Raw genomic sequence first — 91,389 nt, 5'->3', positions numbered from 1 at the left:
CGACGGCTTGAGCCCGGTCACATACCGGGCCCAAGCCCTCGCCGCCTAGGCTTCCGATTACCCAGTCCAACTTCCGGGGACCAGTTCACGCTCGGTCTGACCGAACGAAGGCCACCTTCAGCCGGGGTGGGGGCGGGGCCGGTGGTGGGGGCGGGGGCGGTGGTGGCGGCGGGGCCGGGGGCGGGGGCCGGCTACCGCAGGTGCGGAAGCACCTTCGACTCGAACAGTTCGAGGCTCCGCCAGCCGATCTCGGGGGGCAACCCGCCCATCAGCGGCTGGAACATCAGCTCAGAGTGATCACCCCGAGAGCGGGCGAACTCGACGCACTCGTCGGGCGTCACGACGACGAACTCGGGCAGCGCCTTCAGGTCGTCGACCGACTCGACGAACCGGTATCCCGTCGTGCCGGTGCCCCGCTCCTTCGCCCACTGGGCGTTCGCGTTGGTCGTGTAGCTCAGGTGCGGGTACAGGACGTGCCAGTCCCGCTCGGGATCGTCGGTGACGTGCAGGAACAGTGGACCCGCCGGGGCCGGCCGCGGCGGAGTCGCACGACCCAGCCGCTCGCACTCGGCGTCGAACAACGAGTACAGGCGGTCCTTGTCCGAACCCGCCGGGTAGTAGTTGTCGCCGAGGCGGGCGGCCCTCACCGCCGACGGATCTGCGGAGCCGCCGATGTAGATCGGCGGACGGGGACGGGTCACCGGCGTCGGCCGCACGCGCACGTCGCGTCCCCGGAACTCGAAGGTCTCCCCGGTCCACGCCTTGTCGAGGGTCTCCACGATCTCCTCGAGGATCGGCACCCGACGCTTCATCGGCACGTCGAACATCTCGAATTCGTCGGGCCGGTAACCGATTCCCAGCGTCATCTCGACCCGGCCGGGACCGATCAGGTCGAGCGTCGCGAGATCCTCGGCCAGGCGCAGCGGATGATGCAGCACCGCGACCAGTGCCGAGAAGTGGACGCGGATCCGCTCCGTGCGGCCGAGCATCGCGGACGCCAGGATCATCGGTGACGCGCAGTAGCCGTCCTCCGCCCCGTGATGCTCGGCGATGTACACGGTGTCGAACCCGTGGGCGTCACCCCAGGCGGCCTGTTCGACGGCGGCCCGGTACAGGTCCACCGCCGGCGCGCCGATCGCGGGTGCGCGCATGTCGTAACGGAGTGAGAATTTCATCGTGGTACCGCCTCGTGTTCGTCATCCACCAGTGCGAAGGTGGGCAGGGTGTGATTGTCGAAGACAGTGGGAGACAGGGTGACCCGGGCACCGATTCGGGGCGCGGCCGAGCCCGGACCCACCAGGTCGGTCACCAGCCGCACCCCGGGCGCCTCGTCGAGGTCGACGAGCGCGACCGTGTACGGCAGTACCGAACCTCCGGGCAGGAACGCCCGCTCCACCCGTGTGAAGGTGTACAGGACGCCCGTCCCGCGCACCTCGGTCCAGTGGAAGTCGCCCCCGAACCCGCACCTACAGCCCGGTCCGGGATACCACTGCCACACAGCGCATTCCGGGCAGCGCGGCAGCGCCAGACGGCCCTCGTCGACGGCATCCCAGAACGGCTGCAGCTCGACGAGGTCGCGTGGGGGCGCGTGATCGGGGACGGCCCGGACGTTCTCGATCTCGACCACGTCGGTGGTGTCCACCATGTCAGCCGTCCTCCGTCAGGATCAGGGTCGAGTGCTCGCCACCGGAGAGCGCGGCGACGAGCGCGGTCCGCGCGTTCGGCACCTGTGCGGCACCGCGCTCACCGCGCAGTTGGCGGACCGCTTCGATCACGTGCACGATGCCGGGGATGTAGGCGTACGCGAGGTGCCCGCCGTGGGTGTTGACCGGGAGCGCACCACCCGGCGCCGTGTTGCCTTCCGCGGTGAGCGCGAAAGCCTCACCGCGACCGCAGAAGCCGAGGTCCTCGAGTTGGATCGCCTGGGAGATGCTGAAGCAGTCGTAGATCTCGGCGACATCGATGTCGACGGGATTCAGGCCGGCCTCGGCGAAGGCGCGGGGACCCGACCGCACCGAGCCGAAACTGCACAGGTCGTCGGCCTGGGTGAAGTACGACGTCATCGACGGACCGACGGCGACCGTCGCGGATCCCGCGACCCGCACGGCGGGCGCCCGCAGGTCGCGCGCCCGCTCGGAGGACGTCACCACGACGGCACCCGCGCCGTCGGTGATCAGGCAGCAGTCCGCGGCGCGCAGGGGCGAGGCGATCATCGGACTCGCGCGATAGCCCTCCACGGTGAGCTCCTGCGGGCGCTGCGCGCCGGGGGTCAGTGCGGCCCACTTCCGGTTGGAGACGGCGATCGACCCCAGCTCCTCGGGCGAGAGACCGTAGGAGTGCAGATACCGCTGCGCCCACGCCGCGAAGTACACCGGCTGCCCGTACCAGCCGAACGGCATCTCCAGGCTCGCCTTGACGGGGTCGTGCGCGTGGAACGAGTAGGGGCCACCCGGCTTCGACCCCGCGTACCCGTAGTACACGAGAACCACGGAGGCGCGGCCGGATTCGACGGCCAGCCGGGCGGCCTCGACGCCGGCGACCGGCCCCGCGCCCGCCGGGATGCCCGGTGCCGCGGTGTGATCCCGCGCGATCCCGAGCGCCTGCGAGACGGTGTCGGGTCCGGGCCAGGAGGTCGTGGCGACCACGCCGTCGACATCGGCGGCGGTCAGTCCCGCGTCGGCGAGGGCCGCGCGGCACGCGTCGACGACCAGACGGTCGAGTGGACGGTCCACCGAGCGACCGAACTCCGACTCCCCCACGCCGACCACGGCGGCGGAGACGGTCATCACTGCTCCCGGTGTCCGCGCCACGCGGTGGTGCCGCCGTCGACCGGGACCACGACCCCGGTCAGGAACGACGCGTCGTCGGAGGCGAGGAACGAGACCACCTTCGCGATCTCGCCGGTGGTGCCGAACCGCGGGATCAGGTGCGCGCCGGTCATCCCGAGCAGCCGCGCGTCCCGCTCCTCGGGCGCGGCCGCTGCCAGGAAGCCCGCACTCATCGGCGTCTCGATCGATCCCGGTGCGAAGGCGTTGACCCGGACGTCGGGGGACAGCGCGATCGCGGTGGTGCGGGTCAGCGCGATGACCGCGGCCTTGCTGGCCGGGTAGGCGGTGCTGACGTAGCCGACCATGCCCGCGACCGACGCGGCGTTGACGATGGAGGGACCGCGCCCGGACGCCCGCAGATGCGGTGCGGCGTACTTGGAGGCGAGCCACACGGCCTTGACGTTGATCGAGAACACCTGGTCCCACACGTCTTCCGGCAGTCCCTCGAAGGACGGGTCCTCGGTGAACGCCCCCTCCATGATGCCGGCGTTGTTGACCAGGGTGTCGAGACCGCCCGCCGCGGCGACGGTTGTGTCGATCATGCCGCGGATCTGCTCGGCATCGGCGAGGTCGACGTCGATCGCCTGCGCCCCCACGCCGAGGGCCTCCACGGCGCGCGCGGTCTCCTTCGCCCCCTCCGCATTCCGGTCCGCGACACCGACGAACTCCGCGCCCTGGCGGGCCGCCTCCAACGCGATCTCCCGACCCATGCCCTGGGCACCGCCCGTGATCAGGATCCGCTTACCGGTCAACACTCGACAACTCTCCTTCTTCTCTGCACATGATGTGGTGCTGGGGAATTCAGTCGGCCGCCCGGATCCGGCCGGCTTCGAGCAACGTCACCGGATCCGCGTATCTGCCCGACGTGTACGGCGAGCTGCCGTGGACACCGGTCATCCCGGCGTCCACGGGCAGCGCCACCCCGGTGACGTACGCGGCGTCGTCGCTCGCCAGGTACAGGACGCCCGCGGCCACGTCGGACGGCCGCAGCGCCCGGTCCATCAGCGCCGACGCGCCGAGTGCCTGCTCGGCGCCGCCGATGTCGTGGGCCCCGTCCGCGACGACGGTCGCGGTCATCGGCGTGACGACGGCGCCGGGAACGATGGTGTTGACGCGAATCCCGAAGGGCCGCAACTCGGCGGCGACGGAGTTCGACAGTCCGACCACCGCCGCCTTGGTCGCGCTGTAGACGTGCGGGCCGACGCCCCCGAGCATCCCGCCCGGGCTCGACGTCGAGATGATCACGCCGCTGCGTTGCGGTTTCATCACCCGCGCGGCGTGTTTGAATCCGCACACCACCCCGCGGAGGTTGATCGCGATCGTGGTGTCGACCTCGGCCATCGGCGTCCGGTCGATGGGTCCGAGCACGCCCATGACGCCGGCGTTGTTGAACATCACGTCCAGCCGCCCGAAGGCGCCGACCGCGGTGTCGACGGCGGCCGCGACCTCCTGCTCCGCCGCGACGTCCGTGTGGACGAACAGCGCCCGCGACCCCAGTTCGGCCGAGAGGGCACGACCTGCGTCCTCCTGCACGTCGGCGATCACGACGCAGGCACCCTCCCGGTGCAGACCCCGGACCACCGCTTCCCCGATACCGCCCGCGCCGCCGGTCACCACCGCGACCCGGCCTTCGAACCTGTTCACGAGTCGTCAGTTCTCGACGAACTCGATCGCACGTTCCGGGCAGGCGTCGGCGGCGGCCTTCGCCTCGTCGACCAGTCCGCTCTCGATCGGCAACACCTGTCCCGCCTGCGCGACGAAACCCTCCTCGTCGTCCGTCAGCAGGTCCGGTGCCACCGCATAGCAGCGGCCGTGTCCCATGCACTTGCCCTGCGCGATGGTCAGTGCGCCCGCGGATGTCGCCGTGTCGGCCATGTCAGACCTCCCATTCCAGTTCGAGGTTCTCGAGGGTGAGCTGCGACCCGCGTTCGACCAGCGGGGCACCGCTCTTGATGCGGTAGTGCGGAATTCGCTTGTGCCACTCCTCGAGGACCACGGCCAGCTCCAGGCGGGCCAGGTGCATCCCGAGGCACCGGTGCGGGCCGGCGCCGAATGCCAGGTGCTGGTTGAGGCCCGGCCGTCCGAGCACGAACTTCTCGGGCTCGGGGTACATGCGGGGATCGCGGTTGGCGGAGCCGATCCCGAGCCACACCACGTCGTCGGGGGCGAGGTCGAGGCCGTGCACCTCGGTCGATTCCTTGACCTCCCGACCCGCCTGGATCACCAGGGGATACAGACGGACGAACTCCTCGACCGCGCTCGCGGTGAGGCCGGGATCGTCGATCAGCATCTGCCGGTCCTCGTCGTGCTGCGCGAGGTGGGCGAAGATGTAGCCGAGCGCCGACCTGGTGGTGTCGAGCCCGGCCAGCATGATCGACAAGCAGGTCGTGAGGATGTCGTCCTTGCTCAGCGGTACGCCGTCGATCTCCGCCTGCAGCAGCCGGGTGACGAGGTCCTCGGCGGGATCGAGCGGGTTCGTGCGCCGCTCCTCCACCGCGCGGTCGAAGTAGTCCAGGATCTTCGCCTGCCAGAGGTTCGCGCCGTCGACGTCGCCCTGCAACATGCAGTTCAGCATGTTCTCGCTCCACGGCAGGAAGAACTCACCGTCGGAGACCGGCAGGCCGAGCAGTGCGAGGAACAGGTCGGTCGGATAGCGGATCGCGAACTCCGCCACGAAGTTGCAGTGCCCGTGGTCGCGGATCTCCTCGATCAGCTCGATGCACCGCGAATGCGCGAGCGGCGCCATTCGTTTCACCGCGGCGGGCGCGAAGAACCGGTTGATGATCTTGCGGAACTTCTGGTGCTCCTCACCGTTGAGGTCCTGCGGGAGCAGTGGGATACCGCTCTTGGGGAACAGCGCGGTCCGCACGTCGGTCGTCAGGGCCGTCGAGTTCTGGAATCCCGCGAGAACGTCCTCGTACCGGGTGAGCATCCAGAATCCGTGCTCGGTGGTGTCGTTGAAGTGGAATCGGTCGCGCTCCCGTTCGGCGTCGAGCAGCGCGTAGTGACCGTAGATTTCGCTCGCACGCGAGTAGTCGTTGTGACTGACCGGGCATTGCAGTGGCTGCGCCACGTCTCCTCCTGTTGTGTTGGGGGCCCCGCTCGAACAGGTGACTCAAATCACCACATATGATGCGCATCATATGTGTGGTTGTCAACACAGTGGATGACGCGCCCGAGCTTCCCCAGTCACTCCGGACAACACGAAAAGAGTTGCGCTTCTTGGCCTTGAAACGCCGAAGGCGGAGGCAACCACAGGTTGCCTCCGCCTTCCTCGACGGCCACGTCGCGCGGAATCAGCCGCGCACACCCCACGCGATCGGGGTGTCCAGGACCTCCGGATAGTGCTTCTCCTCGTAACGCCAGATGCCGGCGATGTGCTCCTCCATCGCCGTCAGCGCACCGGCAGCATCCCCCGCGGCCACGGCCAGGTAGATCTTCTCGTGGATGTCACAGGTCGCGACCCGGTGCCGCTGTGGGTACTCCATACCCATCGCCGAACCGTCGAGCATGTCCAGCAGTGCGTGGATGAGGTAGCCGAAGAGCGCGTTGCCCGAGCCCTGCGCGATGCTGTCGTGGAACTCGCGGCTCGTCTCGACGAAGATCTCCTCGTCGTCGAGGTTCTCGCGCATACGGTCGACCGACTGCTTGAGCACCGCCAACTGGTCGGCGTCCATCCGCTCGGCGGCGAGCCTGGCCATCATGGGCTCGAGCGCCGTCCGCGCCTCGACGATGGTCCGGAAGGGTGCGCTCTCGAACTGCAGCAGCAGGGTGATCGCGGTCTCGAGGCCGGCACTGTCGGGTTGCTGGACGATCGGACCGCCTCCCGGACCCGGCTTGAGCGAGATCACGCCCTGCAGCTCGAGGAAGCGCAGCGACTCACGCAGCGTCCCTCGGCCGATGTCGTAGTCCTCGAGCATGACCCGCTCCGGCGGCAGCCGGTCGCCCACCTTGTTCCCGCGCTTGTTGATGTCCTCGACGATCCGCTGCGCCACCAGCATTGCGGTCTTCTGCGGACGAAGGGTCGGCCTTCCCACTGCACGTACCTCCACACCGTAGGGCCTCCCCCCAACCCTCCGGAGTTCGAGCCGATGACAAATCTATGATTATGTTTACACATTTCCCCCGCGTACACCAGGAGTGCCGCGATCAACGGACGTTTGCCCCGACGTCGCTGCCCCGGCGCGGAGTCCCGGCGGGACCGCCACGCTACCCGAGGGACTCCCAGGTGATCGGCGTCGTCATCGCGGCCGGGAACTTCTTGCGCAGATAGGTTGCCAGCTCGATGACGTGTGCCCGCATCGCCGCCTCGGCCGCGGCCGGGTCCCGCGACTCGATCGCCGCGAGGATGCCGGCATGGGCCTGGTGGACCTTCGCACGACGGTGCGCCGGATACTCCACGCCGACTGCGACGCCGGCGAGGATCCCGTCGACGGCGTCGATCAGGTATCCGAACAGGGAATTCCCTGACGCCCAGGCGATTCCGTCGTGGAAGGCGCGGTTCGCCTCGAGGAAGACGTCGAGGTCTCCCAGGTTCTCGCCCATCTTGGCGACCGACTCGGCCAGGGGGACGAGTTGGTCGTCGGTGATCCGGTCCGCCGCCAGCCGTGCCATCAACGGCTCGAGCCCGACCCTGGCCTCCACGATCGTCGAGAACGGCGCCCCCTCGAACTGGAGGACCAGACCGAGACTGTTCATCAGGTGCACGGCGTCCGGCTTCTCCACGGTCGGGCCCCCGCCCGGTCCCGGCTTCAGCGAGATCGCACCCGAGAGTTCGAGGTAGCGGAGCGCCTCCCGGAGGGTGCCGCGGCCGACCTCGTACTCGTGCAGCATCAGTTTCTCGGAAGGAAGGCGGTCACCGGGGCCCAACCCCCGACGTTTGATGTCCGCGACGATGCGCCGCGCTATGAGCATCGCCGTCTTCTGCGGACGCCCCGACCTGATGCTGACCATCGACATTCCCCCCTGGAAGTCCTCGACTCGCCACAATCGGCGGTCAGGACTGTACCGGCGGGCCCTCCACCCCTACACCGGCCCCGGCGCAATGTGGCCTCCGCCACCACCGTCGGTGCTCGTCGCGCCGGGTCGAAGTGAGATCTGTCTCGCACTACGCTCGCCAGCACATGCATTGACCCGAATGATGCCTATAGTTTCTTCCGTTGCCTTCACGGCAAGCGAACGCACCCGGAACCCGGACTCGCCCCTCACGAGCCCGCCGGGTCGCGGAAGAACACAGGCGCACGGTCCGCGATCCCCCTCCCGGACCGTGCGCCTGTGCCCGACGATCAGCCGAGAACCAACCCGTCCCCGCTCTCGGCGACGTTCACCGGCACGGTGTCACCGTCGTGCACCTCACCGGCGAGCAGCTTCTTCGCGAGCTGGTCGCCGATCGCCTGCTGGATCAGCCTGCGCAACGGCCGCGCACCGTATAGCGGGTCGTATCCGCGCACCGCGAGCCAGAACCTGGCCGAGGGCGAGACGTCGAGGGTCAGGCGCCGAGCCCGCAGCCGCGTCGCCAACTGGTCGAGCTGGATGTCGACGATCGACTCGAGTTGCTCCTCCGACAGCGGATCGAAGATCACCACGTCGTCGAGCCGGTTGATGAACTCCGGCTTGAACTTCGACCGCACCGCCGCCATCACCTGCTCCCGGTCGCCACCCGCACCCAGGTTCGAGGTGAGGATCAGGATGGTGTTGCGGAAGTCGACGGTCCGGCCCTGGCCGTCCGTCAACCGGCCGTCGTCGAGCACCTGCAGCAGGATGTCGAACACGTCCGGGTGCGCCTTCTCGACCTCGTCGAACAGCACGACCGTGTACGGCCGCCTGCGCACCGCCTCGGTGAGCTGGCCGCCCGACTCGTAGCCGACGTAACCCGGAGGAGCCCCGACGAGCCGCGCCACCGAGTGCTTCTCGCTGTACTCGGACATGTCGATGCGCACCATCGCGCGTTCGTCGTCGAACAGGAAGTCGGCGAGCGCCTTGGCGAGCTCGGTCTTGCCGACACCGGTCGGGCCGAGGAACATGAACGACCCCGTCGGCCGGTTCGGATCCGCCACCCCGGCGCGCGCCCGACGCACCGCGTCGGACACGGCCTGCACCGCCTCGGTCTGGCCGACGACCCGCTTGCCGAGTTCGGATTCCATCCGCAGCAGCTTCGCGGTCTCGCCCTCCATCATCCGGCCGGCCGGGATACCGGTCCACGCCGACACCACGTCCGCGACGTCGTCGGGCCCGACCTCCTCCTTGAGCATGACGTCGCCGTCGCTGGCACCACCCGACGCCTCGACCGCCGCGTCGAGCTTCTTCTCCAGCTCGGGGATGCGGCCGTAGCGCAGTTCCGCCGCCTTGCCGAGGTCGCCGTCACGTTCGGCCCGCTCGGACTCGCCGCGCAGCACCTCGAGCTGCTCCTTGATCTCACGCACCGAGTCGATGGCCTGCTTCTCGTTCTGCCACCGGGCGCTGAGCTGGCTGAGCTTCTCGCGGTCGTCGGCGAGCTCCTCCCGCAGCTTCGCGAGCCGCTCCTGGGAGGCCGCGTCGGTCTCCTTGGTCAGGGCCATCTCCTCGATCTCGAGCTGCCGCACCTTCCGCTCGACCTCGTCGATCTCGACGGGGCGGGAGTCGATCTCCATCCGCAGCCGGGACGCGGCCTCGTCGACCAGGTCGATCGCCTTGTCCGGCAGGAACCGGGACGTGATGTAGCGGTCCGAGAGCGTCGCCGCCGCGACCAGAGCCGAGTCGGTGATCCGCACACCGTGGTGGACCTCGTAGCGTTCCTTGAGTCCGCGCAGGATGCCGACGGTGTCCTCGACACTCGGCTCCCCGACCAGCACCTGCTGGAAGCGGCGTTCGAGCGCGGCGTCCTTCTCGATGTACTTGCGGTACTCGTCGAGCGTGGTCGCACCGACCAGCCGCAGCTCACCACGCGCGAGCATCGGCTTGATCATGTTGCCCGCGTCCATCGCCGACTCGCCGGTGGCGCCGGCACCGACGATGGTGTGCAGCTCGTCGATGAACGTGATCACCTGTCCGGCACTGTTCTTGATGTCGTCGAGGACGGCCTTGAGCCGTTCCTCGAACTCGCCGCGGTACTTGGCGCCCGCGACCATCGAACCGAGGTCGAGGGAGATGACGGACTTGCCACGCAACGACTCCGGGACGTCGCCCGCGACGATGCGCTGCGCGAGTCCCTCGACGATGGCGGTCTTGCCGACACCGGGTTCACCGATGAGCACCGGGTTGTTCTTGGTGCGGCGGCTGAGGACCTGGACCACCCGTCGGATCTCGGTGTCGCGGCCGATCACCGGGTCGAGCTTGCCGGCACGCGCGGCCGCGGTCAGGTCGGTGGAGTACTTCTCCAGCGCCTGGTAGCTGCCCTCCGGGTCGGGGCTGGTGACCCGGGCGCTGCCGCGGACCGCGGTGAAGGCGTCCCGCAACGCGTCCGGGGTCGCGCCGTGCCCGACGAGGATCTTGGCCACGTCGGAGTCGCCGGATGCGAGCCCGAAGAGGACGTGTTCGGTGGAGACGTACTCGTCGTCCATCTCCGTCGCCAGGTGCTGCGCGGCGGTGAGCGCGGCGATGGCCTCGCGTCCGAGCTGCGGCTGCGTGGTCGCGCCGGTGGCGCTGGGCAGCCGGTCGACGAGGGTCTGCGCCTCGCGGTGCACGACGGTCGGGTCGACGCCGACGGCCTTGAGCAGTGGCGCGGCGATGCCGTCGGTCTGATCGAGCAGCGCCACGAGCAGGTGTGCCGGACGGATGTCCGGGTTGCCCGCGGCGGACGCGGACTGCAGGGCGGCCGTCAAGGCCGCCTGAGTCTTGGTGGTTGGAGAGAACGAATCCACTGGTCACCCCTTCGGAAGACGTCGGTCGTCGCCTGCAAGCCTAGGTGGCCACACGGCGCTGTCACTCACACCAACGCACAAAAGGTTGAGTCTGTTCCGCTCAAGTTTGGTGAATTTCTTCGTGTCGGGAACCGAACAGTGTAGGGGCCGACACCACACATACCGGGATGCGAGATACTGGTCACCGCCACCACCACGTGGCTGAAACGAGATGCGACCACCAACGCGTCTGTCCAGACGGGAGCACAGAACAAAACATGAGCGCGGGACAACCGACAATCATTTACACGCTCACCGACGAGGCGCCGATGCTCGCCACCCACGCCTTCCTGCCGGTGATTCGCACGTTCGCCGAGGCAGCCGGGATCAATGTCGAAACCAGCGACATCTCCGTGGCCGCCCGCATCCTTGCGGAGTTCGGTGACCACCTGACCGAAGAACAGCGGGTGCCGGACAACCTGGCCGAGCTCGGCCGACTGACGCAGCTGCCCGACACGAACATCATCAAGCTGCCGAACATCAGCGCCTCCGTCCCGCAGCTTCTCGCTGCGATCAAGGAGCTGCAGGCACACGGCTACGCCGTGCCCGACTACCCCGAGAACCCGAAGACCGCCGAGGAAACCGAGATCAAGGACCGGTACACCAAGTGTCTCGGTAGTGCCGTGAACCCCGTTCTCCGCGAGGGCAACTCGGACCGACGCGCGCCGCGCGCGGTCAAGGAGTACGCCCGCAAGCACCCGCACAGCATGGGCGAATGGTCCCCGGCGTCGCGCACGCACGTCGCCCACATGCGGCACGGCGACTTCTACCACGGCGAGAAGTCGATGACGGTCGAGGGCGACCGCGAAGTGAAGATGGAGCTGCTGACCACCAGCGGCAAGACCGTCGTCCTCAAGCCGAAGGTGTCGCTCACCGACGGCGACGTGATCGACAGCATGTTCATGAGCAAGAAGGCGCTCATCGAGTTCTACGAGGAGCAGATGGAGGACGCCTACAAGACGGGCATGATGTTCTCCCTGCACGTCAAGGCCACGATGATGCGCGTGTCCCACCCGATCGTCTTCGGTCACGCGGTGAAGGTCTTCTACAAGGACGCATTCGCCAAGCACGGTGCGCTCTTCGACGAGCTCGGCGTGAACGTCAACAACGGCCTGTCCGATCTCTACAGCAAGATCGAGTCCCTCCCGAGCGCGCAGCGCGAGGAGATCATCGACGATCTGCACAAGTGCCACGAGAAGCGTCCCGAGCTGGCGATGGTCGACTCGGCGCGCGGCATCTCGAACTTCCACTCCCCCAGCGACGTCATCGTCGACGCGTCGATGCCCGCGATGATCCGCGTCGGCGGCAAGATGTGGGGCGCCGACGGCCGTCCGAAGGACACCAAGGCGGTCAGCCCGGAGTCGACCTTCTTCCGGATCTACCAGGAGATGATCAACTTCTGCAAGACGAACGGCGCGTTCGACCCGACCACCATGGGCACGGTTCCGAACGTCGGCCTGATGGCGCAGAAGGCCGAGGAGTACGGCTCGCACGACAAGACGTTCGAGGTCCCCGAGGCCGGCGTCGCGAACATCACCGATCTCGCGACGGGTGAGGTCCTGCTGACCCAGAACGTCGAGGAGGGCGACATCTGGCGTCTGTGCATCGTCAAGGATGCACCGATCCAGGACTGGGTCAAGCTCGCCGTCACCCGCGCCCGCAACTCCGGGATGCCGGTCGTCTTCTGGCTCGATCCGTACCGTCCGCACGAGAACGAGCTGATCGCCAAGGTGCGCAAGTACCTGCCCGATCACGACACCGAGGGCCTCGACATCCAGATCATGTCGCAGGTCCGCGCGATCCGGTACACGATGGAGCGGCTCATCCGTGGCCTCGACACCATCTCGGCGACCGGCAACATCCTGCGTGACTACCTCACCGACCTGTTCCCGATCCTGGAGCTGGGCACCAGCGCGAAGATGCTGTCCGTCGTGCCGCTGATGGCCGGTGGCGGACTGTACGAGACGGGCGCGGGCGGCTCGGCCCCCAAGCACGTCAAGCAGCTGGTGGAGGAGAACCACCTGCGTTGGGACTCGCTCGGCGAGTTCCTGGCCCTCGCCGTCAGCCTCGAGGACCTCGGCATCAAGACCGACAACAAGAAGGCCGCCCTCCTCGCCAAGACGCTGGACGCGGCCACCGGCAAGCTGCTGGAGAACGACAAGAGCCCGTCCCGCACCACCGGCGAACTCGACAACCGCGGCAGCCAGTTCTACCTGGCCATGTACTGGGCGCAGGAGCTCGCCGCACAGACCGAGGACGAGGAGCTGCGCGCGCACTTCGCGCCGCTGGCGGAAGCTCTCGCGAAGAACGAGAACACGATCGTCGGCGAGCTGAACGACGCGCAGGGCAACGCGGTCGACATCGGGGGCTACTACCAGCCCGACGCCGAGCTGACCGAGGCCGTGATGCGCCCGAGCAGCACGTTCAACCAGGCGCTGGCGGCAGCACGCGGCTAGGGACATGCCCTGACCGCACCGCCCACACGAAAGGCCCGCACCCGCGCAGGGTTGCGGGCCTTTCGCGTGGACGCTCACGGCCCGCGGACGGTCACCGGGTCCGGGTCCGGGTCCGGGTCGGGATCGGGATCCGGGTCGAGGCGCGGACCGGCGGCAAGGACCGGTTTCGGTGCGGTGACCGGACGCAGCAGCCGGTACAGCGCCCGCGCAACCGGCACGGAGAACGCGGTGGTCACGACGAAGACCCCGGCCGCGGACCCCTGGAACGCGGAGTAGCCGAGCAGGTCCATCACGAACTCCATCACGACCAGGTGCACGAGAAAGATCTCGTAGGAGATCTCCCCGACCCACACCAGCGGCGCGCTCGCGCACACCCGGCGCAGCAGCCCGGTGCCGTGCCCGATGGTCAGCGTCCCCACCAGCAGCATCGCGATTGCGAGGTACAGCACCGACTTCGCGAACGCGGCCCCGGGATCCTCCGGGACGATCGTCGCCTCCCCCGCGGCGGGCGTGCAGGCCAGCACGAAGGCGAACAGTGCCCCGGCGGTGGCGAGCGCCGGGGAGATCCGGTGTCCGGCCTCGGCGACCACCGCGAGGACCATGCCGCCGACGAACCAGGCGAGGAAACCGGGCAGCCACAGCCGCGCCGTGACGTCGAACGCGGAACTGTTGTGGGTGAACACGATCCACAGCGGCGTCACGCACGCGAACCCGCACAGCACCGTCACCAGCAGTCCCGGTCGCCAGCGGCCGCGGCAGCAGATCCGGATCGCCAGCCACGCCAGGACCGGCAGCAGGGCGTAGAAGCTCGCCTCGACGGCGAGCGACCACATCTGCGTCAGCCCGGTGTGCAGGTGACCGAACCCGTAGATCTGCGTCAGCGTCACGTTCCGGACGAAACCCGACCAGCCGAGCCCCGTCCGGCCGTCGTCCTCGTGAACGGCGTAGATCAGGTAGGTCGCGATCACCACGATCCAGTACGCGGGCAGGATCCGCCGCGCCCGGTGCCACGCGTAGGTGCGGGTGGACGGAGCCGGACGTCCCCGCGCGACCGACCGCACCCACGGCCGGAACAGCAGGAACCCGGACAGCACGAAGAAGACGGCCACACCGATCTCGAGGCGCGCCCACACGTAGCCGAGCGCGTCGTCGGTGTACTTGCCGGTCCAGAACCCGGCGTGGGTGCCGACGACGAGCAGCGCGGCCAGCGCCCGCAGACCGGTCAGCGCGCCGTCCCGCGTCCCCGCTGCGGTCACCGGACCGCCTCGGTGCCCGGGACCACGACGCCCACCGGGCCGGACCCCACGCACAGCTCGAGTCCGGGCGTTCGTGGCTGCACGGACAGGTGCGCGCCGGTCCCGTACAGCCGCACGAACGCCTGATTGAGCCCGGTCTGCACGGGCACCTCGACGGGTTCGCCCGCGCCGAGACCGACGGCGACGGTTCCGTCGGCGTTCGCGAAGTAGTTGAGTTGCGCCGTCCACTCCCAGATCATCAGCGGCCCGTCCATCGGCACGGTGCCGCCGGCCCCTCCGATGCGGGTGCCGCAGCCCGGCTCCGGTCCGGGAGCGGTCCACCGCAGCGGTTCGACGGTGGCGTGCACCAGGCGTCCGGACTCGTCGAGGACCCGCAACTCGGATATCGCGGCTGCGAAGGCGGGCCGGTCGGCCAGTGGGCCGAAGACGCGGGACGCCCGGTTCCACGGGGCTGCCACGGGCAGCAGGGTCATGAGCGACACCGGCTGGTCGAGGAGCGGGGCGTCCCGGTGCTCCGACAGCTGGGCGCGGGCCGTGGTCAGGTAGTCGGCGCCCGGGTTGTCGTTCCAGGCGCGCGCGAACGTGACCGTCGACCAGACGCTGGACGCGACCAGACCGGTGACGATCACGGTCGCGACCGCGGGCGACGCCAGGGGCGCGGCGAGCGCGCCGACGCGTCCGGTGTCGGTACGCCGCGGCGCCCGGATGATCAGGGCGAGTCCGAGCGCCAACAGCACCGCACTGTCGCTGGTGTACCGCAGGGTCTGCGCAAGCTCGTAGGTGGTGTCGGGTCCCGAGCGGGCGAGCATCATCGCCGCCTGCGACGCCGCGACGTACGCGACCATCGACACCCACACCCAGCCGGTTCGCTGCTTGCACCGCGCGGACACCACGAACGCGACGATCACCACCACCCAGCCGGCGACGACGAGCGCCCAGGGCGGGACGGCCCAGGGTGGTCCGGGAGGCCATCGTTCCCACCGCCACGGCCCTCCGACCAGCGTCGGCACCAGGCCCAGCGAGGTGCCGTGGTGGGCGAATCGGAGGGCTTCGCCGAGGGGTGGGACGCGCATACCGGTGTCGGCGACGTTCAGGTAGACGACCGCCCAGACCGCGAGCACCGCGGCGGACGCGACCCACAGCGTGCGAGCGGACCGCCACGCGGTCCGCACCGGCGACGCGGTCCCGTCCACCCGCAGGACGAGCGCGAGGACGGCGAACGCGACCCACGGCACCAGCACCGACTTCTCGAAGAACGCCAGCGCACCGACGGCCACCAGGGTGCCCGTCACCGCGTACCGGCGTCGGCCGGTGCGGGCGAGCAGCAACGCGTCCCCGGCCACCCAGGCCAGCGCCGCCTGCAGCGGCAGCGAGTTCAGTCCGGCCGCCCACCACGCGAACGACGGCACGGTCAGCGGGGCGAACAGGTACAGCGCGAGCAGGGCGGGCAGCACCGGACGCGGCCCGAGCAGCAGCCACAGCACCCGCAACACCGCGAGCGCGGCGAGGAGCTGCAACACGATCAGGGTCGAGGCGGCGGCCCACCACTGCAGGGGAGCCAGCGCGGTCGTGACACCCGCGGTGAGGAACGCGGCGGGCATGAAGTGCCCGTCGTGGTCGTAGAACAGGAACTCCGGCGAGAGCAGTGGCATCGCGGACGAGCGGCCGGTGAGGATCAGATCGTCCCAGTACAGGTTGCCGTCCAGCGCGAGGCCGCCCCGGACCACGGTCTGCGCGGCCACCAGCACGAGAGCGACGGCGAGGACGACGCGGGGCGTCCACGTCGTCCGGTGCGTGAGGCCACGGGCCGCGGCGACATCGGTCTCCACCGCCACCACCACGTCCGCACCGCCTTCCCACACCGGTCGACGACTTCCGCCGGACCGCCGAAAAGCTTAGCCTTGCCAACTATGGGGCTCCGTGAACGACGACCTACGACCCGAAGATCGTCAGTGCATCCACCGACGGTCCGGCGCCCGAGCCCATCCGGATCGGACCGATCTCGTCGGTCACCTCGTCGGTCACCGGGTCGACGCATCGCGCGTAGACCGTGTTGACTCCCCCGGGGCCACCCACCCAGGTCGTGACCGCCTCGACCCCCGGTTCGAGGAGCGTGGACGAGAGCCGCAGCCACGAACCCGCGTCGTACGTCGGTCCGTCCACCAACCGTGCCTCGCAGTTCGTCACGTAGCCCGCCGCGGCGCGCTGCGTCACCGTGACCTCGCCGTCCTCGCCGAGGCCGGAATCAGCACTGCCGGTGGCGCGACGACAGCGCCGGCAATCAGGCCGGGTATGACGGATGTGCGCATTCTCGTCCTCGTTTCTCTGATGCCTGTGACACGGAAACTGGCCAAAACACGCGCTCCAACGTAACCACATCGGCGGCCGCCGCAGACCGAAACTGCGGTAACCGCACGGTCGCTACCCGATCGTGGCGGTCCGGAACCCCTCGATCCGCTCGACCAGTTCGGCCGGCCGGGCCAGTGCGGGCAGGTGCCCGCAGTCGATCGCGTCCGGTTCGACACCGAGCCGCTCGCGGACGACCCGGCGCAGGAAGTCGGCGGGAAACAGGCGATCCGCGGTGCACAGCAGGAACCGGGTCGGCACGTCCGGCCACGGCGGCATCGGCAGCGTGCGCTCGAACGGCGTGTTCGACTGCGGTCGGGCACCGCCGCCCGCGACGGCCAGCGCCTCGGGAGGGAGGTCGTGCAGGAACGTCGTCACCGGGTCGAACTCGGCGTCCGGGTCGCGTCCTTCCCGTTCGTCGAGTGCGCGCCGCGCCGCCGCCTGCCCGGTGTTCGCCCACCAGTCGCCCGCCGACTCGCCCTCCGCCGGCACCATCGCGGCGACCAGCACGACGAGCGCGATGTCGATGCGCGGGAACACCAGCGGAACGAGGAAGCCCGCCATCGACTGCGCCACCAGCACCACACCGCGACGGTCGCCGACCGCCTCGACCACGACGTCGGCGTACTCCTCGAGCCCGGCGGAGTCGTCGGCGGTCGGCAGGTCCGGCGCGACGACGTCGTGCCCGCGTTGCCTCAGCAGCGGAATCACGAACTGCCAGTAAGTCGAATCCGAACCCGCCCCGGGAAGCAACACGTACGTCGCCATGCCTCGAGGCTATCGCCTGTGCGCGTTCTCGGTAGCCCGAGCCACCAGAAGCGCGCACAGGTCCGCAGCGCCTACACCGCCCGGGACGCGCCCTCCCAGTAGCGGGCCCGCAGCATCTTCTTGTCGAGCTTGCCGATCGGCGTCAGCGGTAGCGAGTCGACGAAGTCCACCGACTTCGGCGCGTGCACGGCGCCCTTCGCCTCCTTGACCAACGCGGACAGCTCGTCGCCGCCGACACTCTGGCCGTCACGGAGGACCACGCACGCCTTGACCGCCTCACCCCACTTCTCGTCCGGCACACCGACGACCGCGACGGACGCGACCGCGGGATGCGCGGAGATGACGTCCTCGATCTCCCGTGGGAACACGTTGAAGCCGCCGGTGACGATCATGTCCTTCTTGCGGTCGACGATGAACAGGAATCCGTCCCTGTCGGCGCGGGCGATGTCGCCGGTGTGCAGCCAGCCGCCGCGCAGCGCCTCGGCCGTCTCGGCGGGCTTGTTCCAGTACTCCTTCATCACCAGCGGGCCCCGGACGCAGATCTCGCCGAGCTCCCCCTGCGGGACCTCGTTCAGGTCGTCGTCGAGGAGTTTGACGTTGAGCCACGGGACCGGACGCCCGCACGAGGCGAGCCGTTCCAGGTTGTCGACGAGGTGTTCCTCCTTGCGCAGGACGGTGATCGTCATGCCGCACTCGGACTGGCCGAAGTACTGGAAGAAGATCGGGCCGAGTTTCTCGATGCCCTCCCGCAGCCGGGCCGGGGACATCGCGGAGGCGCCGTAGTACAGGGTCTGCAGGCTCGACAGGTCGCGGGTCTCGAGGTCCGGGTGGTCGAGCAGCATGTAGATCATCGTCGGCACGAGCATGGTCGCGGTGATCCGGTGCTTCTCGATGGCTTCGAGCACCGCACCGGGCTCGAAGGCCGGCAGCACGACGAGGGAGCCGCCGCGCATCAGCGTCGGCACGAAGAACGCCATACCGGCGTGGGACAGCGGGGTGCAGGCCAGGAACCGCATCTCGTCCGGCCACTGCCACTCGGCCATCTGGATCTGCGGGAGCGTGACACCGGACGCGAAGGTGTTGACGACGCCCTTCGGCTTGCCGGTGGTGCCGCCGGTGTAGACCATGCTCGACGGGGCGTCGCCGTCGACGACCGCCGCCACGAGCCGGGCCGGGGTGAATTCCTCTGCGAGCGCGAGGATGTCGACGCCGACCTCGGACGGGCCGAGGGAGAAGAGGTTCTTCAGGGTCGGGACGGCGGCCTTCAGTTCGGCGGCGCGGGTCTCGAACGCGACCGGGTCGAAGATCAGCGTCTCGATCCCGGCGTCGGACAGGATGTAGGTGTGGTCGTCGACCGACCCCATCGGCGCGAGCGCGGTGTTGCGGCAGCCGAGGATCATCTGCGAACCGACGCTGATGAGCACCTCGGGTCGATTCTTCGACAGCATCGCGACCGTCGAGCCCGCGCCGACCCCTCGCGAGGCGAGTGCCTGACTCAAACGGCTGATCTGGTCGCGCATCTGACCGCCCGTGAGCACGACGTCGCCGAGGTACAGCGCCGGACGGTCGGCGTTGCGGTCGAGCGCGGTGATCAGCAGGTCGGCCAGGAACGGCGGGCGGTGCAGGTCGTCGGTGCCGGTCATGAATTCTCTGCTCCTCGGTTGCAGGGCACGTGGTCTGCCTCACACACTAGATCGAAAACTGACACATGTTCCAGAAACTGCGCTTCGCGCAGTGGTGCACTTTCGGATGTCGGGGCATCCGAAAGTGCACCAGTGCGGCGGAGCCGCCTGGGCGTGTCTCCCGATTCCTCTCGGATGCACCTGGCGAAACAATCGTCGTCCGGCAAGGCGGAGGAGAGGCCGATACCGGGGTTGTATCGGCCTCGACGACAACGCCGCAGGGCGGCGATTGGGCACCAGGGGCGCCGACAAGGGAATCGGGAGGCAGGCCCTAGCATGTGGGCGTGAGCGAGCGGGAAGTGGAACTGTGGTCGGCGACGGTGGTGCAGCACCATCGGCTGCGCGAGGATCTCGCCGTGATCCGGCTCGAGGGGGAGTTCGTCCCGTTCGCCGCGGGGCAGTCGGTCGGCGTCGTCGTCCCGCAGAATCCGAATGTCGGGCGTCGCTACTCCCCTGCGCTGCCACCGTCACTGGACGGCAAGCTCGAGTTCCACGTCCGCGCCGTGCCCGCCGGGTGGCTCAGCGGGGCGATCGTCGCCGACACCGCCGTGGGCGATCGGTGGCAGATCGGCGCACCGAGCGGGCGGCTGTCCGTCGACCCCGATGCCCGTGAGGTGATCATGATCGCCGGCGGCACCGGCCTGGCACCGCTGCGAGCTCTCGTCCTCGACCTGGCACGCCGACCGCAGCCGCCGAGGGTGTTCCTGTTCGTCGGCGGTCGCCACCCCCGCGACCTCTACGCCTCGGACATGCTGTGGCTGCTCGACCAGGACCTGGACTGGCTGACGGTGATCCCCGTCGTCGAGGAGATCGAGGACCCCGACTGGACCGACGAGTGGTACGAGCGGGTCCGCGGCGCCGAGGGTTTCGGCGAGGACCACTGGCTCCAGGGCACCCTCGCCGAGGTCGCCAGCTCGTACGGCGCCTACACCGACCACCAGGTCCTCGTCGTCGGCTCCCCGCCCATGGTGCGGGCGACCGTCCGCGCGCTCGTCGACACCGGCACACCCGCCGGCGCCATCCAGGTCGGTTGAGGCGACTCCGCCGCCCGTGAGTCCTTTCGGTCCGCAGGCGGGCCGAAAGGACTCACGGGGTCAGCGCCTGGTGGAACCGGCGTCGACGGGCAGCGCGACGGCGGTGATGTAGCGGGCCTCGTCGGACGCGAGGAACAGCGCGGCGTTCGCGACGTCGACCGGTTCGATCCACGGCACCGGCAGCATGTTCATGTGCACGGCGGCCTCGGCGAACTCCTCGCGGGTCGGCGGCCGGTCCAGGTCCGGACGGAACTTGGACCGCACCGCGTCGTTCTGGATCATGTCGGTGTCGACGTTCGTCGGGTGCACGGTGTTCACCCGAACCCCGTGCGGCGCCAGCTCTTTCGCGAGCGACCGCATCAGCCCGACGACCCCGTGTTTGGCGGCCGTGTAGTGCGCGACCCCGACCAGCCCGCGCAGCCCCGCGATCGAACTGGTCAGGATCATCGCGCCGCCGCCCCGCTCGATCAGGTACGGCGCCGACACCGCGCAGGTCAGCCACACCCCGGTCAGGTTCACGTCGAGCATCGTCTGCCACACCTCCGATTCGAGGTCCAGCGCAGGCGCCGACGAGGTGATACCCGCTGTGGCACAGACGATGTCGAGACCCCCCAGCGCCCCGACCCCGGCATCGACCGCCGCCGCGAGTGCGGTCCGGTCGCGCACGTCGACGGTGCACGTCTCGGCGCGCCTGCCGAGGTCGCGGACCTGCCGGGCGGTGTCGGCGAGGTCCTGCGGCCGCGCCGGCGGGGTCACCGTCGTCTCGACGCGGTCGCACAGGTCGACGGCGATCACGTCGGCGCCCTCCTGCGCGAACCGCACCGCCTGCGCCCTGCCGATGCCGCGCGCCGCGCCGGTCACCAACGCCACCTTGCCCTCGAGCCTCATCTCACACCTTCTGCGTCAGGCCGGCGTCGACCACCAGCTCGGTACCGGTCACGTAGCGCGCCTCGTCGGACGCGAGGAAGAGCAGCGCGTTGCTGACGTCGACCGCGTCCACCCACGGCACCGGCAGCAGGTGGTTGCGGCCGAGCACCTCGGCGGCGTCGCGTTCGGTCGGGTTCTCCACGTCGGGGCACAGCCGCGCGAACGTCGCGGGATTCAGCGTCATCGCGGTGCCGACCGCACCGGGCAGCAACGCGTTGACACGAATCGACTTCGGCCCCAACTCGTTTGCGAGGGTCCGTGTCAGCCCGATCACGGCGTGCTTGCTCGCCGTGTAGTGCGCCGCGCCCGCGACGGCCTTGATCCCGGCGGTCGAGCCGACCACGACGACCGACCCCCCGCTCGGACGCATGGCCGGGACCGCGGCGGTCACGGTGTGCCACACGCCGGTGAGGTTGACGTCGAGTGTGCGATGCCAGACGGCGTCCTCGATGGTCCACGCCGGTCCGGGGTTGTCGCAGATGCCGGCGTTCGCGACCACGACGTCGAGCGGCCCCAGTGCATCCACCCCGGCCGCGACGGCGTCCCGCAGCGCGTCCGCGTCGCGCACGTCCGCGACCGCCGTCACCACCCGACATCCGGTTTCCCGCACCTGCCGTGCCGTCTCGTCGAGCGCCGCGGCCGAGAGGTCGAGCGCGACGACGTCCGCGCCCTCCTGCGCCAACCGGACGGCGTGCGAACGCCCCATGCCGCTGCCCGCGCCGGTGATCAGTGCGACCTTGCCTGCCATCCGTGCCACCGATTGCTCCTGTTCCTGGTTCACGACGTGCGCCGGTCGGCCTGCACGCGACCGAAGTAGGCGTCCCGCAGGACCGCGAGGTCGTCGATGGCCGCCGCCTCGGCGTCCATCACGACGCGGCCGATGTCGAGGACCGTGACGTGATCGGCGACGCTCATCGCCGCCTCGACGGCCTGCTCGACCAGCAGGACCGCCAGACCGGTCTCCTTGAGGACCTGAACCCGCTCCATCACCTCGCCGACGATGGCGGGTGCGAGACCGCCGGACGGTTCGTCGAGCAGCAGCAGCGTCGGCTCGGCCATGAGGGCCTGCCCGATCGCGAGCATCTGCTGCTGGCCGCCCGACATCGACCCGGCGAGCATCGCCCGCTTCTCCCCGAGCACCGGGAAGAGGTCGTAGATCCGCGAGACCTCCTGCCGCAGCGCCGAGCGGCGCATCCGGCGGACGTAGCCTCCGAGGATCAGGTTCTGCTCGACGGTGAGTCGGTGGAAGACCCGCTTCCCCTCCTGTACGTACGCGACACCACGCCGAACCCTCTGGTGCGAAGCGACTTTCGACACATCGCGACCATCGAGCTCGACCGTGCCCGCGGACACCTTGTTCAGTCCCGCGATCGCACGCAGGGTGCTCGTCTTGCCTGCCCCGTTGCGGCCGAGGAGCGCGGTGACCCGGCCCGGCCACACGTCCAGCGAGACGTCCCAGACCACGCGCAGGTCGCCGTAGCCGGATTCGAGGTTCCGCACACTCAACAGCGGCGTCGTCTCGCTCATGGCGTCACCTCCGCCGCGATCGCGGCCTCCTCGTCGGTAATGGTGCGAACGTCGCCCTGCTCGGCGGACACTCCGAGGTACTCGCTCAGGACGCGTGGGTTCCGCTCGATCTCGGCCGGTGGGCCGTCCGCGACGACCGACCCCTGCGCGAGCACCACGATCCGGTCGGCGAGTTCGAGGACCAGCCGGAAGTTGTGCTCCACCAGCACCACCGTCGCGCCGGCGTCCCGCAGTCCGCGGATCAGGTCCGCCAGCCGCGCGACCTCGTCCTCGTCCAGACCGGACGCGACCTCGTCGAGCAGGAGCACCCCCGGCGACGCGACCACGGACCGCGCCACCTCCAGCAGGCGCCGCATGCCGAGCGGGAGTGCGGCGGCCGCTTCGTCGGCCAGGTGCGCCATGCCGACCATCTCCAGCGCCCGCGTCGCCTCGGCCCGGTCGGCGGCGCGCACGCGGCGGAACCCGGGCAGCCGCAACACGGTCGAGAGCATCGACGCGCGGTCGGTGCTGTACCGACCGGAGGCGACGGCCTCGAGCACCGTGACGTGCTCGGGGATGTTCGGGGTCTGGAAGGTTCGCGCCACCCCGACCCGCGCCACCCGGTCCGGCGACAGACCGTGGATCTCCCTGTCCCCGACCAGGATCCGCCCCTCGTCCGGTTCGTAGAACCCGCACACCATGTTCAGGGTGGTGGTCTTGCCGGATCCGTTCGGCCCGATCAGGGCGGTCACCCGGCCGGGCTCGGCGCTCAGCGTCACCCCGCTCAGCGCCCGGTTCCCCCCGAACGACTTCGAGATCGCCTCGACGACGAGCCGCTGCCCACCGATCGGTGCGGGCGCGGGACGCGCGGTGCGGGCAGGGGCGTCGGCCGGGGTCCCGATCAGACCGGCCGCCCGGTCCAGCCGGGTGAGCGCGGCGCGGCCGAGTCTCGCCAGCCCGCCGCTGAGCAGCACCCCGCCGACGACGAGGAAGCCGCCGTAGAACACCAGCGCGTACTCCTGGAAGTCGGTGGCCTGGCCCGGACCGAGCTGCATGATCGCCGCGCCGACCGCGGCACCGTACACGCTGGCGGCCCCGCCGAGAATGCAGGCCGCGAGAGCCGCTGTGGCAAAGGTGAACCCGAAGGCCTCGGGTGCGACGAACATGTCGACGTTCGCGAACAGCGCGCCCGCGAGGCCGGCCGGGAACGCGCCGATGGCGTAGCCGAGGAGCTTCATCCGGAACACCGACACACCGACCGACGACGCAAGCACGGGGCTCTGCTTCAAGGTCCGGAAAGCGATGCCGTGCCGCGACACCACGAGATTGCGCATCACCGCGAACCACGCGACGGTCACCACGACGACCACCAGGTAGAACTCCCCGTTGTCGGGGTCGAGGACGTGGCCGAACAGCGTCGCGGGCGCGAGGCCGCTCAGTCCGTTGCGCCCGCCGGTGGTCTCGCCGAACACCGCGATGACGTCCGGCACCAGCAGCACGAGGAAGAACGAGGTCATCGCCAGCGACCAGCTGCCCAGGCGCAGACCGGGGATGCCGGTGACGAGGCCGACGACCAGCGCGACCGCGCCGGCGGCCAGCAGCTGCAGCAGGATGTCGGTGTGGCCGTGGATCGACATCAGACCGGCGGTGTAGGCGCCGGCGGCGTACATGGCTGCCTGGCCGAGAGCGAGTTCGCCCGCGTACCCCAGGCTCAGACTCAGGCCACTGACCACCAGAGCCAGGATGCAGGCCAGCTGCACCTGGCGGGTCATCGCGAAGCCGAGCCCCAGCGCGGGCAACAGCAGCACGAGGGCCGCGAAGGCGAGCGGAAACACCCAGCTGGGCAGCGCCCGCACGGTCCGCCAGATCTGCATGTCACACCACCCGTTCCCGGACCCGGCCGAACAGGCCGGCCGGCCGCACCATGAGAATCACGATCAGGACCACGAACACCGCGATGTTGCTGTACTGGGCGCCCAGTTCCAGCGCCGTGAACGACTCCACGAGCCCGACGGTGAGTCCGCCGACGAGCGCGCCCGGCAGCGAACCGAACCCGCCGATCGCCAGCGCGACGAACCCCTTGATCGCGAGCGCCGCGCCGAGCGTGGCCACTGCGAACGTCTTGGGCCCGACGAACAGTCCGAGGAACCCGGCGAGCGCACCGGACGCCGCGAATGCGCCGAGGGCCACCGCACGGACGTTGACACCGCGGAGCGTCGCCGCCTCGCGGTCCTCCGACACACCCAGCAGCGCGAGGCCGGTCACCGTCCGTGTGCCGAACCGGCCGAGCGCGACCACCAGCACGACGGCGAGGATCAGGAGCGCGATCTCGACCGGGTAGGCACGTCCGCCGAGCACCGTGACCGGGTCTGCCGATCCGAAGAACGGCACGGTCAGCGGCTCGGATCCCCAGATCAGTTGCGTGGCACCGTTGATCAGCGTTGCCACGCCGAGGGTGGTGACGAGCTGACTGTGATGGTCGTGCACCGGCCGGATCGCGACGAGCTCCTCGAGCCCGGCCAGGATCATGACGGTGACCGTCGCGATCACCGCGACGACGAGGACGGGAAGATCCAGCGTCACCAGCCCGGTGTACGCGACGAAGGTGCCGACCATCATCAACTGCGCCTGCGCGAAGTTGAACGTGTTGGACGAGACGAAGACGATGTTGTAGCCCACCGCCACCAGCGTGTAGACGGCTCCGAGCGCGAGGCCCGACCAGAGAATTGTCATTGCGCCCTCTCGTGAAGGCGGTGCGGCCGGACGTCGGCCGCACCGCCGGACGGTCGTCGACGGATCAGGCCGCCGGGTTGCCGTACTGGCCGTTCAACAGCTTGCTCGGCGGCACGAACCGGTAGCCGTCGGCGTCGAGATTCGGGGAATGCGACTCGGCGGTGTAGTGGTAGCGCGGGAGGAACGCGGTCGAGGCGGAGTCGAGTACCGACCGGTCTTCGAGCGCCTCCGCCAGCTTCTCCGGATCGTCCGTCCCGCCGACCTTCTCGGCTGCCGCGGCAACGAGGCCGAACGCGTCGTGGTTGTCGGCGAGGATCAGCGTCGACGGGATCTGGCCGAGCGCCGCCATCGAGTCCACCATCGCGTTCACCGGCGCGTCGTTCGCGTCGTACACGGTGCTCGGGAACACCTGGATCACGAGGTTCGCGGTGGCCGGGGTCCCGAGCACACCGTCGGGGGCGGGCTTGGCGACCAGCGCGGTCCCCGACACCGAGGTGTTGCCGATCAGCGGGACGTTCCAGTCCAGGCGCTGCAGGCTGTTCAGCAGGTAGCCGAGCGGCGCCCCGTAGGCGTCGACGACCAGTGCCTGGGTCCCCTTGTTCTTCAATGCCTGCAGTTGAGCGGTCATGTCCAGGGCCGCGACATCGTACTCCTCGGACCCGGACGCGCTGACGCCCTCCGCAGCGAGCGCGGAATCCATTGCCCGGCCGAAGACCTCACCGTAGGCGCTGCTGCTGTGGATGACACCGACCTGCTGGTAGCCCTTCTCCTCGACGTACCCGGCGATCGACGCGGCGTAGTCGGCGGCGGTGGGTGAGAGGTCGAAGTTGAGTGGGTACTGCGCCGGATCCGCCGAGTCGTCCGTCGGCCCGATGTTGAACGAGAGAATCCTGTTCTGCTTCAGGATCGGCAGCGTCGCGGCGGCGACAGCGGAGGGTCCCGAGTTCAGGAACAGGTCGGGCTTGGCGCCCGAGGCCACCGCCTCCCGCAGGCTCGACACCGCCTTGGTGGCGTCACCGCCGTCGTCGACGACGGTGAGTTCGACCTGACGCCCGCCGATTCCGCCGTTCCGGTTCACGGCGTCGGCGCCGGCCTTCGCGGCCAGGACGGATGTCTGGGCGTTCGCCGCGAGCGCGCCCTGTCCGCTGATCGCACCGGTGACCAACACGCGGTACGGGCCGTCGGCGGACTGCGCGGCGTCCGATGTGGAGCCGGCGCAGCCGGCGAGGGCGAGTGTGGACGCGGCGACGGCCGCGACCACAGCGGGGTACCGAACCTTCATGGAGTTCTCCTTGACGCTGGGAAGGGGAAGGGGAGTTCGGTGAATCAGCCGGGGATCAGCTCGAAGCCCTTGTACTCGGCCTCGGCGACCTCGGCGATGATCCGGCCGTACACGCCGAATCCGCCGACGAAGGGCATGAACACCCGTGGCCTGCCGGGGATGTTCGCGCCGAGGTACCAGGAGTTGGCGGTGGGCATCAGCGTGCCCTCGGCCCGTTCGGACACCTCCTGCACCCAGGCGTCGACGGCGTCCTCCGTCGCCTCGATGCCGACGGCGTCGTGGGCGGCGATGTGGGCGATGGCGTCGGCGACCCAGTTCACGTGCAACTCCGAGTGCAGCACCATGTTCGCGAGCACGGACGGGCTACCCGGGCCGGTCAGGTTGAAGAAGTTCGGGAATCCGTTTGTGCCGAGCCCGAGGTAGGTGCGTGGTCCCGCCCGCCATGCCTGCTTCAGCGTGACCCCGCCGCGGCCGACAATGTTCACCTTGTCCAGCGATCCGGTCATCGCGTCGAATCCCGTTGCGAGGACGAGCGCGTCGAGTTCGTGGAGGTGATCGCCGGTGCGCACACCGGCCGGCTCGACGGTGATGATCGGCGCGGCGCGCAGGTTCACCAGGGTGACGTTGTCGCGGTTGAAGGTCTCGTAGTAGTGGTCGTCGGTGCAGATCCGCTTCGCCCCGATCGGATGGTCGGTGGGCACGAGCAGGTCCGCGACGTCCGGGTCGTCGACCACCGCACGCACCTTGTCCTCCCAGAACGCGCGCGCCTCGTCGTTGGCGGCCCGGTCGGTGAGCTGGTCGGCGAAGGTCTTCGAGAACAGGACACCGCCCAGTTCCCAACGCTTCTCGTACGCAGCCCGGCGTTCGGCGGGCGGGACGTCGAGGGTCCGCTGCGTCAGCGCGGTGTGCGGCGAGCCGCCGCCGCTGGCGAACGATGCGCGGCGCCGCTGCGCGTATCCCTCCTTCTGGATCCGGCGGTCCCCGTCCGTCAGCGGTCGGTTCCCCGCCGGCACACTGAAATTCGGGGTGCGCTGGAAGACGTACAGGTGCCCGGCCTGCTCGGCGACCTTCGGCACCGTCTGGATGCCCGACGATCCGGTGCCGATGACACCGACCCGCTGGCCGGTGAAGTCGACGCCCTCGTGTGGCCACTGCGACGTGTGGTGGACGGGACCGGCGAAGTCGGCGAGGCCGGGGATCGCGGGCAGGTTCGCGTTCGACAGCGGCCCGACCGCGGTGATCACGTACTGCGCGTCGACGCGTTCACCGGTGTCGGTGTGCACGGTCCACCGCGTGGCCGTCTCGTCGAGGACGATGTCGGTGACGCGGGTGCCGAAGGTGATGTCGCGGCGCAGGTCGTGCCGGTCGGCGACGTGTTCGAGATAGCGCAGGATCTCCGGCTGGGTGGCGTACTTCTCGGTCCACTCCCACTCCTGTTCGAGAGCGGGGTCGAACGAGTACGAGTAGTCGACGCTCTCGACGTCGCAGCGGGCGCCGGGATAGCGGTTCCAGTACCAGACGCCGCCGACTCCGTCGCCGGCTTCGAACACGCGCACACGCAACCCGTCGGTCCGGAGACGGTGCAGCGCGTACAGGCCGGCGAAGCCTGCACCGACGACGACCACGTCGAGAACGTCGCCGGTTGCGGATGTCTGGTCGTTCACGGTGCCGCCTTTCGCTGTGGACTGCATGCGAAAGGACGCTATTTCCAGGGATGTTCACCCGACCACGGCGTCTCCCACTGACCGGTCGGGTGACACCGTCGTCCCGGTCAGCGGACGGCGGCTCAGGCCAGCGGGTCGTGCCGGATGTTCGCGAGCGGCGTGCCTTTGGCCTGCAGGCGGTACTTGACGGTCTGCACCAGTGCCGGCGACCCGACGATCTGGATGTCCCGGTCCGCCCACGCCCCGAACTCGGCGACCACCTCGCCGAGCTTCCCGGTCAGCCGCTGGTGCATGCCCGGCGGGGTGATCGGGGTCGGATCGATGTGCCACCACGGGTCGGTGTCCTCCTGCGACACCGGGATCACCGTCAGCCACGGGTTGGTCCGGGCGATCTGCCACAGGGTTTCCAGGTCGTACAGGTCGCACGGATACGTGCCGCCGACGAAGAGGTGCACGCGCGGGTTGTTGCCCCGCATCGCCATCTCCATCACCTGGGCGCGCAGCGGCGCGATGCCGGTGCCGGAACCGATCATCAGCTGATCACGCCCGGTGGACCTGTCGACCCCGAGGGCGCCGAGCGGCGACGAGATCAGCCACTCGTCCCCCAACGCGGTCTGGCCGACCATCGCCGGGCTGACCCAGCCTCCGGAGACACGCCGGACGTGGAACTCGATCTGGCCCTGGTCGTTTGCCGGGATGGACGGCGAGAGGTACCGCCACATCCGGGGCCGGCCCGGAACGCTGACGCCGACGTACTGGCCGGCGCCGTAGCGCAGCGGCTGGTCGAGCTGCAGACGGACCACGGCGACGTCGCGGAGCACCTGCTTGTGCTCGACCACCCGCCCGGTCCACGTCCGCGGTCCGGCTTCCAGGTGCGCCGCCTCCATCATCACCGACACGATCAGCGCGATCGCCTCCCGCCAGGCGAGGTCGACCTCCTCCGTCCACATCTCGCCGCCCGCGAAATCCTCGAGTGCGGTGACAAGTGCGTTCCCGACCGCGATGTAGTGCTCGTCGGCGACGCCGTACTTGCGATGGTCCCGGCCGAGCTGGGCGAGGAACGGCAGGATCAGTTCGCTGTCGTCGAAATTCTCGACGACGTGACCGAGCGCGCGCAGCAGCCGGTCCCGCTGGACGTTCATCGTCGCGGGGAAGAATTCACGCGTGCCGGGATAGTGCGAGAAGAGGATCGCGTAGAACGACCGCACCAGTCGCTCGGGGCCGTCGTCGGCCGCGGCGACTGCCTTGAAAGTCGTCCGGACAAGCGAAATCTTCCTTGCGTCCACCGCACTGTCCCCGTTCCGCGCGAACGGCGGCCAGTCGGCGCCTCGCGGGAGCGCGACCCGGCAGGCCGCCGAAGGGTCTCAGGAATTCTAAGCGACGCATCTCACATGTGAGAACGGGACCAACCGGGCGAAGGGCGGACTGTGAGGGATCCCACTAGGCTGCTGCTGTTACGCCTCTGGACGGTGTACGAAAGGAGTTTCGAAGTCGTGGCAACAGCCGTCGGGGACGACCACGCCAGCCGTACCCACACTCCCGCCGACCGGGTCGGACCGGCCGAGGACTCGACCCGGCGCCTGCGCGAGTGCACTGATTTCTACGCCCTGCCGGAGCTGGCACACCTCCCGAAAACCCGGGCGAGCGAAGCCATCGACGAATTCGCCGTCACCGGGCGCTACGCGCACACCACCGAGGAACTGCTGATCGGCGCCAGAATAGCGTGGCGCAACCACGCTCGCTGCGTGGGCCGCAAACACTGGCGCACCCTGAAACTGATCGACGCCCGCAACGCGGTCACCGCCGAGCAACTCGCGCAGGCGTGCTGGGAGCACCTGCGGGTCGCGACGAACGGCGGCGCCCTCCAATCGGTGATCACGATCGGTCCACGGCCACTGCCCGACGGCCGCGAGTACCGCATCCTCAGCCCCCAGCTCGTCCGGTACGCCGGCTACCGGAACGCCGACGGGACCGTCACCGGCGATCCGGCGCACGTGGAGTTGACCGAGACCGTGACCCGCCTCGGCTGGCGGGGCGAGGGCACCCGTTTCGACATCCTTCCCCTGCTGATCTCGACCCCGGACGAGCCGCTCCGTTGGTTCGACGTGCCACGCGAGCTGGTCCTCGAGGTACCGATCACGCACCCGGACCACAAGTGGTTCGCGAGCCTCGGGCTCAAGTGGCACGCGGTTCCGGCGGTGTCGAACATGGACCTCGAGATCGGCGGCCTCACCTACCCCTGCGCCCCGTTCAGCGGCTGGTACGTCAGCACCGAGGTCGGGGCCCGCAACTTCTCCGACACCGACCGGTACGACATGCTGCCGCAGATCGCCGCGAAGCTGCGGCTGGACACCAGCTCGAACCGCACACTCTGGCAGGACCGCGCCCTGGTCGAGTTGAACCGCGCGGTCATCCACAGCTACCGCCAGGCGGGGGTGATCATGGTCGACCACCACACCGTCGCCGAGCAGTTCATCGACTTCGTCGAGCGCGAGAAGTCCGCCGGTCGAACCTGCCCGACCGACTGGTCCTGGATCAATCCGCCGATGTCCGCGTCCTTGACCCCGACCTTCCACCGCCTCTACGACGCGCCGGATCTGGACGTGCGGCCGAACTTCGTCACCCGGCGCCCGGCGACGGGATGTCCCGTCACGGGGTCGAGGGGCGCGTAGTCCGGTCGTCCCCCGGGTCGCCGCCCGTCGGGACCCGGACCGCGACCCTGGTGCCCGCGCCGGGCGTCGACACCACGCCGAAAGTGCCGCCGACGCTTTCGATCCGCAGCGCCGCGGACGCCAGGCCGATGTGCCCCTCGCCCACCCGGTCCTCGAGGACGGCGGGGTCGAATCCGGTGCCGTCGTCGGCCAGGACGAGGTCGATCGCGTCCGCGTTCCGCGTCAGGTGCAGCGCGACGGTCCCGGCGCCGGCGTGCCGTTCCACGTTCGCCACCAGCTCGCGCGCGGTGCGGTAGAGCAGCGACTGGCAGGCCGGGCGCCCCACCTCGTCCAGGTCGAGGTCGAGGGCGTAGCCCGCCCGTCGGGCGGATGCCTCCGCCAGCTCCCGCAGCGCGGCGGTGAGGCCCAACTGTTCGAGGACCTGGGGGTGCAGCGTCGTGACCGTCGACCGCAGCTGCGAGGCGGTCTCGCGCAGCGCGGCCTCCGCCGCCGCCACCGACGGGTCCGGGGTCCGTTCCAACGCCTCGTCCAGGTCCATCCGGGCGGCCAGGACGGTCTGGAGCGGACCGTCGTGCAGGTACTCGGCGAGCCGGCGCCGTTCCCGCTCCTCGGCGTTCATCGATTCGGCCAGCAGCCGCCTGCGCACCTCGACGAGAGTGGCGACGGTACCGGAGCGGTGCACGAGCGCGGACGAGAGCGCGGTGGTCGCGGCGGTGAGCCACAGCAGCAGTCCGACGTACAGGTAGACGACGTCGGGCAGGTCGACGGTGTCGTCCCGGACCGCGTAGAACAACCACACCAGATAGAACCCGACGGCGGTGCACATCCCGAGCGCCGCGGTCAGGCCGGGCCGGTACTGGAACGCGACCGCGACCGGGAGCACGAAGAACACCGGCAGCAGTTGGGCGGTCGCGGCGCCGGAGGCGACGCACAGCGCCAACAGGGCGACGATGTCGATGGCCGTCCACACCCACCCCGCCCACGAGCCCACCTGCCTGCGCAGGACCACCAGCAACCACACCGCGGCGGCCACGGCGTAGCCGACCAGCACCGACCAGAACAGCACCGGCATCCAATGATCCACCGGGACAACCGGTCCCAGCAGCGCGATGAGCGCGATCAGCGGCAGCCGGAGCACCGCCGCGACCCGCACGGTCTCGGACTCGTACCGCCGCATCACCCGGTCCCCGAACGCGGTCACGTCACTCCAGCAGTCCGCGGCGCATCGCCTCCGCGACCGCGGCGGCGCGATCCGAGACGCCGAGCTTGTCGTACAGCCGCCCGACGTGCGTCTTGACGGTCGACGGCGCCAGGTACAGCTCCCCCGCGATGGCCGGAACGCTCAGTCCGCGGGCGATCCCGGCCAGCACCTCGCGCTCACGGGCGCTGAGCACCGGTCCCGTCGGCTCGGCCCGGCGCCGCACCTCCCCGACCAGACCGGCCGCGACGCCGGCGGGCAGCACGTCGCGGCCTTTCGCGCAGTCGAGGACCGCGGTGACGATGTCCGACCGCGTCGACTCCTTCGGCAGGAAGCCCGCCGCCCCCTCCTGCAGGGCGTGATACACGATCGCCGACTCGTCGTGGGCGGAGAGCAGCAGGACGCGGGTACCGAGCTCGTCGCGCCGGACCGCGGCCGCGACCTGCGCGCCGTCGAGGTGCGGCATCCGGTAGTCGAGCAGCGCCACCTGCGGACGCTGCTCGCGGATCAGCTCCAGGGCGGCGGCCCCGTCGTCGGCCTCCCCCACGACGTCGACGAGACCGCTCCCGGTCAGCGCCCGCACGACACCCTCGCGGAACATCGGGTGGTCGTCGCCGACGATCACCCGCACTTTCGTCACGTTCGTGCCCGTGGACCCGAGGCCGGCCATCGGACCACTGTCCCACGGGGCCGGGGCGTGTGCACTCGAATCACGCGGCGCGGCGCGGACGCCGGTGGGTCCCCCGATCGGGGGACACCGGTGTCGTCCGGTGCGGGGTCCGGACGGCGGACGCGGCGGACGCCCGCCGGCGCGCACAGTTGTCACATCACCGGGAACGGAAATCCCGCACCAGCCGAAACCCCCAGCACCGCAGGAGTGGACATGACCATCACGCTTCCCCGGATCACCCGATTCGCGCGGACCACCTCGACGAAACCCCGCCCGACCATCGCGATGGCCATCACCAACACCGGCGCCGCGCCCATCCACCTGGTGGACCACTCCCCCGGATTCGGCTGGTGGCGCGCAGCCCCGCCCGCCACGATCGCACCCCACACCACCGCGATCGTCACCGCGACCACACAGGATCCGGGCGGCACGGTCTCGGCCACCTACCAGCTGCCCGACGGTGCACGAGCGAGGTTCGCCGCCAACAACTTCGGCTCGGGGGTCGACCTGGACGACACGGACGTCGACGGCCCGTGGCGGATCACCCGCGCCCTGCACGCCGGATTCCCCGACCTGTCGGCCACCTACGCACTCGGCACACCCTGACCTCACCCCGCCCGAGGTGGTCGCCGTGCGACGCAGGTGCGCGCGGCGGCCACTTCAACACCGACCACCTCGACACCGACCACCTCGACCCGAGAAGCTCACTCACCCAAGGAGATCCGATCATGTCCACCACGACGCGCCGATTCGCCCGCTGGGCCGCCCTGCCCCTGGCCGCTCTGGTCGCCACGGGAACCACGCTCGCCGTCACCGGAACCGCGACCGCAGGCACGCTGCCCGCGACCGGACCGACCATCGCGATGACGATCTCGAACAACACCAACGACCCGATGATCCTGCAGGGGTCGGACAACCCGTACGGGCACTGGATCAACGGTCCGCAGGCGATCATCCCGGCGCACTCGCAGTCGATCGTCACCGCCGCGAACAACGATCCGGGTGGTATCGGCGTCGACGTCACCTACTCTCTCCCGGGTGGCGACGCCGTCTTCATGGCCAACAACTACAGCTACAACGGCGGCGACGTGAACGGCACCCGGATCGAGGGGCAGGCCGGCGACCGGTACCGGATCGACAGTCGTATGGACACCGGCTTCCCGTACTTCAACGCCGGGTACACCGTCGGCCCGCGGACCCTGTTCGGGTCCAGCTAGTGGGGCGGGGGCGGGGGTGGGGGCGGGAAGAGTGGGGTGGGCGGGCAGTCAGCGCTCGTGGCGTGGCTTCCACACGACGATGGAGTTGTTGCGGGGCACCGGGACGAGGTCGCGGCGGTAGCCGGCGGCGAGCCGGACGATCTCCGCGGCCATCTCCGCGACCCGGCTCTGCAGGGCCTCGACCTGGTTGGTCAGCTCGATGATCCGCTTGATCCCCGCGAGGTTGACGCCCTCGTCCTGGGACAGTCGCTGCACCTCACGCAGCAGTGCGACGTCGCGCGGCGAGTAGCGGCGTCCGCCGCCGGAGGTGCGGTGCGGGGTGACCAGACCGAGCCGGTCGTAGTTGCGCAGCGTCTGCGCGTGCATCCCGGCCAGCTCCGCGGCCACCGAGATGACAAACACCTGCGCGTCGGGGTCGAGCGTGCGGTCTCCGTCGGGCTGATCGGACATGACTCACCTCCGCAGGGTCCGTGGTGTCGGGAGCATCCGTGGCGTCGGGGCGGCGGGGCCCATCACGCACCGGCCCAACCGGAACGCGGGTCGAATCCGCTCGCCTTCTCGGCGTCGAGGTACGCGGCCAGCGCATCGGTCGCCTTCTCGTCGAGGTCCGTCGGGACCGCGACCTTGACGGTGACGAGCAGGTCGCCAGCACCGCCGGACCGCTTGGGTACCCCGCGTCCGCGCACCCGGAGGATGCGTCCGTCGGCGGTACCGGCCGGAACCTTCACGCCGACACGGCCTTCCAGGGTCGGCACCGACAGCGTCGTGCCGAGCACGAGCTCGCCGTAACTGACGGGCACGATGACCGTCAGGTCGTCGCCGCTGCGGCCGAACACCTTGTCCGGCTTGACGTGCACGGTGACGTACAGGTCGCCCGACGGCGCTCCGCGCAGCCCGGCCTCGCCCTGTCCGGCGAGGCGGATCTTCTGCCCGTCGCTGACGCCGGACGGGACGCGGACGGTGATGTTGCGGGTACGGTTCTGCACACCGGTGCCGTGGCAGTCGCTGCACGGGTCGTCGATGATCGAACCGGTGCCGCGGCAGTCGTCGCAGGGTTCGCTGAACCCGAACGCGCCCTGGTTGCGGCTGACGATGCCGGACCCGTTGCAGCGCGGACACACTCGCGGGCTGGTGCCGGGTTTGGCGCCGCTGCCGTGACAGGTGGTGCAGGAAGCCGGACTGGTCAGGCGCAGTGGCACGGTGACGCCGGTGGCGGCGTCCCGGAACGGGAGAGTGGTCTCCGCCTCGACGTCGGCGCCGCGCTGCGGCCGCGTCGACGTGGCGGTCCGCCCACCCCCGCGTCCCCCGAAGAGGCCGCCGAAGATGTCGCCGATGCCGCCGTCACCGCCGGCACCGCCCCCGAACAGGTCGCCGATGTTGAACTCGGCTCCGAATCCGCTTCCTCCGGTGGAGTATTCGGCGCCGGGCGCGAACCCGCCACGACCGAAGCCGCCGCCGGCGAACATCCGTCGGGTCTCGTCGTACTCCTTGCGCTTGGCCGGATCGGACAGCACGGCGTTGGCCTCGCTGACCGCCTTGAAGCGTTCCTCGGCGGCGGTGTCGCCGGGGTTGGCGTCGGGATGCAGGTCCCGCGCCAGCTTGCGGTAGGCCTTCTTGATCTCGTCGGCCGAGGCGTCGGAGGAGACGCCCAGGTCCTTGTAGAAGTCCTTCTCGATCCACTCCCGTTGACTCACCGGGCGCCTCCTCCTCTCGTTGTTTTCTGTGTACCTACTGTGCGGGCTCGTCGGCCGCAGGCTCGCCGTCGGTGACCGTCACCATCGCGTGCCGGAGCACCCGGTCGCCGAACTTGTAGCCCTTGCGGAAGACGGCACCGAGGACGGGGTGGTGTCCCTCGCCCTCGTGCTGCACGGCCTCGTGCAGTTCGGGGTCGAAGCCGTCGCCCTCCTCGCCGAACGGGGCCAGGCCCAGCCCGCTGAGGACGCCGGTGAGCTTGTCCGACAACGCCTTCAGCGGCCCCGTTTCGAGGTCGCCGTGGGCACGGGCGCGGTCCAGGTCGTCGATGACGTCGAGGAACTGCGCCACCACGGAGGCCTTCGCGTTCTCGACGGCCTGCTGGCTGTCCCGCAGGGAACGCCGCCGGTAGTTGGCGTACTCCGCGGTGACGCGCTGCAGGTCGGCGGTGAGCTCGGCGACCTGGTCCCCGGCGGGGGCCGCGGCGGTGTCCGCCGCGGCCTCCGCAGAGTCGGTGTCGGGCCCGGCGGCGGTGTCCGCCGCCGGCTCCCTCACCTCACCGGTCTCCGGGTCGACCTTGCGCTTGTCCGAGGTGGTGACAGGCTCGCGCTCGGTGTTCTGCTCGCTCACTTCTTGTCCTGGTCGCTCGGCTCGTCGACGACCTCGGCGTCCACGACGTCGCCGTCCTGGGCCGGTCCGGCGCCGTCACCGGCAGCCGCGGACTCCTCGGCCTGCGCCTTGTAGATCGCCTCGCCCAGCGCCTGGGACTCGGTGGCGAGCTTCTCGACCGCAGCCTTGACGGCGGCGATGTCGCTGCCGGCCAGGGCGGTGTTGGCCTCGGCGATCGCGGCTTCGACCTTCTCCTTGACGTCGGCCGGGACCTTGTCCTCGTTGTCCTTGATGAACTTCTCGGTCTGGTGGACGAGGGACTCGGCCTGGTTGCGGACCTCGGCCTCCTCGCGGCGGGCCTTGTCCTCCTCGGCGTGCGCCTCGGCGTCCTTGACCATCCGGTCGATCTCCTCCTTGGACAGGCCGGAGCCGTCCTGGATCTTGATCGTGTTCTCCTTGCCGGTGCCCTTGTCCTTCGCGGTCACGTGCACGATGCCGTTGGCGTCGATGTCGAAGGTGACCTCGATCTGCGGCACGCCGCGCGGGGCCGGCGGGATGCCCGCGAGCTCGAAGGAGCCGAGGAGCTTGTTGTGCGAGGCGATCTCGCGCTCACCCTGGAAGACCTGGATCTGCACAGACGGCTGGTTGTCGTCGGCCGTGGTGAAGGTCTCGGACCGCTTGGTCGGGATGGTGGTGTTGCGCTCGATGAGCTTGGTCATCACGCCGCCCTTGGTCTCGATACCGAGGGACAGCGGGGTGACGTCGAGGAGCAGCACGTCCTTGACCTCGCCCTTGAGGACGCCGGCCTGCAGGGCTGCGCCGACGGCGACGACCTCGTCCGGGTTCACGCCCTTGTTGGGCTCGCGGCCACCGGTCAGCTCCCGCACCAGGTCGGACACGGCCGGCATACGGGTGGAACCCCCGACGAGCACGACATTGTCGATGTCACCGACGGCGATGCCCGCATCCTTGATGACGGAGTGGAACGGCGCGCGGGTGCGGTCCAGCAGATCGGAGGTGATCTTCTGGAACTCGGCGCGGGTGAGCTGCTCGTCGAGGAACAGCGGGTTCTTGTCCGCGTCCACGGTGATGTACGGCAGGTTGATCGACGTCGACTGCGAGGACGACAGCTCGATCTTCGCCTTCTCGGCGGCCTCGCGCAGACGCTGCAGGGCCATCTTGTCCTTGGTCAGGTCGATGCCGCTGGTCGCCTTGAACTTGTCGACGAGCCAGTTGACGACGCGCTCGTCCCAGTCGTCGCCACCGAGGTGGTTGTCACCGGAGGTCGCGCGGACCTCGACGACGCCGTCACCGATCTCGAGCAGGGAGACGTCGAAGGTGCCGCCACCGAGGTCGAAGACCAGGATGGTCTGCTCCTTCTCACCCTTGTCGAGGCCGTAGGCGAGCGCGGCCGCGGTGGGCTCGTTGACGATGCGCAGCACGTTGAGGCCGGCGATCTGGCCGGCTTCCTTGGTCGCCTGACGCTGGGCGTCCTCGAAGTACGCGGGGACGGTGATGACGGCGTCGGTGATCTCCTCACCCAGGTACGCCTCGGCGTCGCGCTTGAGCTTCATCAGCGTGCGGGCGCTGATCTCCTGGGAGGTGTACTTCTTGTCGTCGATGGCGACGGTCCAGTCGGTGCCGATGTGGCGCTTGACGGACCGGATCGTGCGATCGACGTTGGTGACCGCCTGGTTCTTGGCGGGCTGGCCGACCAGCACCTCGCCGTTCTTGGCGAAGGCGACGATCGACGGGGTCGTGCGCGAGCCCTCGGAGTTGGCGACCACTACGGGCTCGCCGCCTTCGAGCACTGCCACGACCGAGTTGGTGGTCCCGAGGTCGATACCGACCGCACGAGCCATAGTGATTCCTCCTACGTGTTGCAGCACGCCGGCCAGGGTTCGGCCGGACTCGTTGTGCTGATCCTTCTCGGCTTCACACCTTAAGTGAGTGCCTTGGGCTCAAGTTTGGCACGTCCCGAATTCTGACGTCAACCAAACTTGAGTCGACCTCACTCAAGGTTGTCGATCTGCTCAACGGACGTCCTCCCGGGTTTGTTCCCGCGCGCCCGAACTCGCCCCGGCCACGAGCGGTGTCACAGTTCCCGGGACGTCGACTCTCCCGGGGACGCGGCGGGAGAATCGGTGCGAGCACGGCTGCGCCTACGATGCGTGACATGGACAACTCCGGTGAGCCGGACGGCAGCGCGCCGTCGCCGACAGCACCAGTCGCGGGGTCGGCCGGTCAGCTCGCCGAGCCGACGCACCGGCCCCCACCACCCCGCCCGGAGTTTCACGTCGAACCACGCCACGCGGGCCGCGGCGCCGCCGCGCCGGGCGCCGTCAGGGCCGCGCTGTGGTGCTGGGTCGCGTCCTTCGCGGTCCTCGTCGGGATCGCCGCCGCGACGGTGTTCGACCTGGCCGACGTCCGGCGCGCCCTCGAGGCGTCGCTCGCCGGGGAGAGCCCGTCGACCTCGCACGAGGACATCGCCGACGCCGTGTCGCTGACGCTGCTGGGATGCGCGAGCGCGGCGGCACTGCTGGTGGTGGCCGCGCTGATCGGCCTGCAACTGCTGCGGTTCCGGCGAGCGGCGGGACGGATCGTCCTCACCGTGGTCGGGGCACTCTCCGTCGGCGCGGCGTTCGCCTTCTGGTCGCTGCTCGCCGATGCCACCGACGCCACCGGCGGCGTTCTCCAGTGGGCACCGACCGTGTACGTGGTGTTCGTGGTCGCCGGAGTGGGCCTGCTCTACGCCCCCACGGCGGGTTCCTGGCTGCGCCGCCGGGGCTGACCGACCGTCGTCGATCGCGGCAGGCGAACCCGACCTCGGCATGCCCGTCGAGGTCCGTACCCGGACCGCCCGCGACCTCGACCGTCACGCGACGGACGGTTCAGTCGGGCGGAAGGGGAGATCGAGGGCGTGGCTGCCCGGCTCCGGAGCCGGGCAGCCACGCGTCACGAGATCCGGACGAAGCCTGTCAGCCGAGCGGCGGCAGTCCCGCAGGCAGCGGCGGCAGCTCGACCAGGAGACCCGCGTTGACCGCGCCGGCACCGCGGCGGGCACCCCTCCGGCGACCGCCCCGACAGCCGCGGCGTCGTTCGCCTTCGCCGGGTCCGGTGCCACGGGCCGTCGACGTCCACGAAGGGAGCACCGAGTCATGTTCTCCCCCAGTGGAAAATGACACGTCGGGCGCGACCGCGGACGCCTGACCGACACCGGCCGTGTCGACCACCCCCGGCGCAGCGGCCGCGACGCCCGTGCAGGTCACGGCAACGGCGACCGGAAGGGTCGCGGCGACCGCGACCCGTCCTGCGCGCATGACAATACGACGATGAAACATGAATCCCACCCGGTGACACTGATTGTCTGCACATGCCCGGCGAACGTAAGGAGACCACCCGGTCCGAGATCACGCTTCTGTGGCCGCCGTCACCCATGCCGCGGTCCCGCCGCCCCAGGGCGGTCGGATCACGCGAGATCGGCGAGGACACCTTCCGCGCTGCGTGCCGCGGTCGCGCAGGCGCGGGCCGTGAAGCTGTCCACCAGCGGATGGTCGGCCCGCGTGCGCCAGTACCGGATCGCGCCGAGGGCCGCGTCCCGCTGCTGCGCGATCCCCGCGTCCGGGTCGAGACCGAGCCGCTCGGTGTTCACGATGCCGTATCCGCCGATCAGCCGCTGCAGATGCTGCGCGTCCTCGTCCGACAACGTGACCCCCGCGGACCGCAACCGTCCCAGCAGCCGGATCTCCTGGAAGCCGTGCCCGTCCGACAGTGCGCGCTTGACGGCCGTCAGCACGCGCGGCGCCTCGGGACCCGGCAGGACCGAGAGCACCCGCTCGAGGGACAGCAGGGCCGTGTGCGCCTTCAACTGGTCGGCGCGCTGACCGAACTGGACGTCGATGACCTGCCGCAGCTCGCTCAGACCGCTGCGCTCGACGAGCTCGGCGGCGAGATTCGGGGAGTCCGGAGTGCCGAGCTTGATCAGCGCCACCGCGAGTCGAATCCCGAACAGCCCGAACCGGTGTGCGAGCTGGGCCCGCAGTTCGGCGTCGACGGGCAGCGGGCTGTCGGGGCGGGCGAAGCGGTCCGCCGACAGCATCGCCACCTCGAGATCCTGGGCCGGGACGGCAGCGAGGGCACGGAACGCGGCGTACTCGCTCTGCCGCAGTGTGCGCGCACCGAGCGCGAGGAGCCCCGCCACCGGAACGACGGCCTGGCACAGTCCGGTTCGCTCCAGTTCGGTGGCGAACCGCGCCGCGACGTCCTTCGCGGACGTCATCGCGTCGATCCGGCCGGCACCGACCTCGTCGGCCCGGGACACCACGCCGACGACACCGAGCGGACCGGACTCGCCGCCGACGTGCGCGCCGATCTGCCCGAGGAACTGCACGTCGGACGCGTTGAGGGTGCGCAGCAGGTACACCACCGCGTCCGCCCCCGACGTCGACCCCTCCGGCGTGAGCATCCGCAGCGTGCGCGCCGAGACGTCCCGCGACAGCGAGGAGGTGCCGGGGGTGTCGATGATGGTGGTACTGCGCAGCGCCCGCGCGGGCCATTCCACCTCGAGCCGGTCGACCTCGGACGCCGTCAGACCGCCGAGGTCGAAGGTGAGGCTGCCGTCCCGGCGCTGCACGGGGACGTTGACGGTGCGCTCCCCGTCGTACCACGCGGTGACGGTCGGGGTCGCGCCGCTGCGGTACCACGTCACGACCCGCGTGCACTCGGTGGCGTCGGTGGGCGCGATGTCCTGGCCGACAAGCGAATTGAGCAGGGTGGACTTGCCCGCCTTGAGGGAGCCGGCGAGCGCGATCCGCAGCGGTTCCTCGAGCCGCCGCGCGCAGTCGTCGAGCTCGAGGCGGATCCGGGCGTCCGAGCCGTCGAGGGTGCGGGCCGCGTCGATCAGGTCCCGTGCCGACGCGAGGGCGGTGCCGCTCACGCGGCGCCTGCCTCGGCCGCCGCGACCTCCCGCACGTGGGCGAGGATCCGCATCTGCTCCTCGATGTCCTTGGCCCGCCGATTACGTTCGGTCACTTCGAGATTCGCGGCCTCCTGAGCGGCCCGGAGGGACTCCGCCACCGACCGGAGGGTCTGCTCGGCCACCAGGGTGAAGTGGTCGCGCAGCAGCCGTTGGATCAACCGCAGCCGGTCCTTCGACTCCTTGCCGACCTGGAAGCTGACGTCGTCGACGAACCGCCGGATCGCCGCCTTCGCCTCGGCCCGCCGCTTGAGGACGCGACCCTCCCGATCCTCCCGGTACGCCTTGGTGCCGAGCAGCAGTCCCGCTCCGACCGAGATCGGGTTGACCAACGCCATGCCCATCATCGTCGTGATCAACCCGAACATCAGCACGCCACCGTACGAGCCGCGCATCCCGACCAGTACCTTCTGGGTGATCCCGATCCGTCCGGACTCCAGATCGGCAAGGGAGGCAACCGGTTCGAGGAGTCCGTCCAGGTCCGCGACGTCGAGGTGCGGCAACGCCACCGCCCCCGCGTCGGCGAAGTGCCCGGCGACCACCTCGGCGAGCCACACCGACCGATCGTGCGCCCACACGAAGTTGTCGCCGATCGACGTGGCGACCTGCTGCTTGAGCCACTCCCCCAGCTGCGGCCAGTCCTTGCCGGGATCGCCCTCGTCGACGGTCTCCTCCGCCTCGCGGGTGACCCGCCGCAACCGGTCGCGCAGGTCGTGGTCGATGTCCGCCGCGAGGTCCGCGATACCGTCGGCGAGGGTCTGCTGCCACCGCGAGGACTTCTTGTGCAGTTCCTCGGCCGCGGCCTTCGCCTTCGTGAGCTCCGCGACGGCGACGGCACCCTTCTGCGGATCCCGCAACGCGGCGAGTTCACTGCCCAGGCTCAGGCTCAGGTGCTCGGTCACCGACGCGACGTCGAGCGCGACCGCGCGGCGGGTCGCGGCGACGGTCCGGGTCCGGACCTGCTCCCGAAGGAAGTCGTACACCGCCGCGAATCCCGATTCGGTGTTCAGTTCGGTGTCCTGCAACCGCAGGGCGTGCGACCGCAGCACCGACGACACCGGGATCAGCGGGATGTCCAGGCCTGCCCGTTCCAGGTGGCCGTGGTCGGCCTCGATGATCTCGCGCCAGTGCGGGTACAGGTCGGTCTTGCTGATCAGGCACGCCACGGCGGGGCACAGCCCGAGCACCTGCCGGATGAACGCCAGCTCCGGTTCCGTGAACTCCTGGCTCGCGTCCGACAGGACGAACACCGCGTCCGCGGCCGTCAGCAGACCCAGAGTGCTTGCCGCATGCGGGTTTCCGTGGCCGCCGACGCCTGGGGTGTCGACCAGGACGAGACCGTCCGCGAGCAGCGGGCTCGGCACGTGCACCTCGACCCGGAGAACCTCACGACCACCGGCGAGCGGTGTCGTCGGGGTGAGGGTCGCGAGATCGTCGACGGAGATCGGCACCCGGACCGGGTCCAGGCCGGGCTCGGCGAGGACGAGTTCGGCGGACGGCGTCTGCGCGTTCTGGACGACCGTCGGCACCGCCGTCGTCTCGTCGTCCCCGACCGAGCAGATGTTCAGGTTCAGCAGGGAGTTCACCAACTGGCTCTTGCCCTGTTTGAGCGGGCCGACGACGACGACCCGCATCCTCGGGTCGACCAGGCGGTTGCGGGCGCCGTCCAGGCGTGCCACCAGATCCGCCCGGCCCGCGGCGCGGGCGAGGGCACCGACCCGGTCGACCAGGTCCACCAACGGCGCCGTTTCCGGGGTTGCCGACATGGACGGTGCCACCGCCATACCGGATGCGTTGTCCATCAACCCGACTCCCCACTTCTCTCTCCACGAAGACCGGCCCCGCACGTGGTTCAACCGCGTGCGGGGCCGGTTTCGTTACATCGTGAGTGCTACGGGTGCAGCGGGTCCACGTCGACCGTGGCGTGGTGATCGACGATCGACGCGTCGCCCGAGTCGGCGAACAGCGAGTCGCCCGAGTCGGAGAACAAGCCGCCGTCGGTGGCGCCGGAAACGGTCCCACCGAGGTCGCCCGAGGTCTCCGAGCCGAAGGCGTTGGACGCGTCCAACGAGGACCAGCTGTCGGTCACTCCGGAGACCGCGCCGCCCAGTCCGGACGTCACCCCACCGAGCAGGCCGGCGTCGCCGGATCCCGCCGCGTCGACCGCGCCACCGATGCTTCCACCGACGCCGGCGTCGAGGCCCGCACCGAGCCCGGCGCCCGCGTCGACCACACCGGAGACCGCGCCACCGAGGCCCGCACCGGCGTCCGCGACACCGGACACCGCACCACCCAGGCCCGCACCGAGCCCGGCACCGGCATCGACCACACCGGAGACCGCACCGCCCAGGCCCGCACCGGCGTCCGCGACACCGGACACCGCACCACCGAGACCCGCACCCAGCCCGGCACCGGCATCGACCACACCGGAGACCGCACCGCCCAGGCCGGCGCCGGCGTCGGCCGCAGCGCCGACGGTGCCCGCGAGGTCACCGCCCAGACCCGCACCGGCGTCGACGAGTCCGCCGAGTCCGCCGCCGAGCCCGGCGGTCAGGCCCGTGCCCAGACCTGCCGCGGTCTCGATGCCGCCGTCCGCGGCGCCGGTGATCGCGGTGTTCAGGTCCGCGGCCGCACCCGCGCCCGCGCCGACCGCCCCGTCGAGGGCGGTCGCCAGGCCGCCGGTCAGGTCGGCCCCCGCATCGACGACACCTCCCACTCCGGCCACCGCGCCGAGGGCGCCGTCCAGAGCACCACCGACACCCAGCGCACCGTCGAGGGCACCGCTGGCGCCGAGCACACCGTCCAGGGCGCCGGTCAGACCGGCTCCGGCACCGAGCGCGCCGTCGAGGGCACCGGTGAGGGCGCCGCCGACGCCGAGTGCAGACTCGAGAGCCGCACCGAGCGACGCACCGGCCTCTCCGCCCGCTCCGAGGGCGCCGCCGAGCGCGGCACCGAGATCCACTCCGGCACCGGCACCCAACCCGCCTTCGAGGTCGAGGGCACCGCCGAGGTCGGTGCCCAGCCCGGCGCCGAGCACCCCGCCGAGCGCGGCGCCGAGGTTGGAACCGACCTCGCCGCCGACACCGAAGGCGCTCTCCAGGATTCCGGCCAGACCGGCGTCGGCACCCAGGTCGAGGTCCGCGACGTCGAGGGCGCTGTTCAGGGCCGCACCGAGTTCCCCGGTCAGGCCGCCGTCGACGCCGAGCGCACCGCCGAGGGCGGAGCCGATCACGCCGCCCAGGCCACCTTCGGCGCCCAGGAGCCCACCGAGGCCCGCCTCACCGCCGAGCAGACCACCCAGACCCGCCTCACCGCCGAGCAGACCACCCAGACCCGCCTCACCGCCGATCGCGCCGTCCAGCACGGTGCCGAGTGCGGCACCGAGCTGAGCCCCGACTCCGGCGTCCGCACCGAGAGCCGCCCCGAGAACCGCGCTCAGATCGGTGCCGATCTCGCTGACGACGCCGACGTCGAGGCCGCCGCCGAGGAGACCGGACAGGTCGATCGCCGTGAGGCCGCCCGCACCGAGTGCACCGCCCAGCGCGCCACCGAGATCGCCGATCAGGCCACCGTCGAGGTCGAGCGCACCGCCGAGCACGCTGGTCAGCGCGCCGCCGAGGTCGAGACCACCGCCGAGCGCGGCTTCGAGGGCCCCGCCGAGGCCACCGTCGAGGTCGAGGGCACCACCGAGGACACCGCCGAGTGCGGCACCGAGGTCCGCGCCGACCTCGCCGCCGGCTCCGAGGACGGTGCCGAGCACGGCACTCAGGTCGGCGCCGAGGCCGCCGCCGAGACCGCCGGCGATGTCCAGCAGCCCACCGGCCGCCAGGACCGCGTCGAGGGCCGTTCCGAGTTCGGCGGTCAGGTCGCCACCGACACCGAGCGCACCGCCGAGCGCACCGGCGAGGTCACCGCCGATGCCGAGCGCGCCACCGAGGTCGAGGGCGTTGCCCAGATCCAGTGCTCCACCGAGGTCCAGGGCGCCACCGAGGTCCAGGGCACCGCCCAGGTCGAGCAGGCCACCGAGGTCCAGTCCGCCGCCCGCGTTCACCAGGGCACCGAGCACCCCGCCGAGGGCGCCGCCGAGATCGGTGCCGATCTCACCGCCGGCCCCGAGGGCGCCGCCGAGTGCGGCGCTCAGCGCGGCCGTCAGGTCGCCGCCGAGGGCGCCGCCCAGTCCGCCGGCGATGTCGAGCACACCGCCGAGGCCGCCGTCGAGCAGGCCGGACAGCTCGGCACCGAGGCCGCCGCCGAGGCCGAGCGCGCCGTCGAGTGCGCCACCGAGCGCGGCCGTCAGGTCGCCGCCGACACCGAGCGCGCCGCCGAGGGCCGCGCCGAGGCCGGCACCGAGATCCAGGCCGCCGCCGAGGGCCGCGGCGAGTTCGGCACCGAGGCTGCCGCCCGCGCCGACGGCGCCACCGAGCACACCACCGAGCGCGGCACCGAGGTTTGCGCCCAGTTCGCCGCCGATTCCGAACGCGGCGCCGAGCACCGAGCTGAGGTCGAGTCCGCCCGCGATGTCGGCGATGCCGCCGAGGCCGAGGTCGAGGTCGGTCACCGCGCCGAGGGCGCCGCCGAGGGCCGCACCGAGGTCGGCGGTGAGATCGCCACCGACGCCGACGACACCACCGAGCGCCGCGGCGAGGGTGGTACCGAGATCGAGCGCGCCACCGAGGTCGAGGACGCCGCCGAGGTCGAGGGCGCTGCCCAGGGCGCCGGACACGTCGAGGGCGGCCCCGAGCGCAGCTCCCAGCTCGGCACCGATCTGACCGCCCACCTGCAGTGCCGCGGCCAGGGCTGCGCTGAGGGCGCCGGCGATGTCGGCACCGAAGTCGAGGCCACCGCCGAAGTCGCCGCCGACCGCGGCGCCGAGGCCGAGGCCCGCACCCGCACCGAGGCCGAGGCCTCCGCCGAGCCCGCCGCCCAGGCCACCGCCCAGGCCACCACCGAGTGCTCCGCCGAGCGCTCCACCGAGGGCGCCGCCCGCGGCCCCACCGGCACCGAGGATGCTCGTCAGCTCCGTGCCCGCGCCGGCGAACAGTCCGGACTCCGCGACGACCGGGGCCACGGCCACGATGTCGGCGTGGCAGACGTCGCCGAGGCCCGCGGCGGCGAGGACCGCATCGGGGTTCTCGCAGTACGCAGCCCGCGCCTCGTCGTCGCGCAGCAGGCTGAGGATGAAGTCGAGCAGCGCGTTGGTGGCCATGTCGGTTCTCCTGACACGTCGTGTGGAGCGGCGACGCGTTCCACGGGGAAAGTTTCGACTTCGACGCTAGGCAGCGGGCCGCCCCCGCCCAACGGGGTTCGCTCCCCCATCCGCACCGGCCGCCCCGGGGGCGGGGGACATAGGGGATCCCCTCCGCATAGGGGAAAGGCCCCTCATCTGCGGATATGGGGCCTCGATCGGTAACGAAGGCGTCGAGGTCGACGACACTGAGAGCATCGGCGGTACCGAGGTGACCGCCCTTGATGACCGGGCGCGAGCGCCCCGACGACACGGGAGATGCACCATGGCGACAGGACTCGGACTGACCGTCGGTTCGACGAATTCGGTGGCGGTCACCGACTCGCTGGCCGGGTCGGGCGGGGGCGCGCTGGCCGGGTCGGGCGGGGGCGCGCTGTCCGGGTCGGGCGGGGGCGCGCTGTCCGGGTCGGGCGGGGGCGCGCTGTCCGGGTCGGGCGTGGGTGCGTCGACGATCACCGTGCCCACCGCGCTCACGCTGGGCGAGACCGGCCCGGTCCTGTTCGGGGGCTCCCCGGCCGGCGCGGTGATCTCCGGCTACGCGGACCGCGTCGGCGACCCGGTACCTCTGATCGCCGACGACGGCAGTGCGCACGCCGGCGCGGCTCTCGTCGCGACGACCATGCGCGCACTCGCCGACGAGTCGGCGCCGGCGGACGCGGTGACAGCGGCGCACCCGGCCGCGTGGTCCGAGTACCAGGCCGACGTGCTCTCGGCCGCACTCGTCGATGCGGGGCTGCCCGGCGTCACCCTGGTTCCGGAGCCGGTCGCCGCGGCGGCGTGGCTGCGCCACACCCATCCCGGCATCGACGACTCGCCCGTCGTCGTCTACGACCTGGGTGCCGGTTCCCTCGACGTGACCGTGGTCCGGCCGGGTGAGCAGCCCGAGATCCTCGGCACGCCGCTGCGGTCGGAGGACTTCTCGGGCGCCCGTTTCGATCATGCGACGCTGCGCCACGTCCTCGACGCGATGGCGGTCGACGCGGACGGGATGGATCCGTTCGACGCCGCCACCGTCGCCGCGCTCGCGGAGCTGCGGAGCCGGTGCCGGGTGGCGAAGGAAGCGCTGTCGTCGGACACCGACACCGTGATCGCGGTGGATTTGCCGGGCGTGCACACCGACGTCCGGCTCGTCCGGGAAGAACTCGAGGAACTGATTCGCGAGCCGATCGCGGAATCGGTGAACGTGGTGCACGAGGCGGTCCGCGGCGCCGGGCTCGAGTTGTCGGACATCGGTCTGGTCCTGCTCACCGGCGGCGGGGCCGCGATCCCGCTGGTCACCGAGTCGCTCTCGACGACTCTGCGTCTGCCGCTGGTGGCCGACATCGACCCGACGAGCACGGCCGCGGCCGGAGCAGCGGTGCTGGCGGCGGAACTCGCGGCGGCACCCGCCGCACAGGACACGGCGGTGCTCGCCGCGCTCGGCGCGGTGCTGCCGGCCGCCGCGGCGCACGGTGCGGACGACGCTCCGACCTCGACGCTCACGCCGATCGCGTCCCCCGCGCCCGCTCCCGCACCGGCTCCCCGGCGCCGCGGCGGCGGACTGCTCACCCCGAAGCGGACGGCACTGGTGACGGCGGCCGCCGCCGCGATCGCCGTTCTCGCGGCCGGCGGTCTCGCGCTGGGCACCGGCGCCTCGACCCCGACGTCCGGGTCGCCGTCCACGGGCGACGCGACGTCCTCGCAGACGACCACCGACGCGACCGCCCCCGGGTCCGTCGCGGCCACCGTGAATCCGGACGGATCGCTCGCTCCGGCTGCGGGTTCCGGGTCCACCCAGGCAGGCGCGTCCGCCGGTGCGTCGGCGGGGACCGGCTCCGGGTCCGCGGCGCAGCCGGTGAACGCCGCGAACCCGACCGCCGCCGGTGCACCGGCGGGTGCGGCCGCCGCGGCGACACAGGCCGGAGCGGCGGCGCCCGCCGCCCCGGCCGCCACCGTGCCCGCCGCACCGGCGGCCACCGTGCCGGCCGCCACTGTGCCCGCTGCCACCGCACCCGCCGTCAGCCAGCCGACCGTCGACGGCGGCCAGATCGCGACTGGGGTCGGGGAGGGCGTCGGCGGCGTGGTCAACGGCGTCGGCCAGGGTGTCGGCGGCGTGGTCAGCGGCGTCGGCCAGGGTGTCGGCGGCGTGGTGGGCGGCCTCGGTGAGGTCGTGAGCGGCGTCGGCGGCGTCGTCGGTGGGCTCGCGGGCAACTAGAGACCCACGAAGCCAGCCACCGTGAGGGAGAAGAGAATGCAGGCACAGCTGGTGCCTCCGGCTCCGGCAGCCGCGACCACGCCCGCAGCCCGGGCCCTGCTCGACGGCGTGCGAGTGGGCAACCCGCACATGCTGCTCCGCGGTCCCGCGGGCACCGGGAAGTCGGCGCTGCTCACGCTGGTCCGCGAGCGCGTGCCCGGCCCGGTGATTCCCGGCCCGGTCGCGGTGACCGAGGCGCAGCCGGGGGACGCGGTGATCGTCGACGACGCCCACCTGCTCTCGCCGAGCGGGCTGGCGGCGCTCACCGAACTGTCCGCCCGGCCCGACGTCACCGTTGTCGTCGCGTCGGAGCCGCGGCCCGGCAACGCCGGGCTGCGCGCCCTGACCGCCGCGCTCGACGGAACCGTCGCGCTCGGGTTCCTCGGCGCTCGGGACGTGGCCGCGCGCGCGGATCTGATTCTCGGAGCGAGCCTTCCGACCCAGCTGGTGGCCATGATCCACCGTCTGTCCGGCGGTGTGCCCCGGTGTGTCGACGCCGCCCTGACGGCGCTGCGGGACGCGCCGGCCGCGGCCGCCGCCGACCGCACCGTCACCACCGCGATTGCCGCCTGCCACTCCGAGGTCCTCGGGGCGATGGACCCGGAACTGCTGTGCGCGCTGGCCCTCGCCACGACGGGTACCGGCCTCGACGCGACCGAACTCGCCCGCGTGGTCGGCCTTCCGGGGGACGGCGGACGGGACCTGCTCGAGCGGGCCCGGGCGTGCGGGCTGCTCCAGCAGTCCGACGTCCTGCTGGCGTCGGCCGCCGAACCGCTACGTGCGACGCTCGGCGCCCAGCGCCTGACCGGGCTGCACCTGGAGTCGCTGCGCGTCAAACGCGACCTCGGCTCCCTCGACCTCCCCGCCGCCCGGGCCTATGCCGCAGCCGGGGTCACCGATCCGGCTCTCGCCGAGTATCTCTGCAGCCAGGCAGTTCTCGCGGAAGCCCGACTGGCGACCGCGCTGTACGAGGAGGCGGTGTGGGCCGGCGCCGACGCCGACGCTCTCGCGCTGCGCCGCGCCGAAGCGGCCGGCCTGTCCGGCGATCTGGACACCGCGGCCAGGCTCGCGGACGGCCTGCTCGAACGGGCCGCCGACACGTCCCCCGCGGATCTCGCCGCGGCCGTGCGGATCGCGGCGGCCGTCGCCGCGCACCAGGGCATGCTGGTGCGCAGCGCCGACCTCTACGAGTGGCTCGGACCGCACCGCACCGGTATCGACGGTCCCGTCGCCGAGATCGTCCTGCTGGCGACGGGACGCCCGGAGGCTGCTGCCGCCGCCGGTGGCGGATCCGCACTCGCGCCGCCCACGTCCTCGACCGCCGCCGAAACCCTGCTCGCGCAGGGACTGCGGCAGTCGTTCGAATCGTCCGCCCCGGTCGCACTCAATTCGTTGACGCGTGCGGTGTCCCTGTCCGCCACCGCCTTCCGGTCCAGGTTCCTCCCCGACAGCGCCGCCGCGTTGACGGCGCTGGCCGCGATGCACTGCGGCGAGCTCGCGCGGGCCCAGACCCTGTTGGTGCGAGCGACCGAGTCGGACGGCGACGGGGTGTACCGCGACCGGCACCGCCTGCTGGCCGCCTGGGTGTCGATGTTGCGCGGCGACCTCGAGGCCGCGACCGCGACCGTCGACACACTCTCCCCCGCGTTGGCGCCGCGGGACGCCCTGTTCGCGGCCGCGCTGCGCGTCGGCGTCGCGCGGCGCACCGGCGACATCGGGTCGCTGCACCAGTCGTGGGAGGGGGCCGGGCACGTCGTCGCGGAGCACTCCGTCGACCTGCTCAGCCTGCTGCCCCTCGGCGAACTGTGGCTCGCCGCAGCCCGATTGCAGGAGACGGACCGGGTGGCGCATCTGGTCGAGCAGGCCCGGGAACTGCTGACCCGGCTCGGCGAGCCCACGCTGTGGGGCACTCCGCTGCACTGGTACGGCGTGCAGGCGGCAATCCTCACCGAGACCCCGTCGGATCTCGTTCCCCACGCGCACGCGCTCGGCGTTGCAGCCGAGACCAGTTCGTACGCAGCGGGTCTGGCGCGGGCCGGCCGCGCCTGGCTGCGAGTGCTGCAGGGCGAACCCGATGCGGGCGAGGTGGAGAAGGCGGCACTGGAACTCGGCGTGATCGGGTTGCCGTGGGACGGGGCCCGGCTCGCGGGTGAGGCGGCCCTGCGGGTCACCGACACCGCGACCGCGACGGCCCTGCTGCAGTTGGCACGATCGCTGCGCCCGCTGCCTGCCGCCGCCACGTCCACAACCGAACGCGAGATCGGGTCGACGCTGACCGAACGCGAGTCCGACGTCGCCCGACTGCTCGTGACCGGTCTGACGTACCGGGACATCGGTTCCCGGCTGTTCATCTCCGCGAAAACCGTGGAACACCACGTCGCCAGGATCCGACGCCGGCTCGGCGCGCAGTCCCGCGCGGAGATGCTGTCCATGCTGCGCGCCATGGGGTACGGCGCGTAGGCTCACACCGGAACAGGGGGATTCGCGAGACGGCTGAAAGGTGGCCCCCATGCCGTACCAGGTCGGCGTTTTCGTAGGCAGTCTGTCCAAGTCCTCGATCAACCGCAGACTCGCGAAGGCGCTCGAGCGCCTGAGTACCGACACCGACCTCGAGCTGCAGGAGATCCCGATCGGCGACCTGCCGCTCTACAACCACGACTTCGACGCCGACTATCCCCCGGAGGGCACCGCCTTCAAGCAGGCGATCTCCCGGGTCGACGCACTGATCTTCGTCACCCCCGAGTACAACAGGTCCGTGCCCGGCGCCCTGAAGAACGCCATCGACTGGGGATCGCGCCCGTGGGGTCAGAACTCGTTCGCGCACAAGCCTTCCGCGGTGATCGGAACCTCACCCGGCAAGATCGGCACCGCGGTCGGCCAGCAGCACCTGCGCAGCATCCTGTCGTTCGTGAATTCCCCCGAACTCGCCCAGCCCGAGGCCTACATCCAGTACACCGAGGGGCTGATCAACGAAGCCGGCGAGATCACCGATCAGAGTGTCGCCGCCTTCGTGACCGACTGGCTGCAGAAGTTCGAGGTGTTCGTCGGAAAGGTCGTCACCGCCAACCCGAAATAGGGTCGCACGGTCCCGGTCTCCTCGCACCGCGGACGCGAGGAGACCGGGATTCGTGTCGTCAGCGTGCGAGGACGACGGCAGCTTCCGCGGTCAGCGACGAAAACGTCAGCGTCTCTTCCAGATACAGCGTCACCTCGGTGGCGGTGTGACTGTCGTATCCGATGGACAGGTCGACGCCGAGGGTGAGCTGGTTGTCGCCGCCGCGCATCGAGAGCACGTAACCCCCGGTGACCGCTGGCGCCCAGATGATTTGGTCTGCAAGGTCCTTCAGGTGGTGGAACACCGGATGACCCTCGTCGCGGGTCTCGCTGACGGCGGTGTAGGCGTCGGCGTCGAGGACCACGGCGTACGGCCCCTCCACACCGGCCAACCGCAACGCGGACAGCGCCGACGCCACCGCGTCCGGTACCGCGAGCGGATCCTCGGGAAGCTGGAGCACCGGGTTGCTCGACGACGGCCCCAGCCCGAGAATGCCCGCCTCCTCGTACCCCGCGAACACGGCGCGATCCTCCGCGAACGCGATCGCCTTCGCCGCGTCCTTGACCGGCTGCCAGTCCGAGTCGAGGGAGCCGCGCGCGACGTCGTCGATCTCCGCGCGGCTCAGGGTGAACGGGTAGCGCAGCTCGACCAGCGGGTGCACCTGCCGCAGCTGCGCACGAATCCTGCTGTCGGAGGACGGGATCGACTTGACCCGCCCCAGGTTGTGTGCGGAGTACGAGTACCCGTGCGGACCGGTGACGTCGACCACCCGCCGGCCGGCGACGTGACGCTTGAACGTCCGAGCGGCCTCCTCGCCGATCTGCTGCCACGCCGCCTCCGTCACGGGTGCGAGTTGGCGATGCAGATTGCTGGACTCGGTCATTGACTCACTCCTTTGAGATCACCGATGTTCAGGGACATTCCGTGGATGGTCGCCGACTCCGTCTCGACGGGCTCTGCGACGGGTTCCGCAACGGCCTCGGCCGCGGCGAGGGACTCGAGGACGTCGACGCTGGGGGCGAAGAACAGGGTTCCGGTCACCGCCGTCGAGAAGTCGAGGATGCGATCGTGATTGCCCGGCGGATCTCCGAGGAACATCCGCCGCAACATCTCCTCCGTCACCGAGGGTGTCCGCGCGTACCCGATGAAGTAGGTTCCGAACTCCCCGGCCTCGATGCTGCCGAACGCCATGTTGCCGCGCAGGATCTGCCGCTCCGTACCGTCCTCGTCGACGAGGGTGTTCAGCGCGACGTGCGAATTCGTCGGCAAGGTGTCGAGTTCGACGTTCTCGAGCTTCGTCCGGCCCACGACCCGCTCCTGGGCCTCGGTGCTGAGCCCGCCCCAGGCGTCGAGATCGTGCAGGTACTTCTGGACGATCACGTAGCTGCCACCGGCGAACTCCGGATCCTCGCCGCCGACGAGCGCCGCGTCGGCCGCCCCGCCCGCGACCGGGTTCTCGGTGCCGTCGACGAAGCCGAGCAGGTCCCGGGCGTCGAAGTAGCGGAAGCCGGTGACCGCGTCGACCACCGTGGCGGACTCGCCGAGCGCGGACCGGATCTGCCTGCCCAACTCGAAGCACAGATCCGCGCGGGAGGCCTTGACGTGGAACAGCACATCGCCCGGCGTCGCGGGCGCACGGTGCACGGGCCCCCGCAGGGGGACGAAGGGGTGCAGCTCCGCCGGTCGCGTCGACCGGCCCAGCCGGTCCCAGAAGTGGGGGCCGATCCCGACCACGCACGACAGTGAACCCTGCAACTGGCGGAACCCCACGGCCCGCACGAGGGACCCGACATCGGCAGCCACGTCGGCGACCTTCGCCGCGTCCGCCGGGTCCGGTCCGACGGTCACCACGAGGAACAGGGCCGAGGCACTGAGTGGTTCGAGAAGCGGCTGGGCAACCGGCGGGCTCATCTACTCTCCTGGACGTCGGCACGTTGTTCTGCCCGCCCGGCATGTGGCGGATCTCCCCGAGCCTAGGCTCGGGACAGACGATGCGCGGGGCGACAGGCCACGGCGCGCGGTGACAGGCCACAATCGGTGTGCACGCGACGCACCAGCACGACGGGAGAGCCGATGGCGGTCGCACACGGTATCGGGCTCGGTCTCGGCACCACCGAGGCAATCGCGGTCCTGCACGCCTCGGACGCACCGCCGACCGATCCACCGGTGCTCGTCGAGCCGATCGCAGCGCACGTGACGGCGGAGGCCGGGGAGCCCGCGGATGTCGTGGCCCACGCGACGGCGAGCCTGCTGGCGGCAGCGCACGCGCACTTCCCCGGCCTGCCCGCGGACACCGGTGTGGTCGCACTCCACCCGGCCCGCTGGGACGAGGCGGCCGTCGCCGCCGTCCGCGGCGCATTCGACCGCACCGGCCTGGCCGCCGTGGACCTGGTCCCGGACGCGGTCGCCGCCGTCGACTGGCTCCGCGCCGCACACGGGCCCCTGACCGACGGGGTGGTCGCGGTGTGCGATGCCGACGCGGAGGGCCTGACCGTGTCCCCGGTCGTGGTCGGCGCCGAGCCGCCGCGGCTGCTTCGGCCCTCGACGTTCTCGGTTTCCGACCTCGAGGCGACACTGCACGACCCGCACGGCGGCGGGCCCGCACCCGTGGAGACCGCGCTGCGCGCCCACGACCTGGACCCGGATCGGTTGCGGTCGGTGCTCCTGACCGGAGCCGGGGCCACGACGCCGCCGATGTCGGAGCTGGCCGGGACCCTGTCCGTTCCGGTGTGGACGACGCCGCACCCGGACCGGATCGCCGTCCACGGTGCGGCGGTCCTCGCGGCGTCCGGGGTCGCCGGGTCCGTCCCACCGCCCGCGGTCGCCGCCACACCCGACGATGACGCCGACACCGACGCGTTTCCGGTGGTGGCCGCGCCTGCGACCCCGACCGCGTTCACCGAGGCCGGGCCGGGGAGCGCGGTGACGCCGCTCGCGACGGGCGGCGCCACCCGCAACCGCGTCGCACTCGTCACCGCGGGAGTCGGCGCGGCGCTGGTCGTCACCGCTGTCGCCGCGGGGGCCGTGCGGTGGATGTCCGGCGGCACCGCAGGCACGCCCCTTCCGCAGATCGAGTCGGTCACCACGACGACGATGACGCCCGCGGCGACGACACCGGCTCGCACCACCCCACGCGCCGAGATCGGATTCCCGACCGTCGACCCGACCACGTGGCGGCCGCCGACGACGACCACGCCGCAGGTCGTGGCCACCACGCCCCCGCAGGTCGTGGCCACCACGCCCCCGCCGGTGGTGACGACCACGGCTCCGCCCACCCCCACGGTGACGACCACGGCCGAAGACACGCGGACCCGCGAGGACACCCCGTCCGACGAGAGCACGACGCCCGACGACGACGCGACGCCGACAACGGGACCCACCGAGAACGCAACAACCGAGGAGGAAGAGGAGGAACTGACGCCGCCACTGCTGCCCGAAGGGGAAACCGGCACCCCCTGAACGCCGTCACCTGCAACTACGGACGGTGCCACGATTGTTCACCTATGGTGGGTCGCTGACACCCGTCCGAAACGTACGAAGGGTTTCCATGCGTTTGCCGCTGGCGCTGCGCGCCGCCATCCTGGCCACTGCTTCACTGCTGACAGTCGGCGTCCTCGCGCACGCCGCGCCGCGTGAACCCCTGGTGACCGAGCAGCAGGCGCAGCAGCTGCCGCCGGAACTCGTCGAAGCGATCGCCCGGGACCTCAAACTCACGCCGCAGCAGTACCTGGAACGGGCCGAGCTGGCGCAGCGGCTGAGCAGCTACGCCGACGGCCTGCGGGCGTCGGAGCCGACCACGTACGCCGGATCGTGGGTCGCCACCGACGGCCGTCCGATCGTCGCGGTCACCACCACGGAGGCCGCGCAGAAGGTCGCGGAGGACGGTTACGACACCCGCCTCGCCTCCACGTCCGAACAGCAGCTCCAGGGCTCGCTGGCCCAGCTGAACCGGTGGATCACCACACTGCCGCAGGACGTGGCCTCGCAGGTCAACTCGACGTCGATCGACCTGATGAACAACAGGATCGTCATCGACATCGTCAACAGCCCGATCGGGCAGGCGCTGAACCTGCCGACGCTGGTCGCGCAACTGCAGGTCGTGCTCTCCCCCGATCGCGGCGGCCCGGTCGATCCCCGGCCCCAGGGTGGCGACACCTACATCACCACCGCGACACCGCTGAACTCGTCCACCCCGCCCACCGAGATCGGGGTGTGCTCGTTCGGGTTCAACGCCGTGGGCAGCGACGGTGCGGCCTACAACCTCAGCGCCGGCCACTGCGACCCGGTGCAGGAACAACCGGCAGCGAACGTCGGCTCGCCCGTCTACCTGCCGAACGTCGAGGACGTCGCGCGCAGCATCCAGGTCGGCAGTTTCGCGCACTCCGAGATGGGCATCGCGGCCGACGGGCTCGACTACTCGGTGATCGAACTGAACTCCGCCGGTGTCGGCGCCGGTCTCGACCAGCCGACGGTGCGCGGCGCGAACGGCACGACCGTGACGGTGACGGGCACCGCGCGTCCGGTGGTCGGCGCCCCGATCTGCAAGTCCGGCCAGACGTCGGAGTTCACCTGCGGAATCATCCTCGCCGACTCCGTCGAGGCCCCGCTGGCGATGTCGGACGGCTCGGTGCGCCTGGTCCGCGGCTTCGCCGGGTCGACGTGCACGCTCAGCGGCGACAGCGGCGGCGCGATCGTCACGGGTACCCGCGCCCTCGGCATCACCTCTGGGTCGAACGCGAGCGGCGCCCCGAACTGCACGGAGGCGAACCTCGTGCTGGCCCTCGACGGCGGCACGGCGAGCATCGGCATCCCGATCGAGCAGGTGGTCGACCGCGCCAACAGCACCACCGGTCTCGGCCTGCAGGTCCGCGCGGCACCCAGCCCGTCCTGACCGGACCGCCGTCTTTTTCGCCTTGACGCCAGACATCTTCCGGCAATTTCGGACAACCCACGCGAAATCGGTGAGACGGTGCGCCGTCGCCGCCCCAGGCCATATAGTCGAGTACATTCGACACGGCCACCGGCGGTGGCCGCGTCGTGCCTGCATGCATGTGCTCCCCGAATGAAAGGTCCCCATGCGTAGCCACCGAGCGCGCCGAGCCCTCGAGACCGGCGCGCGCCGCGTCGCGATGATCGGCACGGCCGCCCTGCTCCTGTTGACCCCCGCTCTCGCCCACGCGGAGCCACCGGCGCCGACGACACCGCTGCCGGACGATCTGGTCGCCGCCATCCAGCGCGACCTCGGGCTCACCCCGGAGCAGTACCTCGCCAAGGCGGAGGCCGGCCAGAAGCTGGTCGCGTTCGCGAACGAACTGCGCGCCAACTTCCCGGACACCTTCGCCGGCGCCTGGCTCAACCCATCGGGCACTCCGCTGATCGGCCTCGCCGACGGACCCGGTGCGGACGCCGCCCGCGAAGCCGCCCAAGCCGCGGGGTACACCGTCAAGGACCTCCCCCGCAGCGAACGCACCCTGCAGGACCAGCTGTCCCAGGCGAACGACTGGATCGGCACGCTCCCGGCCCCGGTGGCCGGGCTCGTGAACGGCGCCGCCGTGGACGTCGTGAACAACAACCTCGTTCTGCGGGTCGCGGACACCCTCGACGTCGGGGGTCTGCAGCTGCCCGACTTCCTGCAGGGTGCCGTCATCGCGCTGCAGCCGACGCTCGGATCGGTCGCCCCCCAGGCCGTCGACAACGGCGGCGCGCCCGCCGACGCGATGCTCGGCGGCGACTCGTACGCCGCGGAGAACGCCGCCGGCGCGTTCCGCTGCTCGCTCGGCTTCAACGGCACGGATGCCGCCGGCGCGACCGTGAACATCTCGGCCGGCCACTGCGACCCGAACCGCAACGGAGGCGGCACCGCGCAGGTGTTCCAGATGACCGGCGACGGCGTCTTCGGCCCGCACATCGGCTACTTCTCCCGGACCAACCTCGAGGGCCACGACTTCTCGATCATCCGCGTCGACGACGCCGCCGCCTACCGGTTCCAGAACAATCTGGTCCGGGTGCCCGGACGGTCCCCGCTCCGCATCACCGGCACCGCGGATCCCGTCGTCGGCGCTCCGGTCTGCAAGTCCGGCCTCACCACCGGGTTCACCTGCGGCAACATCAACGCCGTCAACCAGACAGTCGACGTCGGCTCCCGCACCCTGACGAACGGGTTCTCCGCCAACATCTGCGCGCTGCAGGGCGACAGCGGCGGCACCATCGTCACCGGCGACCGCGCACTCGGCATCTCCAGTGCGTCCAATGTCGGCGACCTCAAGTTCTGCGAACTCGCGTCCGTCGTCACCACCGTCCTCGGCGACACGCCGCAGCTGTTCGCGACCCCGATCAACGTGATCCTCGCCGACAATCCCGGCCTGACGGTGCGCACCAGCTAGCGAACCGCCACGACGACGGGGCATCGGACGCGGATCCGGTGCCCCGTCGTCGTGATGTCTTCCGCTGTGCAAGTCCGCAGCGAACACCGGGCCCGAACGTGTGGCGCACCGCGACCCACCGGGTATCATGCCCGATGGCGTTGTCGGCGAATACGTTTCGCCGACGACAACGGCAGCTCGCGACAGTCCGGACGCGCCTTCGGCCGGGGTGGTTTCCTCCCCGAACAACGGCTCCGTGCGGACTGTCGTCGATTCCCGGTCGGGACAGGCAGTGGGGGATCAGCGTGCTGGAACATCGACCGATCACACAGCGTCGACCCGAGTCGACACAAAGGGGAGGACAACCCACATGGACCTCAGCAGCACACTCGACGGCATCGACAGCGAGACGTTGGACAGTCTTCTCAGCGTCGCGTTCGACGTGTTCGGATACGTCTTCACGATCGCCACCAACGTGGGCTCGTAGACCCCGAATCACACAGAAGGGCCCGCCACCGTGTCGACGGTGGCGGGCCCTTCCCCGTGTGCGAGGCGAATCAGGCGTAGACCGTGGTGCCGGGCGGCGCCAGCAGGGTCTGGCCCAGGCCGATACCGGCGGCGATGAGAGTCGGACCACCGACCACGATCGTCCCGATCACGCCGCCGATTCCGGCACCGGCGGGGACGGAGGCGAGGCCGACCGGTCCGCCGAGGAAGCCGAGTCCGCCCGCGATCGCACCGATGATGGTGCCCATGAGGCCGCCCGACGCCGTCGCGATCGCCAGCTGGGAGCTGAAGTTCTGCTGCGCCTTGAGGTTCTCCTCCGGGGAGGCGATGTCCTTGATCGCGAGGCCGGCGCCGTTGATCGGCTGCGCGGTGACGTCGCCGGAGATCGACTTGGCCTTGCCGAGGTCGAAGACGGGGGTCAGCGTCACGGTCTTGCCGTCCTCGCTGATCGTCTGCTCGACGGGGAACTGGAGGGTGTTGAGCTGGAAGGCGAGCGGCAGAACCACGACGGGCTTGCCGGTGCTGTCCCGAAGTTCGATGCTCGTGCCGTCCCCGGAGACCTTGAACGCGCCGGCATCGATGGTGGTGACGACGGAGTGGCCCTCGACGTTCGAGGTCCAGTCGATCGTCTCCGGAGCCGGGTCGGCGTGCGACGTACCGGCGCCGATGCCCAGCGCTGCTACCGCGAGCAGCGAGGTGGCGGCGAACTTCTTCATTCTCATACTGGGAATCCCCTCAGGAAGAGCGCTCATGTGGCGAGCAATGTCAGAGCAACAGGCGAACTTTAATCTGTGAACCGGCCGAGAACAATGACCATGAGCGTCAGTAAGGACACCCTTACCGATTTCTCAAAGTTACTGGTCAGTTGTCTAAGTTAGGCTCACCTGCACTGAGCACCCGCTAGGGCAGCCTTTACCGTGGGCGTCAGCACCACTGCGTCGCCGGAGCACTTCGGGGTGAATGCAGCCGGAACGCCGCTTGATCCACCATGCTACCGACGGGTAACTTACGGTGGCTTACCCTTGTTGCCGTTGCCGTTGGAGAAGGAAAGGCCGTGACATGAACGCCCTGACGATCACGTTGGGCACGATCGGCGTACTGCTCAGCCTCGTGTGCTGGGCCTCGTTCCTGAACGGGGCCTGGACCATGGGCAAGACAGTCATGATCGGACAACCCGCCCCCGACCGCTGGCGCCCGTTCTTCCCCCGCATCAAGCAGATGATCGTCGAGTTCATCGCGCACACCCGGATGCAGAAGTTCCGCACCGTCGGCTGGGCGCACTGGCTCGTGATGATCGGCTTCCTCGGCGGCTTCCTGCTGTGGTTCGAGGCCTACGGACAGACGTTCGACCCCGAGTTCCACTGGCCACTCTTCGGCAACACCTGGGTCTGGCACCTGTGGGACGAAATCCTGGGCATCGGCACCGTCGTCGGCATCGTGACGCTGATCGTCCTGCGGCAGCTGAACCACCCGCGCGTGCCCGAGCGGCTCTCCCGCTTCAGCGGCTCGAAGTTCGGCCCGGCCTACTTCGTCGAGATCGTCGTCCTCGTCGAGGGCCTCGGCATGATCTTCGTGAAGGCCGGCCGGATCGCGATGACCGGTCACTCGAACCCGTGGACCGACTTCTTCACCATGAACGTCGCGAAGCTCCTGCCCGCCAGCGCGGTCATGGTCTCGGTCTTCGCGTTCGTCAAGCTGATGTCCGGCATGATCTGGCTCCTGGTCGTCGGCCGCAACATCACCTGGGGCGTCGCATGGCACCGCTTCTCGGCGTTCCCCAACATCTACTTCAAGCGTGAGGACGACGGCGGCGTCGCCCTCGGTGGCGCGAAGCCGATGATGAGCAAGGGCAAGGCCCTGACGATGGAGAACGTCGACCCCGACACCGACACCCTCGGCGCCGGCCGGATCGAGGACTTCTCCTGGAAGGGCTGGCTGGACTTCACCACCTGCACCGAGTGCGGTCGCTGCCAGTCGCAGTGCCCGGCCTGGAACACCGGTAAGCCGCTGTCGCCGAAGCTGCTGATCATGTCGCTGCGCGACCACGGCTACACCAAGGCCCCCTACCTGCTGGCCGGCGGCCGCAAGGACATGGGCGGCGACGAGGTCGGCCTGGTCGACGCCGAGGGCAACGTGAACGAGGCCGCCCTGGCCAAGATCCCCGAAGCCGCGCGCCTCGAGGCCGAGCGCAAGCTGGTCGGCGAGACCGCCGAACTGGTTGCAGCCGGTGAACAGGCCCCCGTCATCGACCTCGAGACCCTGTGGTCGTGCACCAACTGCGGTGCCTGCGTCGAGCAGTGCCCCGTCGACATCGAGCACGTCGACCACATCATCGACATGCGCCGCTACCAGGTGCTCATCGAGTCGGAGTTCCCCTCCGAGCTCGCCGGCCTGTTCAAGAACCTCGAGAACAAGGGCAACCCCTGGGGCCAGAACTCCAAGGACCGCCTCAACTGGATCTCCGAGATGGACTTCGAGATCCCGGTGTTCGGCCAGCACGCCGAGACGTTCGACGACTACGAGTACCTCTTCTGGGTCGGCTGCGCCGGCGCCTACGAGGACCGCGCCAAGAAGACCACCAAGGCCGTCGCCGAGCTGCTCGCCACCGCGGGCGTGAAGTTCATGGTCCTCGGCGCCGAGGAGACCTGCACCGGCGACTCCGCTCGCCGCGCGGGCAACGAGTTCCTGTTCCAGCAGCTCGCCATGCAGAACATCGAGGTGCTGAACAACGTCTTCGACGGCATCGAGGAGTCCAAGCGCAAGATCGTCGTCACCTGCGCCCACTGCTTCAACGCCCTCGGCAACGAGTACCCGGAGGTCGGCGGCCGGTACGAGGTCATCCACCACACGCAGCTGCTCAACCGCCTCGTGCGCGCCAAGAAGCTGATCCCGGTCGCGTCGGTGCAGCAGGACGTCACCTACCACGACCCCTGCTTCCTCGGCCGTCACAACAAGGTCTACGACGCGCCGCGTGAGCTGATGGCCGCGACCGGCTCGACACTCAAGGAGATGCCGCGTCACGGCGAACGGTCCATGTGCTGTGGTGCCGGTGGTGCCCGCATGTGGATGGAGGAGCAGCTCGGCAAGCGGATCAACATCGACCGCGTCGACGAGGCGCTCTCGACCGATCCGAAGAAGATCGCGACCGGCTGCCCGTTCTGCCGCGTCATGCTCACCGACGGCGTCACCGCGCGCCAGGAGTCGGGTCAGGGCGAGGGCGTCGAGGTCGTCGACGTCGCGCAGATGATGCTCGAGTCCGTCACCCGGCTCGATCCGGCGCAGCTGACCGAGAACCTCGTGGTCGTGCAGACCCCGCGGACCAAGGTCGAAGCCGCAGTCGTGACCGAGGCGGTCGCCGAGGTCCAGGAGGCCGAGCGGGTCGAGGAGGTCGCGTCCGCGGCCGCCGCACCGGTAGCGCCGAAGGCCGGCGGACTGCAGATGAAGGGCGGCCTCAAGGCACCCGGCGGTCCGAAGGCACCCGGCGGCGCCGCTGCCCCGGCGGCGAAGGCCGGCGGACTGCAGATGAAGGGCGGCCTCAAGGCACCCGGCGGTCCGAAGGCACCGGGCGGTGCGGCCCCGGCCGCGGAGGCCCCCGCCGCCGCTCCCGCCGCGAAGGCCGGCGGACTGCAGATGAAGGGCGGCCTCAAGGCACCCGGCGCGAAGCCGGCGGCTCCGGCCGCGGAGGCACCCGCGGCTCCCGAACCGCCAAAGGCCAAGCCCGGCGGACTCCAGATGAAGGGCGGCCTCAAGGCTCCCGGTGCGAAGGCGCCGGGCGCGAAGACTGCCGCTGCGGCTGAAGCACCGGTCGCCGAGGCTCCGGCCGCGGCTCCCGAACCGCCCAAGGCCAAGCCCGGCGGACTCCAGATGAAGGGCGGCCTCAAGGCTCCCGGCGCGCGGACGGCGGCTGCCCCGGCAGCTGCGGCTCCTGCTCCGGCCGCGCCCGCCGAGGTTGCACCGGTCGCCGAGGTTCCCGCACCGGCAGCCGAGGCGCCCGCACCGCCGCAGGCGAAGGCAGGCGGGCTCGGGTTCAAGGGCGGAGCAAAGGTACCCGGTGCCCGGCGGACTGCCGCTCCGGCAGCCCCCGCGGCGGCACCCGCCCCCGTCGAGGAGGCACCGGCCGAGGAGGCTGTGGTCGAGGAGGCTGTGGTCGAGGAGGCTGTGGTCGAGGAGGCCCCCGTCACCGAGGCTCCGGCACCGGTCGCCGAGGCCCCGGCACCGCCGCAGGCCAAGGCGGGCGCGCTGGGCTTCAAGTCGGGCGCCAAGGCCCCCGGCCGCAAGCAGTAGCGCGTCACGCGAGGCGCCCCCAACCGACATCGGTTGGGGCGCTTCGGCGTTCTCCCACCGCCCGCGAAAACCCCTGTGCACACCCCTTCTCCCGCACGCACACAGGTTCTGCACGCTCAGAACCCCTGCGCACCCCGCAGAACCCCTGTGCCAGATCGCGACGCGCGCCGCCCAGCACCAGCAGACGCCGAGCGCAAGCCGTCCGTCCACAGGCCGAATCGATCCACAGCCCGGCGCTGCGCCGGCGTCGAGGGACGCGCGGCCGTGCACGATTGCGTCCATGGGGGAACACATCATTCGACGGGACGAGTCGCTGCGCCGCGGCGTGACGGACCGCGAACTGCAGCGGCAGTGCAGGGTCGGTGCGTGGCGGCGGCTTCACCCGGGACGGTTCGTCCACGCGTCCGCGTTTCTCGATCTGGCCGCCGAGGCCCGACATCGACTGCTGGCGGAGGCGGTGCTCGGCGTGGCGTCGGACGAGGCGGTGCTCAGTCATCAGTCGGCGGCCGTCGTGCACGGCTTCGATCTGTGGAACACGCCGCTGTCCCACGTGCACCTGACGCGCAATCGCCGGTCCGGCGGCAGCCGCGGACGCCACCGTCAGGTGCACTCCCTTCCCCTCGCCCCGGACGACGTCACCACCGTCGACGGGCTCCGCGTGACGACGCCGGCACGCACGATCGTCGATCTCGCGTCGACGCTGCCGTTCGAGCAGGCCCTCGTCGTCGCGGATCACGCGCTGCACGGCGGCGCCACCACCGCCGACGATGTGGCGCTCGCCGTCGACGAGACCCGTCGCGGAGCGGGGAAGGCGCACCGTCTGCTGCGGTGGGCGGACGGCCGGTCCGAGAGCGTCGGCGAATCCCGCAGCCGCGCCCTGTTCATTCGCGAACAGTTACCCGTCCCGGACCTGCAGGCAACGCTGATCTCGGAAACAGGGGTGCGCCTGGGCCGCGTCGACTTCCTGGCCGGCGGCGTCGTGGGCGAGTTCGACGGCCGCGTCAAGTACGGCCGCCTGGTCCCGGCGGGGCAGGTTCCCGCCGACGTGCTGTGGAACGAGAAGTTGCGGGAGGACGCGATCCGCGACGCCGGCTGGCAGGTCGTGCGCTGGATCTGGGACGAGCTGGGCACCCCGCGCGTGGTCGTCGACCGATGGATGCGTGCGATCGCGCGAGCCCGCAACAGCCCACCACCGACGGGACGTGTCATTCCCCTGCCGATCACGTGACCCCGACCTCGGCATCGGCCGCGTGCACACACCCTTTCCCGCACGCACACCCCTTCTGCGCGCCGAAAACTCCCGCGCTCCCGGCAGAACCCCTGTGCACACACCTTTTCGCCGGCACCCGGGACGCCGGCACCCAGGACGCCCGCACCCAGGACGCCGGCACCCAGGACGCCGGCACCCGGGACGCCCACCCCACCACGTCCCGGCACCCCTCCCGACCAGGTGTGATCTGCGAATTTGTGCTGCCCGCCACACTCCCCGACCGAAATTCGCTTTACCCGCAGTGGCACCATGGACGGGTGACCGTCTCGGAGCCCTCCCACCACACCCACATCCAGCCGCGTGAACTGACGCAGTCCGCGAAGCTGCAGAACGTGCTGTACGAGATCCGGGGTCCGGTACACGCGCACGCGGCCCGGCTGGAGTCGGAGGGTCACCGCATCCTGAAGCTGAACATCGGCAATCCCGCGCCGTTCGGGTTCGAGGCGCCGGACGTGATCATGCGCGACATGATCGCCGCGCTGCCCACTGCGCAGGGCTACTCGGAGTCGAAGGGCATCCTGTCGGCGCGCCGGGCCATCGTGACCAGGTACGAGTTGGTTCCCGGGTTCCCGTACTTCGACGTCGACGACGTGTTCCTGGGCAACGGCGTCTCCGAGCTGATCACCATGACGATGCAGGCCCTGCTCGACAACGGGGACGAGGTGCTGATCCCGGCGCCGGACTACCCGCTGTGGACCGCGACGACGGCGCTCGCCGGCGGCACCCCGGTGCACTACCTGTGCGACGAGGCCGACGACTGGAACCCCGACATCGCGGACATCGAGTCGAAGATCACGCCCCGCACGAAGGCGATCGTCGTGATCAATCCGAACAATCCGACGGGTGCGGTGTATTCGCCGGAGGTGCTGAGCCAGATCGTGGCGCTGGCCCGAAAGCATTCGCTGCTGCTGTTGGCCGACGAGATCTACGACAAGATCCTCTACGACGACGCGAAGCACATCTCGCTGGCGACGCTCGCTCCCGACCTGCTGTGCCTGACGTTCAACGGACTGTCGAAGGCGTACCGGGTCGCCGGGTACCGCTCGGGTTGGGTCGTCATCACCGGACCGAAGGACCACGCGGCGAGCTTCCTGGAGGGGCTCAACCTGCTGGCGTCGATGCGGCTGTGCCCGAATGTTCCGGCGCAGCATGCCGTTCAGGTGGCACTGGGCGGGTACCAGAGCATCGAGGACCTGATCCTGCCGGGTGGGCGTCTGCTCGAGCAGCGGGACGTCGCGTGGGAGCGGCTGAACATGATTCCGGGCGTGAGCTGCGTGAAGCCCCGCGGCGCGCTGTACGCGTTCCCGCGTCTCGATCCGAACGTGTACGAGATCCACGACGACGAGCGGCTGGTGCAGGACCTGCTTCTGCAGGAGAAGATCCTGGTGGTGCAGGGCACCGGCTTCAACTGGCCGAATCATGATCATCTGCGCATCGTGACGCTGCCGTGGGCGCGGGACCTCGCCGTGGCGATCGAGCGCCTCGGCAATTTCCTGGCGAGCTACAGCCAGTAACGGAACGGAGACGCCTCGGCGTGGTCCCGGGCGCGTCGCCCGCACACGTGCACTCAACTCCGTAGGGTGAGCAACCAATCGTCCCCTACGTCATACGGAGCGCCCGCGCATGACTGGCAGACTGCTCTCCCACTCGCTCGTCGCCGGTGTTGCCGCGCTGTTGCTCGTGACCGCCGCCGCACCGGCGTCGGCGTTTCCTGCGCCACCGCGGCAGGACGCGACGCTGTCGCTGCCGACGGTGGGTCTCGGTTCGACGCTGACCTTTTCGGGACGCTCCGACGAGGTGACCCTCCAGGTGCCGGTGCCGGAGGCGATGTCCCCCGCCGCGTTGACCGGCACGCTGCAGGCCCCGGCCGGCGTGGGCCGCGGGTGGATCGACGTGCTGTCGGGGGGACGGATCCTCGGTCGGGTCGAGGTGCCGTCCGGGGTGCCGACGGTTCCGATCTCGCTGCCGCTGACCGGGGCTCGGGTCGTGCAGAACACCGCGCAGATCGTGCTCCGCTCGTTCCTCGTGCCGGTGGACGACCAGTGGTGCGCCGAGGACTGGTCGGACGGGTCGATGTCTATCGTGAACGCCAACATCGACTACACGGGCGACGAGGTGCAGCCCACTGTCCTCGCGGACTTCCTTCCGCCGGTGATGACGCGACTGTCGGTGTACGTGCCGCCGGAGCCGACGACGGACGAGACCGCGGCCGCTCTCGAGTTCGGCGCGGCGCTCACCGCCCGCTACGCGAACCAGGATCCCGCGGTGGAGTTGCGGTCGCTTGCTCCGGGGCAGTCGCTGCCGACCGATCCCGCCGCTCAGTTGGAGCGGCAGGTCGTGGTCACCGAGTCCGACGTCGCGTCCACGACTCTGCAGACCTCGCCCGCCGGGGTTCCGGTGCTCACTCTCGCCGGCAAGGGTGACGCGCTGCTCAACCAGACCCGGCTGCTGACGAGCGACCTCGCCGCGATCACGGTGGCGACCGAGGCGACCGCCGGTTCCCTCGCCGCGGCACCGTCGCTGGCGCCGAAGATCAACACCCTCAGCGACCTGGGCGTCAGCCGGCTCACCGCGACGTCGACGGGCCGGGTGCAGGTGAAGTTCGGCATCGACCAGACCCGCCTCGGGCACACGTCGGGTCCGGTGGGCATCCACCTGATCGGGAGCTACACGCCGCTGCCGAGCACGCAGAACGGCCAGGTGGTTGTGACGGTCGGGGACACCACCCTCGACAGCTGGCCGGTGGAGGCCGACGGCCGCATCGACCGGTGGATCGAGATCCCGACGGACCTGCTGTCGCGGTACACGGAGGTCGCGGTGACGCTGCAGGTGTCGGGCGCGATGACGTGCGGTTCGACGCAGGCGGTGACGTTGACCCTCGACCCGGCGGGCGCGGTGACGAGCAGCGAGGAGCTGCCGCCGCATCCGAGCGGGTTCCAGTCGGTGCCGCAGGCCCTGATGCCGGTCGCGCAGGTCGGGTTGAAGGACGGCACGTTCGCCGATGCACGTCGGGCGATGCAGATCGTCACGGGACTGCAGGGTCTGACGGTGACTCCGTTCCGGCCCACGCTGGTCGACTTCGACACCGCGGTGTCGTCGGACACGCCGGCGATCCTGGTCGCCGCGGACGGCGGTCTGCCCGACTCGGTTCCGCTGCCGTTGACGGTGTCCGGTGACACCGTGCAGCTGGTGGACCTGACCGGGGACGCCGCACCGCAGACGGTGGACGTGCCGGGCCTGCGGTTCGGATCCCTGCAGGCCGCGTGGGACGCCGACCGGGACCGGATGCTGATCGTCGCGACGTCGAACGACGATGCGGCCGCCGTGGACCGGATCCTGGGCTGGCTCGACGCGGACCGGTCGCGGTGGTCCACGCTCGGTGGCGACGCCCTGTTCCAGACCGGTGACCGCGATCCGGTGTCGGTGACGGCGACGCAGCCGGTGGAGACCACGTCGGAATCGTCGAGTGTGGTGCGGGGCGTGTTGATCGCCGGTGGGGTGCTGCTGGTGGTGGGTGTGATCACCGCGGTGGCGCTGTGGCTCGGCAGCAGGCGCCGAAGCAGGCCGTGAGCCGGAGGGCTCGATGACGACGACGGAGGACGTCCCGGAGACGCGGCCGGTGCTGCCGCCGATGTTCGCACGGTGGGTGCTGATCACGGTGTGCACGGCGGTCGCGTTCTGGACCTCACTGACGCGCACCCGGCTGGACACGCTGCCCGGCGGCCTGTTCGGCTACATGTTGTTGGTCCCGCTGGTGGTGTTCGCGATGGCGATCGGGATCACCCGCCGGCAACACGACGAGCTGCCGATCCACGACCGTGAGGTGGATGCGATCGTCGGCGTCATCGCGATGGCGCTGTCCGTGGCCACCTATCGGCTGCTCGTCCCCCGCTATCGGGACACCTTCTTCCTGCTCCGCACCGATCTGGCGGCGTTGCTGCTCTTCGTGTTCGGGGCGTGCGTTCTGCTGTTCGGGCTGCGGGCGGTCGGCCGGTACTGGCCCGTCTGGCTGCTGCTGGCCGTGGTGTCGCCGCTCGGCTACCGCACCTTGGTCATCTCCCTCGGAGGCGACTGGGTGGCGGTGGCCCTCGTCTCCACGGTGCTCGTCGCGATCGCGGTGGGGATCGCGATCGCCCGCACGACCCGGCGCGCGCTGATCGGGTTCGTCGCCACCCTCGCGCTGGGTCTCGTCCTGCTGGCGCTGCAGGTGTTGACCGGGTTCCCGGCCCTGGACAACACCTACGCCGCCCGCGCGGCTCCGGTCACCGCGGGAGCGGTCGTCGCCCTCACCACGCTCGCCGTGTCGCAGCGCCGCGACGTCAACGGACACCTGCGACCGGTCCGCCCCTCCCCCGTGACCAGGCCGTGGAAGGCGGTGCTGTTCATCCTCGCCACGACGGCGGGGCTGGCGGTCAGTTCGCTGCCGAGCGAATTGACCATCGTGATCGCCGAGGGCCCGCCGCCGACGGACTCGATCGGGCTCGCGGTCCCGGCCGGGTGGACGCAGACCGACCTGCGCGAGTACGACTGGGCGGACCGCTTCTTCGGTGCGGATTCGACACTCGCGCGGCAGACCTGGACCGCGGACGAGGTGAATCCCGACTGGGACACCAAGGGCCGCCGGCGCACCGTCGTCGTCGACACACTGCTCACCCACCAGCCGCAGTCGCTGTACATCTACCCGAACGAGACCCTGTACTCCACGCTCAACGGCAGGCGGTCCCCGATGGTCGCCGTCGACCTCGGGCACGGCGTCGTCGGGCAGCTGTACACGATCGTCGATCAGGAGCTGTTCCTGACCTGGACGAAACTCAACTTCGAGTGGACGCGCGGCGACGGCACCGTCCAGGTGGTCAATCTGATCACCGTCGACAACCACGAGCCCGACGCGACCTTCCCGACTCTCGACCCCGAGGCGGTGTCGGTGGTGTCGCAGTCGGTCAACGTCCTGATGAGGGGCAATGCGGTGGTGGTGGACGAGAACCCGGAGTACAAGGACGAGAACCTGCTGACCACCCTCGGTCGTGACGTGGTCGCCCGCCAGTGGGAGGTGGCAGCGTGACGACGCCGGAGACGGATCGGTCGACGACGGAGTTCCGTGAGTACGCCCTGCACGACGCGATCCACGGTCTGCGGGAACGCGACCCGGACGCGTCGGCGTCCGTCGCCTTCGTGCCGTGGCAGCGGAATCTGCTGATCCTGCTGGTGGCGATCGCGCTGGCCTGTGTCGTGTTCGCCCCGCTCGTGACGCTGACGGTGGTGACCGGTGTCTGCACGATCGCGTACGTGCTCACGCTCGCCGACCGCCTCGTCGTCTTCCGGAAGGGGTTGGCCGCCGACGCCATCCTCCGGGTCGGCGACGAGGAGGCGCTGGCGATCCCGGACGCCGACCTGCCGCCGTACACGGTGCTGGTGCCGGCGTATCACGAGCCGGAGGTGATCGGTCAGCTGATCTCGTCGCTGACCGCCCTCGACTACCCCCGGGAGAAGCTGCAGATCCTCCTGCTGCTGGAGGAGGACGACGACATCACGATCGACGCGGCCACGGCGGCCGGGGTCGGCGACTTCGTCACGATCCTGAAGGTTCCGGCGTCGCAACCGCGGACGAAGCCGAAGGCGTGCAACTACGGGCTGCACTTCTCCACCGGCGAGATCATCACGATCTACGATGCCGAGGACCTGCCCGAGCCGCTCCAATTGCGGCGTGTCGCAGCGACGTTCGCGAAGCTCGACGACCGGGTGGCGTGCGTGCAGGCCAAACTCGCGTACCGCAACGGCCTGCAGAATCTGCTCACCGGCTGGTTCACGGTGGAGTACGGCGTCTGGTTCAGCTACCTGTTGCCCGGGCTGATGCGGCTCGATGCCCCGATCCCGTTGGGCGGCACGTCGAATCACCTGCGTCGCGCGGTCCTCGACGACATCGGTGCGTGGGATCCGTTCAACGTCACCGAGGATTCCGATCTCGGTGTGCGGATCGCCGCCCGCGGCTACACCACGGCCGTGCTGGAGTCGACGACGCTGGAGGAGGCGAACAGCGACCCGATCAACTGGATGCGGCAACGCTCGCGCTGGTACAAGGGGTACCTGCAGACGTGGCTGGTCCACACCCGGCATCCGGTGCGACTGTGGCGCCAGATCGGCCCGTGGGCGTTCGTCCGGTTCAGTCTCCTGCTGGCGGGGACGCCGCTGATCGCGTGTCTGAACACGCTGTTCTGGTTCATCACCATCGCCTGGATTCTGGGGCAGCCCGTGCTGATCGGCGACGTGTTCCCCCCGGCGATCTACTATCCCGCGCTGGTGTGTCTGGTGTTCGGCAACACCGCGACGATCTACATGGGACTGATCGGTGCCCGCGAGACCGGTGTGCCGCGGCTGATGCTCTCCTGCCTGTTGGTGCCGGTGTACTGGGTTCTGATGAGCATCGCCGCGATCAAGGGTGTGTGGCAGCTGCTGTTCCGTCCGTCCTACTGGGAGAAGACCTTCCACGGCCTCGACAGCGGCGCGTCGTCCGAGGTCTCCGCTCCCACCGGTCCGCAGGGCGGGGGCGCGTCATGAGGGTGCTGTGGCGGCCGACGGTCCTGGTGTACTCGGCGAGCCTGCTCGTCTACCTGGTGGTCGGGTACCTGCTGGCCGTGCACGAGGGTTTCGCGCTCGGCGACGCACTGAGCCGCGTCCAGTCGGCGCAGGGAGTGCTGTTGAGCCGCGATCCCCACCTGGCGAGCATCGGGTTCATCTTCACACCGATGACGGCGATGGTGGAGATTCCGCTGGCCGCGCTCAGCTCGTGGTTTCCCGCCCTGACCCGGTTCGGCGTGGCCGGGGTGATCATGTCGTCGGTGTTCATGGCCGGTGCGGCGGTGCAGATCTGGGCGATCGGCGCGGACCGCGGAGTGCCGCGCTGGCAGCAGGTCGCGATCACCGTGCTGTTCACGGTGAATCCGATGATCGTCTTCTACGGCGCCACCGGCATGAGCGAGGCTCCGTTCGTGTTCCTGATGTGCTGGGCGGCACGGAGATTGATCCGCTGGACCAGCACCGACGACGTGCACGACCTCATCGCCGCGGGTGTCGCGCTGGGTCTGGCGTATCTCGCCCGCTACGACGCGGCCGCGCCGATCGGCGTCGGTGCGCTGTTCGTCGCGTGGGTGACGTGGCGGCGAACCACCGAGCATCGGTGGCAGACCGCACTGTTGGACGCCGTGATCCTGGCCGCGCCGGGGGCGCTGGCCTTCTTCGCGTGGGCGGCGACGAGCTGGCTGCTGACCGGGGAGGCCTTCGCCCAGTTCAGCTCGGTCTACGGCAACACGCAGATCCTCGAACAGTCCGGTGGTGCAGCCGATTACGGGTCGTCGGCGCTGGCGTACTCGTTGGCGGAGCTGCTGGTGCTCGCCCCCGCGCTGCCGCTGCTTGTGCCCGCGGTGATCGTCCTCGCGCGCAGTCGCCGCGATCTCGAGGTGGTAGCGGCGACGCTGATGTTCGGTTCGGTGCTGGCGTTCCAGATCGCCACCTACGTGATGGGCTCGACCTTCCCCTTCCTGCGCTTCTACATCTGCGTGATCCCACTGCTGTGCATCTACGCCCTACAGGTGAGCCCGGCGCGGGGGCAGATCTCCGCGCGCCGGCCCGGAGTGTTCGCCACACCGCGGCAGACGCGTGGGCCCGCACTGCGGGCCGTCGCCGTCGGCGCCACGCTGCTGGTGGCCGTCGGTCTGCCGATCACCGCGATCGGGATGGAGAGCCGCAGCCTGTCGGTGCAGCAGTACGCGATCGGCGCGCTGCTCCCGTTCGATCCACAGACGGGGACGGACCAGGACCGGCAGCTGCGGATCCTGGCGACGTACTCCACCGAACGTGCCATCGCCGATCACCTGGACTCGATGGATCTGCCCGAGGGGTCGATCCTGATGGACACCCTGTACGGGTTCCCGATCGTGGCGGCGTCGAAGTACCCGGAACGGTTCGTGCTGCCGTCGGATCGCGACTACGTCACCATCCTGGGCGATCCGGCGGCGCACGGCGTGCAGTACATCCTCACCGTGCCGAACTCCGGTCGCGGTACCTCCGATGCAGTCAACCGGCGCTATCCGACGATCTACGACAACGGGGCGCAGATCGCGATGCTGGAGGCGGAGATCCCGAACGACGGTGCGGACCAGCCGGACTGGCGACTGTACCGGGTGCTCGAGTCGGCCACCTCGTCGGAGTGAAGTCAGGGCGCGGTCGACGGTCCGGGCGGGAAGTCGGCCAGCAGGTCGAACAGCGGGTCGCCGGGACCGATGTCGAAGGTGCACTCGGTGGGCCGCGGGTCCGGAACGAACGACCACAGCAGGGCGCCCGCGGTACCCGCCGCATGCTGCCCGACGATCTTGGTCTCGATGTCGGCGGCCCGCTGAGCGTAGGACAGGCAGCCGCCCGCGGACTGCCCGATCTCGGCCACCAGCAGCGGCTTGTCCACCGCCTCGGCCTGTTCGATCCTGCGCGCCAATCCGTTCCACTGATCGCCGGGTAGCGGGATGCCGTCGGCGTAGTAGTCGTGGTACTGCAGCACGTCGACGTTCGGGGACGCGCCGACGTGCTGGTACTCGTCGCCCTGCGTGCCGCACTGGCCGCCGCCGGTCAGTCCGGCGGTGATCAGCCGATCGGGGTCCAGGGCCCGAACGCGGTCCCCGGCCTGGTCCATGAAGGTGCGGAGCACCGCGGCGGCGTCGGACGGGCACACCCGGTTGGCGAAGTCGCAGTTGCCGCCAGGGCAGACACTGGTCTCGGGTTCCCCGACGAGTTCCCACGCGGCGAGGGCCGGCGAGCCCCGCCACCGCTCGACTGCGGTGTCCACCCAGTCCGCGAACGACATCGTCATGCCGGTCGCCGTCTGCTGCCAACCGGTCGAGTACCAGTCACGCTGCTTGAAGACGTCGTTCTCGCAGGCGCCGTCCTGGGCGGCGAGTACGGGAATGACCAGCTGCCCATGCCTTTCCGCGGCGGCGAACACCGCGTCGATGGGGGCGAAATCCACCGCGCCGGTGTACTTGTCGGTGGCGAGCGCGGAGAAGGCGTTGAACCGGGTGATCGTCGTGCGCGGCAGCGACGAGAAGTAGGCGTCGAGGTCGACCTGGGCGCCGCATCCGCGGTTGATCGACCAGTTCGTGGCCAGTTGGTAGGCATTCAACCCGAGCGGCCACCACGGCTGACCGTCCAGGGTCAGTCCGGTGCCGTCGGTCCCTACCCGCGCGGGCGCGGGCGGAGCCGCGTTCGCCGCACCGCTGCCCGTCATCACCGCCACCGCCGCAAGGACGAGCGTGATGCACATCCCGATCCACCGTGTGAACCCTGTCCCGACCACACAGGCAGGCTATCCCCCTCGCCCGTCAACTTCCCGCCGATCCCGACGAGCCGCCACCGGTGTCCGGCGCGGGCTCGGGGTCGGGGACGTTTCCGACGGTGTTGTATTTCGCGAGCACGCCGAACAGCAGGTCGCCCGGCCCGACGTCGTACGTGCACAGGTCGTGCCGGGGGTCGGGCAGGTATGCCCACAGCCGTGCGCCGCCGGCGCCCGCCAGCGGTCGAGGAAGTTGCGGAGCACGAGGTCCGCGTCGGGTGGGCAGTACCGGACGTCGAGGTCGCACAGGGCCCGGACCAGGCCGACCGAACAGGCACTGGGCTCGGGTTCGCCGATCGCCTCCCACGCGGCGCGGGCGGACGAGTCGCGTCGCGCGAACGCTCCGGACACCATGCGCCCGACGCTACCGCCGCGACGCCGGTCAGGCAGATCGAAATCGACTGCGGGACCCATCGGTTACCGTGTGTCGGTGCTCAACGATACGAACAACGGCCCAGTTCAGCCCGTTTCCGACGGCTGCCCGACACTGTCGGTGTACGACGCGATCCGGATGCGACGCGATGTGCGTGCCGAGTTCACCGGGGAACGCATCGGCGAGGAGCAGCTGACGCGGATCCTGCAGGCGGGGCACAACGCGCCGAGCGTCGGCAACACCCAACCCTGGGACTTCGTCGTCGTGCAGGACGCGACCACTCTGGGCACGTTCGCCGATCATGTCGCGGACTGCCGCCGCAATTTCGCCGACTCCCTGCCCCCGGAACGACGCGCGACGTTCGACCCGATCAAGATCGAGGGCATCCGCGAGTCGGGCACCGGGATCGTCGTCACCTACGACGCGAGCCGGGGCGGCACCAACATCCTCGGCAGGCACACGATCGACGACACGGGCGTCTTCTCCGCGGTGCTCGCGATCGAGAACATCTGGCTGGCCTCGGTCGCGGAGGGTGTCGGCGTGGGCTGGGTGTCGTTCTACGACGAGCAGTTCCTGACCGAGCTGGTGCGGGTCCCGGCTCCGGTCCGCCCGATCGCGTGGCTGTGCGTCGGGCCGGTGTCGCAGTTCCAGGAGACCCCGGATCTGGTGCGGTTCGGGTGGCGGGAAGGGCGCCCCCTGTCCGCCGCGGTCCATCGGGAATCCTTCTGACCAGCACGAACAACAGCACCGTCTGGCCGCCGCCCGATAGTGATTGAGTTCTCAACACATATATGTCATCTCCGTGAGACATATCGGGCGGAACACGGTAGATTCGGTGACGACACCAATGGTGTCCAGCGCGCTCGATTGCACCTCCCCCCCTGTGTGCAATCGGGTCGGTGGCGGGGAGACACCCCCCTGTACCCCGCCACCCAGCTGGGGGGCCTTCTCATTTCCCGCACCGCGCACTCGCGCCTCGTTGTGCGCGTCCGTTCCCGTCCGGACCGCTCGGTACCCTGACGCCATGCGGAGTCAGGAGCGATGAGTCACGGCCACGGTCACGGTCACACCGGGCCGATTCCCGTCGGTCCGGTCGCGGCCCGCGTGGTCGTCGGGTTGCTCACCGCGATCGGCGTCGTGGTGGTGATCGGGCTGATCGCCCTGTGGCCCAGCAGGCACAGCATCGAGATCCCGCTGCCGTTCCAGACCTCCGGCGGCGGCGCGGTCGTCACCGAGGCGGGAACCGTCGCCAGTTCCGACTTCGGACCGTGCGGCAGCCCCTCCGTAGGGCGATCGTTCACCGGGGATCCCGTTCCCCCACCGAACAATTCGTACGAGTGTCAGCGCAGTGTGGTCGACATCGAGTCGGGGCCGAACGAGGGCACCCGGACGCTGCTCGAGATCGGTCCCGGCCCCGGGCAACCCGACCTCGCCGCCGGCGATCACATCCGCCTGGTGCGGCAGACCGACGCCAGCGGCGCCACCGTGTACTCGTTCGAGGACTACGCGCGGGGTTGGTCGCTGCTCGCGATCGTGCTCGTCTTCGTGATCGTGATCGTCGTCGTGGCCCGCTGGCGGGGCCTGCGTGCGCTGCTGGGTCTGCTGGTCGCGTTCGCCGTCCTCGTCGGGTTCATGCTGCCCGCCCTGCTGGACGGCCAGCCGGCGGTTCCCGTCGCGCTGGTCGGCGGCGCGCTGATCCTCTATGCCGTGCTGTACCTCGCGCACGGGGTGAGCCTAAGGACCAGTTCGGCGCTCCTCGGAACCCTCGCGTCGATGCTGCTGGCGGCGGTGTTGTCCTGGGCGGCAATCGAGTTGACCAATCTGACGGGGTTGTCGGAGGAACAGAACACGAACGTGCAGACGTACATCGGGAACGTGTCGATCACCGGCCTGCTCCTCGCCGGGTTCATCATCGGGTCGCTCGGCGTGCTCAACGACGTCACCATCACGCAGGCGTCGTCGGCGTTCGAGTTGGCGCAACTCGATCCCGGCGCGTCCCGCCGGTCCGTCTTCTCCGCCGCGATGCGCGTCGGCCGCGACCACATCGCGAGCACCGTCTACACGCTCGTACTCGCCTACGCCGGCGGCGCGCTGCCGCTGCTGTTGCTGTTCTCGGTCGCGGGGCGCTCGATCACGGACGTACTGACCGGTGACGCCGTCGCGATCGAGATCCTCCGCTCCGCGGTCGGCGGTATCGCCCTCGCGCTGTCGGTGCCGCTGACGACGGCCATCGCCGTCGCCCTGGCCCGGCCCCCGCGTGCGGGCGCTTCCCCCGGTGGAGCACCGTCGCCGATCCGGCCGCCCCGCAGCGGAGGCGGACGCCACGCCCGACGCTGACCGGCCGGCTCGGTCAGCGGGTCATGCCCGGCGGCAGCTGAATGTTCGGCGGGACCTCGATCTGGATCGGGGCGGGCAGGTTCAGATAGCGGGGTGCGGGCGCCGCGGGCGCCACCGACTCCTCGTAGATCGGTTCCGGCTCGGACTCGTCCACCGGGGCGACCGGCGCGGGAGCCGGGGTCGTGGTGGTCGGCGCCGGAGTCGTGGTGCTGGGCGGCGCCGGTGCCTCGGTGACGTCGACGACGTGCTGCTCACCCTGGCTGCTGGTGTCGTCGCCGCGGTCGAGGGCGAACCCGATGCCGGCGATGACGACCAGGCCCGCGGCGGCAGCACCGGCGATCCCGAGCTGGCGGCGCGACGGACCCCGCGGGGGGCGGTGCGCGCCACGCGACCGGGCGGTCGTCCTGACCGGTTCCGGTTCGGCCGGTGCCTCCACGGGCGTCGCCAGCAGTGCCGCGCCCTGCGCCGCCACCATCTCCGGTTCCGGCGGCACCACGGTGGGCAGCGCCAACCAGTGCGGCACCAGCGACTGGACGAGGGGGATGCGCGCGCCGCCACCGAGGAGCACGAGCAGGTCGGGGCTGCGCCCGGACTCGGCGACGACCTCGCGGGCCAGGCGCGCCGACCCCTCGATCGGCACCCGCACGAGCGACTCGAAACGTTCCCGGTTGAGCAGGATCAGGCCGCCGTCCCCGGAGACGGCGGCCGCACCACTGGTGGAGAGCTGTTCCTTCGCGGTCCGGCACCGGGACGCGAAGTCGGCTGCCGCCCAGTCGTCGGCGGGCGGGTCGATGCCGCGGTCGTGCCACTGCTGCTCGGCGATCAGGCCGTCGAACAGGTCGCCGCCGGCCACGTCGCTGCGCCGGACGGCGACCGCGGTGCGGGAGTACCGGTCGACGACGCTGACGGTCACCCCCGAACTGCCGAGGTCGTAGAGGACGAGGGTGTGATCGTCCGGTCCGAGCTGGCCGACGCTCTCGAGCAGCGCCACGACCGCCGCGGCCTCGGGCACGAGCTGATAGTTGTGCAGCCGCTGCAGCGCCATCGCCTGGTGCATAGCATCGGCCTGCAGGTCGTCACCGAACGCGACACCGGTGGCGCCGATGTCCTCGTGCTCGAGGAGGACACCGATCGACTGGGCGGCGAGTTCCGCACCGCGACCGGAGCCGACTTCGACCGCCTGGCACACCTTCGGGGTGGTCATGCGGACAGCACTCGTCCCCACCGACACTCCCAGTACCGCACTCATCGAGTCGTCCTTGTCTGACCGGTGTGCGCCCCCGACGGCGCGCACGCGAACCCGGCAAGTTTATCGAATCGAAATCCTTGCGCGAGTTCCGCACTCGGACAGATCAGGCATCGACCCTACTGGTCGACCGTCCACTTCGGGTTTCCCGCGAGTTGTCTCGGGGGCTGCTCCCGAGCGCGAAGTAGCGCCATCCCGCGGCATTCCACTGCGCGCCGTCCAGGCAGCGTCTGCCGTCGACGATCACCCGCGACCGCACCACCTCGTCGAGGTCAGCGGGCACGAGGCGGCGGAACTCGTCCCACTCGGTGGCGAGCAGCACGGCGTCGGCGGCGCGACACGCCTCGGCCGCCGATGTCGCGTAGGTCAGGGTGGGGAACAGTCGCCGGGAGTTGTCCAGCGCCTTCGGGTCGTAGACGCTGACCGCGGCGCCGTGCAACTGCAGCATCCCGGCGACGTTGAGCGCCGGCGAATCGCGCACGTCGTCGGAGTCGGGTTTGAACGCCGCACCGAGGACGGCGATGTTGGCGCCGAGCAGTGAGCCGCCGACGGCGCGGGTGGCGAGTTCGACCATCTTGGTGCGCCGCCGCATGTTGATGCTGTCGACCTCCCGCAGGAACGTCAGCGCCTGGTCGGCCCCGAGCTCGCCGGCGCGGGCCATGAAGGCGCGGATGTCCTTGGGGAGGCAGCCGCCGCCGAACCCGAGGCCGGCGCCCAGGAAGCGGCGGCCGATCCGGGCGTCGTGGCCGAGCGCGTCGGCGAGCGCGCTGACGTCGGCACCGGTCGCCTCGCACACCTCGGAGATGGCGTTGATGAACGAGATCTTCGTCGCCAGAAAGGCATTCGCCGAGACCTTGACGAGTTCGGCGGTCGGCAGGTCGGTGAGCAGGAACGGCACCCCCGCCGCGATCAGGTCGGCGTAGAGCTCGCGCAGCAGCGCCTCGGCCCGCCCGGGACTGGTCGCGTCGACCCCGACGACGAGCCGGTCGGGCCGCAGCGTGTCCTCGACCGCATGACCCTCGCGCAGGAACTCCGGATTCCACGCCACCTCGACGCCCTCCCCGGCGGGCGCGAGTTCGACTGCCCGGCAACGCAGCTCGGCGGCCGTGCCGACCGGGACGGTGGACTTGCCGACGATCACCGACGGCCGGTCCAACAGCGGCGCCAGGGTGTCGAGGACCGCGTGCACGTGCCGCAGATCCGCCGCGTACTCCCCCTTCTTCTGCGGAGTGCCCACCCCCAGGAAGTGCACGTCCGCGAAGGCCGCCGCCTCCGGATACGACGTCGTGAACCGCAGCCGGCCCGCGTCGAGGTTGCGGCGCAGCACCTCACCGAGTCCGGGTTCGTAGAACGGGACCTCTCCCCCGGACAGTTTGGCGACCTTGCCGGGGTCGATGTCCACCCCGAGCACGTCGTGCCCCAACTCCGCCATGCACGCGGCATGCGTGGCGCCGAGGTAGCCGGTCCCGAACACGGTGCAGCGCATGACACCGTGATACGCGGCGCAGGTGAGCGCGACCGGTCCCGCTCGCGTGCGCTCGGACAACGGCAGGTGTACATCCGGTGCCGCCGCGACAGCAGTGTGCTGCGAAAGGCCTTCCGCCATACCGGACGAACGGCCGACAGCGCGCTACGGCGTCGGCGCCTTCACGAAGTTCAGGTACGCCTTCGACGGCGTCGGCCCACGCTGCCCCTGATACTTGGAGCCGACCGCGGCGCTGCCGTACGGGTTCTCCGCCGGACTCGTCAGCCGGAACAGGCACAGCTGCCCGATCTTCATCCCCGGCCACAGCGTGATCGGCAGATTCGCGACATTCGACAACTCGAGCGTGATGTGCCCGTTGAACCCCGGGTCGATGAACCCCGCCGTCGAATGCGTCAGCAACCCCAGACGCCCGAGGCTCGACTTGCCCTCCAGACGGCCCGCGAGGTCGTCGGGCAGCGAGCAGAACTCCAACGTCGACCCCAACACGAACTCCCCCGGATGCAGCACGAACGGCTCCCCGTCCGCCGGCTCCACCAGGCTCGTCAACTCGTCCTGCTGCTGCGCCGGATCGATGTGCGTGTACCGCGTGTTGTTGAACACCCGGAACAACCGATCCAAGCGGACGTCCACACTGGACGGCTGCACCATCGCATCGTCGTACGGATCGATGCCGAGGCGGCTGCTGGCAATAGCGGAACGGATGTCGCGGTCGGAAAGAAGCACGACCCACAGGGTAGACGCACGCCCATCGGAACGTCTGCTAGAGTAGCCGATCGCAGGGAGTTGCACCGTGAACACGGCGGTATAACCCCTGCATGCCGATGTAGTTCAATGGTAGAACATCAGCTTCCCAAGCTGAATACGCGGGTTCGATTCCCGTCATCGGCTCCACTCTCCATCTCTAGGGTGTTCACCCATTGAGGCCCGTTGTGTTCATCTATTGGAACCAACACCGAAACCGGATCCCGATTTCCGTCACACTGCGCCTGAATAAACAAACTCGGCAGATTCTCGGTCCAGATCGCGGCGCAATTCCCACACAAACTCGGTCGACTCCTCCGCTTCCGACACCTCTGGCCGAGCAAGTCCACCAGAAGGAAAACGCCCAGACCGTCGCCTCCGGGTCGGTGTGACCAAGAACCTCCACGAGGGGTGATCAGAAGTCACCCTTCAGTGTGATTTGGCGGCGAGTCGATCGGTGGCAGGCATTTCCGATGGGTTCAGCGCTAAGGTCACCTCGTGTCGATGGGTGGCGGAACGAACGCAGCATTCGGGTTCAATTACCAGTACATGACGACGGCGGAATGGCTTCTCCGTTTCCTTCATGAGCATCCGACGGAAGCCCCAAACGTTGCGCTACTCGTCGAGCCCGCACACCCCAACGCGGAGGGGAAGGACGACGACGTTATCGACTTCGCAATCGAGGTCGACGGAGTCGTCACCGAACGGATCCAGGTCAAGGGCTCCTTCGCCCCGTCGACCGCGAGAGCGATTGGGCTCCCTGACGCACGAAGGATCTTCTCGCGACTCGCCGGCGATGTCGAAACTGGGAGCCGACTGGTAATCGCAACGAACCGACTTCTGACGGCCTCGCTTACCGACGTGTGTGTCCGTCACCCCACCCGACCCGACTCCCGCACCGAATACGTCCTTCCCGAGAATGGATCCAGTGCGCACCCCGCGACAGAATCAATCGTTGTCGATTCACGGACCCCGGCCGAACTGCGCGCTGCGCTGGTTCAGGCCGTGCGAGACGTACGCCGTGACCAACTTCTTGGTCAAGGAGCAAAGTCAGCTGGACTCCTCGCCGCGGCATTGCTCATCGAGATCTTCGATTCCGCAGCAGACCTGCACGCCAGCCGAATCGCGGCCACTGAGGTGCTCTCTTTGCTCTGTCTGCCCGATCGATCCGTCGCTCACGCACTGAGGCACTTCGACTGGGGAACCCCGATGCTTGAAGTGCCCCAGATTGCCTCCATGGTTCCGAGACTTGATGTACTTCAATCAATCTCGCAGGTATTCGACGAAGCGACCGCGACCCGAAGGCCCGGAGTTGTGGTGTTGGAGGGTGAAACCGGCTTCGGCAAAAGCACAGTTGCTGCGGACTTCTGCCAGCTTCATCGGCACTTCTACGAGAATGTCTGCTGGATCGACTGCCGAGACCCGGGCCTCATCCACGCCCAAGCGAAGGATGTCGTTACACGGATGACGCCGGATGCCGAAATCGACAACGATGTCGTACCGTCGGCGTTTCGTACCGCCCTCGGAAAGATTGCCGGCCCGTTCGTCCTGGTCTTCGACGGAGCCGAGCGCCGCCTCGACGTTGAACCGTATCTCCCCACAAGCGGATGCGGACTGGTCATCGTCACAACCACAAACAGCACCGGATGGTGGGCCACGAGCCACCGCCTCGACATCGGTCCCCTCACCGACGACGAAGCCGTGGCCTGCTTCCAGGCTCATGCAGGGATCGGCCCTGGGGCTACCGACGACGTGGTGCTCGACATTGTCCACAGGCTTGGCAACATCGCGCTCGCAGTGAGCATGGCTGGCGTTCACTTTCGGAACTGCGGTGACGATCTCGCCGAGTTGGCGTCGGACTACTTCGACAGTCTCGCTGCGCTTGACGACTCGATGGCGATACCCGAAGGCTACTCACGAACCGCGTTTGCGGCTGTTCGCTTCGCAGTTGAGCAGATCGGCAAGGGAGCCGAGGGACGCGAGTCAATGGCCCTCCTGTACCACGCATCTTTCCTTGCGCCCGAGCGCATCCCAGTCAACCTCCTGATGCAGACCGTCGAGGAGACAACAACCGTTGATCTGTACCGACCACCGAAGCCTGCGGACGTAGATCGCGAGCGACGCAACACAGTAATCGCCAACATTCGGTCCAAGTCGCTGGCCCGACGGCATCGCTACGTCGATGGCCACGGAGCAACGAACCCGGCCAGTGACACCATCACAGTTCATCCATTGGTCCACGAGATCCTTCGAACCATCTACAGCCGAAGTGCCCCGGAAGGCGTGGTTGACGAACGACTTGTTGTTTTGATTACCCTGCTGTACGGCTGGACTCTGGAGTTCCGTGGCCGCGGCGACTACTTCCCACTGGAGCAATTGCACGCTCACGCGGACATGATCCTGCGGTTTGCCGACGAACTGCCCCGCCGCCGGCCACCTGCAGACACCGACATCTCGCGAATTCTCGGATATGCGCAGTTGTTTCTACGCTCGGAGATGGCTACTACCCTCGCGGGACGCGGTAATCACGAAGGGGGCGCGGAACTCGCGCAACAAGCCGTCGACGGCACCCCAGTCGACCCTGTACCCGATCTCGTCAGGGTCAGGCTGATACTCACCCTGACCCAGGCAACGATCGACGCCTGCGAAAGCCACGTCAATCACGACACGATCGTCGCACTCGCCGAACGACTGCTTCTCGAAGTCCAGAAGGTGGCAGCCAGGGAGGACGATGGCTTCGACAATGTTGTCCGCAACACCTCACCGGCTGCAGGTCTTCTCGCACACTACAACGGCGGAACGGACAACCGACTTGCCGCAGTCGCAGTTGGCTTAGCGCGAGCTGTGAACCAAACGTCAAGCCGCGACGACAGCAGCGGCCGCGTTCTCACGGAACTGGAGAAGTTGATCACGCGCGGCAAGTACCCGGAGGCATTCGCGATGATCCCCCGACTCACCGCCGCTTCGAGCAGCATCCACAATGCCGTCACGGTCACCTCATTTTCCGCAATCACCCTTCTTCATATGAATCGGGAAGGCGAAGCGCTCCCACACATCGATCGACTGCTCGACGCCGAGAGCACACGAAGGCTAGCGCTCCCCCATCTAAGGCTCGGGCTGCAACAAGTCGAGCAGGCGCTAATCGATACCCGCTCGCAATGGGGCTCGTTCGGGCCGACGCTCGAGCAGCGGCTCGCGTCAGTAGAGGAACTCCACAGGGAGCTCGGTCCGAGCAACGACATTCAGGAGTGATCGCAGATGCCACCCGGGACGGCCCTTCCACGGGCAGCGCCAACTCCTCCGCGCGTACTTCGCCCCGAATGAGGGGGTCACAGTTCGAGGCTGGAGTCCACCAACAGAAGGTGTGATTTCCATACACGCAAGAGTGTGATTACCGACCGGTTGAGCTAATCAGCAAGCTTGGCCCGCTTAACTGGACGGCATAGGTGAACACCTCTCTCTCTTCTCTCTCCACCTCACTCTCAAGCAAAAGCCCCGGCCAGATCGTTTTCTGGTCGGGGCTTTCGCAATTCTCGGGATCTCTGTACCTTCGTGGTACCTCCGGCCACCGAGAGGCAGGTGGGCTGTCGGACTGGATGTCTAACGTGTCACGCAGGCAGTTCGGACACAGGAGGCGTCGCAAACTTGAGCGAACATGAGCGGGCGTGGCAAGCAGAGTGGGCCGTCGAGCGCGAGCGGAGACTGGAGGCGCTCGACCTACTGCCCGGCAAGTATCATCATGAGCGCTTCGAGGCCTTAAACCGCACCTCTAGGCTATTCGGGACGAATGGTGCCGAACTCTCCAACCACATCTCACAATTCGTCGGCAGGCACCGGCACGTGAACGACCTAACCGACGAGTTCGGCCACGAGACGGTGCGCCTATTTCACAACTACATCGCCTCCGTCGCCACACTTAGAGATAGTCAGCGCACTACGCATCGGAAGATCTGGTCGGAAAGAATTCCCGAATCAGACCGAAGCAGCAAAGATGACAAGCGGACGACCTGGGAATTAAGCGTTTACGAACCCAAGGTCAAAGAGATGTTTGGCGACGACGACATCAAGTTTCTATTCGACCTTCGCAACTGCACACTTCATCACACAGTGCCGGTCATGGCGATCGGTACGACGCTAAGCCACCGGCCACCCGAGCCGCCTCGATGGACGAACACGGTGCAGCTGAAGCGCGCCGAGCTCGAAAAATTCTCCGGCTGGGGCGGTCCAGCCAAACGGTTCCTCAGGACACACAGCAAGGACGTCGAATTCCTCCCACTTCTTGAGAAGTACTCCACCCGAGCAAGGGCATTTTACGGCTGGTTCTGGGACCAGGTCAAAACCGCTGTAAGAGATGACGTTGACGAATACTTGGGCAAATGGGCCGAATATCGACTTTGGCTCAACGAAGTAATGGTTGAACCAGATTGGGGAATAGTCGACGGCGTCAGTGAACCAATTCCTGGCTCCATGCGCCGGAACCGTGCAGGAGCGCACCTGGAACGATGCGCTTTCGGAACGGCGGGCTGGCGGATGATCACCGTTGATCCCGAGTGCTCCGCGATTATCGGAGAATCCAACTGGGACGCCTTACCTGCGGTTGGGAAGTATCTGAGGAGGCCAAGCCCCGCACCTGAGCCGCCTGCCACCTCTACCCCAACCGGTCCCGCCTGATCGACACCACGTTTTGTCGGGCCGGGGCGGTGGGCGGGTGAGCGGCTGGCCCATCGCCCCGAGCGCGGTCATCGCGTCAGCGTGGTCGTCCTCGAACAGGTGCGCGTAGACGCTGAGCGTGGTGGTGACTTTGGCGTGGCCCATGAACCGCGCAAGCTCCAACGGCGGGATACCCGCTGAATCGCCTGTGAGTGTTGGTCGTCGCCGGCCACCGCCAACACTCACAGGCGGATCAATCCGTTACTGATGTACCGAAGAGCACGTCAGCGTCTCTCCAACACTCCTTCGCTTTGGCGGTCGACAACTGTTCCTCATCTTGGAACTCGGCGCGGGTCAGACGGCGTTTGCGGGCGCTCGCCGCGCTCTGCGCCAACATGAGCCGATCTGAATCAGACGTGGGATTGGCGAAGAACTTCCCATCCCTGAGTAGCGACGCAACACCATCAGGGTTAATGCCGAGATGCTCGGATATCTGACTTCTTGTCGCGCCGCCGGACTGAAGCTCGACGGCTCTGCGGCAACGTTCCAACCGATCAGCGCGGAGCTTCGTATTGGTGGGGTTCTGTCCATTGGCTTTCGCGCCGGGGGTTGGTTTCGTCCTCCGGATGGTGATGGCTGGACGGGGAGGAAGGGCTGCGCCTCGTGGCTGATCATCTTTCTGCGGAAGCCATTTAGCGAATATCGTGGGCAGGTTCGGCAAGTCGGAAACGGTCACCGTGACGATAGGGATCTGATGCTTGGCGGCCAGGGCAATCTTGCGCTGCGCCTTGTCCATGTACGCAGTGTTGGTGGTGAAGCCCAGGGCCTCAACGAAAGTGCCGTCGGCAAGTTTCCAGTCGGCACGATAGCCGTTGGGATTGATCTCGGGGTCGAACGGGTAGTGCGGTTCGGGTTGGTGCGGCACTCCATGGTCAAAGAAGAAGTCGTCAATCTGACGTTCCAGCAGGGAACGGCAGATGTGGCCGTCCTTAGCCATCACGGTGACACCTCGGCTTGTGCGCACACCGCCCGCGAGGAGCCCCGCTTGGCCGAGCCAATCCGCCCAGGAGTACACCTTTCGCTGCCCACCCGGGACGGCCTTACCGTGTCTCGCCGTCAGCATTCGACAGAGCATCAACAGGTCGGCATGGGGTCCGTCCGTCGGCATCGCGCGGAGTTGATCCCGCGCCGGAGCACCGCCGAACTCGAGCGCTGCAAGCTGCTTCAGCGACCACAGGACGGCCGGAGCCCAAGGTTCGTCGAACCCGCGATCAGCGAAAAGGCCAGTGGATGCGTCGCCGACGCAGTCGAGGCAGTAGGGCAAAGGTTCCGCGTAGGGGTTCAGGGCTTCGCCGCACAGTCGACAGGGTGGGGCGTCCGGATTAGGGTCGTCGGCCGGTCGCTGATCGAAGAGGCCGGGTGGCAATTGTGGGTCATCAGGAGGGAACTGATCCACTGGCCTGGCGAACAGTATCGTCTGACTGATCTGCGTATTGCGTGACTGGATATCTTGTTTCGCGCGCCAACCTGACTCGATGTGCTCCGCCCATTCCGCGGGAATTAGTGCCCGCGCCTCGGGCCGCAACATCCTGGCGGCCTGCGGAGACTCCAGTCGCGCGATCAGGTCCTGGCCGAAGAACTGACCGGGATCGCGAGGATGAGGGCGGAGTACCACCTTTTCTGAAACATGACCGGCGCGGCGAAGGAGTCCTTGGATCGGCGTCTCTAGTTCCACCGCAAAGAGGTGCAGTTCTTTGTCATGAACGTCGAAGCTGGCGAGTATCGGTTCGACGTTCATTCCCGCGATCCTGCCGATCCACACGACGTGAATCCACCCGTCCGAATCGCGGTGCAGCGACGCGTTCAACCATCCGGGCGTCGGGTCAAACGGAGGATCGAATCCTTCCCGATCGAGCGCCTCAATCACTGCGGGCCGGTCGAATTCGTTTCCGACCACGACGAGGTCCGGTCTTGTCAGAACCACGCCAATACAGCCACCGTTCTCGTCGACGACCTTCGTCGCGAAGTTCCTCTGTCTGAGTACTTCGAGGGCGCCATGACGGTTGCTGTTCGAATGAGTGACCACCTCGCCGGCCAGACGCTCGACGAGTTCAGTGCGCAAGTCCTGGAGCCAGCGAGCCTTAGGTGTGAGCGGCTTGGCCAGCTGCGCCCGTATCGCGCGGTCTCGGCCTTGAGCTGCGAGCGTGGCGGATTCGTTCGTTTCGTGCTCGGAGAGGAACGCGCGGATCGCCGCGCCCATGATCCGGGCACCCGGAAGATCGAGGCGGAACTCCGGGAGCCGATAGTCGATGTCCCAGCCTTCCTCGTCATCGGAGCACCGATAGCGTTCTATGTCGGCGGGGTCAGTATCGCGCGACATGGTGGCGGTGAAGTGCACCTCCCCGCCCGCTGAGAGCGCTGCGAGTCGGGCAACGAGATCCTTGCGGCGGCCGCTGGCTATGCCCCAGTATTCGATAGTGTTTCGGTACAGGTAGCCGAGACATCGGTCTTCTTCGTCTCCGCCCATCGACTTCGGGAGTGCGATGGACACAGCGTCGCTGTCGTATGGGTTGTCTGGCCGCGGTATCAACACAAACGGGACGGAAATACTTCCCACACGTTTGCCGCTCGCAGCGAAGGCGGCATCCGCGAAGTCCACCAAACGACGGTCGTAAATGCCCTCGCCATCGTCGTCTGTGATCCACGCCCACGAAACACCATCCGGATTGAGGTCGCCGGCTGGCGGAAGAGTGACGGTCGTACCGTCCCATTCGATCGCGTAGCCCGTCACACTCCCCCCTGTACGATCCCGGTGTTCTCGGCGCGCCGGTTCAGATCGAGAGTCAGTGATAGCAGTGAACTCCGCGGCGTCGCGCGCGATATCGTTATGCTCAGCAACCACCGAAGAGATCTTGGCCGTGTGGGCCGGGAACTCTTCACTGGCGAAGTAGCGCTCCTTCGGGATGTGCCTGACTAGCCGGTACAGGAGATAGCTGATTCCCGCGACGAGGACGACCAGTCCAAGAGCCTTCATCGATGCAAGCGCGACGGCGTAGAGCGCTAGCACCACTGAGGCTACGATCCACACCCGCGCACCGTGCCCACTCCGTTGCCACATTTCCTGCCTCCAGTTCAAACGGGAAGCACGAACACGCCCCGATATCGGGGAGTATGCCCGGCGCAACCGACGGGGATCCCCTCGCACTAGGTCGGCGTCATCCGAACGCACGACGATCTGCTATCGCGTGGACGGGATCACCCCGGGTCTCAAGAACTGACGCCCGTCCAACTCACCTTTGGCGTGAATCGTCCGGGGTTGATGCCGCCTCGTCCTTGAGGAACCTGTCTGGCTCGCAAGGTGTGATCTGACGACCCCTCGAGGTGTGATTACCGGCTGGTCAGCTCAGCCACTACGCCACCAACGCATCACAACCCGCAATAGGTGAACACCCCTCCACAAGAAACCGGCTATGAACTGCCGGAATCCTTCTCCACCACCCTCACCGCGAACGCGGCTGTAGCCACAACTGTAGCCAAGCGATTCCGGGTACTTTCAGCTCGCGGAGCAGCGCCATCCCCAGCGCGCCGATCGCGGTCCCCACCATGCCGAGGTGGTTGACGACCGTCTGCTCACCCTTCAGAAATAAGTCGACCCGCCCCCACTGCGAATGAGGGCGGGTCGTTCGATCTCCAAGCTCCGGGAGACTTCCGTGAGCATACGTGTCATGACGTGGGTTATCGACTCTGCGCCAGTTCAAGATTCGACCCAGACCCTCGTCCTCCTCTGTCTCGCCGACTGGGCCGACGACAGCGGCCTGTGCTGGCCGTCCATCGACTCCGTCGCCCGCCGGGCCCGCTGCAGCGAGTCGACCGCCCGCCGCGCGATCCGCGCACTCGAAAACGTCCGGGCTCGTGATCCGCGAGTCCGCTTCGACCGGCCGCGACGAACCGGTACCCCATCATCCAGACGAACCCGGTCATGGTGACCGGGGTCGGGTCTGCAACCCTGGCACCTGTGACCGCCAACCCTGGCGTCGGTGACACCCGAACCGTCATTGATCCCCCAAGAACCCCCAGCAGCAGCGCGCGAGGTGTCCACCGAGTTCGGACACGAGACCGCTTCGCGGCTCGCCGAACTCGAAGTCGCTTCGCGCCGAGCAGGACTGACAGCACGCTTCGCCGGGATGTCCGCCGATCAGCGAGAGACGGCTGACGCGCTGGTCGTGCTGCACGGCGTCGACGCTCTGGTCCACGAAGCGCTCCGGCGGCACAGGCCCGCCGACCCGGCGCGGTTCGCGTCGGCGTGGATCAAGGCATGGCTCGACCTCCCCGCCCCGACACCCGCCGCCGCGGCGCTGTGCGGCCGCTGCGATCAGGGCTGGCTCGACGAGGACATGGACGGCCGTGGGGTGAAGTGCCCGTGCCACAGCGCTCGAGCGACGGTGACCGCATGAGCATCGCGGAGCAACTCGACCAGGTCCTCGTTGCGGCGCAGGCCCGCCTGACCGCCGAGCTGCACACCAACGACCCCGCATCCAAACGCGGCACGCGCCTACGCCCGCAACCTCTGGGCGCTCGAGGACGACGTCCGCGCGCTCGCGACCCGCATTCAACTCGAAGGAGACCAGCAGTGACCCGCTTCGCCGCCGCCACCTACCTGATCGCTGCGCTCGCGTTCGCCCTCTCGTACTCGGCGCTCGCCGAGCTGGCCGGCCAGCCGGATACAGCCCGTCGATGGCGCACGCGTGGTCGCTGCTCGCCGCGTCGAGCGCGGTGTCGATCGTCGCGGGCGCCGCGGCGCACCTCCTGCCCCCGGGCCCGCTTCCCGCGTGGGCTGGCGCATCCGTCGCGATCATCCCGCCACTGTGCCTGCTCGTCGCGCCCTCGAACTCATCGAGTCCGGGGATGTCGAACCGCGCCGCCGCCGCAGCACTCGGCACCAGCGAGGCCAGCGTGCGGTGATGGCCCGCCGCCGACACAGCACCCGCACTCACAACCGTCAGCGCGACAGGATGACGCGCCACGGTCGCGTCCGTCGTTCGACTGACAGCATCTTTGGCTGATCGGGGTAGCGCGCGGCCCCGAAGCCCCGCCGTCCGGCGGATTGCCCTCGGGGTCACTTCTCGCATCCGCGAATGATGAGCTGGCACAAACGGTATCAGGTGCCCGATCCACCGAAAGTGCCGTCGATCGTCCGAATGACAGCGGCGGGGGGCTTCCCAGGCTGAAACAAGACCGACAGGTACCCTGCATAGGTTTTATCTGGTCTACTTCTACGCATGAGACTTCAAATCGCCGCTGCCGCAACGCCTAAGCTTGCCGCTGCCGCAGCATTCGCAGCAATTCCTCTGATCGCAATGACCGGCACCGCATCTGCCGTCACCACCCATCAGTACGACAACGTCAAGTACGTGTTCTGTGCCGATACCCCCGGAGCAACCAACGAGGTGTCCTACTACGACAGCTACGGCCGTCGTGAACAGATCAACGTCTCACTTCCCGAGGCCGTGGGCGGCTCTCGGCACTGCGGCAGCCTCAGCTACACCGAGTACGAGAAGTACGGCAGCTACGTCGGCTCGTCCATCAGCAACACTGCCGCGCCCTACGTCTACTGCTCGATTTGGGTGAACGGTGTCAAGGTTGCCGAGTCCGAGGATTACAGCAACTACGGCTATTCCTCGGCCTTCTGCTGACCGGGCCCAGAAATGACGAAACGCCCCCACCCTGGTTCGGGTGCGGGCGTTGGAGTCACCAGGAGGACAGTGCCGCCCTCTTCCAGGTGTTGGTGGCGACGCAGACGTCTAGGGCATGTCTGACAATCGGCGGGTCCAGGCGATCACGGCGTGCAGGACCACCGCTGCCCGGTAGACGATGGCGAGTTTGTCGTAGCGAGTGGCCAGACCGCGCCACTGCTTGAGGTGGCAGAACCGGCGTTCGACGACGTTGCGGCCGCGGTAGTCGACCGGGTCGAACGCTGGTGGCCAGCCACCGCGCGAGCCGCGGCGACGACGGTGCCCGGCCTGATCGGACGGTTCGGAGATGACCGCGCCGATACCGCGCCGGCGCAGCAATTCTCGGTTGGCGCGGGAGGAGTACGCCTTGTCGCCACGAACCCGGTCCGGACGAGTGCGTGGCCGTCCACCTCCGACGCGAGGAACCCTCAGTTGATCGAGCAGATGCGGGAAGGCCGGGCAATCGCCGGACTGGCCGGGCGAGACGAGCACCACCAGTGGCAGTCCGTGGCCGTCGACGAAGTGATGAATCTTCGTCGACAGCCCACCGCGGGAGCGGCCGATCGCGTGGTCAGGCGGCTCGATCCGCGGATTCGTGTAATTCGACCCATCCCCCTGTGTGGCGGGTGACGTTCGTGGCGTGCTGATGAGCACGCGCGATGGTCGAATCCACCGACACCGCCCAGTCGATCATCCCGGTTGCATCGGCGACGGCGAGCAGACGTTGAAGGACCCGGTCCCACGTGCCGTCACCGGCGAGGCGGCGGTGCCAGGTCCAGATCGTCTGCCACGAACCGAACACCTCCGGCACGTCCCGCCAGGCAATCCCACACCGATACCGGTACACGATGCCCTCGACCATCGACCGCGCATCGGAGAACGGGCGCCCCCGCCGCCCCGTCCGTACCGGCAACAAATCCGAAATCGACTCCCACTGCTCATCCGACAACACCTGAAACCGCGTCACCCGAACAGCCTCACACGCAACGGTTCACATGTTTGTCAGACACGCCCTAGTAGGACTTTGTTAGGTGGGGAAGGTGTGGTGGCAGGTCGGGCAGGTCCCGATCCAATAGGCCAGTGCGCGTTGGAGTTTGCGT

At 69.4% G+C, this 91,389-nt stretch carries 70 protein-coding genes and 1 tRNA gene; 28 read left to right on the top strand and 43 right to left on the bottom strand.

Going from position 1 to position 91,389, the window contains the following annotated elements; genetic code table 11:
• Window positions 1-191: 191 nt before the first annotated feature.
• From ACFYVR_RS22125 to clpB, 10 genes are all read right to left on the bottom strand, one after another.
• Window positions 192-1,175, bottom strand: a complete 984-nt coding sequence (locus ACFYVR_RS22125) for an LLM class flavin-dependent oxidoreductase (protein ID WP_387477160.1) — start codon at window positions 1,173-1,175, stop codon at window positions 192-194.
• The gene (locus tag ACFYVR_RS22120; RefSeq protein ID WP_387477158.1) at window positions 1,172-1,645 is read right to left on the bottom strand and encodes a Zn-ribbon domain-containing OB-fold protein; all 474 of its coding nucleotides are present in this window, start codon (window positions 1,643-1,645) and stop codon (window positions 1,172-1,174) included. The genes ACFYVR_RS22125 and ACFYVR_RS22120 overlap by 4 nt, the downstream gene beginning before the upstream one ends.
• A gap of 1 nt (window position 1,646) precedes the next feature.
• Entirely contained in the window at window positions 1,647-2,786 is a 1,140-nt protein-coding gene (locus ACFYVR_RS22115) for a thiolase family protein (RefSeq protein WP_387477156.1), read from the bottom strand.
• A complete protein-coding gene (locus ACFYVR_RS22110; protein ID WP_387477154.1) occupies window positions 2,786-3,583 on the bottom strand; it encodes an SDR family NAD(P)-dependent oxidoreductase in 798 nt (265 codons plus the stop codon). The genes ACFYVR_RS22115 and ACFYVR_RS22110 overlap by 1 nt, the downstream gene beginning before the upstream one ends.
• A gap of 46 nt (window positions 3,584-3,629) precedes the next feature.
• On the bottom strand, window positions 3,630-4,472 hold the full coding sequence (locus ACFYVR_RS22105; RefSeq protein ID WP_387477152.1) for an SDR family oxidoreductase: 843 nt from the start codon (window positions 4,470-4,472) through the stop codon (window positions 3,630-3,632).
• Window positions 4,473-4,478: 6 nt separating this feature from the next.
• Complete coding sequence (locus tag ACFYVR_RS22100) at window positions 4,479-4,703, bottom strand: ferredoxin (RefSeq protein ID WP_387477150.1); 225 nt, start codon at window positions 4,701-4,703, stop codon at window positions 4,479-4,481.
• A 1-nt stretch (window position 4,704) separates the two neighbouring features.
• Window positions 4,705-5,901: a cytochrome P450 gene (locus ACFYVR_RS22095; RefSeq protein WP_387477148.1), complete on the bottom strand. Its 1,197-nt coding sequence runs from the start codon at window positions 5,899-5,901 to the stop codon at window positions 4,705-4,707.
• A gap of 223 nt (window positions 5,902-6,124) precedes the next feature.
• On the bottom strand, window positions 6,125-6,865 hold the full coding sequence (locus ACFYVR_RS22090) for a FadR/GntR family transcriptional regulator (protein WP_387477146.1): 741 nt from the start codon (window positions 6,863-6,865) through the stop codon (window positions 6,125-6,127).
• 172 nt (window positions 6,866-7,037) lie between these two features.
• On the bottom strand, window positions 7,038-7,781 hold the full coding sequence (locus ACFYVR_RS22085) for a FadR/GntR family transcriptional regulator (RefSeq protein WP_387477144.1): 744 nt from the start codon (window positions 7,779-7,781) through the stop codon (window positions 7,038-7,040).
• Between the two features lie 332 nt (window positions 7,782-8,113).
• Window positions 8,114-10,666: an ATP-dependent chaperone ClpB gene (gene clpB / locus ACFYVR_RS22080; RefSeq protein WP_387477142.1), complete on the bottom strand. Its 2,553-nt coding sequence runs from the start codon at window positions 10,664-10,666 to the stop codon at window positions 8,114-8,116.
• Between the two features lie 257 nt (window positions 10,667-10,923).
• On the opposite strand from clpB, the gene ACFYVR_RS22075 reads away from it, so the two are divergent.
• Window positions 10,924-13,161, top strand: coding sequence for an NADP-dependent isocitrate dehydrogenase (locus tag ACFYVR_RS22075; protein WP_387477140.1), 2,238 nt, complete (start codon window positions 10,924-10,926; stop codon window positions 13,159-13,161).
• Window positions 13,162-13,235: 74 nt separating this feature from the next.
• On the opposite strand, the gene ACFYVR_RS22070 is transcribed toward ACFYVR_RS22075, so the two are convergent.
• From ACFYVR_RS22070 to ACFYVR_RS22050, 5 genes are all read right to left on the bottom strand, one after another.
• Window positions 13,236-14,417: an acyltransferase family protein gene (locus ACFYVR_RS22070; protein ID WP_387477138.1), complete on the bottom strand. Its 1,182-nt coding sequence runs from the start codon at window positions 14,415-14,417 to the stop codon at window positions 13,236-13,238.
• A complete protein-coding gene (locus ACFYVR_RS22065; RefSeq protein ID WP_387477136.1) occupies window positions 14,414-16,246 on the bottom strand; it encodes a hypothetical protein in 1,833 nt (610 codons plus the stop codon). Before ACFYVR_RS22065 ends, ACFYVR_RS22070 begins: the two co-directional genes overlap by 4 nt.
• 103 nt (window positions 16,247-16,349) lie before the next feature.
• On the bottom strand, window positions 16,350-16,631 hold the full coding sequence (locus ACFYVR_RS22060; RefSeq protein ID WP_387477134.1) for a hypothetical protein: 282 nt from the start codon (window positions 16,629-16,631) through the stop codon (window positions 16,350-16,352).
• A 207-nt stretch (window positions 16,632-16,838) separates the two neighbouring features.
• A complete protein-coding gene (locus ACFYVR_RS22055; protein WP_387477132.1) occupies window positions 16,839-17,531 on the bottom strand; it encodes an alpha/beta hydrolase in 693 nt (230 codons plus the stop codon).
• 71 nt (window positions 17,532-17,602) lie between these two features.
• Window positions 17,603-19,174: an AMP-binding protein gene (locus ACFYVR_RS22050; protein WP_387477130.1), complete on the bottom strand. Its 1,572-nt coding sequence runs from the start codon at window positions 19,172-19,174 to the stop codon at window positions 17,603-17,605.
• A 323-nt stretch (window positions 19,175-19,497) separates the two neighbouring features.
• Between ACFYVR_RS22050 and ACFYVR_RS22045 the strand changes: the two genes are divergently transcribed.
• Window positions 19,498-20,247, top strand: coding sequence for an FAD-binding oxidoreductase (locus ACFYVR_RS22045; RefSeq protein WP_387477128.1), 750 nt, complete (start codon window positions 19,498-19,500; stop codon window positions 20,245-20,247).
• Window positions 20,248-20,307: 60 nt separating this feature from the next.
• Here the strand turns inward: ACFYVR_RS22045 and ACFYVR_RS22040 are convergent, their stop codons facing one another.
• The 8 genes from ACFYVR_RS22040 to ACFYVR_RS22005 all read right to left on the bottom strand — a co-directional run bounded on the left by ACFYVR_RS22040 (window position 20,308) and on the right by ACFYVR_RS22005 (window position 29,645).
• Window positions 20,308-21,135, bottom strand: a complete 828-nt coding sequence (locus tag ACFYVR_RS22040) for a mycofactocin-coupled SDR family oxidoreductase (RefSeq protein WP_387477126.1) — start codon at window positions 21,133-21,135, stop codon at window positions 20,308-20,310.
• A gap of 1 nt (window position 21,136) precedes the next feature.
• Entirely contained in the window at window positions 21,137-21,931 is a 795-nt protein-coding gene (locus tag ACFYVR_RS22035; protein WP_387477124.1) for a mycofactocin-coupled SDR family oxidoreductase, read from the bottom strand.
• A gap of 20 nt (window positions 21,932-21,951) precedes the next feature.
• On the bottom strand, window positions 21,952-22,701 hold the full coding sequence (locus tag ACFYVR_RS22030; RefSeq protein WP_387477122.1) for an ABC transporter ATP-binding protein: 750 nt from the start codon (window positions 22,699-22,701) through the stop codon (window positions 21,952-21,954).
• The gene (locus tag ACFYVR_RS22025) at window positions 22,698-24,554 is read right to left on the bottom strand and encodes an ATP-binding cassette domain-containing protein (protein WP_387477120.1); all 1,857 of its coding nucleotides are present in this window, start codon (window positions 24,552-24,554) and stop codon (window positions 22,698-22,700) included. Before ACFYVR_RS22025 ends, ACFYVR_RS22030 begins: the two co-directional genes overlap by 4 nt.
• A gap of 1 nt (window position 24,555) precedes the next feature.
• Entirely contained in the window at window positions 24,556-25,413 is an 858-nt protein-coding gene (locus ACFYVR_RS22020; RefSeq protein WP_387477118.1) for a branched-chain amino acid ABC transporter permease, read from the bottom strand.
• A gap of 64 nt (window positions 25,414-25,477) precedes the next feature.
• Window positions 25,478-26,695 carry an ABC transporter substrate-binding protein gene (locus ACFYVR_RS22015; RefSeq protein ID WP_387477116.1) on the bottom strand — a complete coding sequence of 406 codons (1,218 nt, stop codon included), beginning with the start codon at window positions 26,693-26,695 and terminating at the stop codon, window positions 25,478-25,480.
• Between the two features lie 44 nt (window positions 26,696-26,739).
• Window positions 26,740-28,386 (bottom strand): flavin-containing monooxygenase, encoded by a 1,647-nt coding sequence (locus ACFYVR_RS22010; RefSeq protein WP_387477114.1) that lies wholly within the window; start codon window positions 28,384-28,386, stop codon window positions 26,740-26,742.
• A gap of 95 nt (window positions 28,387-28,481) precedes the next feature.
• Window positions 28,482-29,645 (bottom strand): globin domain-containing protein, encoded by a 1,164-nt coding sequence (locus ACFYVR_RS22005; RefSeq protein WP_387477112.1) that lies wholly within the window; start codon window positions 29,643-29,645, stop codon window positions 28,482-28,484.
• Window positions 29,646-29,939: 294 nt separating this feature from the next.
• Here ACFYVR_RS22005 and ACFYVR_RS22000 point away from each other — a divergent pair, with 294 nt between their 5' ends.
• Window positions 29,940-31,031 carry a nitric oxide synthase oxygenase gene (locus ACFYVR_RS22000; RefSeq protein WP_387477168.1) on the top strand — a complete coding sequence of 364 codons (1,092 nt, stop codon included), beginning with the start codon at window positions 29,940-29,942 and terminating at the stop codon, window positions 31,029-31,031.
• Here the strand turns inward: ACFYVR_RS22000 and ACFYVR_RS21995 are convergent.
• Together ACFYVR_RS21995 and ACFYVR_RS21990 are read right to left on the bottom strand one after the other, a co-directional pair.
• Window positions 31,009-32,208, bottom strand: coding sequence for a sensor histidine kinase (locus ACFYVR_RS21995; RefSeq protein WP_387477166.1), 1,200 nt, complete (start codon window positions 32,206-32,208; stop codon window positions 31,009-31,011). The two genes, ACFYVR_RS22000 and ACFYVR_RS21995, sit on opposite strands and share 23 nt — an antisense overlap.
• Window positions 32,209-32,233: 25 nt before the next feature.
• Complete coding sequence (locus ACFYVR_RS21990; RefSeq protein WP_387477110.1) at window positions 32,234-32,899, bottom strand: response regulator; 666 nt, start codon at window positions 32,897-32,899, stop codon at window positions 32,234-32,236.
• A gap of 213 nt (window positions 32,900-33,112) precedes the next feature.
• Here ACFYVR_RS21990 and ACFYVR_RS21985 point away from each other — a divergent pair, with 213 nt between their 5' ends.
• Both ACFYVR_RS21985 and ACFYVR_RS21980 read left to right on the top strand, forming a co-directional pair.
• Window positions 33,113-33,505, top strand: coding sequence for a hypothetical protein (locus tag ACFYVR_RS21985; RefSeq protein ID WP_387477109.1), 393 nt, complete (start codon window positions 33,113-33,115; stop codon window positions 33,503-33,505).
• 122 nt (window positions 33,506-33,627) lie between these two features.
• Window positions 33,628-34,116 (top strand): hypothetical protein, encoded by a 489-nt coding sequence (locus tag ACFYVR_RS21980; RefSeq protein ID WP_387477107.1) that lies wholly within the window; start codon window positions 33,628-33,630, stop codon window positions 34,114-34,116.
• A gap of 48 nt (window positions 34,117-34,164) precedes the next feature.
• On the opposite strand, the gene ACFYVR_RS21975 is transcribed toward ACFYVR_RS21980, so the two are convergent.
• From ACFYVR_RS21975 to dnaK, 4 genes are all read right to left on the bottom strand, one after another.
• Complete coding sequence (locus ACFYVR_RS21975; RefSeq protein WP_387477105.1) at window positions 34,165-34,566, bottom strand: heat shock protein transcriptional repressor HspR; 402 nt, start codon at window positions 34,564-34,566, stop codon at window positions 34,165-34,167.
• Between the two features lie 62 nt (window positions 34,567-34,628).
• Window positions 34,629-35,810 carry a molecular chaperone DnaJ gene (dnaJ, locus tag ACFYVR_RS21970; RefSeq protein WP_387477103.1) on the bottom strand — a complete coding sequence of 394 codons (1,182 nt, stop codon included), beginning with the start codon at window positions 35,808-35,810 and terminating at the stop codon, window positions 34,629-34,631.
• Between the two features lie 34 nt (window positions 35,811-35,844).
• Window positions 35,845-36,438 carry a nucleotide exchange factor GrpE gene (gene grpE / locus ACFYVR_RS21965; RefSeq protein ID WP_387477101.1) on the bottom strand — a complete coding sequence of 198 codons (594 nt, stop codon included), beginning with the start codon at window positions 36,436-36,438 and terminating at the stop codon, window positions 35,845-35,847.
• Window positions 36,435-38,279: a molecular chaperone DnaK gene (dnaK, locus tag ACFYVR_RS21960; protein ID WP_387477099.1), complete on the bottom strand. Its 1,845-nt coding sequence runs from the start codon at window positions 38,277-38,279 to the stop codon at window positions 36,435-36,437. The genes grpE and dnaK overlap by 4 nt, the downstream gene beginning before the upstream one ends.
• Before the next feature lie 314 nt (window positions 38,280-38,593).
• On the opposite strand from dnaK, the gene ACFYVR_RS21955 reads away from it, so the two are divergent.
• Complete coding sequence (locus ACFYVR_RS21955) at window positions 38,594-39,208, top strand: hypothetical protein (protein ID WP_387477097.1); 615 nt, start codon at window positions 38,594-38,596, stop codon at window positions 39,206-39,208.
• Between the two features lie 187 nt (window positions 39,209-39,395).
• Here the strand turns inward: ACFYVR_RS21955 and ACFYVR_RS21950 are convergent, their stop codons facing one another.
• From ACFYVR_RS21950 to ACFYVR_RS21935, 4 genes are all read right to left on the bottom strand, one after another.
• Entirely contained in the window at window positions 39,396-39,737 is a 342-nt protein-coding gene (locus tag ACFYVR_RS21950) for a hypothetical protein (RefSeq protein ID WP_387477095.1), read from the bottom strand.
• 149 nt (window positions 39,738-39,886) lie between these two features.
• The gene (locus ACFYVR_RS21945; RefSeq protein WP_387477093.1) at window positions 39,887-41,353 is read right to left on the bottom strand and encodes a dynamin family protein; all 1,467 of its coding nucleotides are present in this window, start codon (window positions 41,351-41,353) and stop codon (window positions 39,887-39,889) included.
• Complete coding sequence (locus tag ACFYVR_RS21940; RefSeq protein ID WP_387477091.1) at window positions 41,350-43,194, bottom strand: dynamin family protein; 1,845 nt, start codon at window positions 43,192-43,194, stop codon at window positions 41,350-41,352. Before ACFYVR_RS21940 ends, ACFYVR_RS21945 begins: the two co-directional genes overlap by 4 nt.
• An 89-nt stretch (window positions 43,195-43,283) precedes the next feature.
• Entirely contained in the window at window positions 43,284-46,598 is a 3,315-nt protein-coding gene (locus ACFYVR_RS21935) for an IniB N-terminal domain-containing protein (protein ID WP_387477089.1), read from the bottom strand.
• Between the two features lie 304 nt (window positions 46,599-46,902).
• Between ACFYVR_RS21935 and ACFYVR_RS21930 the strand changes: the two genes are divergently transcribed.
• The 3 genes from ACFYVR_RS21930 to ACFYVR_RS21920 are packed head-to-tail and all read left to right on the top strand — an operon-like array spanning window position 46,903 to window position 51,946.
• Window positions 46,903-48,831 carry an Hsp70 family protein gene (locus ACFYVR_RS21930; protein WP_387477087.1) on the top strand — a complete coding sequence of 643 codons (1,929 nt, stop codon included), beginning with the start codon at window positions 46,903-46,905 and terminating at the stop codon, window positions 48,829-48,831.
• 36 nt (window positions 48,832-48,867) lie between these two features.
• Complete coding sequence (locus ACFYVR_RS21925; RefSeq protein WP_387477085.1) at window positions 48,868-51,330, top strand: LuxR C-terminal-related transcriptional regulator; 2,463 nt, start codon at window positions 48,868-48,870, stop codon at window positions 51,328-51,330.
• Window positions 51,331-51,379: 49 nt separating this feature from the next.
• Window positions 51,380-51,946, top strand: coding sequence for an NADPH-dependent FMN reductase (locus ACFYVR_RS21920; protein ID WP_387477083.1), 567 nt, complete (start codon window positions 51,380-51,382; stop codon window positions 51,944-51,946).
• Between the two features lie 58 nt (window positions 51,947-52,004).
• Here the strand turns inward: ACFYVR_RS21920 and ACFYVR_RS21915 are convergent, their stop codons facing one another.
• Window positions 52,005-52,808, bottom strand: coding sequence for a family 1 encapsulin nanocompartment shell protein (locus tag ACFYVR_RS21915; RefSeq protein ID WP_387477081.1), 804 nt, complete (start codon window positions 52,806-52,808; stop codon window positions 52,005-52,007).
• Window positions 52,805-53,836 (bottom strand): Dyp-type peroxidase, encoded by a 1,032-nt coding sequence (locus ACFYVR_RS21910; protein WP_387477079.1) that lies wholly within the window; start codon window positions 53,834-53,836, stop codon window positions 52,805-52,807. Before ACFYVR_RS21910 ends, ACFYVR_RS21915 begins: the two co-directional genes overlap by 4 nt.
• A 162-nt stretch (window positions 53,837-53,998) precedes the next feature.
• Here ACFYVR_RS21910 and ACFYVR_RS21905 point away from each other — a divergent pair, with 162 nt between their 5' ends.
• The 3 genes from ACFYVR_RS21905 to ACFYVR_RS21895 all read left to right on the top strand — a co-directional run bounded on the left by ACFYVR_RS21905 (window position 53,999) and on the right by ACFYVR_RS21895 (window position 58,308).
• A complete protein-coding gene (locus ACFYVR_RS21905) occupies window positions 53,999-55,384 on the top strand; it encodes a hypothetical protein (RefSeq protein ID WP_387477077.1) in 1,386 nt (461 codons plus the stop codon).
• An 88-nt stretch (window positions 55,385-55,472) separates the two neighbouring features.
• Window positions 55,473-56,816, top strand: a complete 1,344-nt coding sequence (locus ACFYVR_RS21900; protein WP_387477075.1) for a S1 family peptidase — start codon at window positions 55,473-55,475, stop codon at window positions 56,814-56,816.
• A 184-nt stretch (window positions 56,817-57,000) separates the two neighbouring features.
• Window positions 57,001-58,308 (top strand): S1 family peptidase, encoded by a 1,308-nt coding sequence (locus ACFYVR_RS21895; RefSeq protein ID WP_387477073.1) that lies wholly within the window; start codon window positions 57,001-57,003, stop codon window positions 58,306-58,308.
• A 536-nt stretch (window positions 58,309-58,844) separates the two neighbouring features.
• Here ACFYVR_RS21895 and ACFYVR_RS21890 read toward each other — a convergent pair.
• Window positions 58,845-59,516 carry an ammonium transporter gene (locus tag ACFYVR_RS21890; RefSeq protein ID WP_387477071.1) on the bottom strand — a complete coding sequence of 224 codons (672 nt, stop codon included), beginning with the start codon at window positions 59,514-59,516 and terminating at the stop codon, window positions 58,845-58,847.
• A gap of 337 nt (window positions 59,517-59,853) precedes the next feature.
• Here ACFYVR_RS21890 and ACFYVR_RS21885 point away from each other — a divergent pair, with 337 nt between their 5' ends.
• From ACFYVR_RS21885 to ACFYVR_RS21855, 7 genes are all read left to right on the top strand, one after another.
• Window positions 59,854-63,078 (top strand): (Fe-S)-binding protein, encoded by a 3,225-nt coding sequence (locus ACFYVR_RS21885; RefSeq protein WP_387477069.1) that lies wholly within the window; start codon window positions 59,854-59,856, stop codon window positions 63,076-63,078.
• A gap of 280 nt (window positions 63,079-63,358) precedes the next feature.
• Complete coding sequence (locus ACFYVR_RS21880) at window positions 63,359-64,306, top strand: hypothetical protein (RefSeq protein ID WP_387477067.1); 948 nt, start codon at window positions 63,359-63,361, stop codon at window positions 64,304-64,306.
• A gap of 299 nt (window positions 64,307-64,605) precedes the next feature.
• The gene (locus ACFYVR_RS21875) at window positions 64,606-65,862 is read left to right on the top strand and encodes a pyridoxal phosphate-dependent aminotransferase (RefSeq protein ID WP_387477065.1); all 1,257 of its coding nucleotides are present in this window, start codon (window positions 64,606-64,608) and stop codon (window positions 65,860-65,862) included.
• A 109-nt stretch (window positions 65,863-65,971) separates the two neighbouring features.
• A complete protein-coding gene (locus ACFYVR_RS21870) occupies window positions 65,972-67,918 on the top strand; it encodes a hypothetical protein (protein WP_387477063.1) in 1,947 nt (648 codons plus the stop codon).
• A 13-nt stretch (window positions 67,919-67,931) separates the two neighbouring features.
• Window positions 67,932-69,410, top strand: coding sequence for a hypothetical protein (locus tag ACFYVR_RS21865; RefSeq protein ID WP_387477061.1), 1,479 nt, complete (start codon window positions 67,932-67,934; stop codon window positions 69,408-69,410).
• Window positions 69,407-70,903, top strand: coding sequence for a glycosyltransferase (locus ACFYVR_RS21860; protein ID WP_387477059.1), 1,497 nt, complete (start codon window positions 69,407-69,409; stop codon window positions 70,901-70,903). The genes ACFYVR_RS21865 and ACFYVR_RS21860 overlap by 4 nt, the downstream gene beginning before the upstream one ends.
• Window positions 70,900-72,555, top strand: a complete 1,656-nt coding sequence (locus tag ACFYVR_RS21855; protein ID WP_387477057.1) for an ArnT family glycosyltransferase — start codon at window positions 70,900-70,902, stop codon at window positions 72,553-72,555. Before ACFYVR_RS21860 ends, ACFYVR_RS21855 begins: the two co-directional genes overlap by 4 nt.
• A 2-nt stretch (window positions 72,556-72,557) precedes the next feature.
• Here the strand turns inward: ACFYVR_RS21855 and ACFYVR_RS21850 are convergent, their stop codons facing one another.
• Window positions 72,558-73,655 (bottom strand): beta-mannosidase, encoded by a 1,098-nt coding sequence (locus tag ACFYVR_RS21850; protein ID WP_387477055.1) that lies wholly within the window; start codon window positions 73,653-73,655, stop codon window positions 72,558-72,560.
• A 58-nt stretch (window positions 73,656-73,713) separates the two neighbouring features.
• Window positions 73,714-73,971 (bottom strand): hypothetical protein, encoded by a 258-nt coding sequence (locus tag ACFYVR_RS21845; RefSeq protein ID WP_387477053.1) that lies wholly within the window; start codon window positions 73,969-73,971, stop codon window positions 73,714-73,716.
• 246 nt (window positions 73,972-74,217) lie between these two features.
• On the opposite strand from ACFYVR_RS21845, the gene bluB reads away from it, so the two are divergent.
• Window positions 74,218-74,826, top strand: coding sequence for a 5,6-dimethylbenzimidazole synthase (gene bluB, locus ACFYVR_RS21840; RefSeq protein WP_387477164.1), 609 nt, complete (start codon window positions 74,218-74,220; stop codon window positions 74,824-74,826).
• A gap of 312 nt (window positions 74,827-75,138) precedes the next feature.
• Window positions 75,139-76,434, top strand: a complete 1,296-nt coding sequence (locus tag ACFYVR_RS21835) for a YibE/F family protein (protein ID WP_387477051.1) — start codon at window positions 75,139-75,141, stop codon at window positions 76,432-76,434.
• Window positions 76,435-76,447: 13 nt separating this feature from the next.
• On the opposite strand, the gene ACFYVR_RS21830 is transcribed toward ACFYVR_RS21835, so the two are convergent.
• The 3 genes from ACFYVR_RS21830 to dcd form a co-directional block, all read right to left on the bottom strand.
• Window positions 76,448-77,683, bottom strand: coding sequence for an Hsp70 family protein (locus ACFYVR_RS21830; protein ID WP_387477049.1), 1,236 nt, complete (start codon window positions 77,681-77,683; stop codon window positions 76,448-76,450).
• A gap of 103 nt (window positions 77,684-77,786) precedes the next feature.
• The gene (locus ACFYVR_RS21825) at window positions 77,787-79,166 is read right to left on the bottom strand and encodes a UDP-glucose dehydrogenase family protein (RefSeq protein ID WP_387477047.1); all 1,380 of its coding nucleotides are present in this window, start codon (window positions 79,164-79,166) and stop codon (window positions 77,787-77,789) included.
• Window positions 79,167-79,310: 144 nt separating this feature from the next.
• Entirely contained in the window at window positions 79,311-79,889 is a 579-nt protein-coding gene (dcd, locus tag ACFYVR_RS21820; protein ID WP_387477045.1) for a dCTP deaminase, read from the bottom strand.
• Between the two features lie 94 nt (window positions 79,890-79,983).
• On the opposite strand from dcd, the gene ACFYVR_RS21815 reads away from it, so the two are divergent.
• The 3 genes from ACFYVR_RS21815 to ACFYVR_RS21805 all read left to right on the top strand — a co-directional run bounded on the left by ACFYVR_RS21815 (window position 79,984) and on the right by ACFYVR_RS21805 (window position 84,578).
• A tRNA-Gly gene (locus tag ACFYVR_RS21815) sits at window positions 79,984-80,057 on the top strand.
• Between the two features lie 348 nt (window positions 80,058-80,405).
• The gene (locus ACFYVR_RS21810) at window positions 80,406-83,159 is read left to right on the top strand and encodes an ATP-binding protein (RefSeq protein WP_387477043.1); all 2,754 of its coding nucleotides are present in this window, start codon (window positions 80,406-80,408) and stop codon (window positions 83,157-83,159) included.
• Between the two features lie 393 nt (window positions 83,160-83,552).
• Window positions 83,553-84,578: a hypothetical protein gene (locus ACFYVR_RS21805; RefSeq protein ID WP_387477042.1), complete on the top strand. Its 1,026-nt coding sequence runs from the start codon at window positions 83,553-83,555 to the stop codon at window positions 84,576-84,578.
• Window positions 84,579-84,810: 232 nt separating this feature from the next.
• Here the strand turns inward: ACFYVR_RS21805 and ACFYVR_RS21800 are convergent, their stop codons facing one another.
• A complete protein-coding gene (locus ACFYVR_RS21800) occupies window positions 84,811-87,627 on the bottom strand; it encodes a hypothetical protein (RefSeq protein ID WP_387477040.1) in 2,817 nt (938 codons plus the stop codon).
• Between the two features lie 598 nt (window positions 87,628-88,225).
• On the opposite strand from ACFYVR_RS21800, the gene ACFYVR_RS21795 reads away from it, so the two are divergent.
• The 4 genes from ACFYVR_RS21795 to ACFYVR_RS21780 all read left to right on the top strand — a co-directional run bounded on the left by ACFYVR_RS21795 (window position 88,226) and on the right by ACFYVR_RS21780 (window position 90,250).
• Window positions 88,226-88,543, top strand: coding sequence for a helix-turn-helix domain-containing protein (locus ACFYVR_RS21795; RefSeq protein ID WP_387477038.1), 318 nt, complete (start codon window positions 88,226-88,228; stop codon window positions 88,541-88,543).
• 198 nt (window positions 88,544-88,741) lie between these two features.
• A complete protein-coding gene (locus ACFYVR_RS21790) occupies window positions 88,742-89,011 on the top strand; it encodes a hypothetical protein (protein ID WP_387477036.1) in 270 nt (89 codons plus the stop codon).
• A gap of 280 nt (window positions 89,012-89,291) precedes the next feature.
• Window positions 89,292-89,519 (top strand): hypothetical protein, encoded by a 228-nt coding sequence (locus ACFYVR_RS21785; protein ID WP_387477034.1) that lies wholly within the window; start codon window positions 89,292-89,294, stop codon window positions 89,517-89,519.
• 317 nt (window positions 89,520-89,836) lie between these two features.
• On the top strand, window positions 89,837-90,250 hold the full coding sequence (locus ACFYVR_RS21780; RefSeq protein WP_387477032.1) for a hypothetical protein: 414 nt from the start codon (window positions 89,837-89,839) through the stop codon (window positions 90,248-90,250).
• 108 nt (window positions 90,251-90,358) lie between these two features.
• Here the strand turns inward: ACFYVR_RS21780 and ACFYVR_RS21775 are convergent.
• Window positions 90,359-91,241, bottom strand: a protein-coding gene (locus tag ACFYVR_RS21775; RefSeq protein ID WP_387477162.1) for an IS5 family transposase whose coding sequence is annotated in 2 segments (ribosomal slippage) — window positions 90,359-90,911 and window positions 90,910-91,241 — 885 coding nt in all. Because the reading frame shifts where the segments join, the coding sequence is not laid out codon by codon here.
• Window positions 91,242-91,389 lie beyond the last annotated feature (148 nt).

This window comes from Rhodococcus sp. NPDC003318, assembly GCF_042879035.1.
In the GTDB taxonomy this organism is placed as follows: domain Bacteria; phylum Actinomycetota; class Actinomycetes; order Mycobacteriales; family Mycobacteriaceae; genus Rhodococcus_G.
The sequence above is the reverse complement of the archived record's forward strand: the minus strand, read 5'-3'. Positions and strand labels throughout refer to the sequence as shown.

Excerpts from the sequence above, each read along its gene's own strand:
- ACFYVR_RS22125 (WP_387477160.1), bottom strand. The coding sequence starts at position 1,175 with ATGAAATTCTCACTCCGTTACGACATGCGCGCACCCGCGATCGGCGCG.
- ACFYVR_RS22120 (WP_387477158.1), bottom strand. The coding sequence starts at position 1,645 with ATGGTGGACACCACCGACGTGGTCGAGATCGAGAACGTCCGGGCCGTC.
- ACFYVR_RS22115 (WP_387477156.1), bottom strand. The coding sequence starts at position 2,786 with ATGACCGTCTCCGCCGCCGTGGTCGGCGTGGGGGAGTCGGAGTTCGGT.
- ACFYVR_RS22100 (WP_387477150.1), bottom strand. The coding sequence starts at position 4,703 with ATGGCCGACACGGCGACATCCGCGGGCGCACTGACCATCGCGCAGGGC.
- ACFYVR_RS22085 (WP_387477144.1), bottom strand. The coding sequence starts at position 7,781 with ATGGTCAGCATCAGGTCGGGGCGTCCGCAGAAGACGGCGATGCTCATA.
- ACFYVR_RS22075 (WP_387477140.1), top strand. The coding sequence starts at position 10,924 with ATGAGCGCGGGACAACCGACAATCATTTACACGCTCACCGACGAGGCG.
- ACFYVR_RS22055 (WP_387477132.1), bottom strand. The coding sequence starts at position 17,531 with ATGGCGACGTACGTGTTGCTTCCCGGGGCGGGTTCGGATTCGACTTAC.
- ACFYVR_RS22050 (WP_387477130.1), bottom strand. The coding sequence starts at position 19,174 with ATGACCGGCACCGACGACCTGCACCGCCCGCCGTTCCTGGCCGACCTG.
- ACFYVR_RS22040 (WP_387477126.1), bottom strand. The coding sequence starts at position 21,135 with ATGAGGCTCGAGGGCAAGGTGGCGTTGGTGACCGGCGCGGCGCGCGGC.
- ACFYVR_RS22030 (WP_387477122.1), bottom strand. The coding sequence starts at position 22,701 with ATGAGCGAGACGACGCCGCTGTTGAGTGTGCGGAACCTCGAATCCGGC.
- ACFYVR_RS22025 (WP_387477120.1), bottom strand. The coding sequence starts at position 24,554 with ATGCAGATCTGGCGGACCGTGCGGGCGCTGCCCAGCTGGGTGTTTCCG.
- ACFYVR_RS22020 (WP_387477118.1), bottom strand. The coding sequence starts at position 25,413 with ATGACAATTCTCTGGTCGGGCCTCGCGCTCGGAGCCGTCTACACGCTG.
- ACFYVR_RS22015 (WP_387477116.1), bottom strand. The coding sequence starts at position 26,695 with ATGAAGGTTCGGTACCCCGCTGTGGTCGCGGCCGTCGCCGCGTCCACA.
- ACFYVR_RS22010 (WP_387477114.1), bottom strand. The coding sequence starts at position 28,386 with ATGCAGTCCACAGCGAAAGGCGGCACCGTGAACGACCAGACATCCGCA.
- ACFYVR_RS21995 (WP_387477166.1), bottom strand. The coding sequence starts at position 32,208 with ATGCGGCGGTACGAGTCCGAGACCGTGCGGGTCGCGGCGGTGCTCCGG.
- ACFYVR_RS21990 (WP_387477110.1), bottom strand. The coding sequence starts at position 32,899 with ATGGCCGGCCTCGGGTCCACGGGCACGAACGTGACGAAAGTGCGGGTG.
- ACFYVR_RS21985 (WP_387477109.1), top strand. The coding sequence starts at position 33,113 with ATGACCATCACGCTTCCCCGGATCACCCGATTCGCGCGGACCACCTCG.
- ACFYVR_RS21980 (WP_387477107.1), top strand. The coding sequence starts at position 33,628 with ATGTCCACCACGACGCGCCGATTCGCCCGCTGGGCCGCCCTGCCCCTG.
- ACFYVR_RS21975 (WP_387477105.1), bottom strand. The coding sequence starts at position 34,566 with ATGTCCGATCAGCCCGACGGAGACCGCACGCTCGACCCCGACGCGCAG.
- dnaK (WP_387477099.1), bottom strand. The coding sequence starts at position 38,279 with ATGGCTCGTGCGGTCGGTATCGACCTCGGGACCACCAACTCGGTCGTG.
- ACFYVR_RS21955 (WP_387477097.1), top strand. The coding sequence starts at position 38,594 with ATGGACAACTCCGGTGAGCCGGACGGCAGCGCGCCGTCGCCGACAGCA.
- ACFYVR_RS21950 (WP_387477095.1), bottom strand. The coding sequence starts at position 39,737 with ATGCGCGCAGGACGGGTCGCGGTCGCCGCGACCCTTCCGGTCGCCGTT.
- ACFYVR_RS21940 (WP_387477091.1), bottom strand. The coding sequence starts at position 43,194 with ATGGACAACGCATCCGGTATGGCGGTGGCACCGTCCATGTCGGCAACC.
- ACFYVR_RS21935 (WP_387477089.1), bottom strand. The coding sequence starts at position 46,598 with ATGGCCACCAACGCGCTGCTCGACTTCATCCTCAGCCTGCTGCGCGAC.
- ACFYVR_RS21930 (WP_387477087.1), top strand. The coding sequence starts at position 46,903 with ATGGCGACAGGACTCGGACTGACCGTCGGTTCGACGAATTCGGTGGCG.
- ACFYVR_RS21925 (WP_387477085.1), top strand. The coding sequence starts at position 48,868 with ATGCAGGCACAGCTGGTGCCTCCGGCTCCGGCAGCCGCGACCACGCCC.
- ACFYVR_RS21920 (WP_387477083.1), top strand. The coding sequence starts at position 51,380 with ATGCCGTACCAGGTCGGCGTTTTCGTAGGCAGTCTGTCCAAGTCCTCG.
- ACFYVR_RS21915 (WP_387477081.1), bottom strand. The coding sequence starts at position 52,808 with ATGACCGAGTCCAGCAATCTGCATCGCCAACTCGCACCCGTGACGGAG.
- ACFYVR_RS21910 (WP_387477079.1), bottom strand. The coding sequence starts at position 53,836 with ATGAGCCCGCCGGTTGCCCAGCCGCTTCTCGAACCACTCAGTGCCTCG.
- ACFYVR_RS21905 (WP_387477077.1), top strand. The coding sequence starts at position 53,999 with ATGGCGGTCGCACACGGTATCGGGCTCGGTCTCGGCACCACCGAGGCA.
- ACFYVR_RS21900 (WP_387477075.1), top strand. The coding sequence starts at position 55,473 with ATGCGTTTGCCGCTGGCGCTGCGCGCCGCCATCCTGGCCACTGCTTCA.
- ACFYVR_RS21895 (WP_387477073.1), top strand. The coding sequence starts at position 57,001 with ATGCGTAGCCACCGAGCGCGCCGAGCCCTCGAGACCGGCGCGCGCCGC.
- ACFYVR_RS21890 (WP_387477071.1), bottom strand. The coding sequence starts at position 59,516 with ATGAGAATGAAGAAGTTCGCCGCCACCTCGCTGCTCGCGGTAGCAGCG.
- ACFYVR_RS21885 (WP_387477069.1), top strand. The coding sequence starts at position 59,854 with ATGAACGCCCTGACGATCACGTTGGGCACGATCGGCGTACTGCTCAGC.
- ACFYVR_RS21880 (WP_387477067.1), top strand. The coding sequence starts at position 63,359 with ATGGGGGAACACATCATTCGACGGGACGAGTCGCTGCGCCGCGGCGTG.
- ACFYVR_RS21870 (WP_387477063.1), top strand. The coding sequence starts at position 65,972 with ATGACTGGCAGACTGCTCTCCCACTCGCTCGTCGCCGGTGTTGCCGCG.
- ACFYVR_RS21865 (WP_387477061.1), top strand. The coding sequence starts at position 67,932 with ATGACGACGACGGAGGACGTCCCGGAGACGCGGCCGGTGCTGCCGCCG.
- ACFYVR_RS21855 (WP_387477057.1), top strand. The coding sequence starts at position 70,900 with ATGAGGGTGCTGTGGCGGCCGACGGTCCTGGTGTACTCGGCGAGCCTG.
- ACFYVR_RS21850 (WP_387477055.1), bottom strand. The coding sequence starts at position 73,655 with ATGTGCATCACGCTCGTCCTTGCGGCGGTGGCGGTGATGACGGGCAGC.
- ACFYVR_RS21835 (WP_387477051.1), top strand. The coding sequence starts at position 75,139 with ATGAGTCACGGCCACGGTCACGGTCACACCGGGCCGATTCCCGTCGGT.
- ACFYVR_RS21830 (WP_387477049.1), bottom strand. The coding sequence starts at position 77,683 with ATGAGTGCGGTACTGGGAGTGTCGGTGGGGACGAGTGCTGTCCGCATG.
- ACFYVR_RS21825 (WP_387477047.1), bottom strand. The coding sequence starts at position 79,166 with ATGCGCTGCACCGTGTTCGGGACCGGCTACCTCGGCGCCACGCATGCC.
- ACFYVR_RS21795 (WP_387477038.1), top strand. The coding sequence starts at position 88,226 with ATGAGGGCGGGTCGTTCGATCTCCAAGCTCCGGGAGACTTCCGTGAGC.
- ACFYVR_RS21790 (WP_387477036.1), top strand. The coding sequence starts at position 88,742 with ATGTCCGCCGATCAGCGAGAGACGGCTGACGCGCTGGTCGTGCTGCAC.
- ACFYVR_RS21785 (WP_387477034.1), top strand. The coding sequence starts at position 89,292 with ATGGCGCACGCGTGGTCGCTGCTCGCCGCGTCGAGCGCGGTGTCGATC.
- ACFYVR_RS21780 (WP_387477032.1), top strand. The coding sequence starts at position 89,837 with ATGAGACTTCAAATCGCCGCTGCCGCAACGCCTAAGCTTGCCGCTGCC.